Source organism: Terriglobales bacterium (assembly GCA_035561515.1).
Taxonomy (GTDB): domain Bacteria; phylum Acidobacteriota; class Terriglobia; order Terriglobales; family Acidobacteriaceae; genus DATMXP01.
The window spans coordinates 173,015-288,357 of the sequence record DATMXP010000024.1 but is presented as its reverse complement, the minus strand read 5'-3'; the positions used below and the strand labels follow the sequence as shown (position 1 = coordinate 288,357).

Below are 115,343 nucleotides of genomic sequence, written 5' to 3'. Positions count from 1 at the left end.
ATACACTCTGGTACCAATCTGCAAATAGAAGTTAGTCATCAAGCCGTGTAATGCTGTCCCATTCATCAAGAAGAGGGAGTCCTCTACGGTAAAAGTGGCCCGGTATTGTGTGCCGTTCGGAACATCACAGGGGAAATCGTGAAAGCCCCAGGGATTGGGACAAATAGTGGGAAGCCCGTCTGTCGACGTTACTGTTAATAAGAGTTGCTAATTGACAGGCGATGCACTTGCAGGCGTCAGGAACAGAAAAAGCGAGGATGCCAGCACCCCGATCATCGGAACATTTCTAAGCAGCATGGTTCAGCTCCAAGGGAATTCTCGGAGTTCTCGGGGAGGGAGACGGGCGAAGGCTAACACATGGAGGTCTCAAATAGAACGAAATCGTTACTGTGTTTCGAAAATGGAACATCGTGTGGTCAAAAACGGGAAAGGGCAGGTACCCCATGTTTGCGCACAGCGATAACGTGGGTTCACCACCAGCGTTCGAACCGCCAAGTGTCCTGTATTCAGAAACATCAACGCGGTAGAATCGCAGCCACCACTTGGAGCGACGCAGCGGATGAGCACACTCAGTTTGCCCGGTTCTCCTGAAGAGTTAGTGAAGCGTTTGAAGTTTCTCCACGAAGAACGAAAACAACTTCCTTCTCCGTCGCGGCGGCTACGCCTGAAGCCTGCCGAACGAGCCACTATTCTCGAGAAGACCGCTGGAAGATGCCATCTGTGTGGCGGACAGATAAGTGACAGAAAGTTCGCCGCAGACCATGTCCTTGCCCACGCCGCGGGAGGTATTCATGCGATCGACAACTATCTCCCGGCTCATGGACTGTGCAATGGATGTCGGTGGTTTTACTCGGCTGAAGAGTTCCAGTGGATTCTGAAGTTTGGCGTTTGGGCTCGAAAGCAGGTGGAAGATGAAACGAAGGTCGGTCGTACCATCGCCGAGCAGTTTCTAAAATATCAAGCAAAGACTAAAAGTCGCCGAAAAGTCACAGCGGCCGCAGGTTGCGGTTAGAAAGAATCGCTTTGGAAGAGCCTCCGTCACCTGCCGGCTAATACGTTCCGAGTTTAGTTCTGCGACTGGTACAATCCTGTGAAATTGAGGAGCTAATGATGACGAGAACATTTGCGACCAAGTTCGTTTGGTTGGAACTTCAGAACAGCCAGAGCGTACTAGTCTGCTCGAAATGTGGAAATTCATCCATGATCATATCCAGAGGTCCTTTAGCCTCCAAGGGGAAGGCACAGAGCAAGATTGTGGCGCGCTGCGTCGCTTGCTCATCATGGGATAACGTTAGCTACGGAGCACCCGAAGCCCGCAGAAAAGCCACAATAACTAGTTGAGCCGATTCCAGCTTTTAGTTGTATCGGTCGGCGCGACTGAAGTCGCGGCGTATCAAAGCGGCTTCTTGAAGAGTTCTTCGGCGAGGGAAACGATGATGCCGGCAGGGCCTCGCATGTAGCAGAGCCGGTACAGGCCCTTGTACTGGACGATCTCGCCGATGAGTTCGCCGCCGTGGGGGCGCAGGCGAGCGACGGTGTCGTCCACGCTTTCGACGGTGAACATGACGCTGCGGAGGCCGAGCGCGTTCGGTGGTGCCATGGCCGGTTCGATGGCGATGAGTTTGGGATTGCGAAACTTCGTCAGCTCAAGCTTGCCGTGGCCATCCGGGGTCCGCATCATAGCGATCTCGACCTGGACACCGTCGATGGCGTTCACGCGGTCCACCCACGGGCCTTCGATGGACATCTGGCCTTCGATCGTCATGCCGAGCGCGGTGAAGAAATCGATGGCGGCGGCAAGGTCGTCGACGACAACGCTGACGTGATCCAATCTCTTGATCGTCATGTGGGTAGTATAGCGACGGTGGAAGCGGACTCGGACGATGGCACGTTTGCCTTCCCACGGAAACGAATGTCGTCCCTGCGGGACTCGGAGGTTTATTCCACTTTTCGACCCGACTCTTACGAGTCGGTCTATGGAATGCCGCGCGGATGACATAGGGATCTCCTAACAGGAAAAGCTGGAGCCCAATGGCCGAGGCCGCGCAGTGGCGTCTGAAACCTGTTTAGACGGGCAAGGCCGCGAAGCTATTGAATGTCTTCGAGGTGCCCCTCCAGGATGATGTTTCCGTATGTTCCGCCTGAGCTGCTGTTGGTTTGCAGGTACATGGTGATGGAGGTACCCGGATCCGCGTAAAAAGTGGTGCGTTCAGACAACGTAAAAATTGGGGATCCGCTGATTGAGAGTGGAGTTACCGCGAAAGAAAGGTACTCCAGATTGTTCGTCACAACCCAGACCTCAAGGGCACCCTGGGTGGGAGTGCTGCTGCCATTGGCGCCGACGAAATCAGCAACGAATCGCTTTCCGGTTGGGACAACGAAGGTGTTAGAGCTGACGTTGTCGATTGCAGTGCAGTCTTCGAAGTATGCGCCGCTGGGTACTTCGACATGGCAACTCATGCGCACCGCCTGTTTTGCGGGAACTGGCTGCACAGGTACAGGGTTGGAGGGCGTGTTGACGACCTGCACGAGCGCAGCGGCGATGGCCTGCACTGTGCGGGGAGCGCAGATGGAAAACATAAAGAGAGCGAACATGAAGGTGAGGGAGATGGCCAGAAAACGCTTTGCTGATGACATAGCAATCCTCCAGAAGTGAGTTGCCCGATTGGTTCGTCCTATGGGCCCAGAGGATGGTGGTGCTCTATTCGATCATCGAGGAGTCCGCGATGAGTTCGGATAAGCCGGCTCCTGAACAGACGCGGTGAAATCCGCAGAATGAAGCCGCTTCTGCGGAAACTCACAATGAAAATGAAAGGGGTATCCGAGGTAGTTGGGGCAAGTGACGTGCCGCTGAAGTGTGTTGGCCAAGAAAAACTGGAGTCCCCCGATGTGGGGCCGGGTCGGGTAAGTCATATGGAGGTGTTGGAGCGGGGATACGCTAGTCCCGTTTCGGGAAGATGGCGGATGGGGCCGCCAAAAGAAGCGCTGTTTTGCGGCCACCGTTTCACTGCTCGCGCCGGCGAATGAAAACAATTGCACACGAGAAAGAAGGAGTTTGGAGTTTCACCAACTCAGAAGCGCCGTATAGATTCCTTGGGGATTTATCGCCACAATCGCCCCGACTCGCCTAGTAGAACTGACAGTTTTATTGTGCAACTGCCACCCGTACGCTCTGACGGACAAATCCATCACAACAAAACAGGGATGTGGCGCCATGAAAAACACGTTGCTCACAACAAATGCCGATGAGGCTTATCAGCTTGGGATTGAGGCTTACATCTACTTCTATCCGCTGGTGTTAATGGACATCACGCGGCGAGTCATGACCAATGTTCCGCCGGGAGTGAAGCCGGGCATGGGGCCGATGAACAAGTTTTGGCACATGAGGGCATATCCGGCGGCGGATATGCGGGAGGTGGTGCGGCCGAACTTCGACACACTGTACTCCATTGCGTGGGTCGATCTGACCAAGGAGCCAATGATTGTCTCGGCACAGGATACCCAAGGTCGGTATTACATGTTGCCGATGCTCGATATGTGGACCGACGTGTTTGCAGTACCGGGTAAACGAACCAGCGGCACGGCTGTCCAACATTACGCCGTAGTGCCACCGGGCTGGAAGGGTCAGTTGCCGGAAGGTGTGAAACTGATTCAATGTCCCACCTCCTACTTCTGGATCGTCGGGAGGACCCAGACGAATGGCCCCGCCGACTACGCGTTTGTAAACAAGATTCAGGATGGTTATGCGGTGACTCCGCTTTCACGTTGGGGCAAGGAGCCGGAGCCGGTGACGTATGAAGCCGACGCCAGCGTGGACATGAAGACGGACCCAATGAAGCAGTTGAGCGACATGGCGGCAAAGGATTACTTCACCTATGCCGCGGAGTTGATGAAGCTGCATCCGCCCCATGTCACCGATTGGTCCACCATAGCGCGCCTGGCCCGCATTGGTATCGTGCCAGGAAAGAGCTTCGCGTGGGAGAGCCTGAGCCCCGCAGTGCAGCAGTCGCTTGGCAAAACTACCACTGACGCTTTGCAGGAAATGCATGCGAAGTTCCCGAGTTTGACGAAGGCGGTCAACGGATGGCAGGTAAACACCGACTCGATGGGCGTTTACGGCAACTTCTATCTCAAGCGCGCGATCGTTGCCCTGATTGGATTAGGGGCGAACCAACCGGAAGACGCAGTTTATCCGCTGAACATCAGTGACGCAGACGGCGAAACAATGCGGGGAGAGAACAATTACATCCTGCACTTCGATAAGCAGGAATTGCCGCCGGTTGAGGCGTTCTGGTCGGTGACGATGTATGACGAGGAAGGGTATCAGGTGCCGAATCCGATCAACCGGTTCGCCATAGGAGACCGCGATTCGCTGAAGTACAACGCGGACGGATCGCTTGACCTTTTCATCCAGCACCAAAATCCCGGCCCAGAAAGGGAGTCCAATTGGTTGCCGTCCCCGGCAAGCGGAGTGCTGGGCGTTACCATGCGCCTCTACGCGCCGCGCACTTCCGTGACCTCGGGGATATGGGCGCCGCCTGCGATCCGCTGCGTGCGGTCGAAAAGCGCGACGGCTTAGCGCTACAGAGCTATTAACTGCGGTGCGAGTCTGACCGTTGAAGACGGCCGAGTCGGGCGAGGGCATATGCGAAAACATCTGATCTGGATCGTCGCACTATTGTCGATACTTCCTGTGCAAGCCCAGACGTCGCGCTGGGAGGACCTTGAGCAAATCCATGGCGGCGCCAAGATCGAAGTGGTTGAGCGATCGCTGAAAAGCACTTCCGGCAATTTCGTTCGGGTTTCGCAGGCCGATCTCACACTCGAGGTGAAAGGTAAAGAGGTTACGATTCAAAAAGAGCAGGTGCGCAGGGTATCGGTGGTCCGCACGAAACGTAAGCGCAATGCGCTGATCGGCTTGGCTGCCGGGGCGGGTGCAGGAGCTGGTTGGGCCGTAGCAATGCGCAACACCGAAAACTGGCGTCCCGGAGATAGCGCAGGTTTAGTTGGCGGATGTGCAGGAATTGGGGCGGAGATCGGGGCGTTAATAGCGTCGAAATCTACAACAGCCGTTTACATCGCAGACGAGCCGAAGCGAGCGAGCGTGAAAGCAGCGTCGCGTTGAGCGGATCTCCAGGGGAGCATCGCGTCGCAAGTAGATGGGGAGGGGGTGGGGGATTTTCAACTACCTAATACCGGGTGGGTGTAAATTAGACACCCGGTTTTTGGGAGCGGATATGCAAGGAACAGTTAAGTGGTTCAATGACGGTAAAGGTTTCGGTTTTATCACGCCTGACGATGGAGGCAAGGACGTCTTCGTTCATCAAACTGCGATCACCAGTAGCGGATTCCGATCGCTGGCTGAAGGCGACAGGGTGGAGTTTGAAACTGAGCAAGGACAGAAGGGGCCACAAGCGAAGAATGTCCGAAAATTATAAGAGCGAGCCTTGGACGCATATTAGGTAGAAGGATTCCGCCCCACGCGACGGTCCGAATCGCGAAAATGGTGAGAGCTAAGGGGATTTCGCGCTAGCTATCGCTTTATTGACTTTGCTCCGTATCTGGATTGTGAGTGATATGGAGATTTTTCGCCCTCTATCCCTAAAGAGTGGGATATGGCGAACTATCATCTACGCTCCACGGCTTCAGGATGCTGTGCTCGCCGTCGAACCGGTAGTTCCTGAAATCCTTCGTTCGAGAGAAATTCTGACATTTTGTTCAGACTAGCAGCACTCTGGGAAAAGAATGTTGCTCGCTGGTTCCGATCTGCATAGAGAACGAATCGCTTCGGCCTCGGAACAAAGAGGAAATCACCGATGTCCTTCATAGCCGCTTCGAGCACCTGAATGAGTGCATCGCGGCCCTCAACCTCGATCGTCACATCATGCTCAAGGTGCATCTCGTTCGAGCCAATCAAAGTTTTTAAGTGCTCTGGCTCAAACACCAGGTTATCAACCGTAAGATTCGCATCACGGGCTTCCTCCAATGCTTGAATGATGGCAGAAGCGAACCGAGCGACGTTCTTCCCGGCGGGTATTTGATATGTACGCTGGTAACGCCACGCTGTGCGTCCGAATTTCTTGATTGTTCCGGGATTGAGGCGGACTCTCATCAGCGTATGAATCGCGTCAGTACGAAGAAGAACGATAGCAGGACGATCAGCACGGCACCCCAAACAAGCAAGGTTCCGGTAACGCTGCCCACAAATCCAAAGTAGAGCAACCAGCCGCAGAGAACCAGGCCGAACACAACCTCAATCACAAATTCAGCCTTCTGGACGCGGCGGAGATCAGCCCATCGCCCGTTGTACACTTCGCGCCAGACGCCCCGTGCGACGGGGTTCACTAATCTCGGTTCGTTCTTACTGTTCTGCAATATCCGCCTCCTTGTAGCAGGGAAGGTTATGAGTGATAAGGGGATTTTGCGACATCTATTGTGCGACACCCAGTCGCTCGCCCCGTTCTTCGACAGCTTTTCTGGCCGCAAGAGACCTCCGACTGTGTACGCAGTGGCAGTGAACAGCGGTGCAGTGTGAGTGAACTGGTCTATAACCCAACGAGAACGCAACGGTGATGCGGGGAGATCCCACCAGTCGCCGGTGAAGAACCATTGCCATACCGAGATGTTTGGCAGACTAACGATTCGGCTCCAAGTCACGATACCAACAATCATCCAGGCAGCAGGAATGACCCAAACCCATCTTGCAGCTTTGCGCTCTCCAATTCGATTGATGAGAAGCAGGCCCAACACGAGGGCGATGGCGGTCTGAATAATGAAGGGAGGAGTCGACCCTAGCCGCTGATAAGAACTGCCGCTGACGAACTTGCCCAACAGGTCCGTAACAGTGGCAGAAACAAAAATCGCCGCGACCGTCAAAAACATCGGGACAATCGTCGCGAACAGCAAATGGATGAGGTATTTGAAGGCTTTCATTCCCGCCACTCTAGCGCGTGAAATGTACTGTGAACCACGCTGGAGTTCCACAGTTTTCACATAACTGTTGTAATCAGGTGTTTCCACAAGTATCCCAATTTGGAACCGAAATGGATGGAAGGGTGACGCCCAACGTGGGATTAACAGGGGGAACAGGATTTTCCCGCCACCTATCTGGATGACGCCGTTTGGAACTGCACAACCTGGGGAAGCATTTCGTCAGCAAATTCACAGCCTTTTATGCTTCTGAGGCACTCAGTGTTGAAACTCAACGCGGCCTTCTTTTGATCCGCCGTTGCCTCGGGCGTGAATCTGACGTCCAGCATTAGCATCGGTCGCGCCACACCCACAGGGACTTTGCTGCCTACTTCATACGAGCCTTGAGGATTGCTCACCATCCATTGAACCGTTGCTGAATGGCCACGATTATTTGCCATCACCAATTCCACGAAAGAGAGCCTTTCCTTGCCCGAAATCACGACTATCAAAAAGGTGGTTCGCGCTAAACCGATTCGTATTAGCCACGGATTGTAAAAATGAAACACTGCGCACGTACCTTCTCCGCAATCGCCCTGCGCTCGATACCGAGAATACTTAGCAGCCAGGCTCTGGATGTTGGCTGAAGGGGAAACCCCTACTTTGAGTTTTTCAATGTCCGAAAGCATGGCCTGAGCGTCCCGCGCAACGAGTCTATTTGCGATGATGGTTGTTACGCAGAAAACAAATGTTAATGAGACGACGCTTGCGATTATCCAAATCGCTACTCGCAATCGCCGTTGCGTGAGGCCGAACCATGCGCCCTTAGGCCAGACATTCATACGTGGCTATATATCACACGCTTTACAGTTCGGGATGAAGATAACTGTCGGCAACAGGGGTTTTCACCCAGTATCTATTCCAGGTGGAACCGAAGCGTGCGGGATGTGGTGTCCGTAGCGGTTAGTAGTGGAAGGGAGATTTATCGCCATTTATTTGTGGTCTTCTACAAAACTTCAGCCCATGCTGTCCGTTCCCTCGTGCGTTCCCGATTTATCGGGCCACAAACCTCGCTGTTGCAAAAACCGGTGTCGTCCGCTGAAGCGGACTCGGACATTCCAGCCTTCCCACCACTTACGTGGTGGGCTAATGAATTTCGCCGCTGTGCGGCTCGTCGTGTCGACTTTGCTCTCTCCTGCATCCAAAGTTGAATGCGCTGCGAGGCTTCGAAGTCTCTTGGGTACGATCCCACGGGCGAGTCCAGCGTCCCGTGCGGAGACGAGGGGGAATACTGTCCGATCTGCGAAATCGTGCTTTGCGACGCCTGCCATGAAGTTGTTGCGCAGCATCTGGTTCGAGTCCCCAAGAAGCGCCCGGCCAGCGTCGACCTTCCGGGGCGCGACCGCCGCACCGGCCAGAAATAGGACGGGGTAATGCGTAAGCAACCTGAGTAGCTGATTCCGTCCCATCCTTATGTCTCTCTAGTGCTTCCACCCGATGGAAACTTGGTTAACAGCCGCTACATTAGCCGTAATAGATGTTGGGGTTGTACATGAGCCATCGTGAAATCCTGCTGAACAAATGCCGCAATGAATTGCAGAAGACGGTATTCCTGCGCTGCCTTTTAAAGCTGCGGTCCGTCAGATCCCTGGAACTGACGCGCGAGGCCGAGTCGCTGAAGCGGCAGAACCGCCAGCTTCTTCGGCGTACCCGCAAGCTGCTGAAAACCACCTGATCGCGTTTACCTGCCTGTTATCCTTGATGCCATGCAGGTAAAAGTTCTTTTCTTTGGATCGCTACGCGACGCCATGGGCAAGTCGTCGGAAACCATGACCTTGCCTGAAGGCGCGGCGATTTCTGACCTGCTGAAATCAGTCACCCGCGACAAACCTGCCGTTTCCGCGTTAATACCTTCGCTGGCCATCTCCGTGAACCAGGAATACGCCACTCGCGACGTTCAACTCCGCGACCGGGACGAGGTCGCCCTGCTGCCTCCGGTGAGCGGCGGCGCAGTAACGGCTGGGGAATCGTGCGAAATCGTAAGGGATCGGATCGACACCGCTTCGGTTGTCGCGCCCCTGAAGCGCGACGAAGATGGTGCCGTGGTTGTCTTCGAGGGGATTGTCCGCAACAACACCCGAGGGCGCAAAACCTCGTACCTGGAGTATCACGCCTACGAGCAGATGGCGATCAAGCAGATGGACCAACTCGTCAGCGACGCGCGGCAGAAGTTTGGCATCGACCAGGCGCGCATTGTGCACCGTCTCGGCGAGCTGCAGATCGGCGACATCAGCGTCCTGATTGTGGTGACCTCGGCGCACCGCGGAGCCGCGTTCGACGCCAGCCGGTTCCTCATCGACAACTTGAAGCGGACGGTGCCGATCTGGAAGAAAGAGTTCTTCGAAGACGGAGTTGTTTGGACCGACGGCGAGCCGTTTCCCGAAACCTTCTTCAATCCCGCAAAGGGCGACCGACAGTGAGACCGTCCTCGCATTTTCGACTGCTGCTGGTTTGGTTGCTGCTGGCGTTGATGGCGGTCGCGCAGCAGGGGGAGCCTCAGCAAGACCAGCAGGAAGAAAAGCTGCCGACCTTCACGGTGGACGTGAAATTGGTCAACGTTTTCGCGACCGTGCTGGATCAGACCGGAGCGCCGATCGGCGGTTTGACTAAGGACAATTTCAAGATTTACGAAGACGGCCTTCCGCAGAATATCGCTGTTTTCAGTAAGGAATCGGAATTGCCGCTGTCGATCATTCTCGCGATGGATGTCAGCCTGTCGGTGAAGAAAGACCTGAAGCTCGAGGTTGAATCGGCGCGGCGGTTCGTGAAGGCACTCATCCGTCCGCAGGATGCGGTTTCGCTCTTCCAGTTCAGCGAGCATGTGGATCAGCTCACCGGCTTTACTTCCAACATGAAGAAGGTTGATGACGGACTGGCAAAGGTGCATCCGGGTTCCGCGACCGCGCTTTACGATGCCATCTATCTTGGCGCCGGAAAACTCTCCAGCCGCCAGGGAAGAAAAGTGATGGTGGTGATTACCGACGGCGGCGACACCATAAGCAGCGTCAAATACCTGGAGGCTTTGCGGGCGGCGCAGGAATCGGAAGCCATTGTTTACAGCTTGATCATCCAGCCGATCCAGTCGGACGCCGGCCGCGACCTTGGCGGAGAGCATGCGCTGATCCAGATGTCCCACGACACGGGCGGCAAGTTCTTCTACGCACAGGGAATCGGCGAACTGGACAAGGTGTTCCAACAGGTGTCCGAGGAGCTACGTACCCAGTATCTGCTGGCGTATTACCCGACGAAGCGGCCGACGACCTCGCCGTTCCGCAAGATCAAGATCGACGTGGATGCCGATGTCCCGAACGGGCCTGCCGTGGCACGCCACCGTACCGGCTACTACACGGTAAAAGACAGTTTCTGACGAGTATCGGTTAAAATGTTCCGATATGGCGTTCCGTGGTCCAACTAACAACTCAAAGAAGCCCAAGTCTCCGCCGCCAGAGGACACTTTCGAAGAGGCTCTTTATCTTAAGCAGCTTGGTGAAAAGCAGAAGACCGTCACCATCAAGTTGATGGGCGGCGAAACCGTGCGTGGATGGGTGGAGTACTACGACAAGAACATGATCCGTTTGACGCGCGAAGGCGAGCCGAATCTGTTCATCTTTAAACACGAAATCATGTATATCGCGGAAGAAAGCTCCGCACGAAAGAAATAAGGAAAGAGCCACGGAAGAATCTGCACGTGATTCGACCGTGGCATTCGTACGTATGGGCGAAACTAAGTTTGTAAGTTCGATGGAAGCAATGGCCCGCGAGGCGGGCGCGATGCTTTACGAGAAATTCAAGCAGCGCATCGGCTTCACCTATAAAGGTGATGCTGACCTTGTAACGGAAGCTGATCGCGCGGCGGAGAAGATGATTACGGATCGTATCCGGAAGGAATTTCCGGGCCACGATCTCTACGGCGAAGAAGGAACGCGGACAAATACGGGCAGCGACTATCGGTGGTATATCGATCCGCTGGACGGGACGACGAACTTTGCGCATGGCTTCCCGGTGTTCTGTGTTTCGCTTGGATTGGAGTTCAAGGGCGAGCGCATCGCCGGGGTGGTTTACGATCCGACGCGTGACGAAATGTTCTCGGCCGAAAAGGGAAGTGGTACGCACCTTAATGGCGAGCGAGTGCAGGTGTCGAAGGTCGACAACCTGAAGGAGTGCCTGACGGGAACAGGTTTCCCGAGCCACAAGCGGCATAAGAATCCGAATATCTACTTCTACCAGGTGATCACGTTGCGGACGCATGGCGTGCGTCGCGCAGGCTCGGCTGCATTGGATCTGGCGAATGTCGCTTCGGGCAGGCTCGACGCGTTTTGGGAGTTCAACCTGAATCCGTGGGACACGGCAGCAGGAGTGCTGCTGGTGCAAGAGGCCGGCGGCAAGGTGACGAAGTTTGACGGCAGTACCTGGGAGATCGATTCGCGCGAGACGCTGGCGACCAATGGGCTTGTCCATGAGGCCATGATGGACGTGATGCGCCAGGTGTTCGAAGGCCGGGACCTGCCAGAACTGGCCAGCGCGGTGGAGTACGCTAAGAGCAGGGGATAGCCGTTAGGGGCTAGCGGTTAGCGACTGGCCCGCTGGATCAAGAGGGACCTGCAATACCTGCCAATAAACATGCGTGATACAACGCCGAATGGCGTGCCGAATTGCCAATGCTTCGGCTTGCATCTTAATTTGATGGGAACCCCAGTTTTGTAGTACCAAGCACAAGGAAACTGCGTGATTGAATCGCTTAAGAATCGCAAGATCGAAAAGCGTCCGCCGACTGTCAAACTGCAAGGACGCATTCTGTTTCTGACGGAAGATCCGGAACTCATCAAGAAGCAACTCGCCGGATGGGACATGCCGTGGGACACGAAGAACCCGGCCAATAATCCCAAACTGCGCGACGACATTTCCACGGACGAAATCACTCCGGCACACGTGTGTTTCTACTTCGACGAGACGCTCGGCGAGTTCCCCTACGTTGGGCTGAAGTGCGGAAGCGAAACGCCGGTCAAGCGCGGCGACGTGAAGCGCGGCGGATTCGTGGCATGCGTGAGCGGCAAGCGAAGAGGGAAGGGGTCGAGCCGCGAGCAGTCGCCTTACGCGGAGTCGAAGGCGGGCATTCAACTGGTCATCGCCGAAAACATCGAGCGTATCTACAAGCAGAATTGCCAGAATCTGGGCGTGCTGACTTCCACGGACTTCAGTGTGATCGACAGAATTCGAAATGGCGAAGAGATGCCATTGTCGGCATTCACGAAGGGCGAGGATGAGATCACGCGGCAGGTGATCGAGCACGGAGGCTTGTTCCAGTTCAATATCGCGAGGATGCAGGGCAAGGTGTCGCTGCCGAAGATCGAGACAAAGCCTCGCCCCATGACGCTGGCGGAGAAGATATTTGCCCGGCACATGGTGAACGCGGATGGCATCGTTGGTGTGGCGGCGGTAAAGCCCGGCGATACGGGATTCGCCCGGACGGACCTGCGCTTCTCGCACGAGTATGTGACGCCGATGGCGTCGATCTTCTACGACCACTTCCTCGGGAAGGATGTTCCCGTCAATGATCCTTCGACGATTAAGTTCTTCCGCGACCATCTGACTTTCCTGGATGACGTTATGTCGGAAGAGAAGCGAAAGATGGGATTGCTGGATCTTGCTTCGCAATTGAAGCTGAAGCAGGAGTCGTTCGCGAAAGAACGCGGCATTCAACTGCATGGCGAGCTTAAGGACCGCAAAGGTTCGGAGGGTATTTGCCACTCGGTGATGCTGGAGACCTACGCGCTGCCGGGGCAGGTGAATGTCGGCTCGGACTCGCACACGCCCCACGTGGGCGCGATGGGTTGCATGGCTTTCGGCATAGGTACGACGGACGTGTTCAACGCGTGGTTTACGAAGGACATCAGGGTGATGGTGCCGGAGTCGGTGAAGATCGTGATCCGGGGGAAACGCAAAGCGAACGTTGCGGCTAAAGATTTCATCCTGAAGATTCTTGCACTGGATTACGTGAGGTCGGGAAAAGCGCTGGCGAAAGTCGTCGAGTATGCGGGCGAAGCCGTGGAAGAGTTGAGCGTGGATGAGCGCGCGACGATGACGAACATGGCGGCGGAGATCGGCGGGTTTACGGGTATTGTCGCGCCGGATGAGAAGGTGGTGGAGTTCCTGGTGGAGCGGCGCGGCATGAAGCGCGCGGAGGCGGAGAAGTTGATCGCTGGACTTTATTCGGATGCCGATGCGCAGTACGCGCAGGTGATCGAGCTCGATGCTGACGAAATCTATCCGATGGTGGCGACGCCGGGCGATCCAGGGAATGGCAAGTATGTCCGCGACTTAAATACGCCGATCCCGGTGGAGATTGCATACGGCGGAACCTGCACGGCGGGCAAGAACGAAGACATGGACATGTACGCGGCGGTGCTTGCCGATGCGTTGCGACAGGGGAAGCGAGTTGCCGACGGTGTGCGATTCTACATTCAGTTTGGGTCGCAGGAGACACGCGAGTACTGCCTTCGTCGTGGATACCTCGATGTATTCGAGCGGGCCGGGGCAAAGGTTATCGAGCCAAGCTGCGGGGCTTGCATCAATGCGGGACCGGGAGTTTCTACCAGACCAGACCAGATCGTGATCTCGGCGCAGAACCGGAATTTCCCCGGACGGAGCGGGCCGGGGCAGATGTACCTGGCATCGCCGTTGACAGTGGCGGCGAGCGCCGTAGCCGGATATATCGTGGAGTACGAGCCGGCAGAGATAGTGGTTAGCAGCTAAGGGATAGCAAGACACTTCGTTTCAGTTCTGAAGTTTGATTTCGGCCAGTTTCCGAACTGGCGCCAGATCTTTGGTTGACTTCACGTCGAGCCGGATGCCAGTTCCTTCGGGATATCTCGGTGCTTTTGCGAGCAATTCAGCCAGTTTTTTCGACAGCTTACTGTTTTTAGCTGCGGTGACCGCACGGTCACCGAGGATGAACATTACCCGGAAGCAGCCGCTGCAGGGCGAAACGTGCAGGATGGTGCGCTTTTTCAGCTTTAATTGCGCACTCCAGCCATATTTGGGAGAGTACGACTTCCATTCCTGGATATCGACGTGGTGGCGCTCGGCAAGCCAGGCGGTGAGTTCCTCCCACGCGGCGGCACTGGATCCAAGGGCGGTGGTAACTTCGGTGGGAGTTGGTTTGTCCTTGCGGCCGACGAAAGCGTTGGGAGTATCCATGAAATCCCCCTTGAAATGTGCTGGTTACGCTTGAATGCCGGGCGAAGTCTATCCTTCAGGGCGTGGTATTGCAGTGATATCGGGCAGGCAAAAGGGCATTCGGCGGGTGCACGTAAGTAGGCTGTTTGCTAGAATATGCGGTTGACTACCTACGCACTATTCAGCCTTACAAGATCAGGCAAACAGGGGAGAGGACAAAGTTTATGGCATATGTGATTGCAGAACCGTGCATTGGAACCAAGGACACGGCGTGCGTGGACGCCTGCCCGGTGGACTGCATCCATCCGAAGAAGGATTCCGAGAAGTATGCGAACGCTGAGATGCTGTACATCGATCCGGTGGAGTGCATCGATTGCGGCGCATGCGTTCCGGTGTGCCCGGTATCGGCGATCTTCGCGCTGGATGATCTTCCGGAGAAGTGGAAGGAATACTCGGAGAAGAACGCGGAATACTACGGGCGGACGACGGCGTAGTTCAGAATCCAGCCAGAAGAGTTCAACGCGCAGCCGCTAGTCGGTTGCGCGTTTTGCATTTTAGGGGATAGCAGGTAGGGGTAGGTTTCTGAGTTGGTTAGGAGAGCTGGTTGTGACCCACAGGGAAACCGAGGCTGTCGTCGTGGGCGCTGGCGCAGAATCCAGAAGCTGACTTGACCTTGGCCCATACTTTCCTTCCTTTCCACCACCGTCCCGGGTCAATTAGAATCGTGAATTAGTCTGACAGGCGGCGACTTTCCTGAATGCCCCAGAAGCAATCTGAGGCCATCGTGTTGCGAACCTATCCGCTCCATGAAGCGGACCTGCTGGTTACTTTTTTTACGCGGTCCGAAGGGAAGGTGAAGGGCGTCGCTAAGTCAGCGAAGAAGTCGAAGAAGCGTTTTGGCGGCGCTTTAGAGCCGTTGACGCAGGTTCGCGTTTACTACGACGATCGAGAGAAACGCGAACTGGCACGGATCGACTCGTGCGATGTGTTGCAGTCTCCGCTGGCCGGAGCGGTGGATTATCCGAGAGCGGCGGCGCTGGCGCATGTGGCGGAAGTCGTTGATGAGCTTTTGCCGGACCGCGAAGTGAATGATGCGGTCTACCGCTTGACGTCGTCGGTGCTGAGCAATCTGCGGGCCGGTGCGATCTGGATGCCGCTCACGTATTTCGACCTCTGGATGACGCGGCTGACGGGATTCCTGCCGGGGCTTCACGTTTGCGTACAGTGCGGCGCGGCGCTCGACGGTGAGAAAGCCTGGTTTCATGCGCTCGTCGATGGACTGCTGTGCGTGGATGATAAGCGGTTGGCGTCATCGGAGTTGACGTGGGAATCGCGCAAGCTAGCAGCAGAGATGTTTCGGGCTCCGGTGGATGTGCTGGCTTCCGACGTTTGGCCCAAGAGAAAGGGCGCGGACTTGAGGAAGTTTTTGATCCAGATCATGGAACGGCAACTGGATAAGAAGTTGGTTACGGCGCACAGTTTGGAAAAAATCGAGTAACTACGGCAGTAATTAGTTCTTAGTTATTGGTATTTGGTCGTGCAGAGCGATACGAGTGATGTAGGTTCTTGGCGATGCCTTAAGTTCACAACCAAATACTCATTACTAAGAACTAACAGCTAAAAGCAAATGGCGAAAAGCAATCTTACATATCAGGAAATCATCCTTCGGCTCCAGCAGTTTTGGGCGGAGCGCGGCTGCGTGATGCAGCAGCCGTACGATCTGGAAGTTGGCGCGGGAACGATGGCGCCGGAGACATTCCTTCGCGTGCTGGGACCGCAGCCGTACAAGGTGGCGTATGTGCAGCCGTCGCGGCGTCCGGCGGACGGACGATATGGCGAGAATCCGAACCGTCTTTATAAGCACACGCAGTTACAGGTCATTTTGAAGCCGCCGCCGCAGGACGTGCAGGAGCTTTACCTGAAGTCGCTCGAGGCGATAGGGATTGACCTGCGCGAGCACGACATCAAGTTTGAAGAGGACAACTGGGAATCGCCGACGTTGGGCGCGTGGGGCATCGGATGGCAGGTGATGCTCGACGGGTTGGAGATCACGCAATTCACGTACTTCCAGCAGTGCGGTGGTGTGGACCTGGATCCGATCTCGGCTGAGCTGACGTACGGGTTGGAGCGCATCACGGCGTTTCTGCAGGATGTGGATTCGATTTACGACATCGTGTGGGCGCGCGATCCGCAGGATCCGTCGAAGATATTTACGTACGGCGATGTGCGGCTCGCAGATGAGTTGCAGATGTCGGTGTACAACTTCGAGTCGGCGAACGTGGACTTCCTGTGGAAGCACCTGGACCTGTACGAGACAGAGTGCAAGGAACTGATTGCCACGTTTGCCGAGACACAGAAGAAAAAAGGCGATGTGAAGCGGTTCCCGTTGCTTGGCGCCTATGAGCTGTGCCTGAAGTGCTCGCATCTTTTCAACCTGCTGGACGCGCGGGGTGCGATTTCCGTGACCGAGCGCGTGGGAGTGATTGCGAGGATTAGGCAATTAGCCGTAGGTGTGGCGAAGGCCTGGGTGGCGCAGCAGGAGGCGCAGCCTGAGCCCGAAAAGGAGCCGGAAAAGGTCGCGACAGGGGCCTGATTCGTGGCTGCTATGACGCCATAAACAATTGTTATTGTGACCCTGCTCACACCCCAAAAACCGCAGTCCGTAAGAAAATAGGAAAGATACCCTGATGGCAGATTTCCTTCTAGAGATAGGTTGCGAAGAGATTCCCGCGCGGATGATTGATGGCGCGCGGCAGGAACTCGCAAAACGTGTCGGCGAACTGCTGACGCGAGAACGGCTGTCGGGATCGCCGGCGCTGGAGCCGTATTCGACGCCGCGTCGCATCGCGGTGCTGGCGCGTGGGATCGCGGTATCGCAGCCGGATGCGGAAGAGCAGGTGATGGGTCCGGCGGTGAAGGTGGCGTTTAAGGATGGTCAGCCCATGCCTCCGGCGCATGCGTTTGCGAAGAAGGTTGGACTGGACCTATCGCAGGTGGAGAAGGTCACAACGCCGAAGGGCGAGTATTTGTCGGCGAAGGTTGTGAAGAAGGGGCGTTCGGCCTCGGAGATATTGAGCGAAGCGCTGCCGAAAGAAATTGCCGGCCTGTACTGGGCGAAGAATATGTACTGGCGTCCGGGGAAGACGTCGGAGCGGTTCGTGCGTCCGGTGCGTTGGGTTGTGGCGATGCTCGATGGGCAAACGGTTCCGATGGAATTGTTTGGAACGTCAGCGGGCAATGAGTCGGAAGGGCATCGGATTCTGAGTGGCGGCGCGGTTAAGCTGGCGTCACCGGCGGCGTACCAGGAAGGTTTGCTGTCGGCGAACGTGGTGGCGAGTCCGGCGGAACGTGAGCATCGGATTCGCAAGGCACTGGATGCAGCGACGAGGAAGGTCGCGGGCGCACGCTGGCGCGAAGATAAAGAGCTGCTGGAGACGGTGGTGAACCTGACGGAGTTTCCGTCGGTCATTCTAGGAAACTTCGATCCCGAATTTCTAGCGCTGCCGGAAGAAGTGCTGGTCACGGTCATGCGCGACCACCAGAAGTATTTTGCTGTCGAAGACGCGAACGGGAAACTGGCGCCGCACTTCCTGGCTGTCCTGAATACGAGCGGCGATCCGCAGGGACTGATTCAGCACGGCAACGAGCGCGTGTTGCGTGCGCGCTTCAATGACGCGCGGTTCTTCTGGGAAGTGGATCAGAAGCATCCGTTACGCGAGCGCGTGCAGTGGCTGAAATCGGTGACTTTCCAGAAGGACCTCGGCTCTTACGCGGACAAGACACGCCGGGTACAGGCGCTGGCGAGCCAAATTTGCGAATGGTTGAACGACGGCCGCGAACAGAAGTTCGTCCGGGAAGGCGTGGTTCACAAGGCGGCACTGCTGGCGAAGACGGACCTGACGACCGAGTTGGTGAAAGAGTTCACGGAGTTGCAGGGCATCGTCGGCGGGCTTTATGCGCGGGTGCAGCAATTGGATCCGGCGCTGCCGGAAGCGACTCGGTACGCGATTGCGGATGTCATCTACGACCAGTACAAGCCGGGTTCGATGGACGATGCCGTGCCGCGGTCGGTCGAAGGCGGCGTGGTATCGATTGCGGATAAAGCCGACTCGATCGCTGGGATGTTTGCGCTGGGACTGATTCCGAGCGGGTCGAAGGATCCGTTTGCGCTGCGTCGGCAGGCAAACGGGATCGTAAAGATCATCGCGGAGCAGAAGCTCAACCTGTGTATCAGTGATGTGTTCCGGGTGGCACGCGAGCAATACGCTGGATCGGATGCCGAGAAGAAGTTCAAGTCGAAGAACTACACGGCAGATATTGAAGGATTTTTCCGCGAGCGGTTGGAGTTCTACCTCCGAGAGGTGCGCGGGTTTGCCTATGACGTGGTGAACGCGGTACTCGCGGCAGGGGCGGACGACATCAATGACGCGATTGCGCGGGCCGAAGCAGTGGCCCAGGTTCGTGGGTCGGAAGATTTCCAGGCGATCGGCGCGGCGTTCAAGCGGATCAAGAACATCCTGCGTCAGGCGAATGAGAAGAAGATTGCGCCAGCGGAGACGTTTGATCCGGCGGTGTCGACTGAATATGCTGAGAAGGCGCTGGCTTCCGTGATGGCGAATGCGAACTCGGCGATCGCAGGGAAGAAGGGCGATTACGTCGGCGCGTTGCAGGAGATCGCGAAGGTTCGGCAGCCGGTGGACCTGTTCTTCGATAAGGTGATGGTGATGGTAGACGACCAGCAGGTGCGCGCGAATCGATTGGCGCTATTGCGAGACCTGTTGGGTGATTTTTCGACGATCGCCGATTTTTCGGAGATCGTGACGGAACGGAAGTAGAGCGCGGATGAAAAGTCCGCGCTTTTGTTTTAACGGGTATTTAGTTCGAGAGGCATTCATAAGAGAGGACTGATAGATGGCAACTACATTTCCGGAAGTTGAGACTGAAAAAATGGCAACTGCACAGCAATCGACAGCCAAGTATGTGTATTTCTTCGGCGGCGGTAAGGCCGAAGGCGACGGCAAGATGAAGGATGTCCTCGGCGGAAAGGGCGCGGGCCTGGCCGAGATGACGAACGCAGGACTTCCGGTGCCTCCCGGATTCACCATCCAGACCGAGGCGTGCCGCGAGTTCATGAAGACGGGCAAGACCTCGGAAGAAATTGAACGGCAGATGAAGGAAGCGGTCCGCAGGCTTGAAGAACTGCAAGGCCAGAAACTCGGTGCGAACGATAATCCGCTGCTGGTCAGCGTGCGTTCCGGCGCCAAGTTCTCGATGCCCGGCATGATGGACACGATCCTTAACCTGGGCCTGAACGACAAGTCGGTTGAAGCGCTCGCCACGAAGTCGAACAATCCGCGCTTCGCATATGACTCCTATCGCCGACTGATCCAGATGTTCGGCAACGTGGTGCTCGAGATTCCGAAGCACGCGTTTGACGAAGTTTTCGATGCGAAGAAGAAGCAGAAGAAGGCGAAGCTCGACACCGACCTCGACGCGAAGGCGCTAAAAGAAGTTATCGCCGAGTACAAGAAGGTCGTGCAGAAGGCAACGAAGAAAGAGTTCCCGCAGGATGCGGTCGAACAGCTTGCGATGGCGCGTGACGCCGTTTTCAGAAGCTGGAACAACGACCGCGCGAAACACTATCGCCGTATGAACAACATCGACGACATGCTTGGAACGGCCGTAAACGTTCAGGCGATGGTGTTCGGCAACCTCGGCGAAACCAGCGGCACCGGCGTCGGATTCACACGCAATCCAGCGAACGGCGCGAACGAGTTCTATGGCGAGTTCCTGATGAACGCGCAGGGCGAAGACGTGGTTTCCGGCGTGCGCACTCCGGTACACATTTCCGAACTGAAAAACGTAAATCCGGAAGCGTACAACCAGCTCCGCGAAATCACCACGCGGCTCGAGAAGCACTACCGCGACGTGCAGGACTTCGAGTTCACGATCCAAGAAGGCAAGCTCTACATGTTGCAGACCCGCAACGGTAAGCGTACCGGACTGGCCGCGGTGAGGATCGCCATCGACATGGTGAACGAAGGCCTTATCACGAAGGAAGAAGGCTTCATGCGCGTTGAGCCGAACCAGCTTTACGACTTCCTGGTTCCGCGCCTCGACGAAAAATCCCAGAAGATCGAAGTGCTCGCGACTGGACTTCCGGCGTCTCCGGGTGCGGCTGTGGGACAGATTGTGTTCTCGGCCGAAGAAGCGGTGAAGAAAGCTGGACACGGGGCGAAAAGGAATCCCGTGATTCTCGTTCGTGCTGAAACCACTCCGGAAGACATTGCTGGAATGGAAGTGGCGGCGGGCATTCTGACGTCGCGCGGTGGCATGACGTCGCACGCGGCGGTTGTAACGCGCGGCATGGGTAAGTGCTGCGTGGCCGGCGCCGGCGATATCGACGTCCATGAGAAGACGAAAGAAATGAAGGTGAAAGGCCAGACCTTCAAGGAAGGCGACTGGATTTCGCTCGACGGCACGACTGGGCGCGTGATCAAGGGCAAACTGAACACGCTGCCGGCGTCGCCTGACGATCCGATGCTGAAGCAGCTGTTTGACTGGTCGGAGAAGTACCGCACCATCGGCGTGCGCGCGAATGCTGACATTCCGCGTGATGCGATCCAAGCGCGTGCGTTCGGAGCGGAAGGCATCGGGCTGTGCCGCACCGAGCACATGTTCTTCGCCGAGGACCGTATCAACCACATGCGCGCCATGATTCTCGCGACAACCGAGAAAGATCGCCGCGCCGCGCTGAAGAAGCTGCTTCCGATGCAGCGTGCCGACTTCGTCGGTATCTTCCGCGCGATGGACGGATTCCCGGTCACGATCCGCACCTTGGATCCGCCGCTGCACGAGTTCCTGCCGAGCCGTGAAGACCTGATGGTTCAGATCGCCGTGCTCGAAGCGACGAAGCCGAAGTCACCGAAGCTGAAGGAACTGAAGACGCTCCTGAAGCGCGTCAATGACCTGCACGAACTGAACCCGATGCTGGGACATCGCGGCTGCCGCCTCGGTATCACGTATCCGGAAATCACCGAGATGCAGGCGCGCGCGATCCTGGAAGCTGCAGTTCAGGTTTCCAAGGAAGGCGTGAAGGTTCTGCCGGAAATCATGATTCCGTTGACGGGCGGCCTGAAGGAAATGGCCAACCAGGCGGCGATTGTGCGTCGTGTGGCGGAAGAAGTGTTCGCCGAGAAGGAGCGGAAGGTCGAGTACATGGTCGGAACGATGATCGAATTGCCGCGCGCTGCCCTGGTTGCGGATGAGATCGCGAAGGAAGCCGAGTTCTTCTCGTTCGGCACCAACGACCTGACGCAGACCACGTTTGGCTTCTCGCGTGACGACATCAACAAGTTCCTGCCGTCGTATGTCAGCGAAGGCATCCTGAAGCAGGATCCGTTTGCGGTGCTCGATCGCGAAGGAGTGGGACAGTTGGTGAAGATGGGCGTCGAGAAGGGCCGCAAGACCAATCCCAAGTTGAAGGTTGGCATCTGCGGCGAGCATGGTGGAGAACCGTCGTCCGTCGAGTTCTGCTACCAGGTCGGCATGAACTACGTGTCGTGCTCTCCGTTCCGCGTGTTGACTGCGCGTTTGGCTGCCGCTCAGGCTGCTTACGCGAAGACCCACTCCGGAGCCGAAGCAGGACGCACAAAGTAACAAGAAGTTGACGGAGAGGCCCGGCAGGAATGCTGGGCCTTTTCTATTTAGTCCGCTGTTTGTGCCACGCCAAGAGGAAGGGTTTCAATGGTCTTATCCGTGTTTGTTCTGGAGGCGAGCTTTTTACCGTAGCGTCGCAGGGGTTCCTCAAGAAATGTATGTGAGCACCAGGCAAGGGCGATGGGGATGACGAGATTCAGCGGAAACGACTGTAGCGGTCCGAGCGTTGGAGTACGACCGTTGATCAAGAAGAGTTGTTGCCACAGATAAAGGCTGTAGGACATTCGTCCGACGGATCGCATCGGCAGAGATTCCAGCATCCTGGCAAGCCAACTGCGTTGGTGGAGGAGGGTAGCGAGCAGGAATGTGGGCATCAGCAGGGCAATGGCAGCGATGTTGCCTTTCGGTCGAAAGGTTACCAGCAGGAGGAGGAACACGATCCCAATGGCGGGCCAAGCCGCGGGGATCAGGCGGCGTAATAACATCTGGGCACGCTCTCGACGAAGCAGCAAGCCGGCAACGCAACCCCATAACAGGAAGTCAACACAGTAGTCTGTGCGTGTGAGAACGTTGATGAGGCTTGGTGCGGAGACGAAGTGCCAACGACTATCCAGCGTGCGCCATGCGGCAGCGGCGACTGCAATCCACGGTGTAATTCGGCGGGCACGGGAGACTCCCATCAGGATCAGCAGACAAGGCCAAAAGAAATAGAAATGCTCTTCTACGGACAGCGACCAAAAGTGCCCGGTGAACCAACCGTCGGGAGCCACGGCGTAGTAGTAGTTCCGAAAGAACAGTGCGGCAGAAAGCAACTGAACGCGACTTGCCGGCACCAAGCCGAGCCAGCAAAGCAAGGAGACCGCGGCTAAGAATAAGAACGCCGCAGGGAATATGCGGAACACTCGACGGATGTAGAAGCCGCGCAGGCTGATGCGTCCAGTTTGAGCATGTTCCTGGAGCATGCGATCGGTGATCAGAAGTCCGCTGATGGCGAAGAAAAGGTCTACTGCCAGGGCGCTGTATTCCTGGGCGAGCCGAGACCAGTTGCCGCTGAAATGGACGTGGCAAAACAAGACCAGCAAGATGGCTACGCCACGCCAGCCATCGAGGGTGGGCAGGTACGAAGATGGAATGTCGGAGTCGGAGAGCCGGGGCCGCATGGACACCGTGTAGCCTACCCGTGAAATGTGGCCACAGGTAAGGACTTACGTCACAAAGCTAACGGCAAGGTGAAACGCGAATAGCGTTGGAATCGGGTGGTCGTTGTACCAATACACGGCCGGGTACCTGCCCGGTTGTACCATGGCTTTTTCCACATGGGCCTTAGTAACTGGCAGCCAATTACTTACGCATGAGATAGTCCGTGCATGGCTCATTTCCCCCAGACGAACTCCTCCGTCAGGGCTGCAAGAGTTAGCCTCCGACGGCCGGCGTCCATTGATTTTCGCGTGGATGACAAAGGGATTATCCGCGGCAACCTCTATGTGCTTTCCGCGACGGGAGGCCGTGCGCAGACTTCGAGGGCGGTTGAGCCAGGATCGCTGGTTGAACTTCGGATCGGCAGCGACTCCGGAACGATCCGGGGGATCGCTGAACTGCTGCCAGGATCGCAGACGGTAAATGGGTGGGTACAGCCGTTTCGGTTCGTCGCACTGGCGGACGAAGATTACGAATCACTGCGCAAAATCATCGCTGCAAGCTGAGCATCAGCACCCCAAAAGGCTGCTGGTAAACTGAGAATCACGATGGACACATCCCAGCAGCCTCTTATCGAAGGTCTCGACTATTACGTAGAAAACGGAAAGTGGGTTTTCACGGCCGATTACCTGAAGCGCAGGGGCACCTGTTGCTGGCAGAGCTGCCGACACTGTCCTTATCGCGGCGAAGATGAAGCCGAATAGGGACTTCCTTCCAAGTTCTCTCCGGTTTAAAAACTCCTCTATGACTCACGCGCAGTTGGTGAAGGTCGCCGAACAGTGGTTGAGGCGGTATCGCTGCGGGATTGTTCTGTCGGAACAACAGTGTTCCAGCGGGGAGATGCCGGACGCGATCGGCTGGAAAGGGAAGTGCCGCTCGGTGGTGGTGGAATGCAAGGTTTCGCGCGCTGATTTCCTTGCGGATCGGGCAAAGCCGTGGCGCGTGAAACCCGAGATTGCGTTGGGTTGTGAACGACTGTACCTGGCTCCGCGAGGAGTGATTCGCCCGGAGGAATTGCCAAAAGGCTGGGGACTGCTTGAGTATCATAACCGCACGGTCACTTTGCTTGTGAAACCGGCCCGCCAGAGCCAACGATCACCCGACGGGCTGATGAACGAAATGAACCTGCTGCTGGCCAGTTTGCGCCGGGTCGAGGTCCGGATCGAGCCGCAGACGATTACCGAATTCCTGAAATGGAAGAACAGGATGCTGGAGTACAACGGCGGAGTGGCTCCTGAGGGAATTGTCACACCGGAGCAGGAGCCGAACAGTTACCTCTGTGCGGACTGATTTGGCGAGTTTGCGTTTACAATACGCGCGTTAATCCCATGGGAATCTTTTACTCGATCTTTTACCCCTACGGCATCATCCTGCAGGCGATTGCGATCGTGCACTTCATACGTCGCCGCCCCGACGGATACTGGTTGTGGATCGTTCTGTTCGGCGGCGGACTCGGCGCACTCGTCTACATTGTGGTCGAGGTAATCCCCGACGCGGGACTCCTGCGGGACAGTTTCAAATTCTTTCCACGGCGCGGACGCATCCACGAACTGGAGGCGCTGGTGCATGACAATCCGGCTCCTGCGAACCTCGAAGAATTGGGCGCGTTGTATCTGGAAGACGGGAAGGCCAGAAAGGCGAAAGAATGTTTCGACCGTGCGATCGCTTCGCGTGCCGACTCCGTGGATACCTTCTACCGCCGTGCGCTGGCGGAAATCGAATTGGGTGATTCGACGGCTGCTATCGCTGACCTTGAACGAGTGGTGACGCAAGATCCGAAGTACGACTTCCATCGTGCTGCGGGACTGCTGGCAAACGCATATGCGAAGACCGGCCAGGCGGAGAAAGCCCAGGCCATGTTCGAGCGCGTGACGAACGTGTCCACGGCGACGGAGATTCAGTACTACTACGCCGCTTTCCTCGCGTCGCAAGGACGTACCGCTGAAGCGGCGGAGTGGACCCAGCGTATCGCCAACAAAAAACGCACGATGCCGGGATTCCAGAAACGGCGTGACCGCCCGTGGTTCCGAAAAGCCTCAGGACTGGCGAAGACGGTGGCGAGCCGCTAGCTCGTCCCTGTCTACGGAACGGAATGCAATTCCGTGTCTTCCTGGAAAGCCTCCGAGTTTTCTCTACTTACATTGGATGGTTCGATGGCGGAGTGTTGCGACTTCGGAGGACCATCAATGATGCCGTATTTATTCCAGTACTTGGTGCAGGAGTCACATAGCAATTCAAAGCCAGCGTGCTTCTCACAGAATGATTTACGGCACTGCGGGCAAGCCCCGGTCGCGACCGCCCCGCAACGACATACCCTGGTATGAAAATTCCTCTTCTCGTACGCAGCGACCACAAGACCAACCCAGCCAAATACGATGTGAGCAAAATGCATTATCTAGTCCCTTACCTTCTTGACAGAGGTTAGAGCACATTGCTTGCTGCAATGGTATGCCATAACTCTGCCGCTATAACTAAAGTTACGATATCGTGAGGCGATAGTTCCCATTTTGGGAATTTATGGTTGTGTGCCTGAGCCCTAGCACATATGAACAAAGCTATGAGCCGGGTTTCGGCAGTGTTTTCGTGGTGAATGAGTGCTTAGTTGACCCTTTCAGGGTGGCCGCTCTGCATACTGCGGAAGGCGGCGTCGAGTATGCGCTGGTTCTGCCAGCCTTCTTCTCCGAGACAACGATAGGTTGCCTTTCCCTGGACTGCGTTGGCAAACTCGTCGGCTTGTTTTGCGTACGCCAGTTCGTTGGAGAAGGTCTGTTGGCTGACGATCTTTCGATTCTGTTCCAGGTTCACCGTAACCGGGAAGTCAACGGCGAGACCGTCATTGGCTGAGATTACGCCCGTTTCGCCATGAATGGAGAGCGGGGAATGATATTCAGCGCGGAAGGAAACGGACGATGTTGCAAGCGTCCCTTTGCTGAAGCGTAGCGTCATGACGGCGGCTGATTCCACGTCACGGGAATATTCATCGGTGGTTCCGACGGCGGTCACTTCAGTGACTTCGTCGTTGAGGATGTAACGGAGCGTATCGACGCAATGCACACCGATGTCGGCGATGGGGCCTCCGCCAGCGATGGATCGGTCGTGCAGCCACTTGCGCGGGTGATCCGATGGAGCAAAGAAGGAGAAGTCGCTGTGGGCGAAGGTAGGCCGGCCGATCTGTCCGGTCGCGAGTAGTTGCCGGAAATAGGGAACTGTTTCGGTGAACCGGAATACGTGTGCGATTCCGAGAAGAACGCCAGCCTTATTGGCTGCCTCCACCATCTCGCGGCATTCGGCGGCATTCATGCCCATCGGCTTCTCGCAAAGGATGTGCTTGCCATGCTTCGCCGCAGTGAGAACTTCGCTCAAGTGGCAGGCGTTCGGGCTGGTGACCAGAACGGCGTCGACTTCCGGCGACGCACAAAGTTCCTCCACGGATGTGAAGGCGTGAGGGATTTGGAACTGTTTGGAGCATTCGTCTGCGCGTTGACGGTCGCGCCGCGAAAGCGCGGTGACTTTGCAGTTGCTGGTCCGCGCAAAGCCGGGCATCAAACGCTTCACTGCATGAAGTCCAAAGCCGATAATTCCGAATCTGACCATGATTATTTCTTCTCCGATTCGGCAGTCTCTTCTTCCGTCACCAATTCTTGCGGCTGCGCCGGGCGCATCAGGGGGAAGAGAATGACGTCGCGGATGGAGTGGGAGTCGGTCAGTAACATGGCGAGGCGGTCGACGCCGATGCCTTCGCCACCAGTAGGCGGCATGCCGTAGGAGAGGGCACGAACGTAGTCTTCGTCCATCTGGTGAGCTTCTTCGTCACCCCGCGCCTTTTCGGCGAGTTGCTGTTCAAAACGGCGGCGCTGCTCCTCGGGATCGTTGAGTTCGCTGAAGGCGTTGCCGATCTCCATTCCGCCGACAAAGACTTCAAAGCGCTCGACCCAGTTTTCGCGGTCTTCCGGCTTGCGGCTGTTCTTCGCGAGCGGCGAGATGGCCATCGGGAACTCGTAGATGATTGTCGGCTGGATGAGATGCTCTTCGGCCACGGCCTCGAAGAGGTCAGCGATTGTCCTGCCAGCCGGGGCTTTGGGATCGAATACCATGTGGGGCGTCCGCGAAGCGTTCAGGCGTGCCACAAGCTGGCCGACCGACTCGACGGTATCGAAATCGCTGATCTCGGGCTTGTTTCCGGCTTCGTCGGGCCAGTACTTGATGATGGCTTCGCGCATGGTGAGTCGCTGCCAATTCGACCAGTCGATTTCATGATCACCAAACTTTACCTTCGGGCTTCCGGTAGTTTCGCGCGCGACGGACGAGAGCAGATCCTCGGTGATCTGCATCATGTCGTACATGTCGGCGTAGGCCTGGTAGAACTCCAACATCGTGAATTCAGGGTTGTGGGACGTCGAGATGCCTTCGTTGCGGAAGTTACGGTTGATCTCGTACACGCGATCGAGTCCGCCGACGGTCAGGCGCTTCAGATAGAGTTCAGGCGCGATGCGGAGATACAGGTCGATATCCAGCGTGTTGTGGTGGGTGACGAACGGACGTGCGGCGGCTCCACCGTAGAGCGGCTGCATCATGGGAGTTTCGACTTCCACGTAGTTGCGCTCGTCGAACCAGCGACGAATGGACCGCACAATTTGCGCACGCTTGACGAACACCTCTCGGACTTCCGGATTCATGAAGAGATCGACGTAGCGCTGCCGGTACCGAAGTTCGACGTCGGTGAGGCCGTGCCATTTTTCCGGCAAGGGAAGCAGGTCTTTTGAAAGGAATGTGATCTCCTGCACGTGAACCGTAAGCTCGTTGGTGCGCGTGCGGAAAAGGTATCCCTTCACGCCGATGTGATCGCCGATGTCGAGCAACTTGAACAACTCGAACTGCTTTTCCCCGACGTCATCTTTCTTGACGTACACCTGGAGCCGTTGCCCCGCCTGCTGAAGGTGCATGAATCCGGCTTTCCCCATCAGGCGGACGGCCATAATGCGGCCAGCAACGCGCACTTCGGCGCGGTTGGCTTCGAGTTCCGGACCCTGCTTTTCACCGTACTCGGCCAGGACCTGCGGGACGAGATGGCTGAATTCGTATTTGTAGGGATAAGACTGCTGACCCAGAGCTTCAATCTGCTGAAGCTTCTGACGGCGGAGTTCGTGGATTTTCAGTTCAAGAGACATCGGATTCCTTACAGCACAAACAAAAAGATGAGTGCGAATTAGCGATTATAGCGGGTGAACGCTTCTGGACATAGAATGGAAGCATGGCAAGGGGCTGGGAAAGTAAGTCGGTTGAAGAGCAGCAGAGCCAGTTTTCGAAACCCACAAGCACTGATGGAAAAGGACAGCGCTCCAAGGAGCAAGTTGCAAAGGCGCAGCGAGCGCAGGAATTGCGCCTGGCCAGAGTCTATGCTGAGGACCAGATGCGTAAGTCGCAGAACGAGCGCCATCGCGAAATGCTGAAAAAGCAGATCGAGTTCCTGGATTCCGAAATAGCTCGCCTGAGCTAACTTAGGGCTCACGTTACTTGATTGTGGAATTTGGCATCTGATGTGACGTGAGGAAAACTGTTCTCGTTGCGCTTCTTTTCTGCTGCAGCGTCGCTTTTGCCACCGACGGCAGCTTCACCGGCCAGGTGGTGAACGGTCCGAATCTGGAGTCCGGCAAGAAATGGGTGTTCGTTCAGGGTCCGAAAGGTCCGACGCGCCGGGTCGAGATCTCGACTGCGAAGGTCACATACAGCGCGGCTGTTCCCAAAGCAAAACGTGAAGCTAAACCCGAAGACGGAGTGCGCGAAGGGGCCGAGGTGCGCCTGACTGCAAATCAGGATAAAGAAGGCGAATGGCAGGCTAGTGCCATTGAGATCCTGAAAGTAGCGCCAGAATAACTCCGAGTTTGCTCGTAGACGCTATTTCCCGGGCGCTGTCGTAAGATGTCGGCGACGGAGGAATGCGCGTGATCAGGGTTTCCGGTTTCATACTGCTTTTTGCTCTCATCATCTCCATCGCACAAGCACAAGAGCCACTCTCGTTGAAGCTGTGGCCCAAAGGCGCTCCTGGCGTCACCGCCAATGCATCAGCCGAGAGCGTTGTAAATCGACCTGATCTCGATGGCGCCAAGGGGAAAGTTACTCGCATCACGAACGTCACCGACCCGGTGATGACGATTTATCGAGCCGGCGAGAACAACACAGGATCCGCCATGCTGGTTTTTCCCGGAGGAGGGTACCGCTGGCTGGCGTTCGACATTGAGGGTACGGAAATTTGCGAGTGGCTCGTGAGCAAGGGCGTGAACTGCGTGCTGGTGAAGTATCGGGTTTACCTCGACCAGAAACCGGAGCCATGGAAACAGCCACTCGAAGACGCGCAACGCGCGATGGGGATCGTGCGACAGCATGCAAAGGAATGGAAGATCGATCCGGCGAAGATTGGTGTGATGGGATTTTCGGCGGGAGCACACCTTTCGGCCGCTCTCAGTAATCATCCTCAGCGAACTTATGCGAAAGTTGATTCCGCGGACGAACTGGATTGCCGCCCGAATTTTGCCGTTCTGCTATATCCCGGAATGATTCGCCGCAGCGCGGACGATCAGCGGCTTTCGGTTGCAGTACAACCGAATGCCAACACACCTCCGACATTTCTGTTTCAGACGGAAGATGATCCCGTTCACGTTGAGAATAGCCTGCTTTATTACGGCGCATTAGCGGCCGCCAAGGTCCCGGCCGAGATGCATCTTTACCCGACCGGCGGTCACGGATACGGCATGCGGGCAAAGTACAATGCTGTAGCCGGAATCTGGCCGGAGCTGCTGATGAAGTGGCTGGCTGACCTCAAAATCATCCACGGGAACAAATGAACGGAAACGATTTTCGACGACTTGCGTTGAGCCTTGAAGGTGCGGAAGAAGGATCGCATATGGGGTCGGTTGACTTCCGGGTTGGTGGCCACATCTTCGCCACCCTCGCGTCTGTCAAGCAGGGCTACGGCAACCTGTTGCTGACGCCCGAAGTGCAGGCCCAATTTGTCGCTGAGGCCCCTGAGGTCTTCATCCCGATCGCGGGTGGTTGGGGAAGAATGGGTGCGACGCACCTGGTGCTCGCGCGCGCCAGCGAAGACGTTGTTCTTGGTGCGCTCAAGACGGCATGGAAAATCCGAGTCGACAAGAACTCAAAGACGAAAAAGACAACCTCTTCGCGACGTAAGCGCTGACTAGAATCCGAGCGCAGCCTGGGCAGAGTGAGCCGGCGCAGAGCATTCCGGGTCGTCATTTGCGACGGCATTTACGCGCGTGCTGACCGGAAACTTCTTCATGAGCTGGGGATCATAGGGCTTGAGCAATTCGGTGATGGAAGCGACGTCGTGGAACCCGGGATCGAGCCACAGATCGTAGTGCTCGGGCGGGAGAATCACCGGCATTCGATCATGAACGTCTTGGGTTAACGTGTTTGGAGAAGTTGTCAGGATAGAACATGTCTCCAACATCGAGCCTTGGGGAGTCCTCCAATGATCCCAGATGCCGGCTAAGGCGAAAACCGCTTCGTCCGCGAGTTGGAAACAGTATGGCTGTTTGCTTTTCGGTTGTTTCTGCCATTCATAGAAGCGATCGGCGGGAATCAAGCACCGGCGTTCTGACAATGATTCTTTGAAGGCCGGCTTCGCGGCAGCATCCTCTGAGCGAGCGTTGATCATTTTCGCGCCGATGGACGGATCCTTAGCCCAGAAGGGAATCAGCCCCCATCGCATATCGGAGAGAAGCCGAAGCGGTTCTTTCGCATCCTGCCGGATCACAGGTACCTGCTGCGTGGGTGCAATGTTGAATCGCGGAGACCAGTCGTATCCCTCGCGGTCCGCACCGAAATACTTCTTGAAGGCCTCGCGCCCACGGCCAAGACGATATCTTCCGCACATGTAGAGGATGATTGTATCCGGAATGTCGCAGACGTGGTGGGATTCCGCTTTAGAATCAGTGATTTCGGGTCGAATAACCCAAAGGATATGAGAGCGATTGGCTGGAAGTACATCGACCTGAGTGCCTTGTCGTGTAGGTTAAACGGGCGCAAGATTAGGCAGGTATTTTTATGTTTGGGCTCAATGGACTCGAGAAGCTGGCAGACGTGAAGAAGTGTGTGCCAGGCAGAATCAGCGTCGAAATCGCGAGAATGTTCGGCGTACAAAGCACTGACGTCGGCCTGTTGTGGGTCGAAGAAGACAAATTGATTTTTCTGTATCCGGTAGAGTTACAGAGTGCCGGATCGATACCGCTCACGAGTTCGGCGATCGCTGCCCAAAGCGCACGCGGGCGACGACCGTTGTACTTCAATAACTTTCCGCAAGTTCCTCACCACACCTCGTTTGAGCGGATCGTGTTGAACAACTCGCGGCCGCTTTCCGAGATGCCGGACCCGATTCAGAAAATCATGTCGGTGCCAATCGTTGCGTCAGACGGCGTGCTACTTGGTGTCATCCAGGTTTGCCGGAAGGGCATGACGCCGGCGATGGCGGGACCGGATTTCACTGAAAACGATCTGCAGAGGCTCATCGAGGCGTCGCGTCTGATCGCCACGCTACAGCCAGAACTCGATGCTGCAAAGAGTGCTGAATATCCAATGCTTCATTTTCGCAATAACTGGAGCAACGGTCCGAGAAAAGCCAGCGCATAAGAAAAGGCCGCCTGTTTCTGGCGGCCGTTCCAAGACAGCATTAGTCTGAAAACATGTCTATTACGGATGTGTCATCGTCTCCGGTTTCACGGTGGCGTCGAACTCCTCGCCAGTGAGATAGCCGAGTTTCAGCGCGGCTTCACGCAGGCTGCTGTGGTCGACGTGTGCGGTATGAGCAATCTTGGCTGCCTTGTCGTAACCGACCTTTGGGGCTAAAGCGGTGACGAGCATCAGCGAGTTCTTCACGTAGTAGTCCACCTTCTTCCGGTCCACTTCGATGCCTTGCACCATGAACTCGACGAAGCCGTGACAGGCGTCGGAGATGAGGGTCACGGAGTGCAGGAAGTTGTAAATCATGACGGGCTTGAAGACGTTGAGTTCGAAGTTCCCTTGCGAACCGGCGAAGCCGACCGCGGCCGTTGCGCCGTGAACCTGAACGGCAACCATCGTCATGGCTTCACACTGGGTTGGATTGACCTTGCCGGGCATGATCGACGATCCGGGTTCATTTTCTGGAATGACGAGTTCGCCCAATCCGCAACGCGGGCCAGAAGCCAACCAGCGGATATCGTTGGAAATTTTCATCAGCGAGGCTGCGAGCGTTTCCAGTGCGCCTTGAGCGAAGATGATTTCGTCGTGGGCGGCGAGGGCGGCAAACTTGTTCGGGTGCGAGCGGAAGGGAAGTCCGGTGAGTTCAGAGATCTTTTTCGCGGCACGCTCGGCGAACTCAGGGTGCGTGTTCAGGCCTGTGCCGACAGCGGTTCCGCCGATCGCAAGGTCATAGAGACCTTCCAAAACCTGTTCCAGTCGCTTGATATCACGGTCGAGCATGGCGGCCCATCCGCCGAACTCCTGACCGATGGTGAGCGGCACTGCGTCCTGAAGGTGGGTACGACCAATTTTGACGATCCCGTCGAACTCTTTTGCCTTCGCCGCGATAGCATCACGAACGACTTTGACGGCTGGAATGAGTGTGTTCTTCACACGTTCGGCGGCGGCGATGTGCATGGCTGTCGGGAAGGTGTCATTCGAAGACTGCGACATGTTGACGTGGTCGTTGGGATGAATCGGTTTCTTCGAGCCCATTTGGCCGCCGGAGATTTCGATGGCGCGGTTGGAAATGACTTCGTTCACGTTCATGTTGGTCTGCGTGCCGCTGCCGGTTTGCCAGATGCGAAGAGGGAACTGATCGTTGAGCTTGCCGGAGATGACTTCGTCGGCGGCCTGGACGACGAGTTTGGCTTTGTCTGCCGGAAGCTTGCCGAGGTCCTGGTTTACGAGCGCGGCGGCTTTTTTCAGAATCGCGAATGCGCGGATGAGTTCGGGCGGCATGGTGTCGCGGCCGATGTTGAAGTGGTGCAGCGAACGCTGGGTCTGGGCGCCCCAATACACATTGGTGGGGACCTCAATGGTGCCCATGCTGTCAGATTCGGTACGAGTGCGGACTTGTTCGGCGGTGGTGGCCATAATGACTCCTGACAAAGGACTGGGGTGAGTATGAAACCCAAAATTATAGCCGTTTGTCAGGGCAGTTACCCAGTCGCCAGTTTTCGAATGAAGATGGATCTAGAAGGGGGCATGTGCGAGGCAGAATTAAGGGCCACCCGAAGGGGTGGCCCCAGGAGAGATTCAGGCTAGGATGTTAGTTTTTGTGGCGAAGGCGCCAAGCCAATCCAGTCATGCCAGCGCCCAGCAGCGCGAGGCCAGCAGGTTCGGGTAGACGTGGCGGAGGCGGGCCATCTCCAGGGACGCCACCAAGCGAGCCGTCGGTCATTACGCCCGGGATGTTGACACTCTGATATTTCAGATAAATGTTGTCGAACGCAACGGAACTGATGTCTCCGGCAAAGAAGAGAGAAGCGGCAGCGGTTCCGGTATTGCCCTTGGTTACACCACCACTCGCGCCGCCAGCGCAGTTCACGTCGCTGAAGCAGAATTCCACTGTGCCGATTCCGTACGGGAAGTTTCCACTCACGTCCACAGTGTCATAAACTCCAGTAACCGTATTGCCCGTGCTCATTATGGTAGGAGTCGTGTTGAACCCAACCGTTGCTACACGGGAATCGAACGTGGAGTTGTTGTAGATGCTCATACTGAACGTCAAATTCGTTTTGTCATTGACGCCGTCGTATGTGAAGACGAAGTTGGAGAACGTAACCTGGGCAGTGATGCCATTGACTACGGTCAGCGGGTCGCATGGTGAGCACGCGATGAAGTTGACTGTATAGGGTCCACTGCCAGCGGTGAATACATCAGCAGATGCGAAGGTGGTGCACAGCATCAGTGCCATGCAGACCAGAACCATCTTCAGGACCTTATTCATAGGAGCTCCCCCCTCAAAAACCTGGTTCGGAACGATAGCCGCAGGTTCCGTACCATCACCCACTAGGCGAGCAGTAACCTACAACAGTTTGAACTTCAGTAACTTACGGCACTGGAACGGATTAGGGTCTCTTCGTGGACTTGAGGGAAGGTGCAGAAATTTGCAGTTTGGAGGACGAGGATGTTCCACCGCATGATGGCGGCGGAGTAAATAGCATTACGAGGCAGGGATGACTAGAGGAATAACAAGGGCCACCCGCGAGGGGTGGCCCAGCTTTCGGCCAGTTACGAACTAATTAGAGGTTCCGACGGAGGCGCCATGCCATACCGGTCATGCCCGCACCCAGCAGCAGGAGGCTGGCTGGTTCGGGTAGACGCGGTGGAGGCGGATTCTCTCCGGGGACGCCACCGATCGAGGCACCGTTCAAGACACCAGGGATGGTGACGGCCTGGTACTTGAGATAGATGTTGTCGAATGCCACAGTATTGACGTTCCCTGCGAAGAAGAGCGAAGCGCTGGCAAGGCCGACATTGCCCTTGGTTACGCCACCGCCGGCACCACCCGCGCAGTTCTGGTCGCTAAAGCAAAATTCAACGCCTCCGATCCCGTACGGGAAGTTTCCGCTCACGTCAACGGTGTCGAAGACGCCGGAAACGGTGTTTCCCGTGGCCAGGATGTTCGGGTTCGTGTTGAACCCGATCGTCGAGATGCGGGAATCGTACGTGGAGCTGTTGAAGATGCTCATGTCGAACGTCAAATTGGTCTTGTTATTGACGTTGTCGTAGCTGAATTGGAAGTTGGTGAAAGTGATCTGGGCAGATACGCCAGGGATCACGGTCAGCGGATCGCATGGCGAACACGCAATGAAGTTCACCGTATAGGGTCCACTGCCCGCGGTAAAGATATCGGCCGATGCAAAAGTCGTGCACAGCATGAGAGCCGCACATACGAGCAGTAATTTCAGGCCCTTGGTCATTGAGTTCATCCTCCCCGCATGTAGCGGCACAAACTGAACTGCACGTACCTAATGCACAGCGGATGCCAAACGGGTGGTTACTTTTTGACACGGTGGTAACTATGACTGTGGCCTGTTTTGAACAACTTACGGACATGTCGCTCGGTGGAATAATTCCCGAAAGAGGAAAGTGGAAGTAGTTTTCCCTCGGAGGGAAAACTGGGTTCCGTTTCGGTGGGCAAAACGCCAGTTATCTGGCTGCGAAATCAGGCATTTACGGAAGGCCGAATCGGGTGGAAGCGGGGGAAGAAGGAAGGCGGACCAGACCGGGGAAATGGCCCGCCTTGATAGCCACAGCCTACCTCAACGAGTACAGAACGTTGACGTGGGCGCTGATGGTTACTTTCTCGGGGGAGAACTCGGCGTTCGGTGCGGAAGCGGCGGCGTCCTCGGCCATCTTCATGGTGCGCATCATGGGCACGGGGCGGGGCGGCTCGAAGGTATCGACGGAGACATAAACCATATCGCCCAGGTTGCGTCCGCCGGCGGTCGCGACGGCGGCGGCTTGCTGGCGAGCGCGCTGAAGGGCGTCCTGAGTGGCCTTGACCTTGGCTTCGTCGATGTTGTCAAGGATGTATGAGATCTGTTGATTCTCGGTGACATCGAGGTCAGCGAGTCCCTGGAGAATAGGGCCGACTTTGGCGAAGTCTTTGAGCTTCAGAGTGACGCTGCTATTCCCGCGGTAGGCGATGAGCTTGCGCTTGGGGTTGCGGTAGTCGTAGACGGGTTGGAGGGAGAAGTAACCGATTTCAGCAGTCTTGGGGTCGATGCCATTCTGCTTCAGAAGATTGCGGATCTGGTCGGAAGCCTGGGCGGCGCGGTCGTAGGCGGCGCGGGAGGTGCTTTCCTGCGCGGAAATACCAAAGGTGATGACGGCGGTATCGGGCGCGGCTTCGAATTTGCCGTCGGCGCCGATATAGATGGTGTTGGGGATGATCCCCGAGGTGGGCTGGCTCTGCGCGACGGCAGCCAGCGCTACGAACATGAACATCACAAATACAAAGCTCTTTACTTTCATCCTTGCTCCCAAAAGAAACGCGGGCCTTGAGCCCGCGCTTTGTGTGTCAGTTTATCGAAAAAATCTGCGGATCGCTCGTTGAGAGAACGATCAGCCTTGTGGAACTTGCAGGGGCCGATCGAGTCGAAGTTCGAGCTGCTGCCCCTTATTTAGCTTGAGTTCACGGTCGGTCAGGAGGCCGGTGATCATTCCGACGCCCGCGCCAGCGGCGGCGCCTATCACGGCACCCTTACCACCGCCAGCAATCGCACCAGTTCCGGCGCCGACGGCAGCGCCAACGGCGGCGGCTTCGATCATTCGCTTCTTGTCGCGACCCTTGCGCTCAATTTCGCCTTCGGAGCCGACTGGCTTCACGCCCTTCTCGCCGGGTACGTCGGTGATACTGGCAACGAGAGGCCGCCAGCCTTTCCTGGTTTCGATCTCGTCGAAGCTGATGAGGATACGTCCGTGCACGCCCTGATCGACGTCGCTGACGTGAGCCTTGATCTTTTTACCGGCGGGAATAACCGATCCGTTAGGAGCAACGAGATCCTCGGCGAGCTTGGCTTTGAACTGTTTCCCGACCTTGAGTTTCTTGGTGTCGAGGGTGTCGTCGAGTTTGACGATGAAGCGAGTGCCCTCGGGAATGTAATTGGGGCCGGGAGCGTTGCCTGAAGATGGATCTGGACGAGTGCTCCACTGGGCGAATGCCGGCAAAGAAGCCAGCACAAATAATGCTGTGATCAGCCATGCCGAACGCCTGTTGGCCATAATGAACCTCGAATTCTTTAAGTTTCCGTGGGAACGCACAGCGTCTGTGGAGGCTTGCGTTCCTGGAGTATAGAACCCTTTCTGTGGATGAAAGTAGTGGATTAGGCGATTAATCCGATAGGTTACAGAGGGGAGGGAACTTGCCATCCTAGAGGACAGTACCGTCGAGGTAAGTACTTTTGTTATGTGCGAGGAGACTTTTGCGTTGCGAACGCATCCAACACTTGCTATCAGTATGAATCAGTATCAATTGCAATTCATTGTTGAACGGGCTAAGGGAGAGATTATGCGCAAGTGGTATCTTCCGATGACTGTCATGGGTCTGGGCGGTTTGGGAGTACTGCTGTTTACCGACCGTGGCCGACGAGTAATCAGTTGGCTGGCAGAAAGTGCTTCGGACGCTCCGAGCCGGTTGGCCGAGTGGAACGAAGCCGCACAGCGGGAACTGGACCGGATCCAGATGGCGCTGAACCGGGTAGCGGAAACGCTGGATTCGATGGAAACGGCCCAGTAGCAGTCGACCACGCAATATTGCCCTATACCCCCGCAGGGCAGCCTATTCCTAAAAACATCCCCCAGAAAATTCAGACGATGTTGGCTACACCGAGGCGAATTTGCCTGCGCCGGGCTGTGGTGTGAAGCGATAGATCTGCGAGTTGATCTCCTTGCGCAGGTCGTGCCAGATGCTCTCGGGCATTTCCACGAAGGTATTCACGATATTGGGATCGAACTGTCGTCCGGACCAGCGAACGATTTCGTCCCGGGCGGCGGAAAAGGGCTGCGCGGCGCGATAGGGACGGTCGGACATAATGGCGTCCATGGTGTCGGCCAGCGAGAATATGCGAGCCCCCATGGGGATTTCATCCCCTTTGAGGTTACGCGGGTAACCAGTGCCATCCCAGCGTTCTTGGTGGGCGTACACGATCTCCGCAGCTTCGGTGAGGAAGGGGATCTTGCGAAGGATCTGATAACCGTGCCAGCAGTGCTCCTTCATGATGTTGATCTCTTCCGGAGTGAGGGCGCCGGGCTTGCGAAGGATGGCGTCGGGAATAGCCATCTTACCGATGTCGTGCAGGAAAGCGCCGCGGGCGATGACACGAATCCGCTCTGAGCTGAGGCCCATAGCGCGCGCGATAGCAATGGTGAACGCGGTGACGCGCTTGGAGTGGCCTTCGGTTTCGGCATCTTTCAAGTCGAGCGCATCGCCGAGGGCTTCGAGGGTGATGTCGTATGAGCGCTCCAGGTCAGACATAGCCTGCCGCAGTTGCTCGGTCCGGGCGGCGACCAGGGTTTCCAGATTCACCTGATAGGCCCGGTTTTCCAGCTTAAGGCGACGATTTTCCATGGCGCGGCGGACGGTAGCCAGCAATTGTTCGCGCTCGAAGGGCTTGAGGAGATAGTCGTAGGCGCCGTTGCGAAGGGCAGCAAGCGCGACGGAGATGTCGTGGACGGCGGTAACCATCACGACTGGCATGTCGGGATACTTTTCCTTGGTGCGCTCCAGTAGGCCGATACCGTCGAGTTCGGCCATCATCAGGTCGGAAAGCATGAGTTCGAACTCTTCGCCCGACTGTAAGACGGCGAGCGCCTCGACGCCTGAGGCGGCCTGCTGGCATTTGTAACCCGCGAGAGACAGCATGGACGCGACAATCTCCCTAATCGCGTCTTCGTCATCAACGATAAGAATTCGCTCTGCCGACATTCCCCGATCCTGTTGAACTTAAGCGCATTGTATCTCAGTTCCTTTCACGGCACCTCTCGGGTAAAAAACCAACGTAATCGACTAGATTCCGTGATATACAAGCCCATTCACCGATGTTCGGGCTCACATGCTTTCTGCGCTAGTCGCGTATGGCTGGTTGGAACGATTGGCCACTGTCGACAACCTTGCCGACACTGCCAGCACCCTCGTCCTGCTGACAGCAGGCGTCCTTATCTACCGCACATTTCGAGAACGATACCTGTTTTTCTGGATTACCGGGTGGTCGGCGTATTTGCTGTACCAGATCGGGGCGACTCAAACCTGGGGAGGGGCATACAGCCGTTCCACGGTGGTCCTGACGTACGCCGCATTTCTGATCTCGGCGGGTCTCTTTGCCTCAGCGGTATTCGATTACCTACAAAGACGGCGGTGGCTGATTGTCGTGGGGGCATCCACGGCGGCCGCGATGGCGATCGTGGTTTGGAAAGTCTGCCTTCCTAATAGCCCCGTGGAGCAGTTGGAATGGGTGTTCCAGATCCTATACAGGGTTGGAACCTTCTCGGCAGCCATCCTGCTGGTGCGGTTCAGCCGGGGGCGACGGCAGGCTAGTCCCTGGGTGATGTCGGTGATGCTGTTCCTGATGCACATCGACTTTGACATCAGCACGGCGCAGGACCACGCGAACTTCGACCTGTTGATCCAGAGCCTGCTTGGGCTCAGCATGCTGCTGCTGGTACTGGATGAGTCCCGAACGCGAACGCGGCGGCTGGATGTCGTCAACGAAGTGATTGGGACAGTGGCGACGGCCGAGGACGAACATGCCGTCATGCTGGTGGCGCTGCAGCAGATTAAGCGACTCATGTCGGCGAAAGCCGTTTGGTTTCGGCTCATTGTGGGCGACCAGATGGAGATGCGCGCACATGTCGGGCTTACGGATGCGTTCTTGCGGACGAGATGGAGAATTCCACTCGAAGGACCGTACGGAAGCGAACTGATCCAAGGCGGAGAGCCGATCATTCTTTACCGCCGCAATCAACACCAGCAGATCCTGGAGACTTTGCACGGAGAAAAACTGGATCACATGGTGGTTATTCCGGTGCAGGGGAAGGCGACTGTAATCGGGATACTGGTGGTTGGAAACTCACATTCCCGTCACTACCGGCCAGACGAGTTGCGATTCCTGGCCGCGGCAGCCCGGCAACTCGGTATCGCGATCGAAAACCTGCAGTTGATCGCGAAAATTCTCCGTTCGCAGAGACAGTGGGCGAACACGTTTGACGCCCTGCCGGATCCGATCCTTGTGCATGACGATAGTCACCGGATCATCAAGGCGAACCGCGCATTGCTGAATAAGTTGGGCACCAGCCAGGAAGCGGTGGTCGGGCGAACCTGCGGATCGGTGCTGCCGCATTTCCAGTCGACATGGAAGGAATGCCCGTACTGCGAAGGTTTCGCCAGCGAGTTTCGGGACCAACCGGACCCCTGCTTTGGCGGCTTCGCAACAGTTTCGACGACGACCTATGTGGCGGACGAAAACGGTCCTGGCGGAACTGTACACATTATCCGCGACACTACGGCGAGAAGGGCGGCAGAAGAGAGATACCGGACACTGTTCGAGCAGGTACAGGAAGGCGTGTTCGTATCGACGCCGGACGGAAGAGTCATCGACTGCAACGACGCGTTCGTTCACCTGCTCGGGTACGAGAGCCGCGACGACGTGCTGTCAAAAGAGATTGCGCAGACGTTCTATGCGCATCCGAGCGATCGCAACGTGTTCCTGCAGAAGATGCAGAAGAATGGAATGGTGAAGAATTTCGAGGTCAACCTGAAGCGTAAGGACGGCTCCATGGTGACAGTCCTCGAGAATAGCTATGCATCAAAGACGGCTTCAGGAAACATCATCCGGTATCACGGCGTGTTGCTCGACATCACGGAGAAGAAACGGGCCGAAGATGAAGTACGGCGCAGGAACCGCGAACTGGAAGCGCTGAACTCGATCGCGGTGCTGGCCAGCCAGTCCTTCGACATGGACGAGATCATTAACCTGGCCCTGCGGCACCTGATCGACATCTTCATGGCTGATACCGCAGCCATCTTCCTTTTCGATCCCGACCGGCAGGTGCTGCGGCGCGCGGCAGCGTTTGGACATCGCTCGGAACTAGGCAGCAATCTCGGCAGCGTTACGATCCCAGCAGATTTTCGCGAGTTGCTGGCGGAAAACCACGTGGAGATCATCACCCAGCGTGAACTGGAGATGCTGCCCAATGAATTCAAGGCATTCGTTGGGGCGGAAGGTTTGCAGTCGTGGGCTTGGGTAGTGATGTGGTCCGGCGGAAAACTTCTCGGCGTGCTGGGCATCAGCAGCCGACGCCAGAATGCATTCTCCGACCGTGACGAAGGGCTGATGATTGCGCTCGGCCGGCAACTTGCGAACAGTACCGAGAAAGTTCGACTGTACGAAGAGACCTCAAAAGCATACGAGCATTTGCGTTCGACGCAGGAGCAGTTGCTGCAAAGCGAGAAAATGTCGGCGGTCGGGCAACTGATCTCAGGCGTGGCGCACGAGCTGAATAATCCACTGACGGCAATACTTGGGTATTCGCAACTTCTGGAAGGGGAAGACCTCACTGAACATCAGCGCGAGTTTGTGAGCAAGCTCTACAAGCAGGCGCAGCGTACCCATCGCGTGGTGCAGAACCTACTGTCCTTTGCGCGCCAGAGAAAGCCGGCAAAGATGCCAGTGGACGTGCGGCGGATCGTAGAAGACACGCTGGCTTTGCGCGACTACGACCTGAACATTCACAACATCCAGGTGGAGCGCAATTTCCCTTCGACACTCGGGGCGGTTGTAGCCGATGCACACCAACTCGAACAGGTATTCCTGAACATCATCAACAACGCGGTAGATGCAATCCTGGAGCGTTCGCGAGGCGGCAAACTGGAAGTCAGCATTGTCGTGCAGGACGCGCACGTCTCGCTGGAGTTCCACGATAGCGGGCCTGGAATTAAAGAAGTGAACAGAATTTTCGATCCCTTCTACACAACGAAGAGTGTGGGCAAAGGGACCGGGTTGGGGCTGAGTATTTGCTACGGCATCATCAAAGAGCACGGCGGCGACATCCGGGCCTACAACCATCCGTCTGGAGGTGCTGTACTGCAAGTGGTGCTTCCAATGGCGGCAGAAGCAGCGGTATCGAAGACAGCAGATCTCAGCGAAAGATCGGTTCCGCTGCAGGGACGGGTGTTGATTGTGGATGATGAGGAGGCGGTGCTGGATTTCGAGCGGGAAGTGCTGGCCGGCGCCGGCGCTCAAGTGGTGTGCCTGAACTCGGCGGAACTGGCGATCGCGACTCTCGCCGCGGAACAGTTCGACGCCATATTGGTGGACAGCGCAATGCCGGGTGCGCTGAACGGTATCGATGTCTATCGTTGGCTGGCCGAGCACCGTCCTGAATCAAAAGGACGGGTGGTGCTCACGCTGAGCAGCTTGACAGATAGCGAACTGCGCAAGTATTTGGAGGAGAATGGTATCTCGTACATCAGCAAGCCATTCGAGGTATCGGACTTAATTGCGCTGACGGCAAGCGCTATGCAAGCAAATAAAAGTGCAGCCTCTGCCAGTTAAGTACCAACCGTTCCTGTCTTTTTCCCATCAAATCTAGATTCCCCGCAAGTGAATTGCAGACTCACTTTATCCCCTTCAAGTTCCGAATGTTGGTACTTGTGTACCACATTCTTCAAAGTTGATCCCGCCACAAAGAGCCTGAGGGAAGTTCCGTTACGTCCCGGGAAACTCTTCTTAAGTGTTGAAAAAGAGCAGGTTGGCTGATTTTCCAAAGTAAAAGCAGGCGTTTATTGCTGATGGGCATGGTGCTTGCACTAACTACAGGCGTTGCGCAGGACGATGCGGCAGCAACTCTGAAGTGGCTTGGCAAGTGCAGTAATGAAGGCGACCCAGCCCCCAGGTTCGGGTCCCCAATAGCAGAAATCAAAGATTTAGCAGACAGGGGGACTAATGGCGAGCATCATCATCAACGCAAAACTTACAGGGTTTGCTTACGAAATTCCCGCTCTGATGGAGCGTACGGCCAGCCTGAAGGCCATCTACCAACAGCACCAGAACCGGATCTACAACTTAGCTTTTTATTTGACTGATAACGAACTTGCCGCGGAAGAATTGACGTCGCGGGTATTCCTGAATACATTCGCCGTTAACTCGACGCCTTCGGCTGAAGTGCTGGATACGGCACTGGTGAATGAGATCCGCTCTACCGCTCCCATTGGAGACTTGACGCTGGACGAGCCCGTTGCCAACCAAACTGCCAATGCTCGCAAGAATGTGAAACGTGCCGTGCTCGAACGCGCGGTTGTGCAGATTCCGCACACAGAGAGACTGATTTTCCTGATGCACGACGTAGAAGGCTACGATCACAGCCGCATTGCCCGCACCCTGGGCATCAACACAGACGAATCGAAACGAGGACTGCACCAAGCGCGCCTGGCACTGCGGCGAGCGGTGTCCGAAATAAAGTTCTGAACCCCCCAAGCAACATTGCTCCTCTCCTAAAAGGCCCCTTTTCATAAGGGGCCTTTTTTATGATTGTCTGCCCGGCGCGTATACTCCTGAGCCGGAGTGATCTATGCGCAAAATTCTTCTATTCGCGATGTTAACTGTTGCACTGATGGCGACAGCACAAAAGAAACCCATGGCTACCGACACGACACAGCGTGACCCAAAGTTCGCCAAGATGGCCGAACAATATATGTACGATTCGCTGGCCCTTTCGCCGGTAAACGCTAGCTATGCGGGACACCACAAGCACACTGATCCGAAGACAAAGAAGATCATCGAGCTAGACGCGATTCTGGATGACGTGAGTTCGAAGGCCTATGAAGAACAGGTCGCGTTCTACAAGAATTGGCAAAAGCGGTTTAAGTCCGAAGTGAAAGTCGACTCGTTGAATCTGCAGGATCAGGCTGACTGGTTGCTGATCAACGACAATATCGCGTTTTCGCTGCTGCAACTGGAGAAAATTCAGGACCATCGTTACAAGCCCACCGTATTTGTGGAACTGATCGGTAATGCGCTTTTCCTGCCATTGTCCCAGAGCTATGACTCGCAGGAGGTGCGGGCTGGGCACGTTTTGTCACGTGTGGAGCAGATACCGCGGTTTGTGGAGCAGGTGAAGAAAATCCTCGTCGAGGCGGACCCGATCTATATCGAGACTGCCAAATTGGAAAACGAAGGCAACATCGACCTGATCCAGACGACTGTGAAAGAAGCGATCCCGGCGGGCTCGAATTTGCAGGCGAAGTACGACAAGGCCGTGCCAAAAGCGATTGCGGCGCTGAAGGATTTGACCGCATGGTTCGACAACGATCTGGCGAAACGAAAGACGACTCGCACGTGGCGGCTTGGTCCCGACCTTTACCAGGAGAAGTTCCGCCTGGTCATGCAAACGCCGGTGACGCCGGAACAAGTGCTGGACACGGCCGAGAAGGAACTGAAGTCGACCAGGGCGGAAATGCTTGAGATCGCCTTGCCGATGCATAAGCAGATGTACCCGGACCATACGGACCACAGTGATCTGGCTGAGCACCAGCGCGAGAACACGATCATCAGCGAGACGCTGGCGAAGGTATCCGATGAGCATACGCAGCGCGACAAACTGATCGACACGGTGAAGGGCGACATCGAGGGCATTAGGCAGTTCATCCGCGACAAGAAAATCGTTGCACTGAGCGATCGCGAGAACCTGAAGGTGATCCCGACTCCTCCGTTTATGCGCGGGATTTATTCCGTGGCAGGATTCGCGAGCGCGCCTCCGCTGGAGCCGAATGCTGAGGCACAGTACTGGGTGACGCCGATTGATCCGAAAACGCCGGAAGATCAAGCGGAGTCGAAGCTACGCGAGTACAACAAGTATGCGCTGCTGTGGCTGACGATCCACGAAGCGCTGCCCGGACATTACATCCAGTTTGAACACGCGAACAGCCTGCAACCGGAGGGGCGGCGAGTGCTGCGCGCGCTGTTCGGAAATGGTGCCTACGTTGAAGGATGGGCCGAGTACATCGCGCAGGTGATGATGGATGAAGGCTTCCTGGATAACAATCCGAAGTTTCATCTGGTTATGCGGAAGCTGCGGCTGAGACTGCTGGCGAATTCGATTCTCGACGTGCGCATGCATACCCGGAACATGACCGATGAGCAGGCGATGGACCTGATGGTGAAGGACTGCTTCCAGACGCAGGCCGAGGCCGACGGGAAACTGCGGCGGGCGAAGCTGAGCTCAACACAGGTGCCGACCTACTATGTCGGAAAGAAAGACTGGCTCCAGTTGCGGAAGGATTATCAGGACGCAATGGGTGCAAAGTTCAATATGGCCGAGTTCCACAATATGGTGCTCGATCAGGGGCCCGTGCCGATCATGTATCTGCGGAAGATTGTGATGCCGCAATAAGTCGCTTTAGTGCGAAGGGCGAAGCTTTCGGGCTTCGCCCTTTTCTTTTTCGCGGCTAAGCAGTTGACCGGCTATGCTGCGCGACGCGTGTGGATCGCGTCTTGTATGCGGCCGCGGCTGGCTTCGTCCAAAGTGGGCTTGCCATGGACGTCGCGATGATGGCGCTCGATGTCCGCCCAAAGTTCATTGGCCGATGCCATGGAAGTCTCCCAACGGCAGTCGGCGTTACCCGCATCGGAGCAGCGATAGCTATGGCGGTCGCCGGTCGCTCCTGTGCCAGCGCCGGGCGTTTCACTTGTGCCCGGAGTTAGGTCGCCGCTTTCGTCCTGAATGTCACCGGCATTCGGTGAAACCGGACCTGCGCCCATGTCGCCCGGAGCGTCTAGATTGCGCGAAGTCCAGCTTTGCGCATTGCGGTCGTCGTCGAGAGGCGAGTCCTCATCACCGGCTGTAGTCTGCTGAGACTTCTTCTTGTCGCGGCTGTAGTTCTCGGTTCCGGAGGTCGGGCCTTGAGGATTGATATTGCCGGTGTTCTCGTTCGTGCCACCGGTCGGGTTATTTGCGCCGTAATCGAGCTTACCGGAACCGGATTTGTTTTTGGGATTGTCGCTCAAGTGATCTCCTTTTCATTCCTGCGGCTTGGGTTTAGCGTCCGGTGGCGGAAGCTTCTCGCCGGGTTTACCGTTGTCGGTGCCGGGACCGTACGGATCCATGCCCTGGTCGCCGCCAGGGTTCGGGTTGTCTGTAACCGGAGAAGTGCCTGGTATATCGGGAGTGGAGTGCATAGTTGTTTGGCCCTGTAACTGTTCTGATGCCAAATCGGGCCATTTTGCCATCGGGTCATCGGGCGATTTTCCAGTGTTGTCACTGCTTTTACGGCGCAAGCCGATGATCATGCTCGTGGAATGCACGAATCACGACAGGCCACTCCAGAATTGTTGCGGGCACGAACAAGGAAATTTGCCCTGCGGATTATCAAGCTGACGCAAGCTCTTCCGCGTTCTCCACAAGCGCAAGTAATCGGGAACCAAGTTCTTCGGTCAGGAACCTCGGTGGGTGCGAATTACCGCGCTGTTTGTAGAGCACGCTCGAAGCCGGACTTCACATCGAAATTGGCGATAGTCCTTGAAGAGGCGGATGAGTCCGTGTATTGGCTCGAATTACTCGTGGAGAGCGGAATAGTGAAACAAGCGAAACTAGCGGATCTGATACTAGAGGCGCGTGAGTTGACGGCGATTTTTGCAGCTGCTCACCAGACTGCCCGTTCGTCGAAGAAACGGCGCTACGTTTAGGAATGGCTCGATTGCCGGATGGCAAAATGGCTCGACCTGGTAAACAATCCGGGAATATTGATGTGATAAAACCAGAGAACCACTATGAAAAAAGGTGAAAGCATCGCTATTGCCATCATGGCTGCGGGGAAGGGTACGCGGCTGAAGTCCAAGCATCCGAAGGTGCTGCACGAAATTGGAGGGAAAGCGTTGCTGCGGCACGTGATCGAAGCTGCTGCGCAAGTCGTGCCGATCGAGGATGTGTACGCGATTATCGGGTATGAGGCGGAACTTGTCCGCAAGGCGCTGGGCGACACGGGGGTGAAGTTCATCCTGCAGGAGGAACAGCGCGGGACAGGACATGCCATCATGTGCGGCCGCGAAGAGCTAAAGAAGTACGAGCACGTGCTGGTGCTCTCGGGAGACACCCCTCTGATCCGGCCCGAAGTGATCGAGCGGCTGCGGGACTTTCATCTGCAGAAGAAAGCGGCGATGACGATTTTGACGGCGGTTCCGCCTGATCCGTTTGGGTTTGGACGCATCGTTCGGAAGAAGAAGGGTGGGAAGGCGAGCGATGAAGTGCAGGCCATCGTGGAGCAGAAGGCCGCGAACAAGCAGCAGCTCAAAATCGGAGAAATCAATACCGGAATCTACGCGTTTGCTTCCAAGCCTCTGTTCGAAAATATCGACAAGCTCAGCACCGACAATGCGCATCGCGAGTACTACCTCACCGACATGGCAGTGTTGCTGGGAAAGGCGAAGCAGAAGGTACTGGCGGTGAAGGCCGGCGAGATGGCGGAAGCTTTGGGCGTGAACAGCCGGGCAGAATTGGTACGTCTCGATGCGCAGATACGAGCGGCGAAGTGTACGGCCTTGATGGACGCGGGAGTGACGATCTATAAGCCCGAGACCTGCACGATCGACGCAGATGTGGAAATCGGGACCGACACCGTAATCGAGCCGTTTGTGCAGTTGCTAGGGAAGACCAAAGTCGGCTCAGACTGCCGAATTCGTTCGGGATCGGTGATCGAGAATTCGGCGATCGGCGATGGAGTGCTGGTGCGGCAGGGCACGATCATGGATTCCGCGAGCGTACACAACGAGGCGATTATCGGACCGTATTCGCACTTGCGTCCCGGAAGCGAGATCAGCGAGAAAGCGCACGTGGGGAACTTCGTTGAGACGAAGAAGGTAAAGCTTGGTAAGGGCTCGAAAGCAAATCACCTGACGTATCTCGGAGATTCGGTGATCGGAGCCGGGGTGAACATCGGCGCCGGGACGATCACCTGCAACTACGATGGCGTGAACAAGCATACGACGACGATTGAAGATGGAGTGTTTGTTGGTAGCGACTCAACCCTGGTGGCACCCGTAAAGTTGGGTAAGGGTTCGTACGTAGGCGCGGGTTCGTGCATCACGGACGAAGTTCCTGCAGATGCGCTGGCGATTGGGCGCGGAAGGCAGATCAACAAAGAAGGCTGGGCCAAAGCGAAGCGGGAAGCGATGGCTGCGGCGAAGAAGTCTTAACTGGCAGCGGTCAGGGCGCGGGCGGTAACGAGCATCATGAGTTGCTCGGCGACGCGGTAGGTGTCGTGACGGGCAACGCCGCGATCTTCCAGCAGAAAGTTGCCGAGGATGGGCTCGACGCCAAGGCTCTTGATAGCGTCGGTGTCGACGATAATCTGCGAAGCGCCTTCGAGCGCGTATTTACCTTTCAATTCGTCGGAGATCGGCTGCGTGTTGACGAGGGCGGCGTCGAAGATCCTCCCTCCGGCGTGGGTGCGGATGGCTCTCAGGTGATCGGCGGCCGTTAATCCAAGGCTTTCATTCGCCTGAGTCATGAGGTTGCAAACAAACACCTTAAGAGCCCTTGATTCGGCGATCGCTTCCGGGATTCCATGCACAAGAAGGTTGGGTATCAGGCTGGTGAAGAGCGACCCCGGGCCTACGGTGATCATGTCAGCGTTGGCGATCGCCTCGAGAGTCTGCTTCATAGGCTGGACGTCGGCCGGAATCATTTCCAGCTTCACGATGCGGTGTTTGCTCGCGGTGATTTTGGTTTCGCCGCGCACGCGAGAGCCGTCGTCCATCAGTGCTTCGAGTTCGCAGTTGGCGGTCGTGGCGGGGTAAATGTGACCACGCGTTGCGAGAATGTCTGACGAAAGACGAACGGCTTCGGCGAAGTCGCCGGTAATTTCCGACAATGCACAAAGGAACAAGTTGCCAAAACTATGGCCTTCGAGCTTTGAGCTTTCCGGAAAGCGGTACTTAAACAGGCGCGACATGAGCGCCTCGTCCTCGGAGAGCGCCACGATACAGTTGCGGATGTCGCCCGGGGGAAGCATGCCGAACTCGCGGCGAAGTCGACCGCTGGAGCCGCCGTCATCAGTGACGGTAACAACCGCGGTTAGTTCCTCGATAACCACGACAGAGGACGCCGGCTTGGCTTCGCCTGTGTAAGGAGCATGCAGTACGTACTGCTTCAGTCCCTTGAGAAGAGTAGAAAGGCCTGTCCCTCCGCCGATGGCGACCACGCGCAACGGACGAATGCCGCCCTTGGCGGCGTTTTTCTGAGCATGAGGGCCCATCTTGTTGCCTTATCTGCGGCCTTCGTTCGACCACGAACCCGTGTCGGAAGCGCCCGGTTCAGGATAAAGGAGTTCGGTGAACCGCGGATCGTCCGCCATGTTGTTGAAGTCGGTATCGCTACGAGCCTGGAAGCGATTGGCTGGGTTTAACTGGATCGCCTGGTTGAGCTTTTTAAGCGACTCTTCCACGTGGCCGGTGAGGCATTCGAGGACGGAAAACCCGTACCAGATGTAATCGAGCTTGGGGTTCTTCGACACAAGCTGTTCAAGATGCTCACGGGCCGTAACGAAGTCGCCAACGTTCATGAGCGACACCACATAGTCATAATGTTCGGCCGGGGTCTTGAACGAAACCGAAGTCTTGGCAAGCTGCTGGTTGCAGGCGTTCAGGTGCACCGAAGCGCGGTCGGCGAGTTCTTTTGGGCCGGAACTAACTATCTTTTGGAAGTAGGCCTTGGCTTTGTCAAACTTGCGCTCCTGCATCGCCCGGAGGCCACCCTCGTAGTTTTGCACAGCTTGTGCAAATTGGGGATCCTGCATGGGAGAGGAGCTGGGTTTGGCCGGTTTCTTCATCGTCAGCGTCTTACCCGTAGGTTTGGTAACCATCTTTATTTTCTTAGTCTTGTGAGCAGAAGGTTTATGTTTAACTGCGACTTTTTTCTTCATCGGGAAGCCGCCTCTGACGATGAACATGCACAGCTTATCTTCGCCTGTGGAAATTCGGCTGAATTGCGAGCACGTTACACGTAACAACGAGAGTACGTCAACCCGAGCTAAATCCAGGCAAATCCGGCTTTGAGGCTCGCCGAACCGCCGGTAAACGGGAAACGGTGTGAGCCGCTTACTTCGCTTGAGCGGCAGTACCTAAGTCAATGTTCTCCCATCCACCCTTAATAATAGCCTGTCTGATCTGCGCTACGCTCTTGCCTTTCTTGTTTTGGTCGTAGGCGAAGTACAACTCCTTCAAACAAGCTGCACAGTGGGCGGCATGAGTCGTTTCATAACACGTACGAAGACTACCGTGACCGATGCGGTCGCAGTAGCAGTAGCACGGCAATTGGTAGAGAACGTTGGGAATCCGCGAAGCCAGTTCGTAGGCACGAATCTGGTAATCGTGCTGGAACGAGGGTCCCCAAAGCTGTTCCCGAGGCAGGATGTTGGGAAGACGAGCACCCTTGGGTGGAGCAGTCTTGTGATAGGCGGGTATCTGAGGCGTATCGCTTTGCGCAAAAAGAGTCAACGCGAGAATCAGCATCAGAACCGCACTCCAGATTGATCGCATACAGGCGATTTTCCTCCACAAGGTGTGTGACATTCTACCGCAAGTCGCTGCTGAGCGCGGGAGCACAACCATTTGCCCGAATATGCGTCTATTTCGATGGGAACAAACCCGGTTTGTGGGCCGTATTAAAATCTAAGCAGATGCAGGAACAAACGTCAGCAGAGACGGGCAGGCGAAACCCCATCGTAGCGTGGATGCGTGACCTGATGATTTCACTCATTGTGTCGGCATTCATCATCATCTTCCTGTATCAACCGGTGAAGGTGGAAGGCACCAGCATGCAACCGGGCCTGGAAGACCAAGAACGAATTTTCATTAATAAATTCGTGTACAGGTTTGGACCTGTAGAGCGCGGCGACATCGTGGTGTTTCATCCGCCGGAGCCAGATTCCAGCAAGAGCTACATCAAGCGCGTGATTGGAGTGGCGGGGGATCGAGTACGAATCCAGGACGGGCGTGTCTACGTGAATGGACAAATGCTGGAAGAGCCCTATGTCCCCGAAGAATACGCCGATCTCCGGTCTTATCCAGAAATCAAAGTCCCGTCCCACTGCTACTACCTGCTGGGCGATCACCGCACGAGTTCCCGCGACAGCCGCGACTTCGGGCCAGTCGACGAGCGGTTCATTTACGGCAAAGCCGTGTTCGTCTATTGGCCGATGGAAAAGCTGGGTAAGTTGCGGTAAACCGGTGAGATTCCAAATAGAAAATCACTGCGGATTACAGAGCTGATCTGCGATCGAGTTGCTTAGAAGACTCAGGGTGTCTTCTGAAATTCGCGCTTTGCCGCCTCGTGCCCCAGAAGGTGCAGGTAGAGCATGGAGTGATCGTCGAACGTCGCTTCGCATCCGAAAGGGCAGCGCAACTGTAACGATGGCTTCACGGGAAGTTTGAACGGATTTTGCTGGCGGGCCGGATGACGAATCGGCATTTCTAGAATTTTTGCCATATAAAACTCACTGCGAGCGCTGAGACTCTCAGCACCTATAATTCTCCTCCCTTTAGGGCGGTGGTACCTTCTTGAGCGACACGAAAGCAAGTGACGAATATCACTGCATTAGGGGCAACGGGGTGAGCAATCGCAGTCGAAGAGCTGCTCGGGGAGGCAGGCGTGAGAAGGACGAAGAAGCCAGGCTGAGGAAAACCTTGGACAAGATGCGAGAAATGCGGGTTCCGAGGCGCTACGAACAGATGGTCAGATCCCGCTCTGCTGCGATAGAATTAATAAAATCCACCCCCGGGAGCAGCAATGCAAGCAGTCCTTGCGCTGGAAGACGGGCGAATCTTCCGCGGCAAAGGTTACGGCGCCAAAGGCGAATGCTACGGCGAAGTCGTTTTTAATACTTCCATCACCGGCTACCAGGAAATCTTTACCGACCCTTCTTATGCCGGGCAAATCGTAGTTCTCACCAACCCGCAGATCGGCAATTACGGCACCACTCCGGAAGACAACGAGGCCAACCGTCCTTATATCGAGGGACTGATCGTGCGCGAGTTCTCGCGGGTGAGTTCGAACTGGCGCTCGCAGGAAGTGGCGGAGGAGTACCTGGAGCGCTACAAGATCCCGGTGCTGGCGGATATCGACACGCGTGCGCTGGTTCGGCATCTGCGTGACAACGGCGTAATGCGCGGGGTGATCTCGACGATCGAGACGGATCCCGAAAAGCTGGTGGCAAAGGCGCGCTCGATCCCGAAGATGGTCGGCACGGATCTGGCGAAGGTCGTCTCGACTAAGAACCGCTACGAGTGGGAGATCGGCGACCGCTCGCACATTCCGGATGAACTTGTCGGCGTGAAGGACGCCGAGCCGAAGCATCATGTGGTGGCGTACGACTTCGGCATCAAGCACAACATTCTGCGGAAACTCGTGGGCGAATGTTGCCGCGTGACGGTGGTTCCGGCCGAAACGTCGGCAGACGACGTGCTTTCGTTGAAGCCAGATGGCGTGTTCCTGTCGAATGGGCCCGGCGATCCGGAGCCGGTGCAGTACGCGGTGAATAACATCCGACAGATGATGGGAAGGGTGCCGATCTTCGGAATCTGTTTAGGCCATCAGCTCACGGGGCTTGCACTGGGCGGAAAGACGTTCAAGCTGAAATTCGGACACCACGGCGGGAATCATCCGGTGAAGAACATGGTCACGGGCAAGGTGGAAATCACGGCGCACAACCATAACTTTGCCGTGGATCCGGATTCGCTGAAGGCAAGCGAGGTGGAACTGACGCACGTGGACCTGAACGACAACACCCTTGAGGGCCTGCGTCACAGGAGCATGCCGCTGTTTTCGGTGCAATATCACCCGGAAGCGGCGCCGGGCCCGCACGACTCGCATTATCTGTTCAAGGATTTCGTGAAGATGATGGAGGACTGGAAGGGGAAGTAGTCTCCTGATGATGCGAACACTCTACATCCCTGCAGTCGCTCTCGCCCTCTTCGGTTCATCGAGCGCAGACGTTCATGTGTTCGAGCCAAGACAGGTTCGGAGCGTCTGTGGGGTTGTTCTGGCCGGAGGGAAAGCTGTCGCGGGTGCGGCAGTCAAATTGCAATCAGAGAAGCAGGATCGAATCATCGCAGAAGCCGAGACGGACAAAGAAGGGCGATATCTGTTCAAGTCGATTTCCAAAGGCAAATACTGGGTGCAGATCGAATCGCCAGTGGGCGTCGGTGCAGTTTTCGTTGTTTTGAAAAAGCCCAGCAGTTCCGTTTGCACAGAATTGATTGAGACCAATATTCATCCAGGACAGCTCCCTGACGACGAAAATAGTGTGGTCAGAAATTTGAGTGGCGATGTTCATGTCGATTCGAAAGTTGAACCCTCAGAAATTGCGATCCAACGTCCTTTGGAAACGCCGCTTCCCATCAGCGAATGCCCGGGCGAGGAAATTCAACCTAACCTCGTACTCAACCGACCGACCCGTATAACCGGCTATTTGCGTGATGAAACAACAGCGCCCTTCAGAAAATCGCAAATGGTCTTGCGGAAGTACAAACCTCCTTCAACATTCGCGGACGCAAGAACCATATCAACAGGCGAAGACGGAACGTTTGATTTCGGAGTTATCGAGCCAGGCACGTATCGCCTGCTGGCTTCGCCTCATCGCGGGTTCGCGCAACCTGACAAATTGGATTGTTATGAACAAACAGATTGCAAGTTAGACATTGTCCTAGTGGCCAATCCTACCGATTTGCCCTACGCGGCCTGTCCGATTAAGTAAGTTAAAACCGACAACCGATAACCGACGACCAGAAAGAATAGATGCCTAGAAGAAACGACATCTCCAAGATCCTCATCATCGGCTCCGGCCCGATTGTTATCGGCCAGTCGGCGGAATTTGATTACTCCGGCACGCAGGCGTGCAAGGCGCTGAAAGCCGAAGGCTATGAAGTAGTGCTGGCGAATTCGAATCCGGCCACGATCATGACCGACCCCGAGTTTGCCGACCGCACTTACATCGAGCCGCTCACGCGCGACTATCTCGAAGAGATCATCCGTATTGAAGCCGAGATGATGCCGACGCTCGGCAAAGGCTTTGCGGTCCTGCCGACGGTTGGCGGACAGACGGCGCTGAACCTCGCCGTGGAGCTTGCCGACGGAGGCGTGCTCGAGAAGTACAACGTGCAGTTAATCGGCGCGCAGCTTGAGGCGATCAAGAAGGCCGAAGACCGCCTGATGTTCAAGGACGCGATGACGCGCATCGGGCTCGACGTGCCGAAGTCCGCATTGGTCAACAATCTGAAAGACGGATTGGATTTCTCGAGCAAGATCGGGTTCCCGGTGATTCTGCGTCCGTCGTTCACGTTGGGCGGCAGCGGGGGCGGCATCGCTTATAACCGCGAAGAACTGCTGGAGTTGCTGGCGCGCGGACTTGATCTATCGCCCGTCCATGAAGTGTTGCTTGAAGAGAGCGTGCTGGGCTGGAAAGAGTTCGAGATGGAAGTTGTCCGCGACACGAAGGACAACTGCATCATCATCTGCTCGATTGAGAATTTTGATCCGATGGGCGTGCACACGGGCGATTCGATCACGGTCGCTCCGGCACAGACGCTTACCGACCGCGAGTTCCAGTACATGCGCGATGCGTCGCTGGCAGTGATGCGCGAGATCGGCGTGGAGACCGGCGGATCGAACGTGCAGTTCGCCATCAATCCCAACACAGGCCGCATGGTCGTCATCGAGATGAACCCGCGCGTGTCGCGCTCGTCGGCATTGGCTTCGAAGGCGACGGGATTCCCGATTGCTAAGATCGCGGCGAAGCTTGCTGTCGGCTACACGCTCGATGAGCTTCGCAATGAAATCACAAGAAAGACGCCAGCGTGCTTCGAGCCGACACTCGACTACGTTGTCGTAAAGATTCCGAAATGGCAGTTCGAGAAATTCCCCGGCGCCGATGAGAGCCTTGGTCCGCAGATGAAGTCTGTCGGCGAGGCGATGGCGATTGGGCGCACCTTCAAAGAAGCGTTAATGAAGGCGGTGCGCTCGCTGGAGACGGGGAAGAGCCTGGCATCGCAACGCATTGAGCCGAAAATCCTCATCCACAGGTTGGTTACGCCGCATCCGGAGCGTTTGCAGTACATCCGCTATGCGCTGCGAACGGGGATGTCGATCAAAGAGATCCACAAGATGACGTCGATCGATCCGTGGTTTCTGTACCAGTTGAAGGAGATCGACGACATCTCGCAATCGCTGGCAAAGCACACGGCTGCCGACGTGCCGGAGGGGATGATCCGCGATGGTAAGCGCGCGGGGCTGTCGGATGTGCGCATCGCCGACCTGTGGGGATTGCGCAACGGCAAGGGCGCCGCAAATACTGTGCGCGAGTTGCGGACGAAGCTCGGAATCCGTCCGGTGTACAAGCGCGTGGACACCTGCGCGGCGGAGTTCGAGAGTTACACGCCTTATCTGTACTCGACCTACGAAGAAGAAGACGAGGCGACGCCGACCGACAAGAAGAAGGTGATCATTCTCGGCAGCGGGCCGAATCGCATCGGGCAGGGAATCGAGTTCGACTATTGCTGTTGCCATGCGGCATTCGCGCTGCACGACGACGGCTACGAGACGATCATGGTGAACTGCAATCCGGAGACGGTTTCGACGGATTACGACACCAGCGATCGCCTGTACTTCGAACCGCTCACGTTCGAAGACGTGCTTGAGGTTTATCAGCATGAGGCGGCGGCGGGTGCTCCGGTGGGAATGATTGTGCAGTTTGGCGGACAGACGCCGCTGAACCTGGCGCTTCCGTTGAAGGCCGCTGGCGTGCCAATTATCGGGACGTCGCCGGAGTCGATTGATCTGGCGGAGGACCGTAAGCGGTTCGGCAAGTTGCTGGAAGAACTGGAAATCCCGCAGCCACCGGGGGCGACCGCGGCGTCGGTGGAAGAAGCGGTTGCGGCGGCGAACAAAATTGGGTATCCGGTGCTGCTGCGTCCTTCGTACGTGCTCGGCGGCCGGGCGATGCAGATTACGTATGACGACTCGTCGGTCGTCCGTTACATGAAGGAGGCGGTCGAGTATTCGCAAGAGCGTCCGGTACTCATCGACCACTTCCTGGAGTCGGCAATTGAGGTTGACGTGGATTGCCTGTCGGACGGCGAAGACTGCGTGATCGCTGGAATCATGCAGCACATTGAAGAAGCGGGCATTCACTCGGGCGACTCCTCGTGCGTGCTGCCGGCGGTGGACATCGCTCCCGACTTGCTCCAAACGATGCGCGAGATGACATTCAAACTGGCGCGGGCGCTGAAGGTGATCGGGCTGATGAACATCCAGTTCGCCATCCAGAACGGAAAGGTGTTCGTACTGGAGGTGAACCCAAGGGCGTCACGCACGGTGCCCTATGTGTCGAAGGCTACGGGCGTGCCGCTGGCGAAGATTGCAGCACGGTTGATGACCGGACGCAAATTGCGCGAGTTCCTGCCGGAAAACGTGGAGCGCGCGACGGACCTCGATACCGGCAACTGCTACTACGTGAAGTCGCCGGTGTTTCCGTGGAACAAGTTCATGGGCGTGGACACGGTGCTCGGCCCAGAGATGAAGTCGACGGGCGAAGTGATGGGCGTGGCCGAGACGTTTGGGGAGGCGTTCGCGAAGGCGCAGATCGCGGCGGGGGCAAAGCTGCCGACGAAAGGCAACGTCTTCATCTCCGTGAACGATCGCGACAAGCAGCACGTGGTGGAAATCGCGAAGCTGTATGTTGACCTTGGCTTTAAGCTGATCGCAACGACCGGTACGGCGGCGGCGCTGGAAGACGCGGGCTTCGAAGTGGAGCGCGTGTACAAGGTGAAGGAAGGGCGTCCGAACGTGGTGGATTTAATCAAGGGCGAGCGCATTCACCTCATCATCAATACGCCGCAGGGGCCGGATCCATATTTCGACGAAAAAGCCATTCGAAGGGCCGCCATCAATGCACGTGTGCAGTCGATCACGACGATTGCCGCGGCAAAGGCCGCTGCAGAAGGCATCGCGGCATTGCAGCGCGGCGAAGTGAACGTGAAGGCGCTGCAGGAGCTTCACGCGGAGCACGGGGTGAGCGCGTAGATTGACGATTGTCGATTTACGATTTTCGATCTGAAAAGCAAGTGCGGGCTGAGTCTTTTCAGCCGCACCTTGATACAATCCGGCTTCGCTATTCTGCGAGGCCACAATGAAACTCTTCAAAGCTCTGTGTCTCTGCGTTTCTGTCCTGCAATGCGTAGTTCTCATGGCACAGGAACGGCCACATCGTCCAGTCCATACTTTCTCCATTGTTGCGCGTGATCCGCAGACCGGCGAGATGGGTGCTGCGGTTCAGTCGCACTGGTTCTCCGTTGGATCGAACGTGATCTGGGCGGAAGCAGGCGTTGGCGCGGTGGCGACGCAGTCCTTTATCGATCCGAGTTATGGGCCGCTTGGGATGGCGCTGATGAAGGCGGGGAAGAGTGCGCCGGAGGCGCTGAAGTCGCTGCTGGCGGGGGACTCGGGACAGGCGGTGCGGCAGGTGGCGTTCGTGGATGCGAAGGGCAATGTCATGTCGTGGACTGGTGCCGGTGACATGCCGGCAGCGGGGACCATTGTCCCGAACCGAACTGACACAATGAAACTAGGCTGCGGAGGCGGCCAGGATTGCGCGAAACTGTGTCCACAGAAAGACCCGAAGCTGCTTCAACCTTGTGGCGGTTATGCAGAAATCGGCAAGGACTTCTCCGCGCAGGCCAACCTCATGGCCAACGACAAGATTTGGCCCGCGATGGCGAAGGCTTATCAAGAGTCGAAGGGTGATCTCGCCGAGCGGATGCTTGCCGCTCTGGAAGCGGCGCAAGCGGTAGGCGGCGACATCCGCGGGCGGCAGTCAGCGGCAATCATCATTGTGAAGGCGCAGTCGTCCGGGCAGCCGTGGAAGGACAAGGTCTTCGACTTGCGTGTGGACGACGCTGCTGAGCCGATCAAGGAACTGCGACGGTTGGTCACGCTGCAACGCGCGTACAACCACATGAACGCCGGAGACCACGCGGTCGAGTTGGGCGATCACGAACTGGCGCTCAAGGAGTATTCAACCGCTGAGGACACCGCGGCGAAGGCCGAGGGAGTCCTGCCGAGCCGGGTGGCGGAGATGATGTACTGGCATGCGGTGGAGCTGGTGAACATCAACCGTGTGGACGAGTCGCTACCGCTCTTTAAGAAGGCCTTCGCCATGGAAAAGGGCTGGATCGAGTTGACGCCGCGGCTGCTAAAGGTTGGGCTGCTGCCGAATGATCCCAAGTTGTTGGAGAGAATCCTGTCACAATCGAAATAGCTCCGGGTCTGCGGCCGGCGAGTCGGCATCCACGGCAGCCGGCGAGGTCGCCGGCGCTACAACTTGCATCTTCTTCGATGAACGCTGAAACTAGACTGTCATGTTGCTGAATGGAATTTTCCCTCCGATCACTACGCCGTTCTATCCGAGCGGCCAGATTTACTGGAAGAAGCTCGAGCACAACGTCGAGAAGTATTCGCGTACACCGATTTCCGGCATCGTGGTACAGGGCTCCACGGGCGAGGCGATCATGCTCTCCGACCAGGAGAAACGGGACGTGCTGCGCTCGGTGCGCGAGATCGCCGCGCCGAATAAGGTCTTGATCGCCGGATGTGGGCAGGAATCGGCTATCGAGACGATTAAGCTCTGCGAATACGCTGCTGAGCTCGGTTACGACGCCGTCATGGTGCGCACGCCGCATTATTACAAGGCTTGCATGACGCCACCGGCGATGACGAACTTCTACAACGTGGTGTGCGACAAGTCTCCACTGCCAGTGATCATCTACAACTTCCCGCCCGCGACGGCGTATGACATTCCGGCGGAAGTGGTGATCGAGTTGGCGAACCACCCGAACCTGTTGTCGATCAAAGAATCGGCAGGCAGTCTCGACAAAGTGAAAAAGATCATCGCCGAAACTCGGCACGTTAAGCGCAGTGTCACGGTTACCGCGCAGCAGGAGGCCGTCACAGGTCGCATGCTGCAGGAAGCGAAGCAGGCTGTCGCGGTCGGTGAGTTGGTTCCAGTCGCTGCGCTGGGCGGAACGGCGAAGCCATCATCGAGTGCGGTGGAAACGATCGGCAAATTGAAGACGCGCCAGAAGGAAGTTGGGTTTCAAGTGATGGTAGGAGCGGCGCACCAATTGCTTGAGTCACTTGATGCTGGTGCCGCGGGGGCGATCCTGGCCTTTGCGTGTGCGGCTCCAACAGCGTGTTACGAGGTTTATCTGGCACATAAGGAAAACGCGCGTGCGATTGCTCGGGAAAAGCAGGACCGCATTACAGAACCGGTGAAGAAAGTAGTGAGTCAGTTGAGCATTGCTGGCGTGAAGTATGCGATGGACTTGAACGGCTACTACGGAGGAAATCCGCGATTGCCGATTCTCCCCTTGAATGCGGAGCAGAAGGCCGATGTGGATCGGCTTATGGCGAACATCAAGGCGTAGCATCGATCTCAAATGAACAGCCCCTGCAGTTGTCGCAGGGGTTTTGATTTGCGGCTTGGATGTGACCTCGAGCATCCAATGAATTTCGAGATGGCCGGACAGAACGATAAAACCGAAGGCTCCAGTTTAGGTTTTGCCATCCGCGCCTTGCGTTATCGCAATTACCGCCTCTTCTTTCTCGGACAAACGGTTTCGCTGGTGGGCACGTGGATCACTCGGGTGGCCACCAGTTGGCTAGTCTACCGGCTGACCGATTCTGCATTCCTGCTCGGGTTCATCGGTTTTGCGGGACAGATCCCAACCTTCCTGCTCGGCCCGATTGCGGGTGTCTGGGTGGATCGTCTCGATCGCCACAGGGTACTGGTCGTTACGCAGGTGTTGTCGATGATCCAGAGCTTTTGGCTGGCGGCGCTCGCTCTTACGCATCACATCACCTTCTGGGACATCTTCTGGCTCAGCATCTTCCAAGGTGTGGTGAATGCCTTCGACATGCCGGCACGTCAGGCGTTTGTACCCCAAATGGTGGAATCGAGAGAGGACCTCGCAAATGCCATCGCGCTGAATTCATCGATGGTGAATGCGTCGCGTTTGATCGGGCCTTCCATAGCAGGCGTGATTATCGCTGCCTTCGGCGAAGGCTGGTGCTTCTTCATTGATGGGGTTAGTTACGTAGCGGTGATCATCTCGTTGCTCCTGATGCAGGTGACACGGCAGGAAAACGGAAAATCCCGCACGAGCGTGGCCGCGGAACTGAAGGAAGGCTGGCAGTATGTGTCGCGGTTCAAACCGATTCGGTCGATCTTGTTACTGCTTGCCTTGGTCAGCCTGGTTGGCATGCCGTATACGGTACTGATGCCGGTGTTCGCGCGCGACGTTCTGCACGGCGGTCCGAATACTCTTGGGTTGCTTACCGGCGTCATCGGTGTAGGCGCACTCGCGAGCGCAGCTTATCTGGCGACACGCAAGAGTGTGCTCGGTCTTGGAAGAGTCATTCCCACCATGACTGTCATTTTCGGAACCGGCTTGATTGTGTTCGGACTATCTCGTTGGTTGGCATTATCGATGTTCGTACTGCTCTTTACCGGCTTCGGCATGATGCAACAGATGGCTGCCAGCAACACCATTCTGCAAACCATCGTGGAAGAAGATAAGCGCGGGCGCGTGATGTCGTTTTACGCGATGGCATTTCAAGGAATGGCGCCGTTTGGAAGCTTGCTCGCAGGGTTGTTGGCTGCGCGCATCGGAGCACCGCGTACCGTGATGATCTGTGGTGCCATCTGCATTGTCGGCGCGGGCATCTTCCTAACTCAGTTGGGCGAGATTCGAAGGATGATTCGGCCCATCTACGTACGATTGGGCATACTGCCGGAGATGGCTGTGGGAGTTCAGCAAGCAAGCAATCTGCAAAGCACGATCGAACGGTAAACGAAAGCGTCACAGTTCACCCGTGACGCTTTCGAAGGTCGCATTATGCAGCTCTCTTCTTGCGATTCTTCTGCAGAATCTTGGGCGAGCGATTCGTGCCCGACTGACCGCTGATTTCGATGTCATCATCAGTGGGTGCCACGTTGTTTCGTCCGCGGCGTGCCATCACTCTGCCGGTAGTTCCAGGTGCATGGGCCGGCTGAACGTCACGACGACCCGAACCCGGACGCTGCTGCCCGGTGGAGCGTGCGGGGCGTGCCTCGCCGCGATCACGACGTCCTCCCCGCTCATTCGCTTCCATTTCGGGTTCTTCCTGAAGCTGGCGATTGCCACGGCGATTTTGCTTGTTCCGGTCATCGGGGATCTCGTCGCCGGCCTTGGGTTGCGTCGCATTCGTGACCTGAGGCTGAATTCTGCGCTGCTCGCGCTGCTGCCCTTCTCGAATATTGCCGATGGCCTCGCGCGCTTCCTCCGCGTCTCGGCCCTGGTCCCGTTCGGCGCGTGCTTCTTCCTGGTGGAGCTGTAACTCGGCTTGCCGGTCGTCGCGTACAAGTTCTGACTGCTGCTGTCCGCCTTGTCCGATCTGAGTGCCAGGATCCTGCATGGCAGTTTCGCCTGTACGCGGATTTACTACGTATAGAAGGTCAGCGAGATCGCTCGCGTGTTCCTCTTCATCCTCAAGCAGATGTTCCAGCAGAATGCGCGTGGTGGGATCAGCATCGCCGAAGAACTTGATCATCTCGCGATAGACATCGATAACTACCCGTTCGGCAATCAGGTCTTCGCGGATCATATCGGCCAGACTTTCACCTTCGACGTACTGGGCGACGGAACGCTCCAGCAATGTGCGGGGATTGAAGTCAGGCTTCCCGCCGAGTTGCTGGATACGTTCGGCGAGTTTGTCGGCGTGCTCGCGCTCCTCGTCAGCGTGCTCCTTGAATTCCTCGGCGGCCATGCGGCCGTGAACGCCCGTGGCCATGAAGTAGTGGTGCTGGTAACGCAGAACGCAAACGATCTCGGTGGCCAATGCTTCATTGAGAACGGCGATTACGCGTTCCTGGTCAAGGCCGTAGGTGCTGGTTACGGCTCCCTCTTCAATCTTCTGGATGGCTCGTTGACGAATCTCTTCCACATCTTGAACGAAGCGCGGCATGTATATCTCCGAAATCGAAGCCCGTGGGAATGGAGCCGGGTGGGCGCTCCGGCAAGGGGTTAGATTCCACGAACGTCGACACCGGATGTCCTCCGAAAAACTGCTGCATTTAGAATGCAGCCATGCTGAATATTCGAGCAGCAACCGAAGGCGATGTGGAGTTAATCCTGCAGTTTATCCGTGATCTGGCGGAGTACGAACGCGAGCCACAGGCCGCAGTAGCGACGGCGGAAGACATTATTCGCGACGGCTTCCGAGGCACGCCAAAGTTCCGTGTGCTCATTGCCGAATGGGATGGGGTCCCAGCAGGCTTCGCTTTCTACTTCTTCAACTACTCAACTTGGATAGGAAAACCGGGACTCTTCCTGGAAGACCTGTTCGTCAAACCCGAGCTTCGCGGAAAGGGCATCGGCAAGGCGCTGCTGTCTGAACTGGCGAAGGTCGCCATGGCCGAGAATTGTTACGGAATGAAGTGGGAAGTACTCGATTGGAATCAGCCGGCCATCGAATTCTACGAAGCACTGGGCGCGAAATTAAGGAAAGAGTGGATTACGGTGAGGTTGTCTGGGGAACCGCTGAAAGACCTGGCGGAAATCTGAGTTTGAGCCTGTTTCGACTGAGTGAGGGTGTACATACGGGTTACGTGCCTAGCATGAAGCGGCGAGTATCAATTAGTTTTCAAGAGGACTAAGGAGATTGCCCGAAAGCATCTAAGGCGGTCGCCTCATTGCGGCACATGAACAGGTCGTCTAGTCTGATCATGCGAGAGGGGCGAACGGAAAGTTCTGCTCTGATACTTGTCGATAATATTGAAAGTCCCTCCTTGCACCCAGCGGTAGCAGCCGCCAACTGACTCCAAACCTAGATTACTGCTGCTGCGCTGGTCCTACAGAAACGGGTTGTTGGGGTCGGCGTACGTGCGGAGAACTCTCTCTGCGCGCTATCCCGAAAAAATCACCTCCTGAGTGCGTACGCGTTTTCGTGCGCCTCGCGGAAGTGTCTCTTCGTCCAGCAACACGATAAGCAGCATTAAGCGATACATGGAAAGGCGGGTATTGGTTTGTCTGCGAGGCCGAACTTTTTTGATTTTGGAGAATTAATGCGCAAACAGCTCTTCCTACTTCTTTGCCTTGTTCTGGTTTCATGCGGTGATGCCGTAAGTGCCAGAAACAGGGGAAACATATCGGTCACTTCGGTCCCCACGGCCACAGCGGTTCAGGGTTCCTCATATACCTCTGCGTTTGTAGCGTCAGAGGGTGCAAGTCCTTACAAATGGTCGCTGCAATCCGGCAGCCTTCCTCCAGGCTTGTCGTTAAGCAACACGGGCGTTGTCTCTGGGACACCCAGTGCGGTGGGCACATATTCGTTCTCGGCCGGCGTTCAGGACTCCGATGCGCCGCCCGCAAGAACCGCTGCGTCGGCAACCATCACGGTCTCCACGAAATCCACGACGACTCCAGCTCCTACCGTGCAGTTGTCGGGAACGTCCACGATCACGCAAGGACAGAGTGCAACGTTGTCGTGGACGTCGACCAATGCGACGTCGGCAAGTATCAATCAGGGAATTGGTACAGTATCGCCTAACGGGGCCGTCAGCGTCACTCCGTCCGCAACGACTACCTACACGATCACCGTTACTGGATCGGGCGGGACAGCTACGTCCAGCGCCACAGTAACAGTAAATCCGGCGCCAAACGCACCCACGGTAAAGATTACTGCTTCTCCCACCAGCATCACGCCAGGCCAATCGGCGACGTTATCGTGGACGTCAACGAACGCTACTTCCGCCTCGATTGATCAAGGAGTTGGAACTGTTGCAACCAGCGGCACGAAGACGGTAAGTCCAACCGCGACGGCTACCTACACGATCACGGTCACTGGTTCTGCCGGAACGGCCACAGCAAAGGTAATTGTGAGCGTCGGAGCCGTGTCGACGGCACCCACAGTGCAGATTACTGCGTCCCCTACGAGTATCACGCAAGGTCAATCTTCTACGCTGTCGTGGAGTTCGACGAACGCGACCTCGGCAACGATCAATCAGAACATCGGGACAGTTGCGACGAGCGGCACAAAAACCGTGACGCCGACAGCAACGACTACTTATACGATCACCGTTACTGGCGCGGGCGGCAGTACAACCGCGAGCACGACTGTAATGGTGGCAACTGCCCCTCCGCCATCGGGTTCGACCGCATTCGACATCAAATGCTCAGACCCGAACGTGGTGAACTGCATCAACTTCGACAGCCCATTTACCAGCACGAGAGAATTCGGAATTGATGCAGCCAGCACGACGAAGGCTGTGATCGACACCTCCGTGTATTCCTCAGGCTCCGGATCATTACGTTTTGACATCCCATCAGACGCGAACGCGAATACGTCGGGGTCATTCCACGCGGATTTCACTTCCGATCTCTCAACGCAATTCGGAGAGACGGGAAGTGGTGGGAGGGAATTCTATCTACAGTGGCGGCAGCGGTTTGACCCTGCAATGCTGACCATGAAGGCCCGCAATGGCGGTGGCTTCAAGCTCGCGATCTTCGGGGAGGGAGACACGGCCACAAAGACCGCGTATTCCTGCACGGATAACGAACTTGTGGTGCAGAACTACTACCAGCACGGATTGCCTATCCTGTATCACTCCTGCGGAGTTAAGGACAACAGCTATCAGGGCCTATATCCGCTGACGTCAGGGAGTTACCTGCTCCAGAGTGGTATTGGCTGTGCTTCCAGCACTGGAACGAATTGTTCCCGTTTCGTCGGGAACGAGTGGATGACGTTTCAGTTGCACATGAAGTTCGGCAAGGACTACAGAAACGATCGAAACTATAGGCATGACAGCACTGTCGAGTTGTGGGTTGCCCGCGAAGGTCAACCTTCACAACTTGTAGTGACCATGACCGATTACGATCTGATTCAGCATGCTGCGACCGCGATAAACACCGGAAAACTCTGGCTGTTGCCATACGAAACGGGTCGTTGCCCTGCCAGCTTCACTATTACAAGCGCTGTTCGTACTGGCGGAAAGACTACTTACACCACAAGCAGCCATGCCTCGCAGAATGGCGAATGCATACTAGCCGGTGATCAGCTAAACGTCGCGGGCGTTACGGACAACAGTTTCAACGGAACCATGTCGGTCGTCAGTGTTCCCAACGATACAACTGTTGTCGTATCGCAGTCGGGCGTGGCAGACGCCAGTTCATCCGGCGGAAAACTCACGGACCAAGCACTGTTGATGCCCGCAACGGCGGTTTGGTACGACGACCTGATTATCTCAAAGCGTCGTCTACCGGACGTCGGTGTTGAGGTGCCGAATGCACCCGATAGCTTGACGGTGACGAACGATGGTTCCACGAACCTGTTGACTTGGCGTGACAACTCGGACGTCAAAGGCTCGTTCGCAGCGAATTCATATGTTATCGAGCGCTGCCAGGGTCAGATGTACGCGTGCCTCCGAACGCAGAGTTTCACACAAGTGGCAACCACAGGGGTGCAGTCAACCTGGCGCGACACGGCAGGAAGCGCAAGCACTGTCTACACCTATCGTGTAAAGGCGGCGAACGGAAGCGGTGCCTCGGCCTATTCGAACGCGGCGACAAATGTGTCTGGACCGATCTCGGACGTTACGGCTACCCCAGTGTCGGCCACCTCGGTACAGCTTACCTGGTCGCAGCAAGGTCCAACGGCTACCTCGTTTGTGATCGAACGAGCCACAGGCACTTATCAATCGCCCAGCAGTTTCGTACAGGTGGGAACCTCCACTACACGCTCGTTCACCGACACAACTGCGAGCCCGAGTGTTACGTACGTGTACCGCGTGAAAGGCGGGAATGCGGCTGGTAGCTACGAATCCTGGGGTGAAACCTACTACGGCAACACGCAATACGGTGGAATGAGCGCCGGTTCTCAGGTTACGACCCCTGCCTCGGCGACTAGCGGTAGCGGTGGTACCAGCACAGGTGCACGTTATCCCTACGGCTGGTCTTACATCACAGGAGCTCGTCTGATCCAGTCTCCGAGCATTTGTCCGAGCGACCCAACGATTCAACTGGTCGAGGGTTGCTCCGCAGTGATCCGTGACTGGACCAGCGCGGTCTTCCGTTCCAATACAGAACAACTCATCATGACGGGCGGAGGACATGGTGGCTACAGCGGTAATGAGCAGTATGCCGTTAACCTGAAAAACAAGCCCGCAACCTTTACTCGAATCAATGAACCTTCCATACCTGGTGTGGACGGCTGTCAGGGCGGTTTCGATCTCACTACAGGAGAGCCTACGGCTGGGCAGCTCAGCAGCAATGTGCCGTCATCGTTTCCGGTACAGTATGTCGACGTAAACGGAGCGAAGTATTGCAAGAGCTGCCAATCCGATGCAAATGGATATGGCTGCGCTCCGAGCTCGAAGCACAACTATGGACAACTCGTGTACATACCTGCGAATAGCACTGGCTGTAGCGGTGAAATGTCCGGAGACATGCTGTTTGTCTTCAACGGTTTCGATGCTTGGGCTGTAGGTGCGAGTACGTTCAATGCCTGGGTCTATCACTATGATACGGGCCGCTGGCAGCGCCTGGATACCTGGGCGAAGTTTACCAATGGCGTTTACCCTGGCAAGAACGCATGGGGCAATTCCATGGACTTTGATCCGGTGAAGAAGAAGATGGTGATGTTCACGCAGGCTGGAGGAAACGGCATGATCGGTGAGTGGGATTTCTGTTCCAACACTTACACCGAGAAGGCGCGCAGTCCGTATTGGCTTATCAACGACGCCAATTACGGTGTCATCGATCCGGTAAAAAGGGTCATGCTGCTCAGCGAGGGCCAAGATCTTTACCACATTGATATCGATCGCTACACGATGACCAAGGTGACATCAACAGCGGCTGCGAATGGTTGCAGTCCCGCAATGGTCGCTTTCGGAGGTATGGCGTACGATCCGGATCGGAGCAAGTTTGTCCTCTGGCCGAACGGCGGACAGACCGTTTACGACTACGACGTGAATACGATGAGCTGTTCGGCATCGTCTTACGGCGGAATCGTGCCGCCCTTACCTACGCCGTATAACGGAACTTTTGGGCGCTTCCGTTATGTTCCCGGCAGGAAGATGTACGTCCTGGTCACGGGCGAAGCCATTGACACCATGGTGCTTTGTCGCGAGCCGAATGGCTGCGATTTCAACTAGGGCAGAGTCTTGTTGAGATGTTGATTGTGCCGGAGGATAGAGATATTCTCCGGCTTTTTCTTTGGCTACGGAGCTAATTCCGCTTCTTTGAGGAAATCAAAGTTGCCCGACGGATTCAGCTTCAGGTTCTTCACCCGCGGGCGATAAGCGATTACGTTATCCATGTACCAGAGATTGATGTAGGGCAGATCGTTTGCCAGAATCTGCTGCACTTCGAAGAAGATTGTTTTGCGTTTCTCCTGATCGATCTCTTTACGTGCCTGTGCGAGTAACTCGTCGATGCGCGGGTTTGAGTAATAACCCCGGTTTGCGCGCTTCGGTGGAATGCTGCTGGACTCAAAGACATACTCGAAAATATCGGGATCCTGGTTCCCGCCAATCCAACGCAGCGAGTAAAGCTGGAAAGCGCCCTTCTGCACGTCGGCAAAGAACGTGGCGAATTCAAAGGTGCGGATATCGAGCACGATGCCCACTTCCCGTAGCTGCTGTTGGAGCACAGCGGCAAGCAGGCGTGTGGACTCCTCGGTGGAAGTTTTCATCGTGAGGTGGAAGCGAACGCCGTTCTTCAGAGGAAACCCAGCCGCGTCTAGGAGGGCGCGAGCCTTCGCAGCGTCATGGGGATAGTCCGGGACGTTTCCGTTATAGGCCCAGTGCTGCGGAGGCAACACGCTTTTTGCAGGACGGGCAAGATCGCGCCACAAGTAATGAATCAACGGCCCGCGATCCATCGCATACGCAAGCGCCTGTCGCACGCGCACGTCTTTCAGTATCGGATCTCGCAGGTTCATCGCCACATAGCTGTAGATCGTGCCAGGCCCCTGCATCAGCTTGATGGTGGGATCTGTACGCATGGCGACGATCATGTCTGGGTTGAGCGCGTTGATCGCGATGTCTGCGCTGCCTTTGCGTAACTCAAGGGCGCGCGTGGTGGTATCAGGAACCACGGCGAAGCGAACCCTCTTCAGCTTTGCCTTGTGCGCCCAGTAGTCCTCATTGCGTTCGATAACGACGTCCTTATCCTGTTCGGCACTGACGAAACGAAACGGTCCGGTACCAACCGGCTTGGTGCCGAATTTGTCGTCGGCGCCTTCAGGGACAATGCCAATCGCGCCGTCGGACAGGTTCCACAGCAGCGTCGCAAACGGCTCTTTGAGATGAACCACGACCGTGTAATCGTCCGGTGTATCAATCCGATCGATGAAGCGAAACGTACTTGTCTTCGCCGTGCGAATCTTGCCGGTGTAAACGGTCTCCAGCGTCCATTTCACGTCGCGAGCGGTAAGAGGACGTCCGTCGTGAAACTTCACGCCGCGCCGGATGTGAAAGACGTAGGTGAGGGGATCGGGAATTTCCCAGCTTTCCGCCAGCCAAGGATGCAGATTGAAGTGATCATCGCGGTGGACAAGCGCGTCGAAGATCACGCCGCCGATGCGTTCCGATTGTGCATCGATTCCGACACGCGGATCGAGGTTATTTGGACTGCTTTCGATGATGACGACGAGAGTGTCGGCGTCAGGCTTGCTCGCGCACGAGCAGAGACTCAGCGAAAGCAGTCCCATTAACGCGACGGCAAAATGGCGGACCCACATCATGGGTAGGATATCTTGCCGAGGACCGCAGGGTAATCGGCTCCTGTCGCCGAGGGGATGCTCGACGGCGCCCGGTGCCAGGTTTGATAGGCCAGCACGGCAAAAGCGACTGCCTCCTTGGCTTCGGACGGAAGGCCGTAAGCATCTGACGTCTTGATTTCCAGTTCGGGGAGCAATTCCCTCAACATTTGGACGAGTGTGCAGTTCCGGCTTCCTCCTCCGGAAACGATCATGTCCTTGTACCCATGGCTGTCATGGAGTGAAATCGGCAGGAAATCGCGGATTGCTGCGGATATAGTACGTGCAGTTAACGCGGTCGCGGTAGCGACGACATCCTCGCGTTTGGCCTTGCCGCACGCACGGACGAACTGTTCCACGTACTCGCGGCCGAACTCCTCGCGGCCGGCGGTCTTGGGTGGCGAGGTCCGGAAAAACGAAGCCCGCATCAGCTTCTTCAGGACAGATTCGAGAATCGTTCCTTTGGCAGCGACCTTACCGTTTTCGTCGAACGGGCGGTGGAATAGACGCTCCATCACGCCGTCAATGACCATGTTCCCCGGACCGGTATCAAATGCGATGACGCGTTCCGGCCGAGGCCCCGACCCGGCACCCGTTCCGGCGGGTATTGCCGAGAGATTGGCAATGCCACCAATGTTCTGCACAATACGCCCGCGCTGCGGATGGCGGTACAGCATGTAGTCGAGGAAGGGGACCAGCGGGGCGCCCTTTCCGCCGGCAGCCATGTCGGCCTGGCGGAAGTCGGACACCACTGGGATTCCGGTGCGTGCTGCCAGTACGGCGCCTTCGCCCGTTTGCCAGGTTGCAGCGATTGGGCGACCGAGAAAGTTCTTCTTTTCTCCCTGATGGTAGATCGTTTGCCCGTGACAACCGATCACGGACACGCCAGCCTGCGCCTCACTGGCCGTCTTTGCGAACGCTTCCGCGTAAAGTTCGCCTAGCAGAACGTTCAATCGTGCCAGGTCGGCCACCTTGGCCTCGGCATTCATCACCGAAAGGATGAACTTGCGTACATTAGCTGGAAACGGAAATTCTTTATGTAGGACGAAATCGAGCTTCGTTTCGAAATCATGGTCTTCAAGCCGAACGATCGCAACATTGATGCCGTCGGCGGAAGTCCCACTCATAATGCCCGCTACGATCATGCTTGCTCCTTCGCGGCAGCATCCAAGCGGATCTCCTCTGTGAATTCCCAGATCTGCCGGCGTAACCGGTCGATCGTCTTCTGTGTGGGCGCCTTAGCCATTGCCGCTAACTGCTTCTTCTGTTTGCTCTTGGCCTTCAGGACCTTCGTGGCCGCCGCGCTTACCAACTTCGCGAACTTCTTGTCCTTCTCCGCGGTCGTAAGCACAGCCTCAAAGCACTTCCAGACAAACGCTTCGTTGTGGCAGACAAGGTAGATATCTGCCCCGGCGCGAATTGTCTCGACGGCGGCCTGCTCAATTGGCATGGCCGATTGCACGCCGCCCATCTCAAGGTCGTCACTGATGACCAGGCCTTTGTAGCCGATTTTCTTCTTCAGGATGTCGGTGATCCACTTCTTCGACACCGAAGCAGGCGTGTTGTCCTTGGTGACATCGGGATACGCCACATGCGCCACCATTACGAAAGGCAGTTCCTTACGCATCTGACGGTACGGAACCAGGTCTTCGTTCAATAGCTTCTTCCACGGCTTATCGATGGACGGCAGTTCGTGATGGGTGTCGAGATTCGCTTCGCCAAGACCGGGGAAGTGCTTACCACATCCGATCACCCCACCGTCTTTCAATCCAGCCAGCAGTTCGCGGGCATAGAGAATCGTTTGTTTAGGATCGGCGGAAACCGTACGAGTGGTCAGGACACTCTTCGATGCTTCGAAGCGTAAGTCCAGCACGGGAGCGAAATCCACATTGAACCCAAACGCACGGCACTCATCCGCCAGGATCCTCCCATGCTTCCGGACAAGTCTCTTTTGTCCACAAGCGACCACATCGGCCAGGGCAGGAGCGGGAGCAACAAGGTCACGCAGCCGATCAACGGTTCCGCCTTCCAGGTCCACGCACAAATAGGCCGGGATCTTCGTCAGCTTGCGGCATTCCCGAACCAGCTCGTAGGTCTGCTGCGCCTGTTCAATATTGCGGCGGAACAGGATCACGCCTCCCGGCTGCAGGGTCGAGATCATGGTACGAAGCTTGGGCGACATCTCTGTTCCGTCAAAGCCCATGATCAGTAGCTGTCCAACTTGTCTTCTGAGATCGAGTTTGGTCATCCGATTTGCTTTTTCAGCTCGTTCAGCAGGTTGAGTGCCTCGAGCGGGGTCAAATTGTTCACGTCAGTATCTCGCAAGCGGTCGACGATCTTCTGTGACAACGGCGTAAACATCGTCAGCTGAAGTGAGCGCGGTTCACTAGGCTCGCTGGCTAGATGCTCAGAGGCACGCCGTTCGGCATCCTCGTGCTCGGAGAGGACCTCCCGTGCTCGCTCGATAACCGCGGCCGGCAGACCTGCCAGCTTTGCAACCTCGATGCCGTAACTTTTGTCCGCCGGACCGGGCTCCACCTTCCGGAGGAAGACGATTCCCCCGGCGCTCTCCTTCACCGATACGTGGAAGTTCTTCACGCCTGACAGGCGGTCGGCCAGGTCCGTCAGTTCGTGGTAGTGAGTGGCGAACAACGTTTTTGCTCGCGTCCGCTGGTGGATATACTCGACTGCCGACCACGCGATCGCCAGACCGTCATATGTAGCAGTGCCGCGCCCGATTTCATCGAGCAGGATCAGGGACCTCGCCGTGGCGGTGTTCAAAATCGCGGCGGTCTCAGTCATCTCGACCATGAAAGTTGATCGACCGCGGGCAAGGTTGTCACTGGCGCCGATGCGCGTAAAGATGCGGTCAACCACTCCGAGGCGTGCCTTGCGTGCAGGCACAAAAGAACCCATCTGAGCCATGATCGTGATCAGCGCAGTCTGGCGAAGGTAGGTACTCTTGCCGCCCATGTTTGGCCCAGTCAGCACAAGGATGCTGTGGGTGGTGGAATTCAGATATAGATCATTGGGGACGAACCGCTCGGCACCTGCGAGTTCCTGCACCTCGACCACCGGATGCCGGCCTTCTACGATCTCAAGGTCGCCACCCTCATCAAGAATTGGGCGGCAGTAGTTGCGTACCGTCGCAAGGTGCGCGAAGCAGGCGAGCACGTCCACTTCGGCGAGCCCCATGGCAGTTCGGCGAATCCGGCGCGCTTCCGCTGCGATGGCCGTGCGCAGTTCGGTGAAGATCCGGCGCTCAATCTCCACGATCTTCTCCTGCGCATCAAGGATCTTCGACTCGTACTCCTTTAGTTCCGGCGTAGTAAAACGCTCGGCATTCACCAGCGTTTGCTTGCGCTCGTAATCGGACGATGCAAGATGCAGGTTCGCCTTGGAAATCTCGATGTAGTAGCCGAAAACGGAATTGAACTTGACCTTAAGGGACGAAATTCCCGTGCGCTGGCGTTCGCGTTCCTCCACTTGGGCCAAATATTGCTTACTGTCGCGTGACAGCGTGCGCAACTCGTCGAGTGCGGCGTCCACGCCGGAGGCGATAACTCCGCCGTCGGCGAACGTGATCGGAGGCTCAGGAACGATCGTCCGCTGAATTCGATCCCGGAGGTCGGAAAGGTCGTCTATGGATTCGTATTGAAGCTTCAGCCGCTCGCTAACGAAGCGCGCCAGTACCGTACGGAGCGGCGGAATCTTGGCTAGTGACGCGGCAAGCCCAAGTACATCGCGGGCATTGGCCGTCTCAAGAGTCACGCGGCTCAGCAGTCGCTCGATATCGAAGATCCCGTCCAACGCCCGTCGCAGTTCCTCGCGATGCATCAGGTTTCCGGTAAGTTCCTGAACCGCGTCAAGCCGCTGGTTGATTTCCGCGAGATCGATGGATGGCCGCAACATCCACGAGCGCAGCAGGCGCTTGCCCATGGGCGTCAGTGTCGCGTCGAGACAACGGAACAGCGTGACCGCGTCTCCGGAACTCGCAAAGAGCGGTTCTGCCAGTTCCAGATTGCGGACCGTCACTACATCCAGCACCAGGCATTGCTGCCGTTCATAAAACCCGATGCGGTCCACGTGCTCGAGCGTGCCGCGCTGGGTGGAGCGAACGTAGTGGAGAACAGCACCTGCTGCCGTCGCTGCCGCCGACTTTCCTGCCAGCCCAAATCCCTCCAGGGACAGTACCCCGAAATGGTTCTCGACTAGCGGGATAGAGTAGTCAGGCGCGAAGACCCAATCCTCAAGGGGCGTTTGCGCCCAGGGTAACTGTGCCGATGCGCCCGATCGTACGCCCACCTCAAACAAGGGCAGGGAACTCGCGAACAACACCTCGCGTGGCTTTAGTTGCTCAAGCTCGTCCCATATGCGCTTTTCCGCGTCGTCCCCGGAGAACTCTGTTGCACGGAATTCGCCCGTGGAGAGGTCGAGCGCAGCGAATCCTGCTACCACACTTCCTTTCGATGTCCCTCTGCAAACGGCGGCTAGAAAGTTGTTTTCCTCCGCTCCAAGTGCACTGTCGGCAGCGGTTCCGGGGGTAACGACGCGCGTAACTTCCCGGCGTACTAGCTTCTTTGCGACCTTCGGGTCCTCCACCTGCTCACAGACCGCGACCTTGAAGCCCTTGCGGATCAGTTTGGCGATGTAGCCTTCCGCCGCGTGGTACGGAACCCCGCACATGGGTACTGCCACTCCCTTTTCTTTGTTGCGCGAGGTTAACGTGATCTGAAGTTCTTTCGAGGCGACCACCGCGTCGTCGAAGAAAAGCTCGTAGAAGTCACCCAACCGGAAGAACAATAGCGCGTTGGGATGCTGCTTCTTCACCGCTGCGTACTGACGCATAAGCGGTGTTCCCGCCGAGTCGAGCGACAGCGCAGGTGTCGACGGAGTAGCTGCGTTCTCCGGGGATGAAGAAGGAGTGGAAGGATCGCTCATCAGCAAAGAAAACTGGGCGGATTATAACAAGCCAGCCTGTGGAACGAGTACCGTGGCGGCTAAGCACGAGAACACGTTGACTGAGGACCACAGCAAGTGTTTTCCTTGTGCATCATGCAACTCCGCAAAGATCCTATTACGCGCTCGTGGGTAATCACGGGCGACGATCCTGCCGTTGTTCCTAAGGACGAAAGAGGCTGTCGTTTTTGTGCTGAAAGTAAGGTCCCCACGCAGGTGATCTCCTCTCAGCCGGGACTGGATGGAAACCCGTGGTCAGCCCGAGCGGTGGTGCATCCAAAGCCTATCTTTCACGTTGAGGGCGATTCGCAAAGGATCGGCGAGGGGCTTTACGACAAGATGCAGTCAGTCGGCGCGCACGAGATACTGGTCGAGAATCCCAAGCATGATGTTCAGTTGTGGCAAGCGAGCGATGCGCAGATTGAGCAGTATCTACAACTGATCGCCAGCCGCATTAATGACCTGAAGCGCGACCGCCGTTTTAAGTACGTCACCGCGTACAAGAATTACGGCCAGGACGCCGGACAAGACTTCGAACACCCCGTCTCGGAGATAACGGCAACTACTTTTGTGCCACGACGAATTCTGTACGAACTGCGGTCAGGCAAGGAATATTTCCAGCAGAAGGAGCGCTGTGTCTTCTGCGACATTCTTGCCCAGGAACAGCGTCAGGCTCTGCGGATCGTAGAGGTGCGTGGTGATTTCGTAAGCCTTTGCCCGTATGCTCCCCGGGTTCCCTATGAGGTCTGGATTATGCCGAGGACGCATGAGGCCTCGTTCGAGCGCGGCATTACCTCGCGCCAGTCGTCGGTGAAGGATCTCGCGGCCCTATTGCGGAGAACGCTGCGGCGGGTGCTTGGAATCTCGGATTCATTCCACCTGGTACTCCATACGTCGCCGAACACTCTGCACAAGAGTGCGGTTCTAGGTTACTGGAAGACCATTGACGATGATTACCACTGGCACCTTGAGATATTGCCCATCTTGCCCGGAAAATCGAAGTCATACACCTTCAAGGAGGTGTATTTCACTCCGGTAAGTTCAGAAACCGCGGCTGCGCGCTTGCGGGAAGTGGTGGTTGAGTAAGTTTGCCGGGTTTTCTAAGGTATTTACTACCTGAACGGCCTTTGGTGCGATTGCTGCCCCGGGGACGGCAAATTAGAATCACAATATACGTGGGGATTGACTGCCAGCCTGAGATATCTTCTTCTGGCGTATTACAGTCGCGAGGGCACATTTGCAGAGCGAGAACAAGACAGTAGAAACCAACGGAACCAGGATTGAAGCCACAACTACGGGTTCCGGGTTTGATCACGCCAGTCATAAGAATTTTTACGACTACTACGCAAAAGAGAGCCAGACGGTGGAAGCGTACGGACGCTTCTCCCGAGTGCGCGACACCGTGCTCCGTATCTATGGCAAAGGCAGGCCTGTCACGCAGCAGCTTCAAATGGCCGACGTCGGTTGCGGCGCCGGAACCCAGAGCCTCGTTTGGGCAGAGGTCGGGCACGTCGTCCACGCCCTGGACGTGAACGAACCTCTGTTGGAGTTGGGACGCAAGCGTGCTGCTGAGCGTGGTTTCAAGGTCGACTTCCAGGTTGGGACAGCTACCAAACTTCCCTGGGCCGACGAGTCGATGGACATCTGTATCGCTCTCGAACTGATCGAGCACGTCGCTGATTGGCAAAGCTGCGTCAACGAGTTTGCGCGCGTCGTGAAACCCGGCGGCATACTCTATATGACCACCAGCAACTGCTTGTGTCCCAAGCAGCAGGAGTTCACTTTGCCGCTCTATAGCTGGTACCCCGGGAAGTGGAAGCGCCGTTACGAGAAGGCAGCCGTCACTACGCGGCCGGAACTGGCGAATTATGCTCTGTATCCCGCTGTGAACTGGTTTTCGTTTTACGAGCTACAGTCCTATCTGGCAAAAAAGGGATTCCGATCCCTCGATCGTTTTCAAATGATGGACACCTCCAACAAAGGACTTGCCGCGAAGGTGGTCGTGGGCGCCATACGATCGAACCCGTTACTGAGATTTTTCGGCCAGGTCTGTACGGAGGGAACGATGATTCTTTCCATCAAGGATCGCTCCTGACCCGTACCTGAATCGTCTCTTGGTTTGCGGCTCGAGTCGGTACTATTCTTTCGCCGATGCTCCCGGAAATGCGCGAGTACTTCGAAGACCATCCGTGGAGACCCGTTTCTATGACCGCTGTCATTGGATGGAGTCTCTTCTACGTTCTCTTCTTGCTTTACGCCGCTTCCAAAAACGGCGAGTTTCTCTTCATCGATTTCGTCAATTTGGTGATCCATGAGGGCGGGCATCCCTTATTCGGATACTTAGGCGAAGTGCCGGCCGTGTGGGGCGGGACCATTCTTCAGTGGCTCGTGCCGTTTGCGTTAGCGTCTTACTTCTTCTTCCATCGCCAGACCACCGCATTTGTCTTTGCGTTGTTCTTCTTTTTCGAAAATTTGTTGTACACGGCCACGTATATGGCCGATGCCCGCGCTCAGGCGTTGCCGCTCGTTGCCATCGGAGGTGGAGAGGGCGACGAGAATATGCACGACTGGTACAACATCTTTTCGCGCCTCGGAGTCCTAGACCGCGATACTCAGATCGCCCACTATGTCAGGACCCTCGGCTGGATCGGAATGATCGGCTGTGTGGCGTTTCTGGTGTGGCGTTATCGGCAGGACCGCGCTACCGCTGATGCGTAAGTACCTGTTCCAGTTCTTCCAGGCTTCCCACTCGCGGTACGCCGTTATTGGTGTACGTCCCGAACAGGTCCATCAGAATTGCCTGCATTCCAACCGCTGTGGCGCCCAGGTAGTCAATCGAGTAGATATCCCCGACATACATGCTTTCCGCGGCCTCGACTCGGGCCTGCTTCAACGCGGCCTGGAATATCCCGGGGTGCGGCTTCTGAAAACCTACGATCGACGAATCCGTTACCGAATCAAAGCAATCTCCGAGACCTACCTGTCGCAGCAGGTCAGCCATATGTCCGTCGGAGTTGCTGATGACCGCGACTTGAAATCGTTGCTTCAGGCGAAGCAGAACATCGCGCGTGCCGGGAATTACGCGCTTCCAATTCCCGGAAGTCCGGGAGAGTTCAACCAACTCAGCGATTAACGATTCCTCGGCTTTCATGCCCAGTAGTTCGCGGAAATAGATCACCCAGTATTGCTTGTCAGTGTTCGAGGAAAGTTCAGAAGTGGGAAGGGAATCGCGATATTTGCGCGCTGCACGCTCGGCGGCAAACAGCTGGTCTTCGCCGAAGCGGTATCCGCGCGCGAGAAGAGGTGCGAGCGTCCGTTGGTGGTCGGGGAACACCAGCGTGTTCCCCGCGTCAAAAAAGATCGCTCGCAACCCCAATTAATTCTCCTTTACTGCTGCTGGCGGCTTGCCGGAGGAATGATGCTGTTCATCCGAAGATAGACGGCCATCTGCCCATAATGATCGAAGCTATGCCAGATCATGATGTTGGCTGCTGCCATACGGCTGCTTTTTCCACCGAATGGGCCCGGGATCATCTCCACCAGGTTCTTCTCGTTGATAGTGCCGACCGCCTTATGAGCATAGGCGAACGAGTCCTTCAGGAATTTTACGATCTCTTCCTTTGACTTCAAGTTCTCAGGGCCATCTTCTCCCTTACCCAGATCGACAGGTGGTTTCTCGCCGAGCAGTCCAGCAGCGATGTTGTAGTTCGTGGCGGCGACGTGCTTCACCTGCTTCGCAAATGTACGGACGCCCTTGAATTCACCCTGTGTCGGGGCGAAATCATACTTGTCGGCGGGCATCGCTTCCGCGGCAGGAACGAATTCGCTCTCGATCAACTTCAACTGGCGGTCTAGCACTTCTCCGCCGTGTGCCGGAGGTTTGGGAGGTTGCTGTTGCGCAAACGCCATGGCGCAACAGAGCAGCATTACAGTCAGAACAACTCTCTTCATATCGCTCTCTCCTGTTTCGAAAAATCCCGTCGGACAAAAGAAATGAATTTCAACTCACGACCGGGGCGTGTGGCATTTCTTGCTGATCGGCGCCGAGTCGATGATTCCGGCTCACCAGCAGCCCCAGCACGAGGGCAATTCCCGCTACCGACAACGAAGTGTTTATGCTGATGCGCTCGGCCAGGGTCCCCCAGAAGGTGCTGCCCAGTGCCATGCCGCCCTGAAGAACGATCAGGTACATCGAAAGTGTACGAGCCTTAAGCCACGTTGGAGAACAAAGCTGGGCTGAGACGTTGAGGCTGGCAACGATAATGATCCACCCCGCTCCGCCGATCACCATCAGTGTGCAATGCGAGTTAAATTCGTGGATATAACCTGTGGCGGCGGTAGCGGCAGCGTACATGAGGGTCGCAGCACCCACAATCGTGTTTACCGTAAACGAGCGCCGTAGCTGCGGAAGCAGTCCCGCTCCCAAGAGAGCACCAAGGCCAAAGGCCGCCACCATGGTTCCGAATCCGATCGAGCCATAACACTGCGCAATCAGGGGCAGCATCGCCCACAGCGCGCTGGCCGACACGCTGAAAACCGCAGTCCGTATCAACACAGACTGCATGCCTTTTGACTGCAGCGCGAAGCTGAACCCAGCCCTTATCGCCGCCTTCACGCTACTGGCGGGAACAGGGTATTCATGCGGACGCCGCTTCCATCCGTACAGCACAAGGATGACACCGAAAAACGACGCAGCATTCAGCAGGAAGACCGCCGCCGCACCCCAGACGGCTATAACGATTCCGCCAATCGCTGGCCCCACGGCACGGGCGACATTGAAGCCTGCGGAGTTCAAAGCTACCGCCGAGGGGAAGTTCTCGTCCGAAACGATTTCGTGCGTGATCGCCTGCCACGCCGGATCGTTCATCACGTTGCCGAGTCCCATCAGGAACGTGAAAATCAGCAACAGCATCGGGGTGATCATGCCGAAGTGCGTGAGCAGCCCCAGCGACAGGGCGGCCAGTACCATCCAGCTTTGTGTGAGTAGAAGTAGGCGCCGGCGATCCATCATGTCGGCCAACGCTCCTGCAAAGATCGACACCAGGAACACCGGTGCGGCGATAGCCGCTTGAACGAGTCCTACCATGACGGGTGAGTTCGTCAGCGACGCCATCAGCCATCCGGTGCCGACGTTCTGCATCCATGCGCCGGTGTAGGACACCACCGCCGCCAGCCACAACGCGCGGAACAGGGGCTCCCGCAACGGACCGATCGCCGACACGGGTGCTTTTATTGTGATCCCACTTAATGGAGTGCCGCTATCTGCCATGCTCCACGGATTCTTTCAGGAACGGCCACTCGCGCCGTTTGAAGCTCCGCACCAGGTAAATCGCCAGTCCAACGATGATGATGACAATTCCGTACTTGATCTCTTTCGCTGCGTTGGCCCGCTGGAACAATATGTACACAAATCCACCTGCTGCGATCAGTGCCGGAACCGGATACAGCCACATCCGAAATGGCCGATCCATTTCCGGGCGCCTTTGCCGCAGCACGATCAGACCTACGCACTGGAATAGGAACTGCACCATGATGCGGATGACTACCAGCGCTGCAATCAGATCCGCCAGTCTCAGAAAACAGAAAAGAATGGCCACCCCGCCCAGCGCCAATAATGAGACGTGCGGGAAACGAAAACGTTGGTGGATTTTCGAAAATACTTTGAAGTAGTTGCCGTCCTTGGACGCTGCATACGGTACCCGCGAGTACCCGAGAAGCAGGGAAAACACGCTTGCGAATGCGGTCCACATGATCAGGACGGAGACTACCTTTCCTGCGAAGTCACCGTAGACTCGTTGCATCAGTGTCGATGCCACGTAGAATCGCGAATCTGTCTTCGCCGCCGAAACCAGCTCCTGCCATGGAATCACCCCCAAAATCGAGATGTTCATCACGAGATAAATGGAAGCTACGGCAAGGATCGAATAAATCACCGCTCGCGGTATGTTGCGTGCTGGGTCTTTTACCTCATCGCCAAAGAAGCAGACGTTGTAATAACCCCAGTAGTCGTACACGGCAACGAGCATTGCCGCTCCAAGGCCGAGAAAGAAACGCTCGTCGAGCACAAACGCATCGGGCGGGAACGAGAAGGCTTTTGCCTTGTCGAAGTTCGTCAGCCCCGCGAAGATGACCCATGCAATCGTCCCTAGCACGCCGACAGCAAGCAACTTCGACAGCTTCCCGATTGCCGTGATCTGCCGGTATAGGAGAAATAGGGCGAGCAGGCAGACACTGATCGCAACGATCGTTCCTCCATTGGCGAGCACATTTATTTCAAGCGGACCAACGAGGAACTTTCTCGCGAAATACTCGTGATCGAGCGACGGCCAGATATATGCGGCATATCGCGCCAGCCCTACGCATCCCGACGCAATCGACAGGGGCGCGCTGAACGAAAGCTGCCAGATGAACAGGAACGACATCATTCGGCCGAGCTTCTGAGGGCCGTAAATGTCTTTCAGGTACCTGTACGATCCGCCCGAACCCGGCATCGACGCGCCCAACTCAGCCCAGACCAGCCCGTCACAAATCGACAGCAGCGCGCCGAAGATCCAGCCCAGCATCGCCTGCGGACCGCCCATCGCGGTCACAATCAGGGGTATCGTGATAAACGGGCCGACGCCGATCATGTCGATCATGTTCAGCGTAGTGGCAGAACCGAGCCCGAGCCCGCGGACTAACTTATTGTCGCCAGAGGTAGTCTTTTCGTTCGTGATCAAGACGCTCCCTTAAGTTGTGCGATAGGACTACTGGTGTCCGAGGCTCAGCAAGTTCACGTATAACCGGATGGCTCCCGGTACCCCGGCCGGAAGCTGCCGGAAGAACGACCAAGCGTTGAAGATGTACGTGCCCTTACCGTATTTAGCTACTAACAACCCGCCCTTCTCGGGCGGATCTCCCGGATCATTGCTCGAGAGCAGCGGCTGGTAATGGCTGTCCCACTCCGTCGGGCAGTAAAGCGCGCGTTCCTGCACCCATCCGTCGAAGTCCTTCTGGGAGATCTTGTTCGGCGACTGGAAAGCCGGACTATCCTGCGCAAGTATCTCTACCGGTGCTTCCTCTACCGTGACGCGATCCTTGTTGTTGCGACTGATGTTCAGCGGATACGGCGCGAACTTGCCGTCATTGAATTGCTGCGTCTGGTACACATACTGCACCATCAGCGTACCGCCATTCTGCGCAAAGTCGAGCAGACGCTGGTTGTACTGCCGCAGATCCTCACGCGCCTCATGTGCGCGAATGCCGAGCACAATGGTTCCATACTTCGATAGGTCGCCAGACTTCAACTCTTCCGGCGAGATGACCGTCACATTTACACCGATCGACCGCAACACATCGGGGATATCGTCGCCGACGCCCATGATGTATCCGACTTTTAGTCCCTGCGGAACCTTTACATCAACAATGCTGACTGGCTGAGTGGCTTTCCGGAAGTAGTAAGCCGTGCCGAGATCGTCGCGGCTGACGGGCGAGTACCCGACTTCAAATTGCTGCTTTCCCAAATCGGCGATTGCGGTCGCTGCCGCCCGTTGTTCGTGCGAATTGGCGGGCTGGAAGGCAGCGCCCTTCACATGCATTTCTTTTCCCGACGTACTTAACTCGCCGTAGTCACGCGGCGTATTCGTCTTCCAGCCTTCGGGGACCGATAGTCGGACGTGAGGAACTGGCGAGTCGTTGGTCACCCGTTCGTTTGATTTGAGTGTGATTGGAATGCTTGTCCAATCACTTGCCCCAACGGAACGCACAGCTGTCCAACTTGGCGTCGCCACCGACAACTCCGGCCCGATGATCAGCGGATGCTCCTTCGGTTGTGCGACCTCCACCGTCGTGGTCACTTCACCTTCAAGCCCTTTGTAGCGATACGTTGCCTTTGCCGCAAACGGCCACGGAGTCAACGGAAGCGTTTCAAACTCCGGATCGCTGATCTTGTAGATGGACTCCCGCTCCGGATCATCGCGATACCAGTACTGCCGCGTGTACGGCGCTGTTCTCGACAGGCTGACCGTCGCCACATTCCCTCGCCACGACGATTGCGTCACCGCACCAGGTGGAAACGTGATCGCGGGTGTGAACTGCGACATTCCCGTGCTCGTCAGCCGAAGTGTGAACTGGCTCTCCGGAGTTGCAGCCAGCCATAACTGCGCCGCCGGATCTTTCACGTCGTTCATCGCGGGGAGTTCCGCCACCGCCTTCAGAGTCACGCCCAAAGCCAGGTTAGCCGCATCGCGGAACTGATCGCGTTTCGTCTCCAGCGCAACGATGAGGGTTTCCATCTGCTCGCCGGAGATTGGCAACTTCTTCACTGCGGCGATCAATTCCTGCGTCTTCGCAAATCCGCGCAGCAACGGTTCCGCCGCCGACTTGGGATTCGCGTCCGCAACCTTCGTGGCTTGAGCCACGTATCCATCCAATTGCTGCACTCCGGCCTTCAGCGACTCAGCCTGCGGCGCTATGCTCGCCAGCGCCATTAGGCCGGTGTCAATTCCGTCGAAGAAATCTTTCTCCCGTCCCGGTTTGTAGTTGGGAATGGTTGTGTCGGCGAGCTTGTAGTGACTTGTCCACATGCGTGTCGGCATCTGCCAGTTTGCCGAACCCTGCGACAACTGATGCTTCAGTCCCTTCCAGCCAAACGCCACGTAAGACGCACCTAATGCCGGGTCCTGGCTGTTGACGTCGAGCTCCACATTCCAATCGTCGCCACGCGCACGCACATACAACTTCTTTGGTTGGTATGGCTGCAAGCCTTCCTTGATCTGCTCCGGAAACTTCGTCGGATCTCCCGCCGCGCGAAATGCGTCGCGAGTCAGGATCCCGGACGCCTGATGTTGCCCGTGCCCATCCGACGGATCGCCTATAAACCGGCTGATCACCACCTCGGGTCGAAACGTACGGATCACCCTCACAATATCGGCCAGTGCCGTGTTGCGCGCATCCCACTTCGTAAGCGTCTCTTCCGCTGACTTCGAAAACCCAAAGTCTGCCACCCGGCTGAATCTCTGTTCCACGCCGTAGTAACGATCCGCTTCCAGCAGTTCCAGCGTCCGCAGCATGCCGAGTTCGTCGCCGAGTTCCTTGCCGACGGCGTTCTGTCCGCCTTCGCCGCGGGTGAGCGTCATCTGTACCGCTACAACGCCGTGCCCACGAGACTGTAAAGTCAGCATGCCTCCGTCTTCATCGTCGGGATGAGCGGCGGTGTGCATTAGGCGTGCGGTGGTTCGAAGTTTGCGAAGCGCCAGTTCCAGGCCGGACTTTCCGTTTTCCAGCGGTAATGGCTCACGACCAAAAATTGGAGAAATAAGAAGGGAAAACAGCAGAAACGCAATTGCCGTGCGTAGTCGAAGGGTTCTTTCCATGGGTTCTTCAGTGGAACTGAGCAACTACAGATTTATACGGATGTCGCAATTGTAGGCGAGGCTCAGAAAGTTGTCGTCGGCGGGACGAATTTTCGGTCGGGAGGAACAAGGCACGGAATCTTCTGACTCCGTGCCTCAGGACTTACTTTCCGCCGAGCGCCAAATCAATCAGCGTGCGCTGCTCCATCTCATGCGCTTTGGCCGAACCCGTCGACGGGGTCGCACTGGCCGAGCGCTTTACCGAGAGCACCGGACGACCGCCGGACAGCCGCTTCAGACGCGGAATCATGTAATACAGCGCGCCCATATTGGCCGGCTCTTCCTGTACCCACACAATCTCCGTTGCGTTTGGATGCGCGTTCAAGGCCGCCCTCAACTCGCCTTCAGCTAGCGGATACAGTTGCTCCACGAAGATGACCGCGGTATCGGTGTTCTTGCGCTTCTTACGCTCCATCCGGATTTCGCGTCCGATTTTTCCGGTGCACACCACGATACGTTTTGCATCCTGGACATCGATATCCGGAATAATCGGCTGGAAACGTCCACTGGTGATCTCCGAAATCGGAGAACTTGCGTCCGGATGCCGCAGCATGCTCTTCGGAGTAAAGCAGATCAGCGGTTTCCGCCATGTGCGCAATACTTGCCGGCGCAACAGGTGGAAGTATTGGGCTGCCGTCGAAGGCTGGCACACCTGGATATTGTCGCGTGCGCACAACTGCAAATACCGCTCGATGCGTGCGCTCGAGTGCTCCGGTCCCTGGCCTTCATAGCCATGGGGAAGCAGCATGACGAGGCCGCTGAGCAAGCCCCACTTGTCTTCACCTGCCACTACAAATTGGTCGATGATTATCTGGGCGCCGTTCGCGAAGTCACCGAACTGCGCCTCCCACCCGACAAACGCTTCCGGATAGTCGCGGCTGTATCCGTACTCAAACCCGAGCACGGCCGCCTCCGAAAGGGTCGAGTTGTAGATCTCGAACTTTGCCTGGTCGGGAGCCAGGTGTTGAAGCGGGAAGTACTCGCGCTCGTCATTCACGTCGACCAGCACATCGTGGCGCTGATTAAACGTACCGCGCTGAGTATCCTGTCCGCTGAGTCGAACGTGAATACCCTGCATCAGCAGTGAGCCAAATGCCAGCGCCTCTGCCATACCATAGTCGAGCGGGCGTTTACCCGCACTCATTTCCGCCCGCTGTTCGAGCAACTTTTGAATTTTCGGATGAACGCTAACGTTAGATGGCGGGACGGTTACGACCTTGGTGATGTGCGCCACCTGGTCCGGCGTAATCGCTGTTTCAACTTCGTAATCCGGGTTGTAAAGGCCGCCTTGGTAGCGGTCCCAATACGCTGGATGAGTCGCCAGCACCGGCATCTTCTTCAACTGCTTAGCACGGGTCTGCGCGTCCTGGTACCCGGCGCGAATTCGGTCGGCGAGTGGCTTCGGGTCGACGCCAATCTGCTTCGCGTAAATCTCCGACAACGGAGGGTGGTCTTTGATCTTGGCGTAACGCACCGGCTGCGTGATCGTCGGATCGTCCACTTCCGAGTGACCGTGACGACGATACCCGATCAGGTCGATGACAACGTCGTTATGGAACTTGTAGCGATACTCGACCGCCAGCTTTGCAATTCGTATCACCGCATCCGGATCTTCGGCGTTCACGTGGAAGATGGGCACCGGCAGTCGCTTGGCAAGATCAGTGGAGAAACGCGAGCTGTTGTACTCGAAGGGCTCTGTGGTAAATCCGATCAGGTTGTTTGCCAATACATGGATAGTGCCGCCGACGGTATAAGCTTTCACGTTCGCGAAGCCGAGCGTCTCGGCTACCATGCCTTGTCCCGCGAACGCCGAATCGCCGTGGATGATCACCGGGAATACGCGATCAACTCCTCCTTCGCCGAAGTGAGCCTGCTTCGCGCGCGTACGTCCAATCGCCACCGGCCCCACTGCTTCCAGGTGGCTCGGATTCGATACAAGGTGGATCTTCACCTGGTTGCCGTTGCGTCCGGTGAACATACCGGTTGCGCCAAGGTGGTACTTCACGTCTCCACCGCCGAGGACCGAACGGGGATCCACATCTTCGAACTTGGCGAAGATTTCCGACGCATCGCGTCCCATGTTGTTGACAATGACCGTGAGCCGTCCGCGATGGCTCATGGCGAGCACCACTTGTTTGCATTCGCGCTCGGCGGCGCAGTGCAGGATCTCGTCAATCAACGGAATCTGTGCCGAGACACCTTCCCCAGAGAAGCGCTTTGTTCCGAGATAGCGCGACTGGATTACCTGCTCGAACTCGTCGGCCTGAATCAGCTTCTCGAGGATGTGCTGCTGGTCAACCGGGGCTGGTTCGCCTTCCAGGCGGTCTTGGATGAACTTCCGCTTCTCGGGGTCGAGAATGTGCATGAACTCGGCCCCGATAGTTCCGGCGTAAACACGGCGGGCCTCATCGGCAAACGGACCCGAGAGTTCCAACTCGGGAAGCGGAACCGGCTTTAGGGAGTGTCCCAAGGGATCGAGATTGGCCTGCAGATATCCCCAGCGCCGGAAGGCATCAAAAACCCGTTCTCGTTCCTGCATATCGCCGCCGTTTTGAACGGCAGTGGTCGAGTAGTCCTGTATATGTGAGGCCATAGGTATATAGATACGGCGTACCAGCTTCCGACTCAGGCCTGATGTCTCTGAAAATCAAGTACTTGTGAGTGATCCGCCTAAATGCCAGCCGAAGTTCGTGCCGCAAATAAATAGTGTAACGAAGAAACCCTTACTTATGGAATATCACTGATTTTTGTGACGAAAATCACAGGTGTTTTCTCTTCGCCAAGATGAATATGGAGTTGAACATCCGCAGGTCAAGAAATGCTCTCGGTAACGTCCCAATACGCATTACGAGCGCTGGCTCAACTGGCGAGACAGCGCAAAAGCCACTCGATGCTTGGCAAAGACTTGGCCAGCAAGGCGGATATCCCGCCGAACTACCTGGCCAAGATCCTGCTGTCGCTTAAGAACGCCGGAGTACTGGGCACCGCACGTGGCAGCCGCGGCGGATATTGGCTGGTCCGTCCACCCGACGAAATCAAGCTCATCGAGATCGTCCAACTCTTTGACCAGATGCAGACACCGCAGCCCTGCATCTTGGGCGAGAGAGACGACTGTTCCGAAACCGATTCATGCACGGCACACCAGAAATGGCACGAGATCCGCAAGGCTTATATGGAGTTCCTGCAGGGAACCACCATCGCCGACATAGCATCTTCCGAAAAGAAGGGTGCGGCCGCGACTCATGTGCTGGGCGGAATTCCCACAACCAATGCCTGATTCCAACGCCTCTGTTCAGCGTTGCTGCCGAATCTCACGTTTCCGGGTGATGGGAGTCATGGCGGGAATTCGTCCGAAAATCGGACTCTAAAAGGTTCATAATTTATAGGAGCGAGGTCCTTATACATGGAAGCGAGTTTTGTGAAAAATCCCGCCGCAAAGGCATACCCGTCCGGCAAGCTGATTATCGATCCCGCGCACGATTTGCTTCGGTCGGAACGCCATCCTCTTGACGACATCTTCAATCCCCGCAGCATTGCCCTGATCGGCGCCAGCGAACGAGAGGGAAGCGTAGGCCGCAATGTCCTGTGGAATCTCCTCAGCACGCCGTTCGGCGGAACCGTGTATCCGGTCAATCCAAAGCGTCCCAGCATCCTGGGCGTTAAGGCTTACAAGGACGTTGCGTCGCTGCCCGAACGGCCAGACCTGGTCGTGATTACGACTCCCGCTCCAACAGCCCCTGGCCTGATTCAGGAGTGCGTGGCAAACGGCGTCCCGGCGGCCATCATCATTTCGGCCGGTTTCAAGGAACACGGCGAAGAAGGTAAGGAACTCGAGCGCCAGATCGCCAAGACCATTGCCGGCGGCAAGATGCGCATCATCGGACCGAACTGCCTTGGCGTGATGAACCCGATCACCGGAATGAACGCAACCTTCGCTCGCCATGCAGCGCGCCCCGGGAACGTTGCTTTCATCTCTCAATCCGGTGCACTCTGCACCGCAATTCTTGACTGGAGCTTGCGCGAGAACGTCGGGTTCAGCGCTTTCGTTTCCACCGGATCGATGCTCGATGTGGGCTGGGGCGACCTGATTGACTACTTTGGCGATGACCCGCGGACGAAGAGCATCATCGTCTACATGGAATCGGTCGGCGATGCACGCTCGTTCCTCTCCGCCGCCCGCGAAATTTCTCTTACTAAACCGATCCTCGTGATTAAGCCCGGACGCACCGCCGCCGCGGCCAAGGCCGCTGCTTCGCATACAGGTTCGTTGACTGGCTCCGACGAGGTCCTGGACGCTGCTTTCAAACGCAGCGGTGTTCTGCGCGTTCAGAACATCTCCGACCTGTTCTACATGTCGGAAGTTCTGGCTCGTCAGCCCCTGCCACAAGGTCCAAGGCTTTGCATGGTTACGAATGCCGGCGGCCCTGGCGTGCTAGCGACCGACGCTCTTGTTACGGGCGAAGGTCATGTTGCCGATCTTTCCCCGGCAACGATGAACGCATTTGACGATTTTCTGCCGCCGCACTGGAGCCATAACAATCCAGTCGACATCCTCGGCGACGCGGAACCGGAGCGCTATTCGACATCGCTCGAAATCGCCGCAAAGGATCCAGCAATCGACGGAATGCTCGTGATTCTTACGCCACAGGGCATGACGAACCCGACGCAGATCGCCGAACAGCTCAAGCCTTATGCGAATTCGCTCGGCAAGCCGGTTTTGGCAAGCTGGATGGGCGGAGCGGAAGTCGCCGCGGGCGAGGAGATTCTCAACCAGGCCGGCATTCCGACGTTTGCATTCCCCGATACAGCAGCACGCATGTTCAACTACATGTGGAAGTACAGCTATAACCTGCGCGCGCTGTATGAAACCCCGACGCTTCGCACCGATGGCGATGCCGCTGCTCCGGATCGTGCGAAGGCGAAGCAGATCATTGATGAAGTTCGCAAGTCGGGTCGCACGATCCTGACTGAGTTCGAGTCGAAAGAACTGCTCGCAGCTTATGGCATCCCGACGGTTCCGACCAAGATAGCTACGACCGAAGACGAAGCCATCAAGACGGCTGAGAAGTTCGGCTTCCCGGTTGTGCTGAAGCTGTTCTCCGAAACGATCACTCACAAGACCGATGTCGGCGGGGTTCAGCTCAATATCCGCAATGCCGATGGCGTTCGCCAGTCGTTCAACGCGATCAAGAAGTCGGTAACCGAGAAGGTTGGTGCCCAGCACTTCCAGGGCGTCACCGTTCAACCGATGATCAAGCTGGATGGTTACGAAGTGATCATCGGCAGCAGCATCGATCCGCAGTTTGGTCCGGTGTTGCTGTTCGGAACCGGTGGACAACTGGTCGAAGTGTTCAAGGACCGCGCGCTGGCTCTGCCTCCTCTGAACTCGACGTTGGCAAAGCGCATGATCGAGCAAACGAAGATCTTCACGGCACTGAAGGGTGTTCGCGGGCGCAAGCCGGTGGATATCGCGGCGCTCGAAGACCTGCTCGTGCGCTTCAGCTACCTCGTGGTGGAGCAGTCCTGGATCAAGGAACTCGACATTAACCCGTTGCTGGCTTCGCCCGACAACCTGATCGCGCTGGACGCTCGCGTCGTATTGCATGACCCGAAGTCGACGGAATCGGATCTTCCGAAACCTGCCATTCGTCCGTATCCAATCCAGTACGTCAGCGAATGGACGATGAAGAACAACAAGCCGGTCACGATCCGGCCGATTCGTCCGGAAGACGAGCCGACCATCATCAAGTTTCACGAGAAGCTGTCGGATCGCACGGTGCTGATGCGCTACTTCGCTCCGCTGAAGCTGTCGCAGCGCACAGCACACGAGCGTTTGACGCGAATCTGCTTCGTCGACTATGACCGCGAAATGGCCTTGGTAGCCGAGCAGCGTGATCCAAAATCGGGTGTTGGTGAAATCCTCGCTGTCGGGCGCCTGCATCACCTGCATGGCACCGAGGATTACGAGACGATGGTTGTCGTCATCGACGAAGCACAGCACCTCGGACTCGGTACCGAACTCGTAAAGCGCGGCATCGAGATCGCCCGTAAGGAAGGTGGCAAGCGCGTGGTTGCGAGCATCCTGTCTGAGAACGAAGACATGCTGGCTATCTTTAAGAGGTTGGGATTCAAGGTCAGTCCGGCAGAGGGGAAGGACCTTCTGAAGGCCGAACTCGAACTATAGCCGCAACTCCTTACCAGGGCACGCTTTCGGGCGTGCCCTTTCCGTTTGTGCCAACACGTCACACCCACTTGTGACGTGCGCACCCGACTTGTGTCCATCCCCGTGATAAACAAGGCGGTTACTTATCCCCAGTTTGGCAGTGGACCGCGAGGAGACGTCATGGCATTGAAGGACTCCAAAACCGGACAAACGATCCGGCAATACACGATTGAGGAACTGAAAGAACAGGCGAACCTGATGCGTGGCTACGATCTCGTATGCCTGTGCGCAGCCGGATCGGGTCATGCCGGTGGGACGCTGTCCATCATGGACATCACCGCCGCGTTGTACCTGCGGGTAGCCGACCTGGATCCGAAAGATGCGCTCTGGGAAGGGCGTGACCGCATCATCTGGTCCACTGGACACAAGGCTCCGAGCCTTTACATCGGGCTGGCGTTTGCGGGTGCGTGCGACAAGAAGGATGTCGCGTTGCTGCGCAAACTGTCCTCTCCGTTCCAGGGACATCCCCACTGGTTAAAGATTCCGGGAGCGGAAGTCTCCAGCGGTTCCCTCGGGCAGGGCTTGAGCGTCGGCGTGGGAATTGCCCTTGGCGCTCGACTGAATAAGAAGAGCTACAAAACGTTCGTGATCATGGGCGACGGCGAGCAGCAGGAAGGCAATATCTGGGAAGCCGTGATGGAAGCGGCGCACTACAAACTCGACAACCTTGTCGGCATCGTGGACTGCAACCGGCTCCAGATCGATGGCAAGGTCCACGACGTGATGAACGTTGAGCCGCTCGACGACAAGTACAAGGCGTTCGGCTGGAACGTGATCCGGATCAACGGTCATGATATGAGGCAGGTGGTGGACGCGCTCGAGCAGGCGAAGGCGCTCGCGAATGGCAAGCCGACGGTGATCCTCGCGGACACAATCAAGGGCAAGGGAGTCAGCTTCATGGAGGATATCGCCGGCTGGCACGGCAAGGCTCCGAACCAGGAAGAACTGACAAAGAGCCTGACGGAACTGAACCTGGTCGGCAAGATCCCGGTAGATGAACTGTTCGCGCACGCGAAGGCTTATCAGGCGGAAGTAGACAAGAAGCTCGACGCTAAGATGCCGAAGTTCTCGCGCGATTATTGGTGGAACAAGAACGTGACGATGAAAGTAGCGATGAAGCCTACGCGTATGGGCTTTGGCCAGTCGCTCGCCGAGAACGGCGACGACGACCGTATCGTCTGCCTGGGTCTCGACATCTCCGGTTCCATCACCATAAGTGAGTTCTACAGCAAGAATCCCGAACGCAAGAACCGCTGGCTGAGCATGGGCATCGCCGAGCAGTCGGCGACCGCCGCGGCAGCAGGACTGGCGAAAGAAGGGAAGATCGCCGTATTCGGAACATACGGAACATTTGCGGCGGCGCGCAACCTCGATCAGCTTCGCGTGTCGGTCTGCTACGGGAACTTTAACGTAATGGTTGCCGGCGCGCACGGCGGCGTTTCTGTCGGTCCAGATGGCGCGACTCACCAGGCGCTGGAAGACCTGTTCGCGATGTGCGCACTGCCGAATATGTCGGTGGTTGTGCCGTGCGACTCGGTAGAGACGAAGCGGGCGACCGGCTATCTGCTGTTGGAACATGTTGGCCCAAAGTACATCCGGTTTGCGCGTGAAGCGACGCCGATCGTGACGAACGATAAGTCGCCATTCGTATTCGGCAAGGCGAACGTGATCCGCTTCCGGAAAGAGGCAGAGAACTTCGTCGATGCGTTCGAAACGGTGCTGGCGTCCGAGTACAAAAATGAGGATGAGGACTTGACGATCGTTGCTTGCGGACCGATGGTTCCCGAAGCGATGCGGGCGGCCTACATCCTGAAGAAGGAGTTCGGGTTCGAGACGCGCGTGATTAACCTACACACAATGAAGCCGTTCGATGACGAAGCCGTGATCCGCGCCGCGAAGGAAACCGGCGTGGTAGTCACGGCCGAAGAACATCAGATCGGTGCTCTGGCGTGGAAGGTGAGTTCGGTCATCACGGCTAGTCCGGCGGTGTATGGAACCCCGGTGATCACCGGATACATCGGCGTAAAGGATCGCTTCGGCGATTCGGGCGCGCCCTGGGAACTGGTTAAGGAGTTCGAGGTTAGCGCCGAGCACATTGCCCAAAAAGCCGGTGAATTGATGGCCGTGAAAGAGCGCAAGGGTGTGAGGGAAGCGGCACTGACCAGATAAATCGAAAAAGTAAATGGCCGCGCATACTGACGGTGTGCGCGGTTTTTTATTGGCCACAACTTCGGCGCAGAGGACGCAGAGTAGCACGAGCCAGAACTGCTAAGTCACTTGCCCCTGTGACTTCACGGGAGGGGTGCGATATCATCGGACATATGCCTGAAACTGCCGTGAGACATGCATTCCAGACGGACGACTCGCGTCTGCGGCCCATTGCCGAGAAGGTGCTTGCAGGAGAGCGCCTCAGCGCCGATGATGCCCTGGCGCTGTACGGGACCAAGGACATCCTGGCGCTTGGCTGGATGGCCAACTTCGCCCGCGAGAAGATGCATGGCGACAAGACGTACTTCAATGTGAACCGCCATATCAATCATACGAACGTGTGCGTGGCGTATTGCCGACTGTGTGCATTTGGCCGGAAGAAGGACGCTCCGGGCGCGTACACGATGGCGCTGGAAGAGGCGTTTCAGACGGCAGCCTCCGGCTACTCGGAAGCGGTGACGGAGTTTCATATTGTCGGTGGATTGCATCCAGACCTGACGTTCGAATATTTCGTTGACCTGGTCAAGGGATTGAAGCAGCGCTTCCCGCAGGTACACCTAAAGGCCTTTACGATGGTCGAAGTGGCATTCCTGGCGAAGCGGGCGAAGATGAGTATTCGCGAGATGCTGGTGGCCTTAAAGGAGGCAGGGGTCGATTCGCTTCCGGGCGGGGGAGCGGAAATCTTCAACGAGCGCGTGCGCCACATCATTTGCGACCACAAGATCGATGGTTCGCAATGGCTGGAGACAGCCAAAATTGCGCATGAGATCGGGCTGAAGTCGAACGCGACGATGCTCTACGGGCACATCGAGAATGACGAAGACCGAGTGGATCACCTGCTGAAGCTCAGAGCGCTCCAGGATGAGACCGGCGGGTTTCAGACATTTATTCCGCTCGCGTTCCACCCGGACAATACGCCGCTCTCGCATTTGCCGTGGACCAGCGGATTTACAGATATCAAGCAGATGGCTGTGTCGCGGCTGGTGCTCGACAACTTCGCCCACATCAAGGCGTACTGGCAGATGCTGACGCCGAAGATCGCGCAGATTTCGTTGCGTTTCGGGGCAGACGATCTGGACGGAACGGTAATCGAAGAAAAGATTTACCACGATGCCGGCGCAGAGACTCCGCAGGGCATGAGGCGGCAGGAACTGGAGCGTCTGATCAAAGAAGCCGGACGTGTACCGGTCGAACGCGACACGCTCTACCGTCCGGTGACGAGAACAGAAACGACGTTCACGGTTGCCGTTTAATGCGTGGTCATTCCGCGCCGTGTACCGGAACGGAACTCGCTAAAGATTACGCTGTTAATCCAACCATCAAGGTGCGATCAAGCTGAATCCACGTGAATAGCTCGTGCTCTGAAACCTGCCTCTGATTTTGGCTTTTCAGGGATGAACGGCGTTACGCCTTCGTGCAAGCGATGTCAAGTAAAATCGCAATAAAACGCAATATTCACAGGGATTTACAGTTTCTTTTCTTGTAGTGCAACACTACCTTCCCGCTCTTGCTTCCTAACAAACGGGTGTAAAATCTGAATCAATAAGTGGGCGGTCACGAGGGTAGCGAATGAATGTCCACGTCAGCTACAAAGTCCCAAAGTCAACCGACCTCGAAGAACAAATCAGCCATAACATTCAGAAACTCAGGAAACGCCTGCAAGTGTTCAGGCCTGAACTGGTGCATTTGCACGCGATCGTGGATGAACGGCCAGCGCGCGCCGGGTTCAACGTGCGGCTGGATTTGAAGCTGCCGTCGGGCAACATCGCCTCGCGAGAAACCGCCGACCGGGCGGAGGCTGCGATCAAGGGTGCCTTCGAAGATCTGATTGAGCAGGTCACGAAGCACAAGGACCGCTTGCGGGCGCAACATAAGTGGCCGCGTCAACGACGGGTAGGTAAAACACGACCGGTGCCACAGGTGCCATTCGAGGAAACGATGGCAGCGGTACAACCGGAGAGCGTTTCGGGAGATGACATTTCGACCTATGTGAACGCGAACCTGCCGCGATTGCAGAGGTTCGTGGATCGCGAACTGCGGTTCCGCGAGAACAGCGGTGAGCTCAGGCCAGACCAGTTGCGCGTGGAAGAGGTGATCGGCGAGGCCATCGCAGTCGCGCTGGGCAACGAGGAGCGTCCGGAGAAACTGGCGATCGAGCCGTGGCTTTACCGGCTGGCGCTGAAGGCGATTCGTGACCTGGCACATCGAGACGAGAGGACCGAGACGGTCCCACTCGATGCACCTTTGCGGGGAGGCCAGGAGCCAAGGCAGGACGGCACCGATGAAGCGATCCTGCAATACCATCAACCCGATGAGTCGGTTACCGGTGAGAGCCTGATTCCGAACCGCGGCGTGGCGACGCCCGAGGAGTCTGCGGCTTCAGACGAGATGGTGAACCTGGTGGAGATGGCGCTGCTTGGCGCCGCGAAAGAAGATCGTGAGGCATTCCTTCTCTTCGGGGTAGAAGGATTCACGGTGGATGAAATTTCCGCAATCAGTAGCCGGTCGGCGGACGAGGTGAGGAAGTCCATCCGATCGGCAAGAGAACACTTACGCAAGAACTTACCAATTCCTGACAAATTCAAAGAAAAACTGCTACAGCACTCAAAAATCGCATAACACGCCCGTTGGGGTGTAAAGAGAGGTGTGCATGATCACGCGCGATATCATCCGCGAAATCGCGGATTTCCAGTCTCCGGAAGGGGATTGCATTACTTTTTACTACCAGCCTGATACACCTGCGGATAAATCACACCGCCGCGAAACGCTGCAGATCAAAGACCTGGTAAAGGAGGCGATGAAGCGGGCAGAGAGATCGGGAAAGAACGGGAGCGTACGTAGCGACTTGGAACGAATCTTGGATCTGGCGGAACGGCTGCATGGAAATTCCGGCCGTGCGAAGGCCATATTCGCATGTGCCTCCAAGGGATTCTGGCGAGAGGAGGACATTCCAGCGCGATTGCAGGGATCGAAAGTTCTGATCAACAAGCACTTCCACGTGAGTCCGCTGGCAGCCTTACAGGAGATCATGGAAGAAACGTGCGTTTGTCTCCTGGACCGCAGCAAGGCGCGGTTTTTCGAAATGCAGATGGGCGAGGTCGCCGAGAAAGAGAGCTGGATCGACGAACTGCCGCGACGTGGTCGCAGTGATGGATTTGCCGGATTTGACGCGGGACACGCGGAGCGCAAGGTAGACAACGAAGCGCAGAACCACTTCAAGCGCGTGGCAGATCGACTGCTGGACCGCTATGGCACGGGGTCTTGTGAACGGATCGTGATCGGTGGACGCGATGAAGCCTGGACGGGCATCGAGCGGCACCTTCACCCGTATGTGAAGCAGAGGGTGATCGGTCACTTTGTTATCGATCCGGCCACGGCATCGGTAGATGACGTCCGCCAGCATACGCAGCGGTTGTTGAAGGAGCATCACGAGAAGCAGCGGCAGGAATTGCTGAGAACCATACTCGATGAGGCGCGAGCCAACAACCACGGAGCGCTCGGATTAAAGCGTGTGCTTCGTTCGCTCGAACAGGGCGAAATACAGTCGTTGATCATCGGCGATGGCTTTTCTGCGGAAGGCGTGGAATGCACTAACTGCGGTCACCTGGATATGCGATTGGTGGAGAACTGCGCCGTGTGCGGTCAGAAGACGAAGGAGATCAGCGATGTGTCGGATGCTCTGGTGGGCCGTGCGATGCGCGCAGGAATCGACATCGTACATATGCCCGCCCATCCGGAACTACAGAAAGCCGGCAACATCGGCGCACTGTTGAGGTTCCGCGCGGAAAGAAGCGTGGGAGAAAAGCTGGCGTAGACGAAGCGGTGTAGACGAAGTCCGGCTTGCGAGCCGGACTTTCTTTTTGTGCAGGATTCATGCAGGCGCGAGGTGCTATGCTTTCTCGTTCATTTGGAGGCGTCATGTCATTTTCCCGGAGAGATTTCATTGCGACGACGGCGATGGGAACTATCGCGTTAGGGGTGGACGCGCAGACCACCAAGAAGACAGATGGGAAATCGGCTGAAGTGAAGATGGAGGCGGTACCCAGCGGCGGCAAGAACGTCATCGTCACAAAGCGGACTGGCATAAAGACGATCGAGAAGGCGTACGAGTTCCTGGTCAACGGCGGTGACACGTTGGATGCGGCCATTATGGTCGGCAAGGCGCAGGAAGATGATCCCAACGACGACACAGTCGGTCTGGGCGGACTTCCGAATGAAGACGGTGTGGTGGAGTTGGACTCCTGCTGCATGCACGGCCCGACACGGCGGGCCGGTGCCGTTGGTGCAGTGCGAAACATCAAAAACGTCTCGCTCCTCGCCAAGGCGGTAATGGAGAACACCGGTCACGTGATGCTGGTCGGTGAAGGCGCAGAGCGGTTCGCGAAGGCAATGGGATTTCCGCAAGAGAATCTGCTGACGGAAGCTGCTCATAAGACCTGGCTGCTATGGAAGAAGAACAACTCGAACCAGGACTGGTGGGGGCCAGGGCTGGCCGATCCTAAATATGAGGTGCCGGAAGGAACCGTGGCTCCTAAGCTTTCCGAGACCTATGAAGAGCGATGGCGGCAACTGGAGGAAGAAGCCGCCCGGATCGGTATCCCTTCAGGGGGGCGGGAGCATGCGATCGAGAGAGTGCTTAGGCCGCCGACGGGCACGATCCACGTTTCCGTGCTGAACGCAAAGGGCGAAATGTCGGGCATGACGACGACAAGCGGATTGGCATGGAAGCTGGCAGGGCGCTGTGGTGATTCCCCGATCATCGGGGCGGGCTGTTTCACGGACCAGGATGTAGGTTCGGCAGGCGCTACGGGTAGCGGCGAAGAGAACCTCAAGGTGGCGGGAGCACATTCGATCGTGGAGAACATGCGCAAAGGGATGTCGCCGCGCGAGGCTGGAATGGATGTGCTCAAGCGGATCGTTCGCGCCTATGAGAAAACTCCAGCGAAGTTGCGCTACATCAGCATGGTGTATTACATCCTGCGAAAAGATGGCGAGTACGCGGGTGTGACGCTGTGGAGCGGCCCGAAAGAGAAGCCGTACACATTTGCCGTGCATGACGGAAAAGCACGACTGGAGCAGTGCGTGGCGCTGTTCCAGGGTGAGTCGTTGGACTTCCCCCCAGCACCGCAAGCGAAACAGTTCAGGTAGCTATGCAGAAGCTTTCGATCAAAACGCACAAGAAGCGGGAGATCATCGACATCACGGATCAGGTGCAGGAAGCGCTCGGGACGGATAGGAACGGCGTCTGCCACCTGACGGTACTGCACACGACGGCTGCGCTGACGACAGCGGACCTGGATCCGGGAACCGACCTGGATATCCTGGATGCGTTTGAGGCGATCGTGCCGAAGCTGCGGTACCGCCACCCGCACGATCCGAGTCATGTGCCCGATCACATCCTGTCTGCGCTGATTGGGACGTCTGTCACTCAGCCGGTCGAAAAGGGACGACTGTTACTGGGAACGTGGCAGCGGATTGTGTTGGTGGAACTGGACGGTCCGCGGACGAGGAACGTGGTAGCTACGTTTTTGGTTGAGTGAGAGAACAGGAAGTTCGGGAACAAACCACTCTGCGCGGTGTCTATTTAACGCAGAGGTGATATATGGCGTTCTCGAGCGGCGGTCCCGAGATGAACGTCACTCCCCTGATTGACGTTCTTCTGGTGTTGATCATCATTTTTATGCTCATCGTACCGGTGGCTCCCACCGGGGAACAGGCGAGAATTCCACAAGAACAAAGCGGCAAAGACGAGATCTCGCCTGTGCGAACCATCGTCATACAAGTGCACCAGAATGGCGGGAAGGATACGTCTCTTCGCATCAATGAAGAAGTGGTGACGTGGGAAGCCCTCCGTGGACGGTTAGCGGACATCTACAAGGAGCGTGCAGAGAAGGTGGCATTTCGTGCGCGCGGATGGTGACGTTGAGTTTGAGCAGGTTGCGCGAGTGATTGATATCGCGCATGTGGCTGGCGTGGATAACGTCGGGCTGATGAAATAGACCTGCAATAGCTACAGGACTGCCGTTTCGTGAATCTCGCGGCCTTCGGCGAAGCGCTGCAGGTTGAGCAGCGATGCGTCGATGAGATCGGTTTCTCCCTTTAGAACCAAGTCGGAGAGAATCTTCCCGGTTGCAGGGGCGTGCATTACGCCGTGTCCGCTGAATCCGTTGGCACAGAAGAAGCCGGGGACCTCCGGGACTGGACCGAGGATCGGGTGGTGGTCGGGCGTCATTTCGTAAAGGCCTGCCCAGGCCTTCTTAGGATTGACCGCCACGTTTTCGAAGATGGGAACGCGACTGGCGGCGCGCTCGAGGATCTTTTCGATGAAAGACGGCTCGAAATCGAGTTTGTATCCGGGAGTTTCGGTTGGGTCGTTCCATGCGAGCAGGAATCCAAGTGATTCGGGTCGGAAATGGAAGCCGTTGGACATGTCGATCGTCATGGGCGCGGTGTGAGGATACTCGTCGAAGGCTTCTGTGGGCACGAGCATGCGGCGGAGCGGTTCGACGGGGAGGTCGACGCCGGCCATTTTTGCTATGGGGGCAGCCCACGCACCGGCAGCGTTGATGACCGTGCGGGTCGAGATAGTATCGCGGGAGGTCAGCACGCTGGCGATGCCGTTGCAGTCGGAAGCGATGCCGGTCACTTCCGTGCCGCGCCAGAGTTTAGCGCCTTGCTCGGCGGCGCGAGTCATGAAGCCGGTCATAGCGGAGTAAGGATCAACGAAGCCGTCGGTCGAGCAGAAATTTCCTCCGAGAACGTCGTCGGTGCGGAGCAGTGGAAAGGACTTGGCGATGGTGTCGGCCGAAAGCTTCTCGACAGTGTTCAAGCCGAGTTCGCGCTGCTTCTCCATGTTCGTCGCAAGATAGCGGAGGTGTGCCTCCGAGGTGGCGAGGAACAGGTATCCCTGAGGCCGGTATCCGGCGGGATAGCCGAGACGTTCGTCGAAAGCGGCGTAGAACGGGATGGAGTAGAGCGACATTCTGATGTTCACGGGAGTCGAGAACTGGGCTCGGACTCCTCCCATGCTTTTCCCGGTTGAGCCTTTACCCTGATGGGCTTCGCGTTCGATGACGATGACGTTACGGCAGCCCTGCTCGGTGAGGTGATAGGCGATGCTGGAACCGACGATTCCGCCACCGATGATGACGACGTCCGCTATCTGCATACGGCGCATTGTCGGACAGTGGAAAGTCCTCGTAAAGCAAAGAATTCAAAGAATCAGTAGGAATTCCCACTTAGGGCCGACGTGCTGCTGGCGTGATACCATCGAACCACCGGAATGACGCTTGAGACAGTTCAGACTGTATTCCAGTATGTGGCCCTGGTGTTTGCTGTTAGCGTGCATGAAGCGGCGCACGCGTGGACGGCAGATCGCAGCGGCGACCCCACGGCACGGTTGCTGGGCAGAGTCACACTGAACCCTATCAAGCATATGGACCCCATAGGGACGGTGTTGTTGCCACTGATTGCGCTTTTTGGGCACATCCCGTTGATCGGCTGGGGGAAGCCGACGCCGGTCGATCCGCGGCAGTTCAAGAGTCCGGTGCGGGACGATATTTTTGTGTCCCTGGCTGGGCCGATCAGCAACCTGCTGGTTGCATCAGCGTCGGTTGCAGGCCTGGCAGTGATCGCGTTTGCGATCCCGGGCGGCAGGCCAGTCGTACACGGATTCGTCGCCGACATGAGTTCGCCGGTTGTGCCTGTTGTTGAAATGCTGTATCAGTTGCTGATTATCAACGTGTTGCTGGCGGCCTTCAACGTGATACCGGTTCCGCCGCTCGATGGTAGTCACGTGCTGCGGCATTTCCTGCCCGAATCGATTGGGCGGATCTATGATTCGGTCGGGATGTTCGGAATCATTCTGTTGTTTCTGTTTGGCGGGCCAGTGATCAGGGCCGTGATGAGCCCGTTGCTTTACTTCTTTCAATCTATTATCGCGAGACTTTGATGTCAGAGGGAAAAACAAAGAAAGCCCGTGTACTGAGCGGGATGAGGCCAACGGGGAAGTTGCACCTGGGCCACCTTGTCGGCGCATTAGATAACTGGGTGCGTCTGCAGAATGAATACGAGTGTTTCTTTTTCGTTGCTGATTGGCATGCGCTTACGACCGATTACGCCGACACGTCAAAGGTGAAGCAGAACATCATCGAGATGATGTACGACATGCTGGCGGCGGGATTGGATCCGGAAAAAGCAGTGATCTTTACGCAGTCGCATGTGCCGCAACATGCGGAATTGCACTTGCTGCTCTCGATGATTACGCCTCTCGGGTGGCTGGAACGAGTTCCGACGTACAAAGAGCAACGCGATAACATCAAGGACAAAGATCTGGGGACATACGGGTTCCTGGGATACCCGGTACTGCAATCGGCGGACATCCTGATGTACCAGGCGGACTTCGTTCCAGTCGGAGAAGACCAGGTTCCACATATCGAACTCACTCGTGAGATCGCGCGCAGATTCAATGGCTTCTATCCGGGAAAGACGGACAAGCCGGTTTTACCCGAGCCGAAGCCGCTGCTGACATCGATGCCGAAGCTGCCAGGCACGGACGGCAGGAAAATGTCGAAGTCGTACGGTAATGCGGTGCTGTTGAGCGATCCGGAACCGGAGATACGCCAGAAGCTGAAGACGATGGTGACCGATCCCGCGCGCGTGCGGAGAACGGACCCGGGCAATCCGCATGTTTGCCCTGTGTTTTCGCTGCACAAGATCTTCAGCGACAAAGAGACTGTGGCAAAAGTGGAAGAAGGATGTACGACGGCTGGGATCGGATGTATTCAGTGCAAGACGTGGGCATCTGACCACCTGCTGACGAGGATTAAACCTTTGCAGGAGCGGCGTGCACAATACGAAAAAAATCCGCGGATGGTATGGGACATCCTGGAAGCAGGATCGCAAAAGGCCCAGCAGACAGCGGAAGAGACGATGACGGAAGTGCGGGACGCGATGCACTTCGGCAAGCAGTTCGAAGCACCGCCGAAATCGGCGAACGCGGAGTAGTTGGAGTTCCATGCCGGAAGAGCAGATTCCAAGCACGACAGATGCCGTCGCGACCCAGAACAACGCGCCAGCGGAGAAGGCAAAGGCCCGCAAGGACACGGAGTTTCCGTTCGCAATCACGGTGGGTCAGGTCTACGACGGGCCGCTCGACCTGCTGCTGGATTTAATCCGCAAGCAGGACATTGACATCTACGATATCCCCATCGCGCAGATCACGGCACAGTACCTGGCGTATGTGGAGCGCATGAAGGAGTTCGACGTCGATATCGCATCGGACTTCATCTACATGGCTTCGGTGCTCATCCAGATTAAGTCGCGGATGCTGCTGCCGCGGGATCCGACGATTTCGGAAGCGGCACAGGATGATCCGCGGGCGGAACTCGTGGAACGCCTGCTGGAGCACGAGAAATTCAAAATGGCGGCGCAGATGCTGTTGCAGCGCCAGCAGATTGAAGAGGCGGTGCTCTCGAATCCGGCGCTGAAGGAGTTCAAGAACGCCGAAGGGACCGAAGCGGAGCTGGCTGCCGACGTTGTGGACCTGGTGCGAACCTTCCAGCAGATTCTGGACCGGGCGAAGCACCGGCCGATGATCAACGTCGATGAAGAAGCAGTCACGGTTACGCAGATGATCGACTACTTCCGGCGGAGGTTGGTCATGGAGGACCGTCCGATCCGGCTGAAAAACCTGCTGCGATCGCTGCAAACCCGCAATGCGCTGGTGTGCGCGTTCCTGGCGCTGCTGGAAATGGTGCGTCTGCAGGCGATCCTGCTGCGACAGGAGCATGTGTTCGGCGAGATACTTATCAAGAAGAACGCCCGTTTTGATGAAGTCATGGGCGAGCAAGACGCGGTACGAGACGATTGGCGGTAACACGTTAACCGATGGCACTTAAGGGCAAACTAGAAGCGATCATTTACGCGGCGGAAGATCCGGTCACACTGGACCAGCTCACGCTGCTGTTGAAGGAGTCGGTTATCCAGGAGAATGGATTGACCGACATGGAACCTGCGGCTGCACAGGCGGAGGCAAAAAGCCGCATTCGCGCGGCACTCGCAGAACTGATGTCGGATTCCGACAACAACGACCGTGGCATGGAAATCAAGGAAGTCGCGGGCGGGTTTCGCATGTCTACGAAGCCCGAGCATCACGACGTGGTGCGCGGATTCGCGAAGAGCTTGAAGCCGCCTATCCGGTTGTCTTTGCAGGCGTTGGAGACGCTGTCGGTTATCGCCTACAAGCAGCCTGTGACGGCGCCGGAAATCAGCGAAATTCGCGGCGTGGATTCCAGCGGGGTGCTGGCTACGCTCATCGATAAGAAACTAGTGACCACGGCCGGGCGGAAACAGGTTATTGGGCGACCTATTCTTTACAAGACCACGAAAGAGTTCCTGATGCGCTTCGGGTTGAAAGACGTCAGTGAGCTTCCCAGCATGGAAGAATTCGAGAAGATGCTGGGTGGTGCCGCGCAAGAAGACCTGTTCCCCTCAGCACAGGAATCTGTTACGTCGGAAACGAGTGGAACGGCAGAGGCGTCGAGCGAATCGACAGAGCCTGTCGGCCAGGAACAAGAAGTGCCAGCAGAAGCGGCGGAGGCTCCGGAATCCGAGGCCGAACCGACCCCATCCCAAACTGAGCAGAGCTAGAGAAGCAAGTGCAGGAACGTTTACAAAAGATCATCGCCGCTGCCGGACTGGCGTCACGCAGGCATGCGGAAGAACTGATCAAGTCGGGCATGGTATCGGTCAACGGCCAGACCGTGACCGAGCTTGGTACCAAGGCCGATCCCGCAGTGGACCACATCAAGGTCGGCAACAAGCTGCTAAAGCACGTCGACAAGCAGGTGTATATCCTGCTGCATAAGCCGAAGGGATACGTTACGACCTCCAGCGATCCCGAAGGACGGCCAACTGTCATGGATCTGGTAAGGAACGTGCCAGTGCGTGTGTATCCGGTTGGACGTCTGGATTACGCGAGCGAGGGGCTGCTTTTACTGACGAATGACGGCGACCTCACACAGAAGCTGACCCATGCTTCATCTCACGTTTCCAAGACGTACCTGGTGAAGGTGGCTGGGATTCCAACAGAAGAGAGCCTGAACCAGCTACGAAAGGGCGTTCTCCTCCAAGGGGTTAAGCCAAAAGCAGGGAATCGGCGTCGTCCGGAAAAGGTGCGGACAGCACCGGCAAAGATAGAAGCGTTCAGAGAGGGTAACAATCCCTGGTATGAGATCACGATCATAGAAGGCAGAAACCGCCAAATCCGGCGTATGTTCGAAGAAGTCGGGCATCACGTGGAGAAGATCAAGAGGGTAAGGTACGGTCCTCTGGAGCTTGACGTGGAACCGGGAAGATACCGGAGCCTGACTGAGGCGGAAGTAGCGCGGTTGAAGCAGTCGGTACGTCCGAAACGTACCGCTTCCTAATCTCATCTGAATCTAAGAGAATAGCGGGTTACACCAACATCGCTGGTACAAGCGAGAGGGTATGAGTAAGTTTGACTTTTTTGTTCCCCCACACATCCGAAGCATGGGACGGTATGTTCCAGGCAAGACTGTAAAACAAGCTGAGCGGGAGAGCGGCATCAAAGCCGTAAAGCTGGCGTCAAACGAGAATCCGTTTGGGCCCTCCCCCAAAGCGATAGAAGCCATCCAGAGATCCGCTTCCGAAACCAACTGGTATCCGGATGCGGACAGTTCGGAACTGCGTGAGGCCATTGCGCGACACCATCAAGTTCCGGCCGATCACGTTTTGGTCGCAGCGGGATCGAGTTCACTCTTGTACGTGGTCGGGAGAACGGTGCTTGCGCCGGGCTTGAACGCCGTCACAAGTGAGTGCTCATTTATCACCTATCCGCTGGTGGCACAGGCCGCGGGAGCTACGCTGAAGAAAGTTCCCATGCGGGATTTCGGGTATGACCTCGACGGCATTCTCGCAGCCATCGACGAGAACACCCGGGTGGTCTTCTTGGCGAATCCGAATAATCCCACGGGAAGTTGCGCAAGTGCGCAGGAAATCGACCGTTTTCTGGATCGAGTTCCAGAGCATGTGCTGGTGGTGCTGGATGAAGCGTATTCGGATTTTGCCGAGATCTTCGCCAAGGAACGCGGAGTCGAGTATTCACACAGCATCGACTACGTCCGCGCAGGACGGAAAGTTATCGTTTTGCGAACTTTCTCCAAAGCGCAGGGATTGGCCGGCGTTCGCGTAGGGTACGGCATCGCCGATCCGGAACTGCTGCAATACCTGGCGCGCGTGAAAGTGGTTTTCTCGGTCTCAACGATTGCGGAAGCGGCTGCGCTCGCGGCCATGCAGGACGAAGCACACCGTCAGAAAACTCTGAAGAACAACATGGAAGGGGCGAAGTATCTCACCGAGAAGCTGTCGGAAATCGGCATGAAGGTGCTTCCCACATGGACGAACTTCCTCTTCGTTGATGTTGGCGAAGATTCGGTTGCGGTTGCAAAGAGACTACAGGCTGAGGGTGTCATCATTCGTCCGCTGTCGGGATGGGGTGCAAAAACGGCCATCCGGATCAGTATCGGCACGCCGCAAGAGAACGAACAGTGCGTCGCCGCAATGAAGAAGGTGGTCGCCGCACCAGTTCAATAGAAGTGACTTAGGAATGAGAAACCCGGTCCGCTCGGACCGGGTTTTCTGTTTTGTTATTTTGCAGCAGCAGCAAGGGGCAGGCGTGCGGCGCCGTAGAGCCCGGCATCACTGCCGAGCAGGGCGCGCGTGACCACTGTTCGATACGGCGGCGGTTGCTTCGACGCAACCTTGGACGCGGCACCGACGGGAATGCATTCGTCCGGCGGCGCGGTGGCTGCATAGACCATCGAACGTCCGCGAAGTTCCTGGAACATCCGAGGCGCAAATGCCTGCCAACCGTTGGAGACGCCGCCACCGATCACGTACATCCGCAGGTTCATGATGTTGATGAGGTCGCCGATCAGAATGCCGAGTGCGCGTCCAACGCGATCGTAGACGCGCTGAGCAGCGGCATCACCCTGCAAGGCCAGGTTGAATACCGCACGAGAGGTGAACTCCACATTCGGGCCGGCGGCCATCTTCTCCAACTCCGGAGCATTGCCGGCAGCAATTTCTTCTTTTGCCATACGAACGATGGCGGTCGCGGAAGCGTATTGTTCCGCACAACCACGGTTGCCGCATCCGCATGGATGTCCATCAGGCTCGATGGTCACGTGCCCGACTTCTCCAGCCATGCCGTTCATGCCTTGCCAAATGCGCCCTGCGAGGACCAAGCCTCCGCCGACGCCGGTTCCGAGGGTAATCATGCAAACCTCGGAATACCCGCGAGCGGCACCAAGCCAACCTTCACCGAATGCCGCAACGTTGGCGTCGTTTTCGAGGATAACCGGGGTGGAAAGGCGCTTTTCGATCTCATCGCGAACCGGATAATCATCCCATCCAGGAAGGTTGGGGGACTCGCGCAGCATGCCTGTGCGCTTGTCGATGATGCCGGGAACTCCGATGCCCACGCCGACGAGTTCACCGCTCCTGCCGAATTTCGTGGCGAGTGTCTTGATGGCGTCGGTCATTTCGCCGACGACGAATTCGCGACCTTTCGAAACTTGTGTGCCAGTCGTTACTTTCTCGAGCAGATTTCCGTCGAGATCGACTGCAGCAATACGAAGGTTTGTGCCGCCTAAATCAACTCCAATAGAGAATGAGGACATAGCGGGAGAAGGGTAACACTTGCTGACGGTGCATGTCAGTTTCAGCCGGCATGCAGGATGGTGACATGGTTCACTTCTGGCACGTTGGGCAGTAATGCGAACTACGGCCAGAAATCACGATACGCTTAATCGGGGTTTTGCATTTGCGGCAAGGCTCACCTTCGCGTCCATAGACGAGATGCCGGATCTGGAAAAATCCGCGTTCGCCTTCTGCTCCAACGTAATCGGAGACCGAACTCCCGCCCAATTTGATTGCTTCCCGTAGCACTTTTTGGAGCGCATCGTAAAGACGCCGAAGATCGTTTCGGGTAAGAGAAGCGGCGCGACGGCGGGGACGTACCCCAGCACGAGCTAGCGACTCGTCAGCATAGATGTTGCCCACGCCACTTAGCAGCGACTGATTGAGAAGAGCACTCTTGATGGGCGTCTTGCGGCCACGAAAGAGGTTTACGAAGATTTCGAAGCCAATGTCGAGTGGTTCGCTGCCGGGCGCCTTGAAGGCCTCGCGTGTCACCGCAAGCTTGCCGAACATTCGCGGATCGATGAATCGAAGCTCCCGACCGGAGTGCAATTTCGCGATGAGATGGGTGTGCTTGTCGATGGGCGCGTCTGGCGTGGTAACGAGCATGCGGCCAGTCATCCCCAGATGAACGATCCATTGTCCCGATTCGGAACCGTTACGATGGAGATCGATCGCGATGTGCTTTCCGACGCGCCGGGCGCAATCAATACGAGCGCCTTCGAGCGCGGCTGCGATCTCGTCGGGAGAAGATTTCAAGGGCTGGTGGCGGGCGCCAATCCAGACGGAGTCTATGGTGTCGCCGGCGATATGCTTTTGCAAGCCACGGGCTACGGTTTCTACTTCGGGAAGTTCGGGCACCAAGACAGTTTTTCAGTCTCTGGCGGGTGAGTCAAACATTCGGATTTCCTCATAGTCTTGCTTTGCCGCGCGCGGCTACTCACGGTAGAATTATCTGTACACAGCCCGTCCGGTCTAATCCCCAGTAAACCAGCAATTCTCATAAGCGGGTTCGCTGTGTGCAATAACGCAGCTTAGCTGCACGTGTGTGGAGTTACGACTTGAATAGAGGCAAGAGCGCCGTAATCGTGGGCGCCCAATGGGGCGACGAAGGAAAAGGTAAAATCGTTGACGTTCTCTCCGACCATTTCGGAGTAGTGGCGCGTTACGCAGGCGGCCACAACGCTGGACATACCGTCACAATCAAAGGCAAAAAGTTCATTCTGCAACTGGTGCCCTGTGGCATTCTCCGTCCGGGATCGAAAGCCGTAATCGGAAACGGAGTGGTGCTGGACCCGTTCGCACTCCTAAAGGAAGTCCGGATGCTTCGCGAAGCCGGTCTGCCGGTGGACGGAAACCTGTTCATATCGAACCGGGCGCAGGTGATCCTGCCGTATCACCGGATGATGGAATTGGCGTCGGAAAATGCGCCAGGCCGCGTGAAGATCGGCACGACCTCGCGAGGGATTGGTCCCGCTTACGAAGACAAGATGGGACGCCGCGGACTGCGAGTTGCGGATTTCCTCGATCTCGACTTGATGCGCACGCACATCGAGAACGCCTGCCGCGAAAAGAACACTATCGTCCATGCGTTGTACAACACCGAACCTCTGGATGCGGAAGAGATCTATCGCGAATACGCGAAAGCTTCGGAAGAGATTCGTCCCTTCGTTGCGGACACGGCAGTGCTGCTGAACAAGGCGCTGGCGGAAGGCGAGTCGATCATGTTCGAGGGCGCGCAGGGAACCATGCTCGACATCGATCATGGAACGTACCCGTTTGTTACGTCGTCGAGCGCGACCTCCGGCGGTGCTGTGATCGGCACGGGTGTTCCGCCAACTGCCATTTCGACCGTGATTGGAGTCACCAAGGCGTATTGCACGCGAGTAGGAGAAGGGCCATTTCCGACGGAGCTGCACGGTCCCGAGGGGGAAGACCTCCGCAAGCGCGGCAACGAGTTTGGTGCCGTAACCGGGCGCCCGAGGCGGTGCGGCTGGATCGACCTTCCACTGCTACGTTACTCGGCCATGATCAACGGAATTGAATGGCTGGTGGTGACGAAAATGGACGTGCTCGATCACCTTGCGGAAATTCCGGTGTGCGTCGGGTACAAGATCGACGGTAAAAAGACCAGCGAGATTCCAGCACAGATCAGCGGCTACGAGAAGATTGAATGCCTCTACGAGAAGTTGCCGGGATGGCAGACCGCGACATCAGGCATCAGCGATTTTGCGAAGCTTCCGCAGAAGGCGAAGGACTATCTGGCATTTATCGCGAAGGAGACGGGCTCCAAGGTCGGGGTTGTTTCGACGGGACCGGACCGCGAGCAGACGATGTACGTCAGCGAGTTCATGGATTCGCTTCCTGGTAAGGCGGTTTTGAATGGTCAGGCATTGGCGGGCAAGAAGGGCAAATAACGCTCGGACGGGGCAATTGCCCGTTCGCGCGAGGGTCTTATAGAATCGCTAGTTTCGCCCGACACTGCGGAAACCACAGAGCGGGGTGAGCCGGCGATTCTGCATTCGTAGTGGAAATCTGAACGGCAGTTCGGCGACAGCTAAACATGAAAATTCACGAGCATCAGGCAAAGACAATTCTGGCGAAGTATGGCGTCGCGGTTCCACGCGGCGAAGTGGCCACATCGCGCGAGGAAGCCGAAGACGTCGCGAAGCGGTTGATGAATGAAGGCGCCCAAGGCGTGGTTGTAAAGGCGCAGATCCACGCCGGAGGCCGCGGTAAGGGCGGCGGCGTCAAGATCGCGAAGTCCGTTCAGGAAGCGGGCGAATGGGCGTCAAAGATGCTCGGCATGACCCTGGTGACTCATCAGACTGGTCCCGAGGGCCGCGTTGTGCGCAGACTCCTTATCGAAGAGACCCTGCCGATCGCTCGCGAACTTTATCTTGGCATGCTGCTGGATCGCGCGGAAGCCAAACTGGTCGTGATGGCTTCGGCGGCAGGCGGCATGGACATCGAAGAAGTTGCCGCCAAGACTCCCGAGAAGATCATGAAGGAGTACATCGATCCTGGTATCGGGTTGCAGCCGTTCCAGGCCAACAAGATCGCCTTCTGGCTCGGGTTGAATGGACAGGAAGCGAAGCAGGCTGTGAAGTTGCTGATGGGACTCTATAAGGCTTATGTCGACACGGACGCTTCGTTGGTTGAGATCAATCCGCTGATTACCACGAATGATGGCCGGGTCATCGCGTTGGATGCGAAGGTAAATTTCGATGACAACGCGCTGTTCCGTCACGCCGATCTCCGCGCGTTACGAGACATCACGGAAGAAGATCCTCTCGAAGTGGAAGCTTCGAAGTACGGCTTGAACTACATCAAGCTCGACGGCAACGTCGCGTGCATGGTGAACGGCGCGGGCCTTGCTATGGCGACCATGGACATCATCAAGTTCGCCGGAGGCAATCCAGCGAACTTCCTCGACGTGGGCGGTGGCGCGAATGAAGAGCAGGTTACGCATGCATTCGAGATTCTGCTGAGCGATCCGCACGTGAAAGCCATTCTGATCAATATCTTTGGCGGTATCCTGCGCGTCGATACATTAGCCAACGGCGTGGTTGCGGCGGCGAGGAAAACGAATCTGCAATTGCCGCTGGTACTTCGACTGGAAGGCACGAACGTAGAGCAGGGCAGGGAAATCCTGAAGAATTCAGGGCTGAACTTTATCGTTGCGGACACCATGAAAGACGCGGCTGAGAAGGTGGTTGCAGCGGCACAAGGTGCGGGAGCGTAGGAATTATGAGCATTCTGGTTGATAAAAGCACGAAGCTGCTGGTACAGGGACTTACCGGAAAAGAAGGAACTTTCCACGCGAAAGCCTGCGCCGAGTATGGCACTAAGATTGTTGGCGGCGTCACTCCTGGCAAGGGCGGCTCGACCCACGAAGGGTGGCCGATCTTCAACACCGTCCAGGAAGCCGTCGACAAGACTGGCGCGAATGCCACGGTGATTTTCGTCCCGCCGCCGTTTGCGGCTGATGCCATTATGGAAGCCGCCGATGCAGAGATCGAACTCATCGTCTGCATCACGGAAGGCGTTCCCGCAAACGACATGGTGAAGGTGTGGGAGTATCTGCAAGATCGACGCTCCCGCCTGATTGGCCCGAACTGCCCGGGCATCATCTCACCCGGCAAGTGCAAGATCGGCATCATGCCAGGCCGGATTCACAAAGAAGGGAATGTCGGGATCGTTTCCCGCTCAGGCACCCTGACCTACGAAGCCGTTTATCAGTTGACGCAGCGCGGTATCGGCCAATCTACGGCGATCGGTATCGGTGGCGATCCGATTATCGGCACGAACTTCGTCGATGCGTTGGAGCTCTTCAATAAAGATCCGCAAACGGAAGCCATCGTCATGATCGGCGAGATCGGCGGAAACGCGGAAGAGACAGCAGCCGAGTATGTGAAGGCGCACGTGAAAAAACCTGTGGTGTCGTTCATCGCCGGGCAGACCGCGCCTCCAGGACGCCGCATGGGACACGCCGGCGCGATCATTTCCGGCGGACACGGAACTGCGGCTGAGAAGTACAAGGCGCTGGAAGCGGCTGGAATTCGCGTGGTGAAGACTCCGGCCGTCATCGGCGAGACAGTTGCCGAAGCGCTGGGCATGGCTGCCAAAGCTTAGCAATTAACCCAAGAGAGAAGCATGAAGACACTGGAACGTACACTAGCAATTATTAAACCTGACGCCGTTGAGCGGAAAGCCATCGGCGACATCATCGGAACGATCGAGGCGCGCGGATTCCGCGTCCTTTGCGCCAAGATGCTCCACATCACTCAATCGCAGGCAGAAGGTTTTTACGCTGTTCACGTCGGCAAGCCGTTCTTTGAGTCACTGACGAAGTTCATGTCGCGTGGGCCGATCGTCGTCCTGGCGCTCGAAAAAGAACATGCCATCAAAGATTGGCGCGAACTGATGGGCGCCACCAATCCGGCAAATGCTGCCGAAGGCACCATTCGCAAAAAGTGGGCGAGCAACATCGAGCAGAACGCTGTGCATGGTTCTGACGCGGAAGACACCGCCCGTTTTGAATTGAGCTACTTCTTCGCAGGTTACGAACTGGCGAAATAACTTATCAGGCCAGGGGTCTTCACCTCTGGCCTCACTTCTTTTCAAGAGATCTTCATGCCGCACGTTCAGGTCACATTGCTGAAGGGCCGCACCACAGAGCAGAAGCGCAAACTCGCAGAGCGCATTACCGATGCAATCGCGGAAGAAGCCGGAACCGCCCGGGAAGGCATTGTTGTCACCTTCATTGATGTTGAGAAGGATAGCTATGCCCGAGGTGGTGTCCTCATGGTCGATAAGAAGTAGGCCTATTGCGCCGTCGGACTAGCGTCCGCATGCTGTGATAGCGAGAGCACATTCCCGTCGGGATCCTTGAACCAAGCTACCTTGTCTCCTGTTGGAAAGGTGCATATCCCCGCTGCGTCGGGATGAAGGAATTCATATCTTTCGAAGCGGATTCCTTTTTGACTGAGCTGCTGCACAGCAGCGGAAATGTCGTCCACCTGCCACCCAAGCACTGTCCCTTGTATCGGAGCGAACTGCCGGGCCTTTACCACTCGCAGCATGGTTCCGTTGGCGTCGAACACGAGTGCGAACTCGTCATCCCGGAGGAATGCGAACCCGAGTTTGCCTGAGTAGAAGGCCTTCGCTGCCTCAGGGTTCGTGGTCGTCACGAATCCAACCATTCGAGTGAGTATCGCCATTGGAACACCTCACTCCATCGGCTTGTATAACTCGCCCTCGATACGCTCGGCGATCTTGGGCAGTTCTTTAACCGCATACTGCTGGAAGTGACTTGCGTTCCGGTGAGCCTCGAGCGCTGTGTCATCTGCGTACTGTTCATAAATGAAAAATCTGCGTTGGTCGGTGCGGTGACGGTGAACGATGTACATCAAGCAGCCGGGTTCAGCGCGCGAGGCCGTCTGCAATTCCTTGAATAGCTCGGCGACTTCGCGTTCGTGCCCGCTTTTCGCCTCCCACACCACGGCAAGTACAACCATTCTTCCTCCGTCTGAAAGGGTGCATTCTACAACAAGGATGCAGTGCGCTTGGTTAAAGGCCTACGACGAATTTCAAGGACGCTTCATTGGTAACCGTGATCTCCGCGTCGAACGAGTGGAACTCACACGGATGCCCGGCAGCATACCGGAACGTGATCTGGTTCGCGCTTACACGGATCTCACTGTAGCTGACGGAAGCTGCGTCGGGCCGATGTACGCAGATGCTGTAAGCTCCCGGTGCCGGCTCGTGGGATTTGTGCAGGTTACGGATCCAGTCCCTGGTTCCAGCACCATCGATGTTCCACGCGCGTTTCACCACTACGGAACGTCGCGCTTCAGCTTCGATATCCGAAACTCCTGACGAGAACCAGTGCCGGGCTTCCCAATCGTGATGCACCTGTTCCAGTTTGCTTCCCCAGCGCCACTCGCAAAGTTCCCGTTCGGAAGGGGAGATCGCGATCAACCGGAAGGGGTAGGTAGAGCGAAGATCAAAGGCGACAACACGGCGGTGGATCTCTGCCAGGGAATCGCAAGCAATCATGGCAGGGATTAATTCACCTCGGCTGTGTTTTTCGGCCGGAAGCGGTCCATCCTCGTTCTTATTCAGCAGTGCGAGAGTCAATCCTCGTGAGTTGACTGCGATCCATGTTCCCCCACTCGGTTCATGCGGGTAGATTGCTTTTCCGAAAACCCGTGGCGGGAGCGCACGCGGACGCGAGAACTGCTCGTCACGGTTCATCGCTACCAGGTACCCGGATTCATCAGGGATAAAGCTAAGCGTGCACATGCAAATAGGCCTACTGCAGCCGTGAGTAACGCGGTCACGGCAGGTTCAGTTCATCATGCATCAAGGGAACGTTGAGCGTGGTTCGGGAGCCCCCAACCCGCGTAATTCTGCCCCTCCGCCATAGCATCTGTCAAAAGACATCGGCGCAGGAGGTTTAAGAACTAACCTGCGCCTACGGAACATCTGAGCTTAGTTCTTTGTGGGTCGTTTCTTGGTTGACTTCTTCTTAATCGTTGACGTCTTCGCGAGCTTTGGTGCAGTAGTCTCCGTTGCCTGAGATGCTGTCACGAAAGATTCGGGTAGAGTTTTCGCTGTGCTCGCCATCAGCAATGACTCCACCCGGTATCCTGCTTCAGATGCGGCGTTCATCCGTCCACCGATTTCTTGAGCTAGGACTTGAATGCCGCTGTTATCGGGAAGTGGCTGCGAGGCGAGGTCGAGAAGCGAGCGTAACGACATCCACCAGAGCAGGCGTTCAAATAGTTCCTTGTTGAAGTAGCGGAAGCCTTCCCACTCGTGAGCGCCGATCAGCCATGCCATTTCCGGGTCATGCATCCACGCGAGCGGCGCGGCAGCGGGCTTCTCCTGTGGCCGTGTTGAGGGCGCCCAGGCGCTGTGTGCGAACGTTGCACGGACTCGCGCTGAAGCGCGCCAGCGTTCGTCGCCCTGCATGCCCAATCTTTCGAAGCACTGGGCTAGGACCTCACGCAGACGGAGCGCGTCGAACAACTGTCCTAAGGCGGCATCGGACTGTTGTTCGTTGCAGTAATCGCCTATTGCCTCCAAGGCTGTCGCTGCAATGACCGATCCCCAGAGCGGTAGCGCGGCTTCCTCTACGGCTTCGACGGGGAGAACAGATTTGATTTCTCCGAGGATTGTGCCGGGCATGTGCTTCACAACTTCATCCAGATGTCGTGCAGAATCCAGTCTGCTGCGGAATTTAGTCAGACTGGCCTTCTCATTGCCGGACCACTTGCGGCCGGGCCCGAAACCAGCGCTTTCGGATGCCGGACTGGCACCGTAATGACACGCATTCTTGAGCAGCGGATGCAAAAGATCGACAACGTGCTCGACTGCCGCAGAAGTCTTCCGACCGGGCTTGCGCGATATCGCCGGCGTGGCGAATGCGCGTACCACTTCGGGATCAAGCAGGGCGCGGACGGCGGAATGAATAGGCTGCAGTTCGAGATCGCGGAGTGAATCTTCGAGGCTCGAAACGCCACGTCCAGCGAGCATGTTGCACAATTCGGCCAGCGGACGGGAGCCGTCGTCTCGCATTTCGCGCCAGTCGAGGAACACATTGCACCTGTAGGCACCAAGTTCGATGTGTAGGCCTTTCTCGGCCACCTCGCGCGAGCGATGCAGGTACTCGAGTCCATTCATGGCATCGCGAAACGCTACAAACTTATCATCGCCTCGCTGAATACCAAAGCTCTCGCCCACCGTCTGCTGGCGTAATGCCTTGCTGTTCTTATCCATGTAGGCGGCGGACTGGCGAATCCAGCCCCGCGTGTCGGCGTAGCGATTATTGAATACCACCAGAGCCCGATCATCTCCGCGACGATTCGAGAACGCGTAAACGTCTTCATTGACGTGGCCCGAATCGGTGTAGAAGTCGTACAGCAGGAAATTCTCAACTTCCGCGAATAGTGCCCGGCGGTGAAGCAGCGGCGAAATCTCACGCTCGTGACGGGCGATTAGCCACGGGTCCGGCGTCTCCTGCTTATAGGCTCGGCGGAACTCCATGCCATATTTTTCGGAGAACCCTTCTACCTGCCCGTGGCCGAACATCGGTAATCCCGGCAATGTGGCCATCACGGTACAAACGCCGAAGTACTTGTCGCCCTTTCCGAACTGGTCCACGGCGGTTCGCTCGTCCGGATTGTTCATGAAGTTGACGTAGCGCTTGAGGACCTCGGGATCGAATTCAAGCGTGTTCTTGATTACTGAGCGATAGTTCGCGTTCTCTTCATCGCGCATCATGTTCATGAATGCCGAGTTGTATACGCGATGCATGCCCAGAGTCCGAACGAAATAACCCTCCAGCAGCCAAAAGGCCTCGGCGAGAAGCAGCGTCCCCGGTACTTCTGCGGCGACGCGATCGACGAGTTCGCGCCAGAACTCGGTCGGCATGAGGCGATCGAATTCTTCCTTCGTGAGGCCGTGCTCTGCACGCGACGGAATAGCACCACCCGTGCCAGGTTGCGGGAACCAGAGCCGCTGGTAGTGCAGTTTGGTCAGCGTCATCGCGGCGTCGAACCGAATGATGGGAAACATCCGCGCGACGTGAAGGATCGTCTGGATGACACCCTCACGCACTTCGGCTTTCAGGTAATTCAGTTGTGCTGTGTCATTCCATGGAAAGCTCGTCCCGTCGTTGCCGTGATAGATATACCGCGTATCGCCACTCCAGCGGTCCACGCGGCGGAAGACGACGGCAGCGTCAGTTCGATCGTAATAATGGTCTTCGATCTTAATCTCGACACGGCCATCGTGGGATACATCTGGTCCATTGAACGAGTACGCCGGATACGGAGGATGCGGCAATGACAAGAACCAGTCAGGATGCTCCATCACCCAACGGGAGTCGATCCCCATGTGGTTCGGCACCATGTCGCTCGCCAGGCGGATACCGCGAGCGGCGGCTCTCTCACGCAGATCGTTGTAGGCAGCTTCGCCTCCGAGATCCTCTGCGATGGTGTAATCAAGCAGGGAATAGGCGCTGGCGACAGCATCGGGATTCCCGCACATCTGTTTGATTCTTTGCGAGGCGTGGCTGCGCTCCCATAATCCGATCAGCCACAACGCATTAAAGCCCCGACGGGCCATGGTGTCGAGTTCTTCGTTAGGAATATGGTTGAGCTTATGAATGTGCCGGCCATATGCCTGGGAAAGCTGGTCGAGCCACACGTACGTGCTCTTCGCGACCATCACGGTTCGAGGCATCCAGTCCACATCGGGGCTGAATGCTTCATACTCGTAATCCGACTGCTTCAATACCTTCGGATAATGAGGAATAGCTGCTTCGCTGGAATCGCCCCGCTGGTCCCATCCGGGACCGCCGTGACGCGGGTCCACAGGCGGATGAAAGCGTAACCAGATCGCGACCTCTTCCTCCTTCAGGACATCGATGGCAGTCAGAAACCGCCTTACGAAGTCGCGCAGCATAGGAACCCACTTATCACGGATGAATGCCAGTTGGCCGCTTAGAGAGTCGGGCGAGGCGAGCGCCGGCGCACGCAGGAGATCGACGAGGTTCTGTGCTTCCGGGCCGAACTTCGGGCGGGTTTCGAAATACTCCCGCAGGCCCGAGATGATCCTGGAATAGGCTGTCCGGTCTACCAGTTCGCGGTCATCGAACAGTTCAGCAAAAGGCTTGAATGCAGGGTTGGCATTCGCCAGCCAAAGCATCATGAGTTCTTCAAAGGCAATGGCCCGATTGGGAATGTTGTTTGTCGATCCGCCGAACCATTCCCGAATTCCAAGCTCCCCGCGATAAACCGCCACAGGAGGGAACTGTTCTGTGAAAGCAAGGAGAGTCTTGTCGAGCGCATCGCGGCCGAGTCTCGCCTCGAAAAACGTGAGCGCATCCAGAATGGCGCGAGGGTCGAGCTGTTCGCGGTACTGAGCGATCAGCAGATGCAGCGTCTCATCGATCAACCCCATCG

The 115,343-nt window shown here is 56.7% G+C and carries 102 protein-coding genes (1 of these 102 cut by a window edge); 60 read left to right on the top strand and 42 right to left on the bottom strand.

The annotated features are described in order from the left end of the window. Positions 1-658 precede the first annotated feature (658 nt). From VN577_12430 to VN577_12420, 3 genes are all read right to left on the bottom strand, one after another. Positions 659-793 (bottom strand): hypothetical protein, encoded by a 135-nt coding sequence (locus tag VN577_12430; GenBank protein ID HWR15630.1) that lies wholly within the window; start codon positions 791-793, stop codon positions 659-661. Positions 794-1,393: 600 nt separating this feature from the next. Continuing rightward, entirely contained in the window at positions 1,394-1,999 is a 606-nt protein-coding gene (locus tag VN577_12425) for a VOC family protein (GenBank protein HWR15629.1), read from the bottom strand. A gap of 89 nt (positions 2,000-2,088) precedes the next feature. Further along, on the bottom strand, positions 2,089-2,637 hold the full coding sequence (locus VN577_12420) for a hypothetical protein (protein ID HWR15628.1): 549 nt from the start codon (positions 2,635-2,637) through the stop codon (positions 2,089-2,091). Between the two features lie 577 nt (positions 2,638-3,214). Here VN577_12420 and VN577_12415 point away from each other — a divergent pair. The 3 genes from VN577_12415 (at position 3,215) to VN577_12405 (ending at position 5,438) form a co-directional block, all read left to right on the top strand. After that, complete coding sequence (locus VN577_12415; GenBank protein ID HWR15627.1) at positions 3,215-4,579, top strand: DUF1254 domain-containing protein; 1,365 nt, start codon at positions 3,215-3,217, stop codon at positions 4,577-4,579. 66 nt (positions 4,580-4,645) lie between these two features. Beyond that, on the top strand, positions 4,646-5,125 hold the full coding sequence (locus tag VN577_12410) for a hypothetical protein (protein ID HWR15626.1): 480 nt from the start codon (positions 4,646-4,648) through the stop codon (positions 5,123-5,125). 112 nt (positions 5,126-5,237) lie between these two features. Continuing rightward, positions 5,238-5,438: a cold shock domain-containing protein gene (locus VN577_12405; GenBank protein HWR15625.1), complete on the top strand. Its 201-nt coding sequence runs from the start codon at positions 5,238-5,240 to the stop codon at positions 5,436-5,438. A gap of 188 nt (positions 5,439-5,626) precedes the next feature. On the opposite strand, the gene VN577_12400 is transcribed toward VN577_12405, so the two are convergent. The 4 genes from VN577_12400 to VN577_12385 all read right to left on the bottom strand — a co-directional run bounded on the left by VN577_12400 (position 5,627) and on the right by VN577_12385 (position 8,378). Beyond that, on the bottom strand, positions 5,627-6,112 hold the full coding sequence (locus VN577_12400) for a hypothetical protein (protein HWR15624.1): 486 nt from the start codon (positions 6,110-6,112) through the stop codon (positions 5,627-5,629). Continuing rightward, positions 6,112-6,933 (bottom strand): hypothetical protein, encoded by an 822-nt coding sequence (locus VN577_12395; protein HWR15623.1) that lies wholly within the window; start codon positions 6,931-6,933, stop codon positions 6,112-6,114. Before VN577_12395 ends, VN577_12400 begins: the two co-directional genes overlap by 1 nt. Before the next feature lie 170 nt (positions 6,934-7,103). Beyond that, positions 7,104-7,598, bottom strand: coding sequence for a hypothetical protein (locus tag VN577_12390; GenBank protein HWR15622.1), 495 nt, complete (start codon positions 7,596-7,598; stop codon positions 7,104-7,106). A 327-nt stretch (positions 7,599-7,925) separates the two neighbouring features. After that, entirely contained in the window at positions 7,926-8,378 is a 453-nt protein-coding gene (locus VN577_12385) for a hypothetical protein (protein HWR15621.1), read from the bottom strand. Between the two features lie 83 nt (positions 8,379-8,461). Between VN577_12385 and VN577_12380 the strand changes: the two genes are divergently transcribed. The 6 genes from VN577_12380 to VN577_12355 all read left to right on the top strand — a co-directional run bounded on the left by VN577_12380 (position 8,462) and on the right by VN577_12355 (position 13,722). Next, positions 8,462-8,644: a hypothetical protein gene (locus VN577_12380; GenBank protein HWR15620.1), complete on the top strand. Its 183-nt coding sequence runs from the start codon at positions 8,462-8,464 to the stop codon at positions 8,642-8,644. A gap of 31 nt (positions 8,645-8,675) precedes the next feature. After that, positions 8,676-9,389 (top strand): molybdenum cofactor biosynthesis protein MoaE, encoded by a 714-nt coding sequence (locus tag VN577_12375; GenBank protein HWR15619.1) that lies wholly within the window; start codon positions 8,676-8,678, stop codon positions 9,387-9,389. Further along, positions 9,386-10,336, top strand: coding sequence for a VWA domain-containing protein (locus VN577_12370; GenBank protein ID HWR15618.1), 951 nt, complete (start codon positions 9,386-9,388; stop codon positions 10,334-10,336). Before VN577_12375 ends, VN577_12370 begins: the two co-directional genes overlap by 4 nt. Before the next feature lie 25 nt (positions 10,337-10,361). Further along, positions 10,362-10,631, top strand: coding sequence for an RNA chaperone Hfq (locus VN577_12365; protein ID HWR15617.1), 270 nt, complete (start codon positions 10,362-10,364; stop codon positions 10,629-10,631). A gap of 37 nt (positions 10,632-10,668) precedes the next feature. Beyond that, positions 10,669-11,520 carry an inositol monophosphatase family protein gene (locus VN577_12360; protein HWR15616.1) on the top strand — a complete coding sequence of 284 codons (852 nt, stop codon included), beginning with the start codon at positions 10,669-10,671 and terminating at the stop codon, positions 11,518-11,520. A gap of 174 nt (positions 11,521-11,694) precedes the next feature. Beyond that, on the top strand, positions 11,695-13,722 hold the full coding sequence (locus VN577_12355) for an aconitase family protein (protein ID HWR15615.1): 2,028 nt from the start codon (positions 11,695-11,697) through the stop codon (positions 13,720-13,722). Between the two features lie 21 nt (positions 13,723-13,743). Here the strand turns inward: VN577_12355 and VN577_12350 are convergent, their stop codons facing one another. Then, positions 13,744-14,166, bottom strand: a complete 423-nt coding sequence (locus VN577_12350) for a DUF3788 domain-containing protein (GenBank protein HWR15614.1) — start codon at positions 14,164-14,166, stop codon at positions 13,744-13,746. 203 nt (positions 14,167-14,369) lie between these two features. Here VN577_12350 and VN577_12345 point away from each other — a divergent pair, with 203 nt between their 5' ends. The 5 genes from VN577_12345 to ppdK all read left to right on the top strand — a co-directional run bounded on the left by VN577_12345 (position 14,370) and on the right by ppdK (position 21,804). Then, the gene (locus VN577_12345) at positions 14,370-14,639 is read left to right on the top strand and encodes a ferredoxin family protein (GenBank protein ID HWR15613.1); all 270 of its coding nucleotides are present in this window, start codon (positions 14,370-14,372) and stop codon (positions 14,637-14,639) included. A gap of 263 nt (positions 14,640-14,902) precedes the next feature. Beyond that, entirely contained in the window at positions 14,903-15,643 is a 741-nt protein-coding gene (gene recO / locus VN577_12340; GenBank protein HWR15612.1) for a DNA repair protein RecO, read from the top strand. A gap of 129 nt (positions 15,644-15,772) precedes the next feature. Beyond that, entirely contained in the window at positions 15,773-16,738 is a 966-nt protein-coding gene (locus tag VN577_12335) for a glycine--tRNA ligase subunit alpha (protein HWR15611.1), read from the top strand. A gap of 94 nt (positions 16,739-16,832) precedes the next feature. Further along, positions 16,833-18,980 carry a glycine--tRNA ligase subunit beta gene (gene glyS, locus VN577_12330; protein ID HWR15610.1) on the top strand — a complete coding sequence of 716 codons (2,148 nt, stop codon included), beginning with the start codon at positions 16,833-16,835 and terminating at the stop codon, positions 18,978-18,980. A gap of 76 nt (positions 18,981-19,056) precedes the next feature. Next, the gene (ppdK, locus tag VN577_12325; GenBank protein HWR15609.1) at positions 19,057-21,804 is read left to right on the top strand and encodes a pyruvate, phosphate dikinase; all 2,748 of its coding nucleotides are present in this window, start codon (positions 19,057-19,059) and stop codon (positions 21,802-21,804) included. Positions 21,805-21,851: 47 nt separating this feature from the next. Here the strand turns inward: ppdK and VN577_12320 are convergent, their stop codons facing one another. Continuing rightward, positions 21,852-22,964: an acyltransferase gene (locus tag VN577_12320; GenBank protein HWR15608.1), complete on the bottom strand. Its 1,113-nt coding sequence runs from the start codon at positions 22,962-22,964 to the stop codon at positions 21,852-21,854. Positions 22,965-23,171: 207 nt separating this feature from the next. On the opposite strand from VN577_12320, the gene VN577_12315 reads away from it, so the two are divergent. Genes VN577_12315 through VN577_12300 form a run of 4 tightly spaced genes read left to right on the top strand, consistent with a single transcriptional unit; the run spans position 23,172 to position 25,070 of the window. Next, positions 23,172-23,507 (top strand): hypothetical protein, encoded by a 336-nt coding sequence (locus tag VN577_12315; protein ID HWR15607.1) that lies wholly within the window; start codon positions 23,172-23,174, stop codon positions 23,505-23,507. A gap of 42 nt (positions 23,508-23,549) precedes the next feature. Next, on the top strand, positions 23,550-23,705 hold the full coding sequence (locus tag VN577_12310; GenBank protein HWR15606.1) for a DUF5522 domain-containing protein: 156 nt from the start codon (positions 23,550-23,552) through the stop codon (positions 23,703-23,705). Positions 23,706-23,745: 40 nt separating this feature from the next. After that, positions 23,746-24,291, top strand: coding sequence for a hypothetical protein (locus VN577_12305; protein HWR15605.1), 546 nt, complete (start codon positions 23,746-23,748; stop codon positions 24,289-24,291). Between the two features lie 38 nt (positions 24,292-24,329). Beyond that, a complete protein-coding gene (locus tag VN577_12300; GenBank protein HWR15604.1) occupies positions 24,330-25,070 on the top strand; it encodes a tetratricopeptide repeat protein in 741 nt (246 codons plus the stop codon). Positions 25,071-25,599: 529 nt separating this feature from the next. Here VN577_12300 and VN577_12295 read toward each other — a convergent pair. After that, positions 25,600-26,595, bottom strand: coding sequence for a Gfo/Idh/MocA family oxidoreductase (locus VN577_12295; protein HWR15603.1), 996 nt, complete (start codon positions 26,593-26,595; stop codon positions 25,600-25,602). A 2-nt stretch (positions 26,596-26,597) separates the two neighbouring features. Then, positions 26,598-28,169 carry a lysine--tRNA ligase gene (gene lysS / locus VN577_12290; GenBank protein HWR15602.1) on the bottom strand — a complete coding sequence of 524 codons (1,572 nt, stop codon included), beginning with the start codon at positions 28,167-28,169 and terminating at the stop codon, positions 26,598-26,600. Positions 28,170-28,252: 83 nt separating this feature from the next. On the opposite strand from lysS, the gene VN577_12285 reads away from it, so the two are divergent. The 4 genes from VN577_12285 (at position 28,253) to VN577_12270 (ending at position 30,196) form a co-directional block, all read left to right on the top strand. Continuing rightward, positions 28,253-28,498: a hypothetical protein gene (locus VN577_12285; protein ID HWR15601.1), complete on the top strand. Its 246-nt coding sequence runs from the start codon at positions 28,253-28,255 to the stop codon at positions 28,496-28,498. Positions 28,499-28,545: 47 nt separating this feature from the next. Then, positions 28,546-28,875, top strand: a complete 330-nt coding sequence (locus tag VN577_12280) for a hypothetical protein (protein ID HWR15600.1) — start codon at positions 28,546-28,548, stop codon at positions 28,873-28,875. 62 nt (positions 28,876-28,937) lie between these two features. After that, complete coding sequence (locus VN577_12275; protein ID HWR15599.1) at positions 28,938-29,843, top strand: alpha/beta hydrolase; 906 nt, start codon at positions 28,938-28,940, stop codon at positions 29,841-29,843. Next, positions 29,840-30,196: an MmcQ/YjbR family DNA-binding protein gene (locus tag VN577_12270; GenBank protein HWR15598.1), complete on the top strand. Its 357-nt coding sequence runs from the start codon at positions 29,840-29,842 to the stop codon at positions 30,194-30,196. The genes VN577_12275 and VN577_12270 overlap by 4 nt, the downstream gene beginning before the upstream one ends. Here the strand turns inward: VN577_12270 and VN577_12265 are convergent, their stop codons facing one another. After that, positions 30,197-30,895 (bottom strand): SOS response-associated peptidase, encoded by a 699-nt coding sequence (locus VN577_12265; GenBank protein HWR15597.1) that lies wholly within the window; start codon positions 30,893-30,895, stop codon positions 30,197-30,199. Between the two features lie 170 nt (positions 30,896-31,065). On the opposite strand from VN577_12265, the gene VN577_12260 reads away from it, so the two are divergent. Next, positions 31,066-31,647 (top strand): GAF domain-containing protein, encoded by a 582-nt coding sequence (locus tag VN577_12260; GenBank protein ID HWR15596.1) that lies wholly within the window; start codon positions 31,066-31,068, stop codon positions 31,645-31,647. A gap of 60 nt (positions 31,648-31,707) precedes the next feature. Here the strand turns inward: VN577_12260 and fumC are convergent, their stop codons facing one another. The 5 genes from fumC to VN577_12235 form a co-directional block, all read right to left on the bottom strand. Further along, positions 31,708-33,114 carry a class II fumarate hydratase gene (gene fumC, locus VN577_12255; protein ID HWR15595.1) on the bottom strand — a complete coding sequence of 469 codons (1,407 nt, stop codon included), beginning with the start codon at positions 33,112-33,114 and terminating at the stop codon, positions 31,708-31,710. Positions 33,115-33,289: 175 nt separating this feature from the next. Next, positions 33,290-33,970 (bottom strand): cistern family PEP-CTERM protein, encoded by a 681-nt coding sequence (locus VN577_12250; GenBank protein ID HWR15594.1) that lies wholly within the window; start codon positions 33,968-33,970, stop codon positions 33,290-33,292. Positions 33,971-34,265: 295 nt separating this feature from the next. Beyond that, positions 34,266-34,946 carry a cistern family PEP-CTERM protein gene (locus VN577_12245; protein ID HWR15593.1) on the bottom strand — a complete coding sequence of 227 codons (681 nt, stop codon included), beginning with the start codon at positions 34,944-34,946 and terminating at the stop codon, positions 34,266-34,268. A gap of 337 nt (positions 34,947-35,283) precedes the next feature. Continuing rightward, on the bottom strand, positions 35,284-36,003 hold the full coding sequence (locus VN577_12240) for an SIMPL domain-containing protein (protein ID HWR15592.1): 720 nt from the start codon (positions 36,001-36,003) through the stop codon (positions 35,284-35,286). A 90-nt stretch (positions 36,004-36,093) separates the two neighbouring features. Next, entirely contained in the window at positions 36,094-36,753 is a 660-nt protein-coding gene (locus tag VN577_12235; GenBank protein HWR15591.1) for a hypothetical protein, read from the bottom strand. 286 nt (positions 36,754-37,039) lie between these two features. Between VN577_12235 and VN577_12230 the strand changes: the two genes are divergently transcribed. Beyond that, positions 37,040-37,267: a hypothetical protein gene (locus VN577_12230; GenBank protein HWR15590.1), complete on the top strand. Its 228-nt coding sequence runs from the start codon at positions 37,040-37,042 to the stop codon at positions 37,265-37,267. A gap of 84 nt (positions 37,268-37,351) precedes the next feature. Here the strand turns inward: VN577_12230 and VN577_12225 are convergent, their stop codons facing one another. Further along, entirely contained in the window at positions 37,352-38,455 is a 1,104-nt protein-coding gene (locus VN577_12225) for an HD domain-containing phosphohydrolase (protein HWR15589.1), read from the bottom strand. Positions 38,456-38,582: 127 nt separating this feature from the next. On the opposite strand from VN577_12225, the gene VN577_12220 reads away from it, so the two are divergent. The 3 genes from VN577_12220 to VN577_12210 all read left to right on the top strand — a co-directional run bounded on the left by VN577_12220 (position 38,583) and on the right by VN577_12210 (position 44,916). Further along, entirely contained in the window at positions 38,583-42,080 is a 3,498-nt protein-coding gene (locus VN577_12220; GenBank protein ID HWR15588.1) for a PAS domain S-box protein, read from the top strand. A 390-nt stretch (positions 42,081-42,470) separates the two neighbouring features. Continuing rightward, the gene (locus VN577_12215; GenBank protein HWR15587.1) at positions 42,471-42,992 is read left to right on the top strand and encodes a sigma-70 family RNA polymerase sigma factor; all 522 of its coding nucleotides are present in this window, start codon (positions 42,471-42,473) and stop codon (positions 42,990-42,992) included. Positions 42,993-43,095: 103 nt separating this feature from the next. Then, on the top strand, positions 43,096-44,916 hold the full coding sequence (locus VN577_12210; protein HWR15586.1) for a DUF885 domain-containing protein: 1,821 nt from the start codon (positions 43,096-43,098) through the stop codon (positions 44,914-44,916). A gap of 71 nt (positions 44,917-44,987) precedes the next feature. On the opposite strand, the gene VN577_12205 is transcribed toward VN577_12210, so the two are convergent. Beyond that, the gene (locus tag VN577_12205) at positions 44,988-45,530 is read right to left on the bottom strand and encodes a DUF1059 domain-containing protein (GenBank protein ID HWR15585.1); all 543 of its coding nucleotides are present in this window, start codon (positions 45,528-45,530) and stop codon (positions 44,988-44,990) included. A gap of 12 nt (positions 45,531-45,542) precedes the next feature. Continuing rightward, positions 45,543-45,812: a hypothetical protein gene (locus tag VN577_12200; GenBank protein HWR15584.1), complete on the bottom strand. Its 270-nt coding sequence runs from the start codon at positions 45,810-45,812 to the stop codon at positions 45,543-45,545. 480 nt (positions 45,813-46,292) lie between these two features. Here VN577_12200 and glmU point away from each other — a divergent pair, with 480 nt between their 5' ends. Further along, positions 46,293-47,714 carry a bifunctional UDP-N-acetylglucosamine diphosphorylase/glucosamine-1-phosphate N-acetyltransferase GlmU gene (gene glmU / locus VN577_12195; GenBank protein HWR15583.1) on the top strand — a complete coding sequence of 474 codons (1,422 nt, stop codon included), beginning with the start codon at positions 46,293-46,295 and terminating at the stop codon, positions 47,712-47,714. On the opposite strand, the gene yvcK is transcribed toward glmU, so the two are convergent. The 3 genes from yvcK to VN577_12180 form a co-directional block, all read right to left on the bottom strand. Further along, the gene (yvcK, locus tag VN577_12190; protein HWR15582.1) at positions 47,711-48,775 is read right to left on the bottom strand and encodes a uridine diphosphate-N-acetylglucosamine-binding protein YvcK; all 1,065 of its coding nucleotides are present in this window, start codon (positions 48,773-48,775) and stop codon (positions 47,711-47,713) included. The genes glmU and yvcK overlap by 4 nt on opposite strands. A gap of 9 nt (positions 48,776-48,784) precedes the next feature. Further along, the gene (locus VN577_12185; GenBank protein ID HWR15581.1) at positions 48,785-49,381 is read right to left on the bottom strand and encodes a tetratricopeptide repeat protein; all 597 of its coding nucleotides are present in this window, start codon (positions 49,379-49,381) and stop codon (positions 48,785-48,787) included. Positions 49,382-49,616: 235 nt separating this feature from the next. Further along, complete coding sequence (locus VN577_12180; GenBank protein HWR15580.1) at positions 49,617-50,057, bottom strand: CYCXC family (seleno)protein; 441 nt, start codon at positions 50,055-50,057, stop codon at positions 49,617-49,619. A 140-nt stretch (positions 50,058-50,197) separates the two neighbouring features. On the opposite strand from VN577_12180, the gene lepB reads away from it, so the two are divergent. Then, the gene (gene lepB, locus VN577_12175; GenBank protein HWR15579.1) at positions 50,198-50,743 is read left to right on the top strand and encodes a signal peptidase I; all 546 of its coding nucleotides are present in this window, start codon (positions 50,198-50,200) and stop codon (positions 50,741-50,743) included. 71 nt (positions 50,744-50,814) lie between these two features. On the opposite strand, the gene VN577_12170 is transcribed toward lepB, so the two are convergent. Next, positions 50,815-51,006: a hypothetical protein gene (locus VN577_12170; GenBank protein ID HWR15578.1), complete on the bottom strand. Its 192-nt coding sequence runs from the start codon at positions 51,004-51,006 to the stop codon at positions 50,815-50,817. 300 nt (positions 51,007-51,306) lie between these two features. Between VN577_12170 and carA the strand changes: the two genes are divergently transcribed. The 6 genes from carA (at position 51,307) to VN577_12140 (ending at position 60,419) form a co-directional block, all read left to right on the top strand. Continuing rightward, positions 51,307-52,440, top strand: coding sequence for a glutamine-hydrolyzing carbamoyl-phosphate synthase small subunit (gene carA / locus VN577_12165; GenBank protein HWR15577.1), 1,134 nt, complete (start codon positions 51,307-51,309; stop codon positions 52,438-52,440). A 7-nt stretch (positions 52,441-52,447) separates the two neighbouring features. Further along, the gene (locus tag VN577_12160) at positions 52,448-53,272 is read left to right on the top strand and encodes a carboxypeptidase-like regulatory domain-containing protein (protein HWR15576.1); all 825 of its coding nucleotides are present in this window, start codon (positions 52,448-52,450) and stop codon (positions 53,270-53,272) included. A 41-nt stretch (positions 53,273-53,313) separates the two neighbouring features. Beyond that, the gene (gene carB, locus VN577_12155) at positions 53,314-56,595 is read left to right on the top strand and encodes a carbamoyl-phosphate synthase large subunit (protein ID HWR15575.1); all 3,282 of its coding nucleotides are present in this window, start codon (positions 53,314-53,316) and stop codon (positions 56,593-56,595) included. Between the two features lie 106 nt (positions 56,596-56,701). Continuing rightward, a complete protein-coding gene (locus VN577_12150) occupies positions 56,702-57,829 on the top strand; it encodes a DUF1028 domain-containing protein (protein ID HWR15574.1) in 1,128 nt (375 codons plus the stop codon). Between the two features lie 100 nt (positions 57,830-57,929). Continuing rightward, the gene (locus VN577_12145) at positions 57,930-58,994 is read left to right on the top strand and encodes a dihydrodipicolinate synthase family protein (GenBank protein ID HWR15573.1); all 1,065 of its coding nucleotides are present in this window, start codon (positions 57,930-57,932) and stop codon (positions 58,992-58,994) included. Between the two features lie 78 nt (positions 58,995-59,072). Next, positions 59,073-60,419 (top strand): MFS transporter, encoded by a 1,347-nt coding sequence (locus tag VN577_12140; protein HWR15572.1) that lies wholly within the window; start codon positions 59,073-59,075, stop codon positions 60,417-60,419. 43 nt (positions 60,420-60,462) lie between these two features. Here the strand turns inward: VN577_12140 and VN577_12135 are convergent, their stop codons facing one another. After that, complete coding sequence (locus tag VN577_12135; GenBank protein HWR15571.1) at positions 60,463-61,572, bottom strand: ferritin-like domain-containing protein; 1,110 nt, start codon at positions 61,570-61,572, stop codon at positions 60,463-60,465. A 122-nt stretch (positions 61,573-61,694) separates the two neighbouring features. Between VN577_12135 and VN577_12130 the strand changes: the two genes are divergently transcribed. Beyond that, positions 61,695-62,171, top strand: coding sequence for a GNAT family N-acetyltransferase (locus VN577_12130; GenBank protein HWR15570.1), 477 nt, complete (start codon positions 61,695-61,697; stop codon positions 62,169-62,171). Positions 62,172-62,671: 500 nt separating this feature from the next. Beyond that, positions 62,672-66,757 (top strand): putative Ig domain-containing protein, encoded by a 4,086-nt coding sequence (locus VN577_12125; GenBank protein ID HWR15569.1) that lies wholly within the window; start codon positions 62,672-62,674, stop codon positions 66,755-66,757. 65 nt (positions 66,758-66,822) lie between these two features. On the opposite strand, the gene VN577_12120 is transcribed toward VN577_12125, so the two are convergent. The 4 genes from VN577_12120 to mutS are packed head-to-tail and all read right to left on the bottom strand — an operon-like array spanning position 66,823 to position 73,212. Further along, positions 66,823-68,349, bottom strand: a complete 1,527-nt coding sequence (locus tag VN577_12120) for an ABC transporter substrate-binding protein (GenBank protein HWR15568.1) — start codon at positions 68,347-68,349, stop codon at positions 66,823-66,825. Next, a complete protein-coding gene (locus VN577_12115) occupies positions 68,346-69,509 on the bottom strand; it encodes an anhydro-N-acetylmuramic acid kinase (GenBank protein ID HWR15567.1) in 1,164 nt (387 codons plus the stop codon). Before VN577_12115 ends, VN577_12120 begins: the two co-directional genes overlap by 4 nt. Continuing rightward, complete coding sequence (gene nagZ, locus VN577_12110) at positions 69,506-70,612, bottom strand: beta-N-acetylhexosaminidase (protein ID HWR15566.1); 1,107 nt, start codon at positions 70,610-70,612, stop codon at positions 69,506-69,508. Before nagZ ends, VN577_12115 begins: the two co-directional genes overlap by 4 nt. Continuing rightward, on the bottom strand, positions 70,609-73,212 hold the full coding sequence (gene mutS / locus VN577_12105; GenBank protein ID HWR15565.1) for a DNA mismatch repair protein MutS: 2,604 nt from the start codon (positions 73,210-73,212) through the stop codon (positions 70,609-70,611). The genes nagZ and mutS overlap by 4 nt, the downstream gene beginning before the upstream one ends. Positions 73,213-73,419: 207 nt before the next feature. Between mutS and VN577_12100 the strand changes: the two genes are divergently transcribed. From VN577_12100 to VN577_12090, 3 genes are all read left to right on the top strand, one after another. Beyond that, positions 73,420-74,409 (top strand): hypothetical protein, encoded by a 990-nt coding sequence (locus tag VN577_12100; protein HWR15564.1) that lies wholly within the window; start codon positions 73,420-73,422, stop codon positions 74,407-74,409. 151 nt (positions 74,410-74,560) lie between these two features. Beyond that, complete coding sequence (locus tag VN577_12095) at positions 74,561-75,418, top strand: class I SAM-dependent methyltransferase (GenBank protein HWR15563.1); 858 nt, start codon at positions 74,561-74,563, stop codon at positions 75,416-75,418. Between the two features lie 110 nt (positions 75,419-75,528). Then, a complete protein-coding gene (locus VN577_12090) occupies positions 75,529-76,041 on the top strand; it encodes a hypothetical protein (protein ID HWR15562.1) in 513 nt (170 codons plus the stop codon). Here the strand turns inward: VN577_12090 and VN577_12085 are convergent. The 6 genes from VN577_12085 to VN577_12060 all read right to left on the bottom strand — a co-directional run bounded on the left by VN577_12085 (position 76,025) and on the right by VN577_12060 (position 85,308). After that, entirely contained in the window at positions 76,025-76,693 is a 669-nt protein-coding gene (locus VN577_12085) for an HAD family hydrolase (GenBank protein ID HWR15561.1), read from the bottom strand. The two genes, VN577_12090 and VN577_12085, sit on opposite strands and share 17 nt — an antisense overlap. Before the next feature lie 17 nt (positions 76,694-76,710). Beyond that, the gene (locus tag VN577_12080; protein HWR15560.1) at positions 76,711-77,274 is read right to left on the bottom strand and encodes a DinB family protein; all 564 of its coding nucleotides are present in this window, start codon (positions 77,272-77,274) and stop codon (positions 76,711-76,713) included. 49 nt (positions 77,275-77,323) lie between these two features. Next, a complete protein-coding gene (locus VN577_12075) occupies positions 77,324-78,592 on the bottom strand; it encodes an MFS transporter (GenBank protein HWR15559.1) in 1,269 nt (422 codons plus the stop codon). After that, positions 78,582-80,042, bottom strand: coding sequence for an APC family permease (locus VN577_12070; GenBank protein HWR15558.1), 1,461 nt, complete (start codon positions 80,040-80,042; stop codon positions 78,582-78,584). The genes VN577_12075 and VN577_12070 overlap by 11 nt, the downstream gene beginning before the upstream one ends. A gap of 27 nt (positions 80,043-80,069) precedes the next feature. Beyond that, positions 80,070-82,676 (bottom strand): PIG-L family deacetylase, encoded by a 2,607-nt coding sequence (locus tag VN577_12065; protein ID HWR15557.1) that lies wholly within the window; start codon positions 82,674-82,676, stop codon positions 80,070-80,072. Positions 82,677-82,818: 142 nt separating this feature from the next. Next, complete coding sequence (locus tag VN577_12060) at positions 82,819-85,308, bottom strand: 2-oxoglutarate dehydrogenase E1 component (protein HWR15556.1); 2,490 nt, start codon at positions 85,306-85,308, stop codon at positions 82,819-82,821. A gap of 225 nt (positions 85,309-85,533) precedes the next feature. Between VN577_12060 and VN577_12055 the strand changes: the two genes are divergently transcribed. The 9 genes from VN577_12055 to VN577_12015 all read left to right on the top strand — a co-directional run bounded on the left by VN577_12055 (position 85,534) and on the right by VN577_12015 (position 97,066). Continuing rightward, on the top strand, positions 85,534-85,992 hold the full coding sequence (locus VN577_12055) for an Rrf2 family transcriptional regulator (protein ID HWR15555.1): 459 nt from the start codon (positions 85,534-85,536) through the stop codon (positions 85,990-85,992). A gap of 126 nt (positions 85,993-86,118) precedes the next feature. Continuing rightward, entirely contained in the window at positions 86,119-88,899 is a 2,781-nt protein-coding gene (locus tag VN577_12050; GenBank protein HWR15554.1) for a bifunctional acetate--CoA ligase family protein/GNAT family N-acetyltransferase, read from the top strand. Positions 88,900-89,058: 159 nt separating this feature from the next. Further along, positions 89,059-91,107 carry a transketolase gene (locus VN577_12045; protein ID HWR15553.1) on the top strand — a complete coding sequence of 683 codons (2,049 nt, stop codon included), beginning with the start codon at positions 89,059-89,061 and terminating at the stop codon, positions 91,105-91,107. A 152-nt stretch (positions 91,108-91,259) separates the two neighbouring features. Then, positions 91,260-92,399: an aminofutalosine synthase MqnE gene (gene mqnE / locus VN577_12040; protein HWR15552.1), complete on the top strand. Its 1,140-nt coding sequence runs from the start codon at positions 91,260-91,262 to the stop codon at positions 92,397-92,399. 316 nt (positions 92,400-92,715) lie between these two features. Continuing rightward, positions 92,716-93,765: an HPF/RaiA family ribosome-associated protein gene (locus tag VN577_12035; GenBank protein HWR15551.1), complete on the top strand. Its 1,050-nt coding sequence runs from the start codon at positions 92,716-92,718 to the stop codon at positions 93,763-93,765. Between the two features lie 31 nt (positions 93,766-93,796). After that, the gene (locus VN577_12030; GenBank protein HWR15550.1) at positions 93,797-94,960 is read left to right on the top strand and encodes a hypothetical protein; all 1,164 of its coding nucleotides are present in this window, start codon (positions 93,797-93,799) and stop codon (positions 94,958-94,960) included. Between the two features lie 104 nt (positions 94,961-95,064). Further along, positions 95,065-96,294, top strand: coding sequence for a N(4)-(beta-N-acetylglucosaminyl)-L-asparaginase (locus VN577_12025; GenBank protein HWR15549.1), 1,230 nt, complete (start codon positions 95,065-95,067; stop codon positions 96,292-96,294). Positions 96,295-96,296: 2 nt separating this feature from the next. After that, a complete protein-coding gene (locus tag VN577_12020) occupies positions 96,297-96,686 on the top strand; it encodes a secondary thiamine-phosphate synthase enzyme YjbQ (GenBank protein ID HWR15548.1) in 390 nt (129 codons plus the stop codon). A gap of 62 nt (positions 96,687-96,748) precedes the next feature. After that, entirely contained in the window at positions 96,749-97,066 is a 318-nt protein-coding gene (locus tag VN577_12015) for a biopolymer transporter ExbD (GenBank protein ID HWR15547.1), read from the top strand. A gap of 90 nt (positions 97,067-97,156) precedes the next feature. Here VN577_12015 and VN577_12010 read toward each other — a convergent pair whose 3' ends face one another. Next, positions 97,157-98,314 carry an FAD-dependent oxidoreductase gene (locus VN577_12010; GenBank protein ID HWR15546.1) on the bottom strand — a complete coding sequence of 386 codons (1,158 nt, stop codon included), beginning with the start codon at positions 98,312-98,314 and terminating at the stop codon, positions 97,157-97,159. A gap of 114 nt (positions 98,315-98,428) precedes the next feature. Here VN577_12010 and VN577_12005 point away from each other — a divergent pair, with 114 nt between their 5' ends. From VN577_12005 to hisC, 6 genes are all read left to right on the top strand, one after another. Then, entirely contained in the window at positions 98,429-99,097 is a 669-nt protein-coding gene (locus tag VN577_12005) for a site-2 protease family protein (protein HWR15545.1), read from the top strand. After that, complete coding sequence (gene trpS / locus VN577_12000; protein ID HWR15544.1) at positions 99,097-100,152, top strand: tryptophan--tRNA ligase; 1,056 nt, start codon at positions 99,097-99,099, stop codon at positions 100,150-100,152. Before VN577_12005 ends, trpS begins: the two co-directional genes overlap by 1 nt. A gap of 10 nt (positions 100,153-100,162) precedes the next feature. Beyond that, the gene (locus VN577_11995) at positions 100,163-101,023 is read left to right on the top strand and encodes a segregation/condensation protein A (protein HWR15543.1); all 861 of its coding nucleotides are present in this window, start codon (positions 100,163-100,165) and stop codon (positions 101,021-101,023) included. Between the two features lie 11 nt (positions 101,024-101,034). Beyond that, positions 101,035-101,796 carry an SMC-Scp complex subunit ScpB gene (scpB, locus tag VN577_11990; protein ID HWR15542.1) on the top strand — a complete coding sequence of 254 codons (762 nt, stop codon included), beginning with the start codon at positions 101,035-101,037 and terminating at the stop codon, positions 101,794-101,796. Between the two features lie 8 nt (positions 101,797-101,804). Further along, positions 101,805-102,575 (top strand): pseudouridine synthase, encoded by a 771-nt coding sequence (locus tag VN577_11985; GenBank protein ID HWR15541.1) that lies wholly within the window; start codon positions 101,805-101,807, stop codon positions 102,573-102,575. Positions 102,576-102,636: 61 nt separating this feature from the next. After that, a complete protein-coding gene (gene hisC, locus VN577_11980; protein HWR15540.1) occupies positions 102,637-103,761 on the top strand; it encodes a histidinol-phosphate transaminase in 1,125 nt (374 codons plus the stop codon). Positions 103,762-103,814: 53 nt separating this feature from the next. On the opposite strand, the gene VN577_11975 is transcribed toward hisC, so the two are convergent. Together VN577_11975 and mutM are read right to left on the bottom strand one after the other, a co-directional pair. After that, positions 103,815-104,849, bottom strand: coding sequence for an ROK family protein (locus tag VN577_11975; GenBank protein ID HWR15539.1), 1,035 nt, complete (start codon positions 104,847-104,849; stop codon positions 103,815-103,817). Positions 104,850-104,919: 70 nt separating this feature from the next. Beyond that, positions 104,920-105,729, bottom strand: coding sequence for a bifunctional DNA-formamidopyrimidine glycosylase/DNA-(apurinic or apyrimidinic site) lyase (gene mutM / locus VN577_11970; GenBank protein HWR15538.1), 810 nt, complete (start codon positions 105,727-105,729; stop codon positions 104,920-104,922). Positions 105,730-105,929: 200 nt separating this feature from the next. Between mutM and VN577_11965 the strand changes: the two genes are divergently transcribed. The 5 genes from VN577_11965 to VN577_11945 all read left to right on the top strand — a co-directional run bounded on the left by VN577_11965 (position 105,930) and on the right by VN577_11945 (position 110,193). After that, entirely contained in the window at positions 105,930-107,285 is a 1,356-nt protein-coding gene (locus tag VN577_11965) for an adenylosuccinate synthase (GenBank protein HWR15537.1), read from the top strand. A 146-nt stretch (positions 107,286-107,431) separates the two neighbouring features. After that, positions 107,432-108,613 (top strand): ADP-forming succinate--CoA ligase subunit beta, encoded by a 1,182-nt coding sequence (gene sucC, locus VN577_11960; GenBank protein ID HWR15536.1) that lies wholly within the window; start codon positions 107,432-107,434, stop codon positions 108,611-108,613. A 5-nt stretch (positions 108,614-108,618) separates the two neighbouring features. Further along, positions 108,619-109,503 carry a succinate--CoA ligase subunit alpha gene (gene sucD, locus VN577_11955; GenBank protein ID HWR15535.1) on the top strand — a complete coding sequence of 295 codons (885 nt, stop codon included), beginning with the start codon at positions 108,619-108,621 and terminating at the stop codon, positions 109,501-109,503. Between the two features lie 21 nt (positions 109,504-109,524). After that, positions 109,525-109,950: a nucleoside-diphosphate kinase gene (ndk, locus tag VN577_11950; GenBank protein HWR15534.1), complete on the top strand. Its 426-nt coding sequence runs from the start codon at positions 109,525-109,527 to the stop codon at positions 109,948-109,950. Between the two features lie 54 nt (positions 109,951-110,004). Then, positions 110,005-110,193 carry a 2-hydroxymuconate tautomerase gene (locus VN577_11945; GenBank protein ID HWR15533.1) on the top strand — a complete coding sequence of 63 codons (189 nt, stop codon included), beginning with the start codon at positions 110,005-110,007 and terminating at the stop codon, positions 110,191-110,193. 2 nt (positions 110,194-110,195) lie between these two features. Here VN577_11945 and VN577_11940 read toward each other — a convergent pair whose 3' ends face one another. The 4 genes from VN577_11940 to VN577_11925 form a co-directional block, all read right to left on the bottom strand. Beyond that, positions 110,196-110,591 carry a VOC family protein gene (locus VN577_11940; protein HWR15532.1) on the bottom strand — a complete coding sequence of 132 codons (396 nt, stop codon included), beginning with the start codon at positions 110,589-110,591 and terminating at the stop codon, positions 110,196-110,198. Positions 110,592-110,600: 9 nt separating this feature from the next. Next, on the bottom strand, positions 110,601-110,888 hold the full coding sequence (locus VN577_11935) for a putative quinol monooxygenase (GenBank protein ID HWR15531.1): 288 nt from the start codon (positions 110,886-110,888) through the stop codon (positions 110,601-110,603). 52 nt (positions 110,889-110,940) lie between these two features. Further along, complete coding sequence (locus VN577_11930; protein HWR15530.1) at positions 110,941-111,675, bottom strand: NRDE family protein; 735 nt, start codon at positions 111,673-111,675, stop codon at positions 110,941-110,943. Positions 111,676-111,864: 189 nt separating this feature from the next. Further along, positions 111,865-115,343 carry the 3' portion of an alpha-amylase family glycosyl hydrolase gene (locus VN577_11925; protein ID HWR15529.1) on the bottom strand. 202 nt of this gene lie beyond the right edge of the window, so the window shows 3,479 of its 3,681 coding nt (coding positions 203-3,681); its start codon lies beyond the right edge, outside the window; it ends in the stop codon at positions 111,865-111,867.

Bases quoted from the DNA above. Each gene is read 5' to 3' on its own strand.
- VN577_12025 (HWR15549.1), top strand. From the start codon at position 95,065: ATGTCATTTTCCCGGAGAGATTTCATTGCGACGACGGCGATGGGAACT.
- VN577_12395 (HWR15623.1), bottom strand. From the start codon at position 6,933: ATGAAAGCCTTCAAATACCTCATCCATTTGCTGTTCGCGACGATTGTC.
- VN577_12235 (HWR15591.1), bottom strand. From the start codon at position 36,753: ATGGCCAACAGGCGTTCGGCATGGCTGATCACAGCATTATTTGTGCTG.
- recO (HWR15612.1), top strand. From the start codon at position 14,903: ATGCCCCAGAAGCAATCTGAGGCCATCGTGTTGCGAACCTATCCGCTC.
- VN577_12345 (HWR15613.1), top strand. From the start codon at position 14,370: ATGGCATATGTGATTGCAGAACCGTGCATTGGAACCAAGGACACGGCG.
- VN577_12075 (HWR15559.1), bottom strand. From the start codon at position 78,592: ATGGCAGATAGCGGCACTCCATTAAGTGGGATCACAATAAAAGCACCC.
- VN577_12250 (HWR15594.1), bottom strand. From the start codon at position 33,970: ATGAATAAGGTCCTGAAGATGGTTCTGGTCTGCATGGCACTGATGCTG.
- VN577_11935 (HWR15531.1), bottom strand. From the start codon at position 110,888: ATGGTTGTACTTGCCGTGGTGTGGGAGGCGAAAAGCGGGCACGAACGC.
- VN577_12030 (HWR15550.1), top strand. From the start codon at position 93,797: ATGATCACGCGCGATATCATCCGCGAAATCGCGGATTTCCAGTCTCCG.
- VN577_12180 (HWR15580.1), bottom strand. From the start codon at position 50,057: ATGCGATCAATCTGGAGTGCGGTTCTGATGCTGATTCTCGCGTTGACT.
- VN577_12350 (HWR15614.1), bottom strand. From the start codon at position 14,166: ATGGATACTCCCAACGCTTTCGTCGGCCGCAAGGACAAACCAACTCCC.
- VN577_12405 (HWR15625.1), top strand. From the start codon at position 5,238: ATGCAAGGAACAGTTAAGTGGTTCAATGACGGTAAAGGTTTCGGTTTT.
- mqnE (HWR15552.1), top strand. From the start codon at position 91,260: ATGCCTGAAACTGCCGTGAGACATGCATTCCAGACGGACGACTCGCGT.
- VN577_12245 (HWR15593.1), bottom strand. From the start codon at position 34,946: ATGACCAAGGGCCTGAAATTACTGCTCGTATGTGCGGCTCTCATGCTG.
- VN577_12090 (HWR15562.1), top strand. From the start codon at position 75,529: ATGACCGCTGTCATTGGATGGAGTCTCTTCTACGTTCTCTTCTTGCTT.
- VN577_12035 (HWR15551.1), top strand. From the start codon at position 92,716: ATGAATGTCCACGTCAGCTACAAAGTCCCAAAGTCAACCGACCTCGAA.
- VN577_12185 (HWR15581.1), bottom strand. From the start codon at position 49,381: ATGGTTACCAAACCTACGGGTAAGACGCTGACGATGAAGAAACCGGCC.
- VN577_12425 (HWR15629.1), bottom strand. From the start codon at position 1,999: ATGTCATCCGCGCGGCATTCCATAGACCGACTCGTAAGAGTCGGGTCG.
- VN577_12365 (HWR15617.1), top strand. From the start codon at position 10,362: ATGGCGTTCCGTGGTCCAACTAACAACTCAAAGAAGCCCAAGTCTCCG.
- VN577_12200 (HWR15584.1), bottom strand. From the start codon at position 45,812: ATGATCATCGGCTTGCGCCGTAAAAGCAGTGACAACACTGGAAAATCG.
- ppdK (HWR15609.1), top strand. From the start codon at position 19,057: ATGGCAACTACATTTCCGGAAGTTGAGACTGAAAAAATGGCAACTGCA.
- VN577_12335 (HWR15611.1), top strand. From the start codon at position 15,773: ATGGCGAAAAGCAATCTTACATATCAGGAAATCATCCTTCGGCTCCAG.
- VN577_12305 (HWR15605.1), top strand. From the start codon at position 23,746: ATGACTCACGCGCAGTTGGTGAAGGTCGCCGAACAGTGGTTGAGGCGG.
- VN577_12310 (HWR15606.1), top strand. From the start codon at position 23,550: ATGGACACATCCCAGCAGCCTCTTATCGAAGGTCTCGACTATTACGTA.
- VN577_12080 (HWR15560.1), bottom strand. From the start codon at position 77,274: ATGAAGAGAGTTGTTCTGACTGTAATGCTGCTCTGTTGCGCCATGGCG.
- VN577_12020 (HWR15548.1), top strand. From the start codon at position 96,297: ATGCAGAAGCTTTCGATCAAAACGCACAAGAAGCGGGAGATCATCGAC.
- carB (HWR15575.1), top strand. From the start codon at position 53,314: ATGCCTAGAAGAAACGACATCTCCAAGATCCTCATCATCGGCTCCGGC.
- VN577_12415 (HWR15627.1), top strand. From the start codon at position 3,215: ATGAAAAACACGTTGCTCACAACAAATGCCGATGAGGCTTATCAGCTT.
- VN577_12010 (HWR15546.1), bottom strand. From the start codon at position 98,314: ATGCAGATAGCGGACGTCGTCATCATCGGTGGCGGAATCGTCGGTTCC.
- VN577_12115 (HWR15567.1), bottom strand. From the start codon at position 69,509: ATGATCGTAGCGGGCATTATGAGTGGGACTTCCGCCGACGGCATCAAT.
- VN577_12055 (HWR15555.1), top strand. From the start codon at position 85,534: ATGCTCTCGGTAACGTCCCAATACGCATTACGAGCGCTGGCTCAACTG.
- VN577_11995 (HWR15543.1), top strand. From the start codon at position 100,163: ATGCCGGAAGAGCAGATTCCAAGCACGACAGATGCCGTCGCGACCCAG.
- VN577_12130 (HWR15570.1), top strand. From the start codon at position 61,695: ATGCTGAATATTCGAGCAGCAACCGAAGGCGATGTGGAGTTAATCCTG.
- VN577_12270 (HWR15598.1), top strand. From the start codon at position 29,840: ATGAACGGAAACGATTTTCGACGACTTGCGTTGAGCCTTGAAGGTGCG.
- VN577_12400 (HWR15624.1), bottom strand. From the start codon at position 6,112: ATGAGAGTCCGCCTCAATCCCGGAACAATCAAGAAATTCGGACGCACA.
- VN577_12220 (HWR15588.1), top strand. From the start codon at position 38,583: ATGCTTTCTGCGCTAGTCGCGTATGGCTGGTTGGAACGATTGGCCACT.
- hisC (HWR15540.1), top strand. From the start codon at position 102,637: ATGAGTAAGTTTGACTTTTTTGTTCCCCCACACATCCGAAGCATGGGA.
- VN577_12045 (HWR15553.1), top strand. From the start codon at position 89,059: ATGGCATTGAAGGACTCCAAAACCGGACAAACGATCCGGCAATACACG.
- VN577_12275 (HWR15599.1), top strand. From the start codon at position 28,938: ATGCGCGTGATCAGGGTTTCCGGTTTCATACTGCTTTTTGCTCTCATC.
- VN577_12240 (HWR15592.1), bottom strand. From the start codon at position 36,003: ATGAAAGTAAAGAGCTTTGTATTTGTGATGTTCATGTTCGTAGCGCTG.
- VN577_12160 (HWR15576.1), top strand. From the start codon at position 52,448: ATGATGCGAACACTCTACATCCCTGCAGTCGCTCTCGCCCTCTTCGGT.
- lysS (HWR15602.1), bottom strand. From the start codon at position 28,169: ATGTCTCTTGAACTGAAAATCCACGAACTCCGCCGTCAGAAGCTTCAG.
- VN577_12375 (HWR15619.1), top strand. From the start codon at position 8,676: ATGCAGGTAAAAGTTCTTTTCTTTGGATCGCTACGCGACGCCATGGGC.
- VN577_12385 (HWR15621.1), bottom strand. From the start codon at position 8,378: ATGGGACGGAATCAGCTACTCAGGTTGCTTACGCATTACCCCGTCCTA.
- yvcK (HWR15582.1), bottom strand. From the start codon at position 48,775: ATGGGCCCTCATGCTCAGAAAAACGCCGCCAAGGGCGGCATTCGTCCG.
- VN577_12100 (HWR15564.1), top strand. From the start codon at position 73,420: ATGCAACTCCGCAAAGATCCTATTACGCGCTCGTGGGTAATCACGGGC.
- carA (HWR15577.1), top strand. From the start codon at position 51,307: ATGCAAGCAGTCCTTGCGCTGGAAGACGGGCGAATCTTCCGCGGCAAA.
- VN577_11940 (HWR15532.1), bottom strand. From the start codon at position 110,591: ATGGCGATACTCACTCGAATGGTTGGATTCGTGACGACCACGAACCCT.
- VN577_12410 (HWR15626.1), top strand. From the start codon at position 4,646: ATGCGAAAACATCTGATCTGGATCGTCGCACTATTGTCGATACTTCCT.
- VN577_12210 (HWR15586.1), top strand. From the start codon at position 43,096: ATGCGCAAAATTCTTCTATTCGCGATGTTAACTGTTGCACTGATGGCG.
- VN577_12320 (HWR15608.1), bottom strand. From the start codon at position 22,964: ATGCGGCCCCGGCTCTCCGACTCCGACATTCCATCTTCGTACCTGCCC.
- glmU (HWR15583.1), top strand. From the start codon at position 46,293: ATGAAAAAAGGTGAAAGCATCGCTATTGCCATCATGGCTGCGGGGAAG.
- VN577_12005 (HWR15545.1), top strand. From the start codon at position 98,429: ATGACGCTTGAGACAGTTCAGACTGTATTCCAGTATGTGGCCCTGGTG.
- VN577_12315 (HWR15607.1), top strand. From the start codon at position 23,172: ATGGCTCATTTCCCCCAGACGAACTCCTCCGTCAGGGCTGCAAGAGTT.
- VN577_12170 (HWR15578.1), bottom strand. From the start codon at position 51,006: ATGGCAAAAATTCTAGAAATGCCGATTCGTCATCCGGCCCGCCAGCAA.
- fumC (HWR15595.1), bottom strand. From the start codon at position 33,114: ATGGCCACCACCGCCGAACAAGTCCGCACTCGTACCGAATCTGACAGC.
- VN577_12230 (HWR15590.1), top strand. From the start codon at position 37,040: ATGCGCAAGTGGTATCTTCCGATGACTGTCATGGGTCTGGGCGGTTTG.
- VN577_12390 (HWR15622.1), bottom strand. From the start codon at position 7,598: ATGCTTTCGGACATTGAAAAACTCAAAGTAGGGGTTTCCCCTTCAGCC.
- VN577_12380 (HWR15620.1), top strand. From the start codon at position 8,462: ATGAGCCATCGTGAAATCCTGCTGAACAAATGCCGCAATGAATTGCAG.
- ndk (HWR15534.1), top strand. From the start codon at position 109,525: ATGAAGACACTGGAACGTACACTAGCAATTATTAAACCTGACGCCGTT.
- trpS (HWR15544.1), top strand. From the start codon at position 99,097: ATGTCAGAGGGAAAAACAAAGAAAGCCCGTGTACTGAGCGGGATGAGG.
- glyS (HWR15610.1), top strand. From the start codon at position 16,833: ATGGCAGATTTCCTTCTAGAGATAGGTTGCGAAGAGATTCCCGCGCGG.
- VN577_12150 (HWR15574.1), top strand. From the start codon at position 56,702: ATGAAACTCTTCAAAGCTCTGTGTCTCTGCGTTTCTGTCCTGCAATGC.
- VN577_12145 (HWR15573.1), top strand. From the start codon at position 57,930: ATGTTGCTGAATGGAATTTTCCCTCCGATCACTACGCCGTTCTATCCG.
- mutS (HWR15565.1), bottom strand. From the start codon at position 73,212: ATGCGTCAGTACGCAGCGGTGAAGAAGCAGCATCCCAACGCGCTATTG.
- VN577_12060 (HWR15556.1), bottom strand. From the start codon at position 85,308: ATGGCCTCACATATACAGGACTACTCGACCACTGCCGTTCAAAACGGC.
- VN577_12300 (HWR15604.1), top strand. From the start codon at position 24,330: ATGGGAATCTTTTACTCGATCTTTTACCCCTACGGCATCATCCTGCAG.
- VN577_12420 (HWR15628.1), bottom strand. From the start codon at position 2,637: ATGTCATCAGCAAAGCGTTTTCTGGCCATCTCCCTCACCTTCATGTTC.
- nagZ (HWR15566.1), bottom strand. From the start codon at position 70,612: ATGACCAAACTCGATCTCAGAAGACAAGTTGGACAGCTACTGATCATG.
- sucC (HWR15536.1), top strand. From the start codon at position 107,432: ATGAAAATTCACGAGCATCAGGCAAAGACAATTCTGGCGAAGTATGGC.
- VN577_11930 (HWR15530.1), bottom strand. From the start codon at position 111,675: ATGTGCACGCTTAGCTTTATCCCTGATGAATCCGGGTACCTGGTAGCG.
- VN577_12125 (HWR15569.1), top strand. From the start codon at position 62,672: ATGCGCAAACAGCTCTTCCTACTTCTTTGCCTTGTTCTGGTTTCATGC.
- VN577_11945 (HWR15533.1), top strand. From the start codon at position 110,005: ATGCCGCACGTTCAGGTCACATTGCTGAAGGGCCGCACCACAGAGCAG.
- VN577_12065 (HWR15557.1), bottom strand. From the start codon at position 82,676: ATGGAAAGAACCCTTCGACTACGCACGGCAATTGCGTTTCTGCTGTTT.
- VN577_12050 (HWR15554.1), top strand. From the start codon at position 86,119: ATGGAAGCGAGTTTTGTGAAAAATCCCGCCGCAAAGGCATACCCGTCC.
- sucD (HWR15535.1), top strand. From the start codon at position 108,619: ATGAGCATTCTGGTTGATAAAAGCACGAAGCTGCTGGTACAGGGACTT.
- VN577_12430 (HWR15630.1), bottom strand. From the start codon at position 793: ATGAATACCTCCCGCGGCGTGGGCAAGGACATGGTCTGCGGCGAACTT.
- VN577_12140 (HWR15572.1), top strand. From the start codon at position 59,073: ATGAATTTCGAGATGGCCGGACAGAACGATAAAACCGAAGGCTCCAGT.
- VN577_12265 (HWR15597.1), bottom strand. From the start codon at position 30,895: ATGTGCGGAAGATATCGTCTTGGCCGTGGGCGCGAGGCCTTCAAGAAG.
- scpB (HWR15542.1), top strand. From the start codon at position 101,035: ATGGCACTTAAGGGCAAACTAGAAGCGATCATTTACGCGGCGGAAGAT.
- VN577_12015 (HWR15547.1), top strand. From the start codon at position 96,749: ATGGCGTTCTCGAGCGGCGGTCCCGAGATGAACGTCACTCCCCTGATT.
- VN577_12285 (HWR15601.1), top strand. From the start codon at position 28,253: ATGGCAAGGGGCTGGGAAAGTAAGTCGGTTGAAGAGCAGCAGAGCCAG.
- VN577_12295 (HWR15603.1), bottom strand. From the start codon at position 26,595: ATGGTCAGATTCGGAATTATCGGCTTTGGACTTCATGCAGTGAAGCGT.
- VN577_12135 (HWR15571.1), bottom strand. From the start codon at position 61,572: ATGCCGCGCTTCGTTCAAGATGTGGAAGAGATTCGTCAACGAGCCATC.
- VN577_11975 (HWR15539.1), bottom strand. From the start codon at position 104,849: ATGTCCTCATTCTCTATTGGAGTTGATTTAGGCGGCACAAACCTTCGT.
- VN577_12215 (HWR15587.1), top strand. From the start codon at position 42,471: ATGGCGAGCATCATCATCAACGCAAAACTTACAGGGTTTGCTTACGAA.
- lepB (HWR15579.1), top strand. From the start codon at position 50,198: ATGCAGGAACAAACGTCAGCAGAGACGGGCAGGCGAAACCCCATCGTA.
- VN577_12260 (HWR15596.1), top strand. From the start codon at position 31,066: ATGTTTGGGCTCAATGGACTCGAGAAGCTGGCAGACGTGAAGAAGTGT.
- VN577_12225 (HWR15589.1), bottom strand. From the start codon at position 38,455: ATGTCGGCAGAGCGAATTCTTATCGTTGATGACGAAGACGCGATTAGG.
- VN577_12120 (HWR15568.1), bottom strand. From the start codon at position 68,349: ATGATGTGGGTCCGCCATTTTGCCGTCGCGTTAATGGGACTGCTTTCG.